The organism is Fluviicola sp. (assembly GCF_039596355.1).
Lineage (GTDB): Bacteria > Bacteroidota > Bacteroidia > Flavobacteriales_D > Crocinitomicaceae > Fluviicola.
In genome coordinates, this window is the sequence record NZ_JBCNJW010000011.1 from 1 (window position 1) to 115,343 (window position 115,343).

Consider the following 115,343-nt stretch of genomic DNA (forward strand, 5'->3'; position numbering starts at 1 on the left):
ACAAAAAAGTTAGGGAATTCATCACACTATGAACCCACGCTTCATTTCTACCGCAAATGCGCAAATTTTTAGCTCGGCTACCGCACTCGCTTCTAATAGTATAAATGCTGAATGTTATTGTTTACAGAGTAAAGATGCGACTGGTAAGCGCATCAGATATTTGCGCATTTGCGGGAAAGATAAAGAGTTCCTGCTAGCAGGAACTGAAATTATGAATCATACAAGTGCTTTTTGTAGTCCACCTGATTAAAGTACATAATCCCCCTTCAAAACGTCTTTAAACACACCTGAAAAAGACTCGATCCGGGTGGAAGAAAATGCCATTGTGGGTGTCATTATTGATGACGAATACCCCGAATATCCGGGCGGACTGCAAGCGTTACGCGATTTTATCTCGACCAACGTGACTTATCCTTCCGACAGTGCAGAAGGAAAAGTGTGGGTCTCATTTATTGTCGACACCGCAGGTAGAACTCAAAACATCCAGATTAAAAAATCATTGAGTCCGCTGGCTGATGCGGAAGTAATCCGCGTAGTCAAAATCATGCAATTCATCCCGGCCGGAAGAAACGGAAAACAGAGTTACTCCAAAATGAGCCTTCCGGTTACATTCCGCAGGGAAAGAAAACAGTAAACCGCACGCCAAAGCAAAACCGGAAATTTCCCGGTAAGGTCTAGGCTTCAGCTCCAGCCTTACTTGCCATACGGTAAGTATGCGCCAGGAAAATGTGTCTGCGGGCAAAGCGTTCGGGAGTGGCCGATTGCGTCAATTTCTTGTACACATTATTCGGAACACCGAAATACTCAAATACATTCCCGTTTAGAAAAGTCACTTTGAGCGTTTGACCTTTGTAATGAAAATCTGCAATCATCGAAGTCTGAATCGTCTCCAAATACGCTTCCTGGTTCTGCTCCAGTGTTTCAGGAGCAATACTCACCAAAAAATGATAGGCATCAATGATCTCCAGACTGCGTTGTTCTGCTTCCGCCTTCAAGGGATGATCTTCCTGGAACTTATCCGGATGCCATTCTTTTACCAATTTCCGGTAAGTCGTTTTTAAGTTAGCCAGTGTGATTTCTCCTTCTACCTGAAAGAGTTTTTTATACGATGCAATACGCTTCATGAATTGTTGTTTATCGGGAGAAAAAAGAATTAATATCCGTTCAGATCCAATCCGTCTGTTTCTTCAAACGGAACCTGTTTCCCCATTTTCTTTTGAATAATTTTAAAATGATGTTCGTCTTCCGGAGTGACAAACGTGAGGGCTTCTCCGGTAGATTCAGCCCTTCCTGTTCTTCCGATCCGGTGAACATAATCCTTTGGAGATCGCGGCAGTTCGTAATTGATAACGAACGGTAAAAACTCAATATCAATTCCGCGGGAAATCAAATCCGTAGCAACCAACACTTTCAAATGACCGGCCTTGAAATTGCGCAACACTTTGTTTCGCGCATCCTGGCTTTTTTTACTGTGGATGGCTTGCGCATCAATGTTGTTCTTCCGCAATTTTTCCACCACCTGGTCCGCCTTAAAGGTTGAACTGGTAAAAACCAGTACCTGCTTCATTTTACGGGAACGAATCAAATACCGCAATAACGGCCCTTTCCGGGCATCGGAAACGCGATAGGCTGTTTGCTGAATCAACTCAACGGAATCTGCCTCCGTTTCAATTTTCAACACCAGCGGATCGCGCAACAAGATTTGTTTTACTTCCGAGACTTTGTCGTTTAATGTTGCAGAAAACAGGAGATTCTGACGTTTTTCCGGCAGCCAGCCAATGATCCGCTGCATTTCTTCCTGGAATCCCAGATTCAGCAATTTATCCGCTTCATCCAGAACCACCGATTTTACTGCGCTCAAATGAACCGCATTGGATTCTGCCAGCTCAATCAAACGCCCCGGAGTGGCAATCAGAACAGCAACTCCCATCATTGCCTTCATTTGCGGATTAATGGAAACTCCTCCGTAAACGGCTTTTACTTTTAACGGATTGGGGAACGAGCGGGCAAAGGTCTTGAACACCTCTTCCACCTGGATTGCCAGCTCACGCGTAGGAACCAAAATCAATGATTGAATGTGCCGGTTCCGGGTTTCTCCTTTTGACATGGAAAGCTGCGTCAAAACAGGCAATACATAACTCGCCGTTTTCCCGGATCCCGTCGGGGCAATCCCTAAAACGTCCTTCCCTGTCAGAATGGCCGGAATCGCGATTTCCTGGATCGGATACGGACGTTCGTAATTCATTTCGGCTAAGGCCTGGAGTAAAAAGGGCGATAAGCCGAAGGAAGAAAAAGACATCTGCTGTTTATTTGAGGGTGCAAAGATACGAAAAGACAATGACTGTCAACTCCGGCTTTCGAAACACCTCACAATCAAGACCATTCTTTATCAAAGAATCTTTAAATGAACAAACCGTTCAATGTCCCCTTGGGCGCAAATAATCAAACCCGGAAGTACCGAAAAGAACCCATTTTCCGTTTTTATAGCGAAGGTGTATCTTCCAATCCTTCTCATAAAACAGGTTCAACGTTACACTCCGAAAACAAATCCCGTAACTTTTTAATGGATTCGGTTTATATAGAACATGACTTATGAAATCACGACCTTTTTAAAATCGATGGACTGGCTTTTGGTTCTATTGATTACACCTTTCTCTTTCGGTCAACAACAGCGGAATCAACTGAGCCTGGAGCTTTCCATTCCTCATACGGGCGAACTTGCCTGTATCAACAACTGCTCCAGCTTGTTGAAAGCCCACGTCATCATTCACAACGACACCGATTCGACCACGTATTTCTACGAAGATTGGAACACATACGGCTATTACAATATCACATTCGAAATCCGGCATCAAAATACCATTTACCCGATTGTACGCCCGGAAAAATACTGGTACCGGAATTACCCCTCTTTTTTCATGCTTCATTCCGGCGAGTCATTGGTTTTCCCTTATGCAATCGTTGATACGGCCTGTGTCCGCCTGTGGGAAGACAACGGCATTTTTGAAAACGGGTGGATTGGCTTCCCCAATATCTCAGACACTGTGGAAATCCGCGCGATTTATCAATTATGCCACCTGGAAGACTCCATTCCGGGAGAACGAATCGGTCGTTTGAATGACAGAAGTGATGATTATGTCGACTACCTGGATGGCGATATTGAGGCTCCGCTTACTCCAAATCCGAACCCGAAAGCCGAGGCGGTGTTCAAACCGGAAATCATTTTCCATGAACCGCTCTATTCTTCCTGGCAGAGCGTCATACTCTTACACTAAATATTCCAGGATTTTACATGCCAAATGCATTGCCAATCGGAGTCATATTGAGTTTGATTGTCAGCACCACGCCATGCCGTGAAATATACGGATTCTCATAGCTGGTGAGCGGATAACTGTAGCGGTAATGCAGGTAAATGAAATTCCCGAAGGAAACACCGACCTTCCCACCTATCCTGAAATCATTCCTGTCGTTGTGTTCAACGAATACGTGAAAATCCGGGGAGGTTTTCTGGACATTAACTCCCACATCGATGCGCTGTCCAAATGCGGACGTGTGATTGAAAAACAAACCTGTAATTGTTCCGTCGACCGTGTAATTGATTTTTCTTTTCCCGATAAACGGTTGAAAGGATTCGGAAATCAGATTGATACCGAACCCAATGCTGTGTGCTTTCAAATAGGAATATTCCACATGAACACCCCAACCATTGTAGTTACTCAAGGTATATTCCCGGATGTAATGTCCGCCGCTCGGGTGTGGAAAAGCACAATCACAAGTCAGAACACGTTTGTCTTCGATCCATCTTCCACCGAGCGTTTTTTCCCATTTCCGGATTTCCCTTTGAAATTTCCTACGGTGGCGGATATCTGCCCGAATATACTCCCAATATTCCATGGTTCCGTATGCATACGAATTCTCTCCCAATCCAAGTAACCAGAATGTGGGTATGTTATCGATAATTTCCCGCATGGCTACATAGGCAATATCTGCTACGGTATAATTTCCTCCAAAATTGGGCACTGGGACAACTGTTTGAGTGGTATCATCCAGCTTATCCATCAAGAACGGAATAGCGTCTCTTTTCTGCATCACAATTTTCCAGAAAAGAGAATCTCCGCACCCCACACTTTTCCCATAAACAGTATCGCGACAGATATAGGGTACATCCGTCACAAATTTCAATTGATCTACCAATAATTTAACAGCCGCATTCTTTTCATCTTTTTGCGCAGCTGATACCAACGGAAGAAAACAACAGCCCCAAACCAGCAGGAATCGGACTTTCTTCAACCGAAGAAGCATCATCGTGTGAAGTTGGATGGAGTGGTGAGCAGGCATAGATTGTTGTTTTTGGTTAATTACCGACCACCGGCATCAGGTTCACCATTTCGGGAATTTCCATCAATGCGCGAATTCTCGGAACATTGCGTTCTTTTTTGAATTTCACTTCCGGATCGAAATGGATTGCTGTCCAGCCGGCATTCAAGGCTCCGATGATGTCTGCCTTAAAATCGTCACCGATCATAATGGCGTGTTCTGTTTTACACTCCGTGATGCGCTGCGCTTCCTGGAAAATCTCCCGGTGCGGTTTGGTCACTCCGATTTCTTCCGAACACAAAACCATGTCGAAATACTCACTGATGCCGCTTTTTGACAACTTGATGTGCTGTACTTCCTTAAAGCCGTTCGTGATAATATGCAGGCGGTAATCTTCTTCTTTTAATTCTTTGAGCATGTCGACCGCGCCTGGAAAGAGGGCTGTTTGCTGCGGCGAAAGTTCGATGTACCCATCACTCATTTTCTTAGCCAGCGTATCATCGTGAATTCCGTGATACTCGAGCGTTTGCTTGAACCGGTTATCACGCAGTTCTTCCTTGGTGAGTTTTCCGTTTCCGTACTGATTCCACATGTCTGCATTGATCCGGAGGTAGGTATGGTGAAAATGCATGAAATGATCGATGGAGTCTCCCAGTTTTAAATCATCATACAAATACTGAAGCGCAAAACGCGAGTTGGTTTCAAAATCCCAAAGGGTTCTGTCCAAATCAAAAAATAACTGACGAATTTTCATTTAAAATAATTCTTTTAAAATATAAGCCAGGCCGGTTGTGATTGCTCCGTTTATAAAGATTCCCAAAATAATGAGCGGGAAGGTGCGTTTGTCTTTTCCGTAGAATTTAGCTGTTACGATCGATCCCAACGGGACTGATAAGAACAACGGTGCATAAAATGCAACCCCATAGATTCCAAAACGGCGTTTCAGCTTCACGATTAACTTATTGAAACGCGTAAAACTTTTCTTCATTTTCAACGGCGTTCCGTTGGTAATGGATTTATGTAACGCTGCGAGACGCTTTTTGCGTGCCCGGATCATGAAATATTCACTCAAAAAATAAAAAATAAGTGCCGCAACGATTGCTCCCGCGACGCAGGAAAGATAGGTTTCAACAAAATTCAATTTCATCTTCGGCCCGGCAAATGGAGCAAACATGAATTTGATTGTCGACAAACCAAAAAGCGTCAAATAAAACTGCCATTGCATCATTTCAAACCATTAACATTTCACACCGTAAGCCAAATCTCCTGCATCTCCCAATCCCGGAACAATGTATGACTGAGCAGTCAGCTCCTTATCAATTGCTCCTACCCAGATACACGCATTATCCGGAAGGTGTTTCTTCACAAATTCGATTGCCTCGGGCGCAGCGATTGCAGCAATGATGTGCACTTTGGCTGGTTTCCCCTGCTTCAGCAGCGCTTTGTACACCATCACCATCGAACTTCCCGTTGCCAGCATCGGATCTGAAATAATCAATGTTTTCCCATCGATAGAAGGAGCCGCAAGATATTCCACATGAATATCGAAATCTTCTGCTGTGGTATGCTTCCGGTATGCTGAAACAAAAGCACTTTCCGCCCGGTCGAAATAATTCAGTAAGCCCTGGTGCATCGGCAAACCGGCACGCAGGATGGTTGCCAGAACAGGCTGTTGTTTCAGGCGCGAAACTTCTGCTTCTCCCAAAGGAGTGGTAACCAAAACCGTCTCATAATCCAGTTGTTTACTTACTTCATAAGCCAGGACCTCAGCCACCCGTTCCAGGTTGCGTCTGAAACGCATTGGATCCGTTTGAATCGTACAATCTCTTAACTCACCCAAAAAGGTGTTAAAAATGGAGGTGGACTGACCTAAGTTATAAATCATAGTTCTGAATATTGGAGGTAATTTCCCGGCCCTAAAAAAGGCTCTTTTGCTTATTCACAAAGAAAACGAATAAAAGCAAACAACGAAAATAAAAATGCGTTTTGTTAATGAATTTTAGCACTTAGAAATAAGGACTAAACCAATCCTTAGATGTAATTTTGTAACATGGCCAGACAAAGCAAAATTGATTTTAGGATTTTCAGACGTTTATTGAAATTTGCAAAGCCTTATTCAGGACTTCTGATCCTGGCATTTTTGTGTACGATTTTACTCTCGGTAATTGGCCCGCTCCGCCCAATGATTATTGGGAATATGGTGCAGAAATACGTGGTCGACGAGAGCACCCGCAGCCAGCAATTATTTTTGAAATGGACCCTGATCGTAGGCGGAATGCTGCTTTTCGAAGCTTTACTTCAGTTCCTGGCATCTTACTTTTCAAATTTCATGGCACAATCGGTGATTCGCGATATCCGCATCAAGATTTTCAATCACCTTTCCACATTCCGGATTCAGTTTTTCGACCGTTCAGCTGTAGGAGGATTGGTGACGCGCGTTGTTTCGGATATTGAAGCGATTTCGGAAGTATTTTCTTCCGGGTTGATTGATATCCTGGGAGATTTACTGATGCTGGTCGTAGTACTCGTGTTGATGTTTACCACCAACTGGGAGCTCTCCCTGATCGCACTAATCCCGATTCCCGTACTGATTTTTGCGACCCGCGTATTTGCCAAGGCAATGCGCAAAAGTTTCCAGCAGGAAGGAACTGCTGTCCACCGTTTGAATTCATTCGTTCAGGAACGTCTCACCGGGATGAATATCGTACAGATTTTCGGGCGTGAGAAAGTAGAATTTGCGGCTTTCCAGGAAGCAAACAAGGTTCACCGCCAGGCACATGTCAACGCTGTTTGGGCGTTTTCAATCTTTTTTCCGGTTGTTGAGTTCCTGAGTTCCCTGTCGATGTCATTGCTCATTGTCTGGGCGGCGTTTTCCATTTCCGGACAAGATGCGTCGAATGTGAACCTCTTCGGAACAGTATTCAGCTTCACACTTTGGATTCAGATGCTTTTCCGCCCGATCCGGATGCTGGCTGATAAATTCAACATCCTGCAACGCGGAATTGTGCGTGCCGACAAGGTCTTCGAATTATTGGACACCGATGAGCACGTACAGGAATCCGGGACCATTACGCAGTGTGATTTCGAACAGCCGCTGAAATTCGAGCATGTCTACTTCACGTATAAAAGCGATGAACAAGCTCTCGGCGACAGCGAAAAAGAATGGGTTTTGAAAGACATTAACCTGACGATCAACCCCAAAGAAACGGTTGCTTTTGTTGGAGCTACCGGAGCCGGGAAGACTTCGATCGTGAACCTGCTGAGCCGTTTTTACGAATATCAAAAGGGAACCATTCATATCGGGGAAATTGAACTGCGCCAGATTCACATGGACACTTTGCGCAAGAACATCGCGATCGTTCTCCAGGATGTGTTCCTGTTCTCCGATACCATTCACAACAACATTACACTCGGGAACGAAGCCATTACACGCGAAGAAGTAGTCGCAGCAGCGAAGGCAGTCGGAGCTGACAGCTTCATCCAAAAACTCCCGAATGGCTATGATTACCAGGTCGGAGAACGCGGAGGTGTTCTATCTGTCGGTCAAAGACAGCTGCTCGCATTCATCCGCGCCTATGTGTACAATCCGCACATTTTGATCCTCGACGAGGCCACTTCCAGCGTAGACAACGAATCGGAAATCCTGATTCAGCGTGCTACGGAACAATTGACGAAAGGAAGAACCTCGATTGTTATCGCACACCGTTTATCCACTATACAAGCTGCAGACAAAATTATTGTTTTAGACAAAGGCGAAATCCGTGAAATGGGTTCGCACGAAGAATTATTACGCAAAGATGGGATGTACCGAAAGTTACATTCTATGCAATTTTCAAAGAAATGACAAACGAAATTGGTTTAAAAATCGGTGGTGTTCCGGAACATTTCAATTTGCCGTGGAGACTGGCAATTGAAGAAGGAAAATTTCAGGAAATCGGGCTGAACCTGCATTGGTCAGACATGAGCGGCGGAACAGGACAAATGATCCGCGGACTGGAAACAGGTTCGATTGATATTGCCGTTTTACTGACAGAAGGAATTACCAAATCCATCCTTCAGGGACTGGATGCTAAAATCCTGCAAGTATACGTTGTATCTCCGCTCAGCTGGGGAATCCACGTTCCAAACCAGGGAGAAATTAAAAAACCGGAAGATGTCGAAAATCAGACCTTCGCCATCTCCAGATACGGCTCCGGATCGCACCTGATGGCTTATGTGATGGCAGATCAGTACGACTGGAATTTGGAAGGTTTGAAATTCAACGTGATCGGTGATGTGTACGGTGGTTTGTGGGCACTGGAACACAACGAAGCGCAGGCATTTTTGTGGGAGAAGTATACCACGTTCCCGTTTGTGGAACAAGGAAAATGCGACTATGTGGGTGATGTGGTAACTCCATGGCCTTGTTTCGTGGTAGCGGTTCGTTCTGAAATAGCTGAAAAACATGGAGATTTACTCAAAACCATGTGTGAGGTGGTAAACCAAAAAGCATTGGAGGTTAAAAATCACCCGGATTCGGCAGAAATTATTTCCTGGCGCTACAACCTGCGTTTGGATCAGGTGAAACGCTGGCTGGCTGAAACAGACTGGAACTACAAAGGCATCGAATATCCGCTGGCTTTTGAAAAGACGACCCATTACCTGAAAAAACTCAACCTGCTTTCGGAAGCGGAAGCAGAAGACTGGAGAAACAAGTTGTTTGTGTAATCGCGTTTACAGGTCATCAATAAATGAAATCCGCCGGTTGGCGGATTTTTTTGTACTGGTTTTGAGCTAAAAAATGCTCTGAAAGTCTTATTCCTGCTGAGCAAATAGATGCATATCTATCCATCTTATTTAGTGCCGAAATCTATTCAAAACATAAACTTCACCTGGAGCCTGCACGCAAACGGAGTCCCTGGCGTGAAATGAATTTCAGAAACAGGCTGGGCTTCATCTTTCAAGCGCGACTCGGTTAAAAACTGCGTTTCATTCCATGCCACATTGAACAAGTTATTGACAATTCCCGTGATGACAAACGATTTCCGCTGATATCCCAGCGTGAAATCATTCACAAAATAGCCTTTTGCAATCACGCTTCGGTCTTCATTTGCCGCCCGGTCTCCCATATACCGGTATGAAAGCGTAGCGAAAATTCCTTTTTTGAAGTTCAGCTGTAGTTTTCCGTCGGAAGTGAAAACCGGAGCTAAAGGAATGTAATTCTGTCCTTTCGGCTCTCCTACCGAACGCGCGTGGGAGTAATTCACATTGGAATACAAAAACAACCATTTGTACGGTTGAAATGTCAGCCCGGCATCAAAACCCAAACGCTGCGAACGACCACTTGGCTCTACCACTCCGGCATCTCCCACATACACAAATTCCTGTTCCGAAAGCAAATACCACAAGGCCCCGTTGAACAACAGGTTTTTCGTAATCTTCCAGGTCGTTCCCAAATCTGTTCCCAGCGCCAGCGGCAATGCCTTTTTGTTCAGATTATCATTGGAAAGCAATACCCGCGCATCATTCGAATGATAACCGATTCCGGATTTCAGGTAGAGCTGGATATTGTCTGCCGCATTGTACAGGAACGACAATTTGGGCAAAAGTACTGTTTGAGACAAGCTTTTCGGCTGATAAATACTGTCTTTCAAATTGTTGTAGTAGAAATTCACATTATCGGCACGCAGAGCGGCACTGATCACAAAACGCTTCACTTCCAGTTTCCCGGAAACATAGGCAAACAGATTGGATTCATTGATATTTCCCAACTGAACCTGATCTCTCAGAACTACACGACCGGTCGTTTTGGCCAAACCAATGTTATCAATGTCATCGTAACGGAAACCTGCTCCTCCGAAAAAACTAACATTTAGTTCCTTTTTCAGTGTAAACACTTTTTTGTATTCCGTTTTCCCACCATAGATTTTCCGGTTTTCATACTGGTGGATCTGATCTCCGTTAATGGAATCCTCCAGGAAAAAGGTAAAGTTCGAAAAGAGAGAAAAGCTGTATGCAGACATGTAAAAATCACTTTTCAGGGAAGACGAAGCATTGATTTTCTGAACAATTCCCAATTGAACGTTTGTCCGTGAAGTATTTCCTCCTTCCGTGTTGTCAATGGCTCCGAAGCGGGAAATGGTGTGATCGGCCACTGCCCTTTCCGGAATCTGACCGGATGCATTCCAGCTGCTTTGAAAAGTGGAAGCAGAAACGGTGATCTTGAAATTCGGAGAAACGATCCCGGTATACTTTCCGTAGAAATTGATCCGTTTGAAATCCTGCGGTGAATCGAAATAATTATCTGTCTGCAAAAAATCTGCTGCAAAATAGGCGTTGTTCTTTTGGTTTTCGAGCACTTTGATTCCGGCAGTCAATCTTTTATGGTGAAACATACCGTATTCTCCGGAAACGAAACTTTTTGCCAGCTGTTCCCGCGTTTGAAAATCTACGGATCCGGCTGTGGCCAAATTTCCCTTTGTCACGTCATACGGGCCTTTCTCGAAGTTAATTTTATCCACCGTTTCCGGAATCACGAAATGGAAATCGGCATACCCCTGACCATGTGCATGAGAAACCATGTTGACCGGCATTCCATCCAGCGAAAGCGCAATATCTGTTCCATGATCCAGGTCAAATCCGCGTAAAAACAGCTGCTCTGCTTTTCCTCCGCCGGCGTGCTGCGCCACAAACAACCCGGGAACCAGCGTCAGTAATTCCTGTGCCGAACGGACGGGCTGTAAAGTCAGGTTGATATTCGCTGTCTGCGTGAGCTGTGTTTTATTTCCCGTCACTTTGACTTCGCTCAGCTCCGTTGTATTGTCAAACAATTGAAACAGTGCATTCTTATCAAAGTAACTTTCATTGTCAATCAAAAACACCCGTTTTTTATACCCAAAACATTCAATTGAAAGGGAATCACCCAAATGCACATCCGTTAACACAAATTCGCCCAGGTTATTGGTTACGGCCGATTTAACCCTGCCCAGTATATTAACCTTTGCTCCCGGAATTCCCTGCGATTGGGGATCAATAACGATTCCATTGATTCCATGAGAAAAAACCTGGCCGGAGAACAAAAGCATACCAACCAAAAAGACCACCTGCCTGGAAGCAAGAACAATTGCGTATGAGTTTTTCATAGTGTAAGGTTTAATGTTAGTTAACGGTAAAAGAATCAGGAAATCATCTCTTTTGCCCGATCCACAAACAAATGATCCTGGTAAGGGTCAATCGCAAATGCTTTCTTAATCTGTTTCGGATTGTGGTTGATCAACCCGTCGATACAATACAAGTCTGCATCCTGCTTTTTGGTTTTCATGGCAATTCCAACGTGTTTTTCAGCGTTTTTCAGATCTCCATTGGCATAGTAGGCAAAAGCCAGCAAGCGGTTTACGTCGATGTTATTCGGCCGTAATTGATATTCTTTCAATCCGAGGCTCAATGCACGTTTGTAGTCTTTTTTGAAGTCCAGCAGGAAGAATGCGTATTCCATATTCACATTATGCCCGGATTCAATGTCTTCTTTGAACATGGATTCAATACGTGGTATCAAGCGTTTCATTTCGGCTTTTTTCCCTTGTTTTTGGTACAGTTTAGCCTGATCCATGATGAAACTGATTTCCGGCACAGCCTTCAAAGCAATCACATACAAGGAGTCTGCTTTTTTGTAGTTTCCTCTTTTTCCTTCGATGCTTGCCATTCCCGCAATACCGAACGGGTAATTCGCCCGTTCTTTTGCCGAAAACTGGTAATAAGCCATCGCAGAATCTAGCTGGTTGTGGTTCTCCAGCATTTTCCCCATCGTTACAATCGTCCAGCATTTGTATTCCGAATACGGAGCTCCGGCTTCGATTGCCTGTTCCATGGATTTCACACTTCCTTTCATATCACCATAGATTTCGCGCAAATAGGAAATCCGGCTGTAGGAACGTAAATCCGGACGGATGGAAATCATTTTGTCGCAGTTTTTAACCGCTTCTTCGTAATTTCCGATCTCTACGTTTGCATCTACCAACACACCGTAAATCCCCGAATTTTTGTCATTCAATGCCAAGGCCTGTTTTCCGGTAACCAATGCGGCATTGAACTGGTGTTGCGACAACTGTACGGTAGATTTATAGAACAAAGCTGTGAAATGCTGGTCTGCCGTCATCTTCAGCGTGTCTTTCAAACTCTCATTCAAGGTCTGTAATGCGGCATTGTAATAATAGGGATGTTCTCCCGTTACCCGGGCTTCGTAGATGTAAATTTCGGAAAGCTTGATCAAGCTCTCGATTTTCGTCTTCTCGTTTTCCGCCTCAAAGGAAAGTTTGTTGAACTTTTCCTTGATCTTCAGGAATTCATCGTAGGACAAGTCTTTTTCACGCTCCAGCAATGGTGGAACCTGGAAGCCTTGTTTTACGACTACCGGTGTTTCGTCCTCCACTTCGGGTGAACCACAAGAGGAAATCCCGGTGATTGTCAGCAGTAAAAGCGCCATGGAAATGGCATAAAAAGGGTATTTATTTGTTTTCATAACTCGTAGTATTTGATTTCGTTAGCAAGAACTGAATCAGATACGTTTCAAATGAAAATCCGGTTTTTGAATAGGTCGAAAAAGTTAAAAAAACTGAAAAATATCAACTCCCTTTTATAAGCCAGGAACCTCAGTCCACAAAAAAGGAGGACTATTTCTAATCCTCCTCTTTTCAAACCACACCACTGATTTATGATTTCACCACCTTAATCAATTTAGAGGCTTTTCCTTTCGGACCGATGATATTCACCCGGGCATAGTAAATGCCGTTTGTCAGCTGTGCCGTGGTGTATTCCTGCATGTATTTGCCGGAATTTTGTTTCACACTTGGCAAAACCGTTCCCACCAGCTGTCCGGAAATAGTATACAACAAGATTTCAACTTGTGCATCTGACGTCAAACTGTACTCAAAGTTGACCGTATTCGTAAACGGATTCGGGTATGCCTTGATTTTGTACTGATCCGGATTGACCGCATTTTCAACAAGGCCAGCCGTTGTTGACGGAGGAAGGATCGTTGGCTGCGTATAATTGTATGGTTTGCCCAAACAATTGTCTGTTCCGCGATGCGGAGCCGCAACGTATGGGAATGAAGTCGAAAAAGCAACATCATTCGATTCAACTCCGGTACTGTATGTAAGCACACCTAGTAAATCCGGTGTTACCGGGTTCGGGCCTCCTGCCGTGTAATCATCATACCACAATCCGATTGCAGCTAAAACAACTCCGCCAACGGCCTGCAATTCGATCCGTGTGACATCGTCTTCCAAACGGCGGCCGTTCGGGAATCCATCCATATTCGGAATAAACTCCAGGTTTGCCGTGGTATTGTATGGTGCTTGTGTAAGACCCAAAACTGCCGCCTGAACCAAGCCCAGTGAGCTGAAGTTCGGATCGTTTCGCGGTGTTGCCGGAACTGCCATATTCAAGCGCAGCATATCGCCAAAAGTAGGCAGGAAATTGTTGATGAATGGTTTTCCGACTGCCAGTGGATTTCCGTTTTTACCGGTTGCCAATTGATACGGAGCCAAATTCGGAACTCCGGTGTGAAAGATCGGCAATAAATCTACGGAACGCGGTTTTCCCTGGCGAAGCAGGTAATTCCCGAATAACATGGTATCCAAAGCTGTTCCTGCTCCTGCATTCGTAGCACGTAAAGGCCACAAACCATCGTGTGTATTTCCGAAATCGAATGACTGCAAGCTATTGCGTTGAATTCTCAAAGGTGCAAATGCAGGCACTGCTCCTCCGAACAAATCGTCATCCATGTACAACGCCAATTCCGGGTTACAGAAATTGTCTTCCATCACCGGGTTTTCATTGTACGGAGTTCTTGAATTCCACTCATCTTTTTGTCCAACCGGAATCACTGCTTCATTGGTCAGCGGCATTCCCAGGCGCGAAACCTGGATCCAGTTTCCGGATTCTGCAAACGCTCCCGTTGAAGGATTCAGTGTACGAGTTTCCTGGCGGCTTGCCGATGCCCATACACCGATTACGTAATCACCGTCGAGGATATTTGCCGCTGCACTAACCGGTTGCCCGTTTTTCTGCAATACCGAAACCGGAACCTGGATTGCGATCGTACTAACATTCAAACATTGAAGTCCATCCTGAGGCGTTCCGCCGTTTTGACGCGGTGCATCTCCCAAATCAAAGATTCCTCCCAGATCCACGAAGAACGGATCGTCGACAGGACCACAGAACACTTTTTCATTCATCGCCGTTGTTTCAATGGCATCGTTCATCAGGTTTTGATACGTATCACCCAAACCAACTACGCTGTTTTCAATGGAACGCGGACCGATATTCGGCGGAGGAACTACCCCACCGTTGATCACCGTCACAAACGGGCCGCCATTGATACTCCGCTCCATCAGGTAGGTTGTCTTATGGTTTTCTGCTCCCAAACGGATATCAAAGAAAGTCGTCGGATCTTCATTTGTTTGTGAAAACGTAAACCTGTACGTGATGTCATCACCGGCAGTTCCATCATTTTCAATGTGGATCTCGTAACGGATATTTTCACCGAAACTGTAGTAATTCGGCCCTCCGTGCGGTACTTGCAAGGGAACATAATTCGCAATAATCGTAATGGAATTCGGATCGTTCGGACTTTTGAAAGCATATAAATCCGTGTTATCCGCAAGCGGATCGTTTGCAATCAGCGGAGCCTCTCTGTGACTGGAAGCGAAGACCGTTCCGAACGGAAGCACCACCAATAAATATTTAATTAAATTTTTCATCTTTTCAAATTTTAATGTGAAACCCCGGTTTAATCTTTCCCCACCCAAGGTGAAGCCACATAAGGGAATGATGTTTTAAATGCCGCGTCATTGTGTTCTACTCCGGTGGAATAGTTCAGGACGTTCAACAGGAGGTTGGTTACCGGCGATTGTGTTCCCGATGAAGCATCGTAGTCATCGTACCACAAGCCGATTGCTGCCAACACCACACCGCTCACCGCCTGTAATTCAATCCGCGTAACATCATCTTCCAAACGGCGTCCGTTCGGGAATCCGTCCATATTCGGGATGAATTGAATGGCTGTTGTTGTATTGTATGCCGGATCGGTTAATCCCAAAACTGCAGCCTGAACCAAGCCCAAAGAACTGAATGCGGAACTGGTTCTGGAAGTCGCCGGTACAGCCATATTCAAGCGCAGCATGTCTCCACCGGAAGGCAGGAAGTTGCTAATGAACGGTTTTCCGGCAGCCAACGGGTTTCCATTTTTTCCCGTTGCCAGCTGGTAAGGTCTCATATTTGGTACTCCCGTATGAAAGATCGGCCATAAATCAACCGAACGCGGTTTGCCTGCCGCAGGAAGCAGCAAGGTTCCGAAAACGGCATCGTCCAATGCTGTTCCGGCAACAGCTGCCGAACCTTTCAAAGGCCATAAACCGTCGTGTCCGTTTCCAAAGTCAAATCCCTGCAGGGAATTACGCTGAATACGCAAACCTGCAAAAGCTGGAACTGCACCTCCGAACAAACTGTCGTCCATGTACAAAGCCAGCTCCGGATTGTAGAAGTACTCATCCAGGGTTGTTTCTGCCAATTCCTGGTAAGGAGTCAATGAATTCCAGAAGTCTTTTTTCCCAACAGGAATGACAGCCTCGTTTGTCAAAGGCATTCCCAGGCGGGATACTTGCACCCAGTTTCCGCTGTAACCTTGTGAACCGGCTGTCAGTGTACGCGTTGTTTGACGACTTGCAGAAGCCCAGACACCGATTACGAAATTCGGATCCAGGATGTTTGCTGCAGCAGAAACTCCCAAACCATCTTTTTGCAGAACAGATACCGGAATTTTCAAGACAATGGAATGGGTGTTGAATTTCGCCAAACCATCCCGGACAACTCCTCCGTTGTTCTGACGCGGCGCATCTCCCAGGTCAAAAATCCCTCCTAAATCAACAAAGAACGGATCATCCGAAGGACCGCAAAACACCTGGCCTCCTTCCGGCGTGGTGTAGATGGCATTCGCAATGAGATCTTCATAAGATGCTGCGCCCAAACCTACAGGACCATTAATGGACCGGTCACCGATGTTCGGCGGCGGTACTGCCAATCCGGACATAAACGTGGTGAATGTTGCCCCTCCATCCGTACTTTTTTCAATCATGTAGGTCGTTTTTGCATTTTGCTGCCCCAAACGGATGTTGAAGAAAGTAGTCGGATCCTGGTTCACCCGCGTGAATGTGAAACGATAGGTGATATCGTCTCCGGGAGTTGATGCATCATTGTCTACATGAATTTCATACCGGATGTTCTCTCCGAAACTGTAGTAGTTGGGCCCGCCATTGCGAAATTCCGTCGGAATGTAATTGGCAATGATCGTAATCGAATTCGGATCGTCAGGGCTTTTGAATGCATACACATCGGTGTTGTCGGCCAATGGGTCATTTGCAATCAAAGGTGCTTCTCTGTGACTCGAACCGTAGCTTAGCGAAGCCATGCTTCCGGCTAAGATAAACGAGAATAAGATTTTTTTCATCCTTTTCATAATTAATTAGTAAATAGTTTATTGCCTCCAAATAAAACCTGAGGTAAGCTACATACGCAGCAAACAGGATTTTAGATTTTTTTAACAGCCATTCTTCAATCGAAAGCTTCTGAAAGGCTGATTCCTGCAGGGCAAATCCCGCACGTGCGGGATTCGTCTTTCAAAGACCTCTTTTTCTCAAAATCTATTTCTCTCCGAAACCCCCTCATTTCAATCCGTGTACCGATCCTTCCCCACCACTCACCGATTTTCAGTTTTCCATCCCGGATCACCGACCTACTTTTGATTCGCAAACAAGTGTCAAAAATTACAGTTCTTTTGGTTCGGTATTTTCAGAACTAAAAGAACTGACTAATTTTGCAGAGACAAAAACTCCGGTGATCCGTCGCCGGATTTAACAAATGAAGTATGACAAACATTCAATTGACTCAGGACCAAAAAGAGCTCATCGAACGGATGGGTGTTTTTTATGAGCAACATGGAATTCAGCCAATGGAAGGTCGCATCATGTCTCTGCTCATTGTTTGTGATGAACCGGAACTAACATTCGACCAGATTCGCGAACTGCTCGGAATTAGTAAAAGTACAACCAGTTCGGCTTTGAATATGCTGATGCTGACAAAGCACGTGATTTACCGCACCAAACCAGGAGACCGCAAGCGCTACTTTGCGAGCAACATTGTGCAATGGCAGCAAAGCTTTACGGAAAACTTCCAGAAGTTCTTCGAGGTAATCAAAATTATGAAAGAAGCATTGGCTCAGCGCACCTCCGAAACACCCGAATTCAATAGACAGATGGCTGAATTTATTGAATTTATCGAATACCTGAGCGTCGAATTCCCGAGACTTTACCAGGAATGGCTTCAACGAAACAACGAAAAAAAACAGTAAAAGAACTAGTATGAAGGAGAAAACACAGAACTATCGCCTGAGCTTACTGATGCTGCTCACCTTCCTGGCGGGAAGTATGAGTTTTGCCAGGGCGCAATCCGGACCGATGTCGCTGCAGCAATGCGTGCAATACGGATTGACAAACAATGCCAGCGTGATGAAATCCAAATTGGAGATCGACCGCATGAGCGAGAAACGCAATGAAACACGTGCAGAATATTTACCACAGGTAAACGGTGCGATATCGGTTCAGGACAACCTCAAATTGCAGACATCGATCCTTCCAGGTGAGTTGATCGGACAGCCCGGAACACAGGTGCCGGTTCAGTTCGGTACGAAATACAACACCAGTGCCGGAGTGGATGCCAAGCAGATCATTTACGACCAATCGGTGATCAATGCCATGAAATTGTCGAAACAAAACACCAAAGTTTCGGAAATCAACACCCGGAAAACGGAAGAACAATTGATTTACGACATTGCGAGTGCATATTACAGTGCACAGGTTTCCTATACGCAGAAACAACTGGTCGAATCAAACTTAATACAGGTAGATTCCCTGTTAAAGATTACGCAAATCCAGTTTGATAATGACGCGGCAAAACAACTCGACATCGACAAATTGATGGTGAACCTGACGAATCTTCAAACGGAACTGGCAACCAGCACCACCAATTATGAAAAGCAATTGATCCTGCTGAAGTACTACATGGGAATGCCGCTGGATGCAAGCATCGAAGTGCCGGCTATCGACATCACCCAGGAATCTGCTTCCATGATCAACACCGCCACACTGAACACAACCGAAGTGGAACTAATTCAGGCACAACGCGATGTGTACGCCATGACACTGCAACAAATCAAAGCGGGCTATATCCCTTCGATTTCACTGAACTTCCACTCTTCAATTCAAAACCAGCAGAATACGCTGCGTATGTTTCAGAAAGATGCACGGTGGTTTCCGAATACCTATGTGGGATTAAACCTAAACATCCCGATTTTCGACGGCCTGGCTAAAAATTCACGGGTGAAACAAACCAAAATCCAGATGGAACAATCCATCCTGGAAGAGCAATACCTGACCGAAAACCTGAAAATGCAACGCACCAACGCAAACAATGCCCTGAAAACAAACCAGGCGGCATTGGCAAGCCAGAAACGCAACATCGAACTGGCGCAAAAAGTGTATACCGTAACACAAGCGCAGTTTGTAGGCGGCATTGCAACCATGACCGACATTGTCAACGCAGAAATGTCGTTGCGGGATGCCCAGACCAATTACCTGAAAGCATTGGTACAAGTGAAACTGGGCGAATTAGACCTTATTAAATCAACAGGAAATATCAGAACATTAAACTAAAAGGAGGCAATCGTTCAAAAGGGATAAACCTTCCAGTTGAACATTTGAAGCCATAAATCATAAAAACATGGAAAATCAAGAACAAAAAAAGAAGAAGAGCGTATTCAGACGCATCATTTTACCCGTCCTGATCGGAATCGCCATTCTCTTGATTGTCGTAAGCAAATTGAGTAGCAACAAAGAGAAAATGGATGCCAATGCCGCTATCACGGACCAGAAAATGACCATTTTCCCTGTGACTGTTGCAGAACCGACCATGGAAACCATTTCCCAGGATTTCGAATTGAACGGAAACTTTATCCCGGATCACCAGTTGAGTTTTGTCTCTGAAACTTCCGGTCGCGTAAGAGCATTGAATATCGAAAACGGTGACTACGTAAAAGAGGGAACCGTGATCGCAACGCTCGACAATGATCAGATCCGTATTGACCTGGCATTGGCAAAAACGACGCTGGACAAAGCAAAATCGGATTTGGAAAAATACGAACGCATGGTAACGAGCGGTGCGGTAAACAAACAGCAGGTAGAAGAAATGCGCATGACCATGAATACTGCCGATGCGAAAGTGAAGACCCTGCAACACGACCTCAAACTGACAACCATTGTTTCTCCTATTTCCGGTGTGGTATCGAATGTTTCCATTGAGAAAGGAAGCTACCTGGCTCCGGGAACCGCAATCGCAGATATCGTAGACATCAAATCATTGAAAATGAGTGTGAAATTGCTGGATGCACAGGTTGTTCGCGTTCAGGCAGGACAAAGTGTCAACATCGTTCCGGATTTGTATGCCAGCATCACGATTCCCGGAAAAGTGGTTTCTGTTTCACCACAGGCTGACGGTTCTAAAAAATTCGATACGGAAATCCGTTTCACCAACCCGGCAAAAACGCCGTTGAAATCCGGAATGACCGGTAAAGTGAAGTTTACATTCGGTGGAACAAAAGAAGCCCTGACCATTCCATTGAAATGTTTGGTAGGAAGCATCAAAAGTTCGAAAGTATTCGTAATCGAAGACGGAAAGGCGAAACTGACGAAAATTGAAATCGGTGCGGTAGATGACGACAAACTCGAAATTGTGTCCGGTTTGAAACAAGGAATGAAGGTGGTGAAAACAGGTCAGTTGAATATCGACAACGGATCCAAAGTGAAGATCATCAAATAAGGCAATAGTAACAATAAGTCAATAGGCAATAGCGCAAGTGAAGAGATCTGTGACGTTTGAATAAACGCACCTGTTCACGAATGACTATTCCCTGTTCACTCAAAAAATTAGAAATATGTCTATTACAGAATTAGCCATAAAGAGACCGTCGTTGATCGTTGTGATCTTCTCGGTCCTGGGTTTCCTCGGAATCCTCAGCTATTCCAAGTTGAATTACGAGCTGATGCCGAAATTCTCCATTCCCGTGGTTACGGTTACGACAACCTATCCGGGAGCGTCTCCTTCGGAGGTTGAGAACTCGGTGACTAAAAAAATAGAGGATGCGCTTTCGGGTGTTGAAAACCTGGACGACATTCAATCAACGTCTATGGAAGGTGTTTCTTCCGTGGTATTGATGCTGAAAAACGATGCCGATCCGGACAAAGCCCTGCAGGAAGCACAGCGAAAAATCAATGCAATTCTTTCAACGCTTCCGGAAGAAGTGCTTTCACCTTCACTGGGAAAATTCTCCTTCGATGAAGCTCCGATCATGAGTGTCGGTGTAACGGCGGATATGCCTCCGACAGAACTGTATTCCCTGGTCAAAGACGATATCTCTCCTTCCCTCGCAAAGATGGAAGGGATGGCACAGATCACAATGGTCGGTGGTGAAGAACGTGAGATCAAAGTGCAGGTGAACCGCGAAGCATGTGAGAACTACGGAATTTCGATTCTCCAGATCACCAATGCAATCCGAAACGCCAACCTGGAATTACCTACCGGTAAAGTGAAAGGTGACGACAGCCAGGCACTGGTTCGTTTGCGCGGAAAATACAAAGACCTGAACGAACTGAACAACCTTGTGATCCTGAACGACCCGAAAACCGGTTCACCGGTGAGATTGAACGAAGTGGCAAGTGTGACCGACGGGTCCAAAGAGATCAAAACGTATAACCGCATCAACGGAACGAACTCCCTGGGACTTCAGATCATGAAACAAACCGATGCGAATGCGGTTAAAATCAGTAAGAATGTCAAAGAAGAATTCAAAAAACTGGAACAGCAATACAAAAAACAGGGTTTGAAATTCGAGATTGCGTCTGACTCATCTGACTTTACCATTGCAGCAGCGGATGCCGTTGTGACCGACCTTGGACTGGCAATCTTCATTGTTGCACTGGTGATGTTGCTCTTTCTCCACAGCGTGCGAAATGCATTCATCATCATGATTTCCATTCCGGCGTCATTGATTTCTGTTTTCATCGCGATGTACCTGCTCGGGTTCACGATGAACCTCATGACTTTACTGGCGATCTCACTCGTAGTAGGAATCCTGGTCGATGACTCGATTGTGGTACTGGAAAACATTTACCGTCACCTCGAAATGGGGAAAGAGCGTCGGAAAGCCGCATTGGAAGGACGAAATGAAATCGGATTCACAGCGATGGGGATTACCCTGGTCGACGTGGTGGTGTTCCTTCCACTGACCATGGTCGGTGGTTTGATCTCCAACTTGCTTTCACAATTCTCACTCGTGATTGTGATCTCAACCTTGATGTCTTTGTTCGTATCGTTTACATTGACACCGCTTTTGGCATCCCGCTTTGCGAAAGAGACCAAGCTGACCAAGAAAACATTGGGCGGACGTATCGTGATCATTTTTGAGCGCGTACTGAAAAACATCACCACCTGGTACGGTCACATCCTGACAGTTGCATTACGCAGAAAACGTTACATTATTCCTGCTGCGGCAATCGGAATCGTGCTGATCCCAATGCTTCTCGGGCCATACATCGGTGGGGAATTTGTGAGCCAGGGAGACCGCGGAGAGTTCGTTATTTCACTGGAATTACCGCAAGATGCGACTATCCAGCAGACCAACGCAACGGTTCAGCGCGTAGAAGATTACCTGTTCAACAATCCGCAGGTGGTGAATGTGTTCACCAGTGTGGGAACGGCAAGTGGAAACATGGGTTCTTCCAGCAATGCTAACAACAAGGCACAGCTGACGGTGAAAATCATCGACAAGGAGAAACGCGATAAATCTGCTGCCATCATTGCCCAACTGATGAAACAGGATATCGAACACATGCTCCCGGATGTCAAGGTGAACTCTACGGCAGTGGGAATCATGGGGGGAGCCGATGACGCTCCGATCCAGATCGCAGTAACCGGAAATGACATGGATTCGAATTACGTAGCTGCTACCCAAGTGATGGAGACACTGAAATCCATCAAAGGTACGGCGGAAGTAAAAGTATCTGTGGAAACCGGAAACCCGGAAATTACGGTGAACATTGACCGCGATAAAATGGCAGAACTTGGACTGAACATGAATACCGTTGGTTCCACGCTTCAGATGTCGTTCAACGGAGATGATAACTCGAAATACACCGAAGGCGGAAAAGATTACGACATTTTGGTGAACTACGATGATTTCGACCGCAAAAGCACCAATGATGTGAAAGAAGTATATTTCATCAACGACAAAGGGGAACAAATCAAACTGAGCCAGTTTGCGAAAATCGGGAAGTCGAGCGGACCGTCAAAACTGGAACGCAAAAACCGGATTCCTTCCATTACGGTGACATCGCAGGTGCTGGGAACATCCAGTCAGCAGGTAACCGACGAGTTTGCGCAGCTGATTGAAAAAAGTCCGCTCCCAGGGAATACGGTTTACAGCTTTGAAGGAGACGCGAAAAACATGGCCGAAGCATTCGGAAACCTGTTGCTGGCGATCTTAGCTTCAATCCTGTTCGTGTATCTCATCATGGTGGCGTTGTACGATTCGTATGTGTATCCGTTCGTGGTCTTGTTCTCCATTCCGCTGGCGATTATCGGGGCACTCCTTGCTCTTGCACTGGCGATGGAACCTATCAGTATCTTCTCCATGCTGGGTATGATCATGCTGATCGGGTTGGTGGCCAAGAACGCAATTTTGATCGTCGACTTTACGAACCAGAAGAAAGCAGACGGACACAACACCATTGAGGCGTTGATTATTGCAGGTCAGGCACGTTTACGTCCGATCCTGATGACGACTCTCGCAATGGTATTCGGGATGCTTCCGATTGCATTTGCCCACGGAGCGGGAGCTGAATGGAAGGCAGGTTTGGCCTGGGTATTGATCGGTGGTTTGACCAGTTCGATGTTGCTTACGCTGATCATCGTTCCGTGTGTGTACCTGATCTTCGATATTTTCAAACGTGAAATTTCCAATAAAAAAGCCAGAGCTTTGCTCAAAGAAGTTGATGTGGTTGCACTAGGGCACGAGTACGATCACAAATAGACGACCAATAACCAGGAAAACGCCTCTGTGAATGCAGGGGCGTTTTTTGTTTAATACTCTTGTAAACTCCCTCGTGAGCTCAGTCGAACGATTTCGCAGTCTCATCGCAATTCGCTCAACATTCAACTCATTGAAAAGCTACAAAACTGTTCTGATTGGTCTGGGTAGTTAGAGAATCAGGAAACTCTTTACGTTCTTGGCCACTTTGCGTTTCAATATGAGATTGATCCATGCTATAAACGCAAAGAAGCAAAGGACACAAAGTCATGAAACAATTTTATTATTCCGATAGCTATCGGAATGTGTCTATACGTTTAATAAATTCGATTATGAATAAAGCTTGAAGCGTTTAATATCCTTTCGAATCGCGCATGGCTTTTTTCTGACGTTTCTGGTTGCGTTTCACACTTTTACGTGCTTCTTTGGACTGGCGTGCCCAAAATGCTTTTTTAGCGGCTTTCGCTTCCTTTTTAGCAACCTTGGCTTCTTTTTTCCGGCGTTTCGCAATGGTCTTCTCCGCTTTGGCAACAGATCCGTCCTGGGCGTAAGAGGATGAAACTGATGCTCCTCCGAAAATAAACAGTCCGCACAATAGAAACAGTTGTAAAATCGTTCTTAACTTCATAATTTTATCATTCCAATAAAAGTTATAGTGAAAATACGAATCTTTTTATTGATTTTGGTGCTTGCTGGCGTTTCCTGTAAAAAAAACAGAACGCACCCGGTTCCGAGTATTGCTTTCGATATTACGATTGACATGACCCTTCCGACATACCAGGATTTGAACAGTGTTGGCGGCTGGGCGTATGTTGCCGGAGGAATCAAGGGCATTCTTGTTTACCGTCAATCAACAGATGTGTTTGTTGCCTGGGAACGCATGTCTCCGGAAGATCCGGACAATGTATGTGCAACCGGTTTAACTCCCGATTCGACCAATTTCCTGGAGTTATACGATCCGTGTTCCAATGCACGCTTTTCTATGTATGACGGATCTCCTATCGCGAATTCCAGCTGGGGATTGCGAAAATATCAAACGCTGTGGGGCGGAAGTAATACGCTCCGGATTTATAATTAACAAATCAATTGAAAATTAAAAATAGAGAATTGATACTTCGACTTCGCTCAGTATATAATTGAAAAGTTTAAATGATTCAATTTGAACCGTTTGAAATTTTGAAATCTTTTGAACTAAATATCCAAAGCACTTGTAATAGCTGATTATTCCGCTTTCTTTGTTGCTTCGGTTTTCCAGATTTCTACGTATGAATTCGAGTTTCTCGGGTTGACACTGTTCAGGAATTTATCGACAAAACTTGGCTGAATCTGTGCCTCCAGGTGCATTTTCGGGTAAATTACCTTAAAGGTATCGATGCGCTGCTCCAGGGATTTTTCACCGAAGAAGAAAATGTAATCCTGGGGTTGGATGGTGTAAAATGAAGCCGGATTGATGGTGTCGGTACTCCATCTTTCAAGAAATGTATAATTCCATTTCCCGGAATAGAAATAAGGCATCATTTCCGGATTGGTTTCGCCGGTTGCTTCGATCAAAATGTGTTCGTCTCCTTTCGCTTTTCCATGCAATGCATACATGGTATTCACCCGCGACTGTTTGGACGACATAATTGTCACCACACATAACAAAGGCGTGTTCAGAATCCAAAATGAAATCCACGAGACTTTCCAGAATTTATCCCAGAAACGGCGTTTTCTTAGTTGTTCGATTCCCAGGAAAACAAGGATCAAAACCAGTGGAAAAATCGTCAGGATAAAGCGTTCCTGTCTGTTCGGGAAAATGGTATGGAACAATAAAAATGCGAAGGTCGGTACGAACAATAACAGGTACTTTCCGGCAGATTTGAAATAAGCAATCAATGCCAGAATTCCAAGCGGGAACAGTAGGAATCCGAACAACACGTAAAAGTACATGAAGTAGTTTTGATTCATCATGTAGCGCGTTCCTTCATTCATGTTGTACACCACATACCCCTTGAATTCAGCAAAGGGATATCCCCAGATAAAGTAATCAACCAATCCTTGGGTCAGTAAAAACATACAGAGTGATCCGGCGGTCATCAGGATCAGTTTCCGCCATTCCAGTTTGAAGAGGTAGTAAATTCCCAAACCTACTGCGTAGATTGCAATCTGGTAACGGAATGAAATCGCCACACCGATTAATAATCCGCTGTAGAACAAGGCCCATTTACGGTTTTCCTGCAAGCTTAACCAAACAGCCCACATCAGGAACGGAATGCTCACCACTTCGACCAGGTTCCGGACAGAAAGGAATGGCAAAGCCCACAGCAATGCAAGTACCCACCCCACATAAACGGCCGTTTTTTTATTCGATAATTTTTCGGTGATCAAATATCCGAAACGGATTACCAGCAGGGAAAACAAAGCGTGAACCAACCGGTTGATGAGCATCAGAGTCTTCGGATCGGAAATCCCGATAGCTTTCAACGAAGCGAAGAAAAGATAATTCAGCCCCACGTAGGTGAAACTGTGTCCTTCAGGAGCTGCTCCGGCAGGTTTGTTCCACGGAAGCCAGTGGTTATAATCAAATCCATCAGCCCAGGAACCTGCCGCTTCGATGACCAGGAAATGGTCGTCATGCATGGCATAGCCTTCTGAAAAAATAGCGGCGATTAGACGAACGATCAACCCAACAAACAGGATTGTTTTCAACGAGGACCAGTCAATGGCTTTCATTTTTTCAGACAGTTGCATGAAGCAAAAGTAGTGATTATCGGAAATTATGCAATTAAGTTCGTATTACTTCTTCGCGCGTGCGGGTCAAGGGGATGAATCCCCTTGGACCGCGCGGGCGCACGAAACAAAAAAGGAACCCCGAAGGATTCCTTTTTCCATGTATTATGTTGTGATCTTAGTATCTGTAAGCATCCGATTTGAACGGACCTTCTACCGTTACTCCGATGTATGCTGCCTGATCTTGTGTCAATGTTTCCAATTCCACACCGATTTTTGCCAAGTGCAGACGAGCTACTTTCTCATCCAAATGTTTCGGCAATACGTATACATCGTTCTCGTAGTTTGCGGAGTTTTCCCACAATTCCAACTGAGCCAATGTTTGGTTTGTAAATGAATTGGACATAACGAAAGAAGGGTGTCCTGTTGCACAACCTAAGTTCACCAAACGTCCTTCAGCAAGGATGATGATGTCGTTTCCTTTTACATTGTAGATATCAACCTGCGGCTTCACAGTAGATTTTGTAGCACCGTAGTTTGCATTCAACCATGCCATATCAATTTCATTATCGAAGTGTCCGATGTTACAAACGATCGTTTTATCTTTCATTTTCTCGAAATGACGCCCCATCACGATGTCTTTGTTTCCGGTAGTTGTTACTACGATATCTACGTTGTGAACCACTGTATCCAGTTTTTTCACTTCAAATCCGTCCATTGCAGCCTGCAACGCACAAATCGGGTCGATTTCAGTAACGATTACACGAGCTCCTGCACCACGCAATGAAGCTGCAGAACCTTTACCAACATCTCCGTAACCACAAACAACAGCTACTTTACCAGCCATCATAACGTCTGTTGCGCGACGAATAGAGTCAACCAAAGATTCTTTACATCCGTATTTATTATCGAACTTGGATTTAGTCACTGAATCGTTTACGTTGATTGCAGGCATCACCAAAGTTCCGTTTTTCTTACGCTCGTACAAACGGTGAACTCCTGTTGTTGTTTCTTCCGACAATCCGCGGATATCAGCTGTCAACTCAGGGAAACGGTCAAACACCATGTTTGTCAAATCTCCTCCGTCGTCGAGGATCATATTCAACGGCTTTCCACCTTCAAACGCAAACAATGTTTGTTCGATACACCAGTCGAATTCCTCTTCATTCATACCTTTCCATGCATAAACAGGAATTCCTGCAGCAGCGATTGCAGCAGCAGCGTGATCTTGAGTAGAGAAAATGTTACAAGAAGACCAGGTAACTTCAGCACCCAGTTCTACCAATGTTTCGATCAAAACTGCCGTTTGAATAGTCATGTGCAGACATCCTGCGATACGCGCACCTTTCAATGGTTTTTTCGCACCGTACTCTGCACGCAACGACATTAATCCTGGCATTTCAGCTTCAGCCAAAACGATCTCTTTACGACCCCACTCAGCAAGCGAAATGTCTTTCACTTTGTAAGCCAATTTTTCTGTTGTATTGCTCATAAATGATTTATTGCTCTAATTTTCTAATTTATAGACTGCAAAGATAAGATATCCCTTCGGGAATTAAAAATGTAAAATGCAAAATTCAAAAGGTTAGATTTATTCACACCAAACTGCCCTCTATCCTTTTTTTTGAATTTTACCATTTTCAATTTTGAATTATTCTTTTTTTGAATTTTGAATTATTCATTGATTATCTTCGTTCAAAAATTCAACCCATGTTAAGACCCAACAAAGACCGTTCAAATCGTTTAATCCTGGTACTCTGGATTTACACTGCTTTAGTAGCGCTCTCATCTATTTCGGACCTTTCTCAATACTTTCTTCTGAAAAGAATCGAAACCGGAAATTTCGGAATGGGCGAAATCGATGCCAATGACAACAGACAGCGAATCATCGCTCTGACATTACTGGCACTCAATATCGGAGTTGCCGTTGTGTTTATTCAGTGGTTCCGTCGGGCATATTACAACCTGCATCAATTGACAAACAGCTTATCGCACTCGGAAGGCTGGGCAGCCGGTGCATGGTTTGTTCCGATCATGAATCTTGGACGACCTTTCAACATCATGAGAGAAATGATGACCGTGTCTGAAAACATGCTGATTCGCGCAAACCTGGTTCAGGAAGAGCCAAAACGCAGACGTTCCGTAGGCATCTGGTGGACATTTTGGATTGGTGTTTCCGTTCTCAGTGATGCAAGCGCACGCATTCAGACGAAAACCGAAAGCATTGCAGTTTTAACAAACGCTACCCTGGCAGATGCGGTATTCGCCATTTTACACATTCCGTTGACAATTTTCACCGTGCGTATGATTAAAAATTACGCCGAACTGGAAACGTATCTGCCACAACTTGAAAGCGTGAATCAAATGCGTGAGATCAAAATCGACGATTCCGATATTTTAGATTCCATCTGAGAAAAATTCAACCAATTGTTTACGTTTCATGATCGAATAGTTAGTGAGTTAAGTCAAACACACTGAATTAGGTCAGGATTACTAAAAATAATTCGTGTAAATGAATATCCTGTCCGAGAATTGAAGTGATTTAAAAAAGCCTGCTGATTCCTCTGTTTATCACCCATGTTCTCGTATAGAACATAAAAAACATCCCGGCTCACTACAATTATTTTGTTTCGATTTTACTATCTTTGGGTGAAAAGCAAAACACCCCGATTTCGTTTGTTGAATCACTAATTATCGGGATGCGTATGAAACGTCTAAAGAAAAAATGGATCATTGCTTTTTTAACTATCTCCCTTATTTCAATTACCGGACTATTTTGGAAACCAGCTGCGTTCAATCACAGCATATTTGGAAAAATCGAAGCCATTTCAGGAGCAGATACTGCCTGGCTCCTCACCTCTTCCTGTTTGGTGTTGCTAATGACTCCGGGACTCTCTCTTTTTTATGGCGGAATGGTCGGCAAGAAAAACATCATTTCCACCATGTTGCAAAGTTTCATTTGCTTAGGAGTCGTCTCCATTATCTGGGTGGTCATCGGGTTTTCCCTTTCGTTCGGAGATCCGATCGGCATCACGATCCACGGAACAACCTATGGCATCATCGGTAACCCGTTTCAATTTACCTTTTTCGACCAGGTTGGCGTATTCCCTCACAACAGCATGGCCCCTACCATTCCGTTTGTGCTTTTCGCCCTGTTCCAAATGAAATTTGCGGTGATTACTCCAGCCATCATCACCGGTTCTTTTGCGGAGCGGGTTCGGTTTATCGGCTACTTGTTTTTCATGGTTCTGTTTGTTCCGCTTGTTTATGCTCCATTGGCACACATGGTTTGGCATCCCAACGGATTAATCGGCTCTTATTTCGGAGTAGTGGACTTTGCAGGAGGAACCGTGGTACATATCAGCGCCGGATGTGCTGCTCTGGCCGGAGCACTCATCATGGGAAAACGCAAAAACCGCCTTCATGCTCCCGCCAATATTCCGTATGTATTGCTCGGTACGGGAATGCTCTGGTTCGGGTGGTTTGGTTTCAATGCAGGTTCATCTTTGGCAGCAAACGGAACTGCTGCCATCGCATTTGCTACAACGACCGTCAGTTCTGCAGCCGGGATGATGACCTGGGTGTTTTTTGACCGGATTCAACACCGGAAAATTTCCGCGATGGGCGCATGCATCGGAGCCGTGGTTGGTTTGGTTGTCATTACTCCGGCTGCCGGTTATGTAACCATCCCTCAAAGTTTGTTTTTCGGGTTTACAGGTGCTATCGTTTCCAACTTAGCTCTTAACTGGCCCTACCTTAAACGCATTGACGATACCCTGGATGTTTTTGCCTGTCACGGGATCGGCGGCATTATGGGAATGATTCTCACAGCAATTTTCGCCAATAAACCACATTCCAGTCTGCTTCATGGTGGCTGGTCTGTTTTCGGAAGTCACCTGCTGGTACTCCTCCTGGTTTGCTTATTTGCGTTTGGCGCTTCCTGGTGCATCTTCAAGTTCGTTTCAAAAGTCATGACACTGAGAGTAAGCGATTCCAATGAGTCCATCGGATTGGATCTGACTCAACACGATGAAGTCGTCGAATAAACATTATTTAACACCTGTAAGGCTAAAATAACCCCGTCATTTTGAATCGGATGAATGAAAACATTACTACCTTAGGTCAGAGATACTAAGAAATACCGCTGTTCGGAAATACATCTATGAAAACACGTGATAAAATACTGGAAACAGCCCTGAACCTCTTCAATGAATGGGGAGTTCCGAACGTGACTTTACGCAAAATTGCGGCAGCTATGTTTATCAGTCAGGGAAACCTGAATTACCATTTCAAACACCGGGAAGACATCATTGAAGCCCTGTATTTCCAATTATTCGAAACGTTTGAAACTGAAAAAGCGCGATTGGAGAATGAAACCATTGATCTGCAATTCGTTCTGGATGCTGCCAAAACGGGGATGGAAGCGTTGTTCAAATACCGTTTCCTGATGATTGATTTCAACCAGAACATGCGGGAGAATCCCAAACTGCACAAACATTTCATCCAGTTGGAACAGATGCGGAAACAAACGTATCTGCACGCGTTCAACCTGGCCATTCAGTCGGGAGTGATGCGTGCACCGGCTTTCGAAACGGAATACGAAGGGTTGAATGAGCGCATCCGCGTCTTCAGCGACTTCTGGATTGCTTCAGCTGCCGTTTACCATGAACCGCCGGAGCAAACAGTTGCCAAATACCACAATTTACTCGTCGAAATGTTTTTTCCATATTTCACGCGGGAGTCACAGCGGGAGTTTTTGCTGAAAAGACTCTGAAACACTGATTTTTCCCGCTAATTCCGCGGATAACGCTGATGCCTGGCAACCAAACACCATTGCATACCGCAAATGCGCAAATTTTAACTCGGCTACCGCACTCGTCTTAAAAACACGACATATAAACACATCATTAATTCGTATTTACTACATAAAGAGGCGACTGGTAAGCGCCTCAGACATTTGCGCATTCGCGGGAAAATAGATCACTCTTACCGGCTGCCGCGATGATGCATCGCGCAGCAACGAAAAAATCCCGCTCAAACGAACGGGATCTTCCAACAATAAAAACAAAGTCCAAGGGACTCGCTTAACAATACATTACAAGTTGGCCAAAGCTTCTTTTACGAGTTCGGAAACGCGTTTTCCATCAGCTTTTCCAGCCAATTGACCGTTTACCGGCCCCATTACCTTACCCATATCCTGAGGTCCGCTGGCTCCGATTTCTGCAATCTTCGCTGCAATTACCTGACGGATTTCATCGTCAGACATCATCTTTGGCAGGTATTCCTCAATTACTTTCGCCTGAAACAATTCTTCATCAGCCAAATCGCTTCTATTTTGTTCTACGTATAAATGGTACGTATCCATGCGTTGTTTGTGAAGTTTCAAAACGATTTTATTCGCCGCTTCTTCACTTACTTCTCCCGAACCGCCTGATGTCGCTTCAAGGAGCAATTTGCTTTTAATATCACGCAATGCCGCAAGGCGTTCTTTTTCCTTTGCCAGCATGGCATTTTTAATATCCTGATTGATTCTTTCTGTGAAATTCATTATATCAGATTTTAAGACTTCCTATTTTAAGACCTTTAAGACTTACAGAATCCAGACAAAAGACCTTTATTGCATAAAGCTAAAGGCATTTGACTCCTGACTCTCCCAGTCTTTTAGTCTTAAAATCCTACCTGTCCAAATTAATCTACGTTATCGTGTAAAAAAGAGTTATTCGTTTTCATTCCGTTGTCTGAAAGACCGAAACGGCTCACATTGGACTCTTCACTTTTCACGACCTGATCCAAATGGATGTTTCTTCTTACAAATGCCGGCTCATCTTCCAACTCTTTCAACCCTTCTGCTTTTTTCAGCTTGCTGTTGTAGTTTTTGATGCGCTCCATACGCTCCATGTTACGGCGCTGTAATTCTTCAGCGCTAACCGGTGCTTTCTGGTTTTCCACCACGTTCTCCAACTGCGTTTTGTTTTCCGTTTCGTCATCCAGGAAGTAACGCTTCGGTTCTTCTTTCTGCTCCACAGAAGGAGTGGATGTAGGACTTGTCATCGGACGTGCTTCCGATTTCACTTCCCAGTCAAACTCAATGCTCCCGGAATTCGTTGAAGGCTTTACTTCTTCTGCCTTTGGTTCCGGCTTCATGAACGGCTCTTCTTCTCTTTTCTCCGGAGCAACCTGGTGCGTTGGTGAAGTCAGCGGAGTTTTGATTTCGTTTTTGGGCTCGTCTTCCAAAACAGAAACTGTTTTTTCAGGAGCCTTCTCAAAACCCGTGAACGGAGTGGTATTAAAACCGGTTGCAACCAATGTTACACTCAGTTTGTTTCCTAAGCTCGGATCGTAACCGTGCCCCCAGATAACGTCTGCGCTTGAACCCGCTTCGTCCTGGATGTAGTCTGTGATCTCTCCGATCTCATCCATCGTTACTTCGATATCACCATATGTGATGTTCAACAAGATGTATTTCGCACCTTCGATGTTGTTATCGTTTAGCAACGGAGAGTTCAATGCTTCCTGAACAGCAGTCAGCGCACGTCCTTCACCTTCAGCTGTAGATGATCCCATGATCGCTACGCCGGAATCACGCATAACCGTGTTCACGTCGTTGAAATCCACGTTGATCGCCCCGGTGGTAGTGATGACATCTGCAATTCCTTTCGCAGCTGTTGCCAATACGTTATCCGCCAATGCAAATGCATTCGCCAATGACATATTTCCTCCTACTTCACGCAGACGTTCGTTGTTGATCACCAACAAGGTATCTACACACTGACGCATCACGTCCAGTCCTTCTTCTGCCTGCTGACGACGACGACGTCCTTCAAATGCAAAAGGAACCGTTACGATCCCGACAGTCAAAATATTTAACTCTTTCGCAACCTGTGCAATGACAGGGGCAGCACCGGTTCCGGTTCCACCTCCCATTCCTGCAGTTACGAATACCATTTTTGTTCCGCTTGAAAGCAGTGTACGAATGTCTTCAATATTCTCAACAGCCGCATTTCTACCGATTTCAGGAATTGCACCCGCTCCACGTCCTTCAGTAAGGCTAGGCCCCAACTGAATTTTATACGGCACAGGAGAAATATCCAGCGCCTGACGGTCTGTATTACAAACGATGAAATCAACACCTTTGATTTCCTGATCGAACATGTGGTTTACAGCATTACTTCCACCACCACCAACACCAATTACCTTGATAATTGAAGTTGTTCCTTTTGGCAAATCGAATTCCATATGCTTCTTTTTATTGTTGTTGTTATTGTTGTCTAATCTTCATTAACCAGCCGCTTTGCGTCCAAGACTCAAGTGGTGATAGCTAATTTAATATTACTCCTCTTCCGCGAAGAAATTTTTACTCTTTGTTAACAAAGTATCAAAGAAACTTCCGCGCGTTTTGGTCGAATGTCCTTTTACATGTGTGGTCGCAGCCTGCTCTACCGGCTTTTGAGGAACATCATTCTCGAAGCCTTTCATCACCAGTCCGATCCCTGTTGCATACATCGGAGAAGTAATTGCTTCAATCGTGTTGCTGGATGCCAGATGCTCTGTCGGAAGCCCGATCCGCGTGGTCATTCCCGTCATGTATTCAAACAACTGCGTGATGTGTTTCAACTGGGAACCACCTCCCGTTACCACGATTCCCGCAATCATTTTTTTCTCGTAGCCGGAGTTCACGATTTCGTAGTGAACGTGCTCGATGATTTCTTCCATACGTGCCTGGATAATGCTTGCCAGGTTGCGCAGGGTGATCTCTTTCGGGTCGCGTCCGCGCAGTCCCGGAATACAAACCACTTCTGTTTCCAGGCTTTCCGAAGCCAGTGCAGAACCGAATTTCACTTTCAGTGCTTCTGCGTGGCGGCGCAAAATGGTGCATCCTTCCTTGATGTCGTCTGTAATCACATTTCCTCCGAAAGGAATCACGGCCGTGTGGCGGATGACACCTTCGTGGAAAATAGCGATGTCGGTCGTACCACCGCCGATGTCGACCAGGACAACTCCTGCTTCTTTTTCTTCTTCACTCAATACAGCGTCCGCAGATGCAATCGGTTCCAGGATGATGTCTTTCACCTGCAAGCCGGATTTATCTACACACACTTTGATATTTTTCGCCGCGTTGATCTGCCCGGTAATGATATGGAAATTCGCTTCGAGGCGCACTCCCATCATCCCGATCGGGTCGATAATTCCCTGTTCGTTATCCACGATATACTCTTGCGGCAACACGTGGATAATTTCTTCTCCCGGAGGCATGACCAGTTTGTACATGTCGTCGATCAGCGCATTGATATCCGCCTGGGAAATCTCCACATCCGGGTTATTGCGGGTATAGATTCCACGGTGCTGCAAGCTTTTGATGTGCTGACCTGCAATTCCCACGTTCACCACGCGGATGATCAAATCCGCATCTACGCGGTTCTGAGCTTCTTCAACAGCAGCTTTAATCGATTGAACGGTCTTCTCAATATTGGACACGATTCCTCTGGCAACGCCTAAAGACTCGCTTTTCCCCATAGAAATGATCTCGATCTTTCCATGCTCATTCTTGGTTCCGACTAAACATGCGATCTTCGTCGTTCCAATATCCAATCCAACTACAATCTTTTTTCCCGCTGACATAAACTCTTCTTTTTCTTCCATTTATATTGAATCAGAATCACCCGCTTCAACATTCCTTAACCTGCTTTTGATCCGGTTAATTCCTGTCTTTATCGAATGAATACCGTCACATATCGACATTCTGATCCCTTCCCACTATACGGTATGTACAAACTTAATTTTTATTTTGCCGCCTTTTTCGTGAATTTCGAATACTTATTAAACGGGTGTTGTTAATAAAGATACACCTAAATTTCAGGTAAAATCCTTCATCCAGACAACAAAACCGCCCCTTTCAACTAGTTTGTTAATTATCAAAGTATTTACATTTTAGAAACAGAAATTTTACTTAATTTTAAAAACTACACACGAACCAATTGCTACCATGACAAGACTGCTCTGCTTCTACCTGATATTTTCAGCCGGTTTTCAGCAACTGTACGCACAAAAATCGGACACTCAAAAACTCGACGAGTTAAAGTTCCGGATCAAACAAGCAACTTATTACGACAGTTCGACGGTTTTCTCGCTGGGGAAACAATGCATTCAGCTTGCCAAATCCCTGAAAAGGGAAAACGAAATCGGGTATGTTTACCAATATTACGGCAGTTTCAATTACTATAAAAACAATTTGAAAGAAGCCCGCAACTATTACTACAAAAGCATCGCAATCGGGGAAAAAACAAAGGATTTCAAGCTCATTAATTCGACCCGGATCCGGATGACCTTCCTGATTCTCGACCAGGACGTCCTGAAAGCAGAAGACGATTTTCGCGCCTTGCTGAAGGCCGCCAAAAAGGGAAATTACATCGATAATCAACTGGAAATTTACAACGGGCTCGGCATCATGTTCGAAGCGCGCCTGATGTATGACAAAGCCACGGAAAGCTACCTGCAGGGATTGCGCATTTCCGAGAAGCATCATCAAAAATATGCAACCGCTTACCTGCTGAACAACCTCGCCCTGCTGAAACTCAAAGCCAAAAAATACGATGAAGCCAAAAAAGACCTGGAACGTGCGCTGATTCTTGCTACGGAAACCAATGAATCGCGCTTACGGCTCAATGTCTTGAACAACCTCGGTCTGGTGACTCATCAACTGAAGGATTTCAAGGGTTCGATCCGGCATTACAAACAAACAGTCGCCGAAGCTAAAAAGATTGGTTTTCCGTCCGGGATTATCGCAGCCTATATCAATCTTTCATCTTCTTACCTCGACAACAAACAACTTCCTGAGGCTTCCCGCACCAGTGATTCTGCACTGGCAATCGTAGAGACTTACCACGACCCGTTGTTTCTGATCAATTCTTACCTGATGCGGGGAATGGTTTCCACCAAACAAAAGGATTTTAAAACGGCAGAAAAATGCGTCGATTCGATCCGTTCGATTCTGAAGTCCTACAACGACCCCAATTACCGGAAGGAATTGATCATGCTTCAATCAACTTTAGCATCCGAGAAAGGAAATTACAAACAGGCTTATCAACTCGAAAAGGAGTTCAACAGTTTATCAGACAGCATCCGGGAGGTTTCCAATGAACAGGAACAAACGCGGCTCCAAACCATTTACGGAAAAGAGCGCATGGAGAATGAGCTGACTGATTTGAACCAGCGAAATAAGCTCCTGCACACGGAAAACAAGCTCAAATCGGCCAATTACCGGTTTACTTTCCTGGGTATTTTATCCCTGTTCATGCTCACGCTGGCGGTCATTTATATTTACAACGTGCGGAAATCACGGAAGATTAAATCGGTTTTTTCGCAAAAATTAATCGAACAAATCGACGAAGAACGCTCACGGATTTCCAAAGACCTGCACGACGATATTGGCCAAAGCCTGGCAGTGGTAAAATCCAAACTGAATTTATTCACAACCGGAAAAATTGCGCAAATTGACGGTGTGGATTCTGAAATCGGCGATATCCTGGAGCAAACGCGGGTTTTAAGCCACCAGCTTCACCCTGCCGCACTGGAAAAAATCGGGCTGGAACGCGCCCTGAATTCCATCATTGAAAAAACGCAGTCGGGAACGGATATTGTATGCAGTTTTGAGTTCACAGCGGAAGAAAAACCCATCGATAAAGAAACCAGTTCCCAGATTTACCGGATCATCCAGGAATGCATTTCCAACACGATCAAGCACGCACATGCAAGTGCTCTGAAAGTATCGATCGAACGCAGAAACGGGGAATTGATCATTCAATACCGCGACAATGGGATCGGGATTCCGGATTCCCAGGATCGAAACGGACTTGGTTTGCTCACCATCCGGGAGCGCACAGCCATTATCGGTGGAAAACTGGATTTGAAAACCGGACACAAAAAAGGTGTTTCATTAACTATCACAATATAATGAAAGTAATCCTGGCAGATGATCATCCTATTTTCAGAAGCGGCTTAACTTTTCTGCTCGAATCCTCTTTTGACCATGTCGAGATTGAGGCTTTCGAAAACGGGCTGCAGGTTCTGGAAAACATTCCGCGCTTCAACCCCGATATTGTTTTGCTGGATATTGACATGCCGGTCAAAAACGGACTGGAAACCTGCTCGGCCATTCAGCAGCAATACCCGGAGCTTGCCGTGATCATTCTTTCCATCCACAAAACAACCGATATTGTAAAACTTGCTTTTTACAACGGCGCGAAGGGCTACCTGATCAAAGACAACACCTCCGAAGAAATTGTGGAATGCATCAACTGGGTACTGGACGGAAAAACATACCTTCCGCTCGTTTTAAGGGATCAGTACAACAACCGGCAGATTGACCCACGCATGGAACTGATCACAGACGAGATCAAATCACTCACTCCCACCGAATTAAAAGTATTGAAACTAGTCAGTAAGAAACATTCCAGCAAGGAAATTGCCGACCTGCTTTTCGTTTCTCCAAAATCAGTTGAAAACTACCGCTCACGGATTTGTAAAAAACTGAACCTGGACGCGCGCAACAACAGCCTGTTACTTTGGGTCATGGAAAATAAATTCCTCTTCGACTCAGAACAATTGCTTTGAGAATTACAAATGCCTGATTACAGCTTTTGTCTGTTCGAGTCCCGGACACTTCCGGGATACCGAGAATGACAAAGAAAGTAGTCGCTTTTCCAGTTGTTCTCAATACACCTCCGTTACACTGCAGCACTCGAACAGACTAGAAATATCGACCCGACTAAAAACAACAAAGAGACCGCACTCTCCAATACGGTCTCTTTATCTTTCGGGGCATAGTTGTGTGCTTTAAAAAAGCAAAGTAGTAGCAGTGAATCGGGTATCAATCAATCTTCCAATAAGACGCGCTCGGAACTTCCGTCTTCGTAGACCAGAATCACCAGTCCTCTCTGACTTTCCGATACGCGTTGCCCCAGCAAATTGGTTCGGTATAAAATTGTTTTGCTTGTGGTGCGGTTATCAATGGAAACCAGCTGGTTCGCCATCACTTTTGCACCGTCATTTTCTTTGTGAAACAAGCGGTAATAATTAATCGAATTAGAAGTATATGCCCCATCGCGCACCTGGTAGTGGTGTTTTTGATCCGAAGCAGCGCTCTCAGGCTGGACGGTTGTAACCAAATCCCAACTCACTCCGTCAGGACTTCGTTCCAGGATATAGTAATCCAGGTCGACCTCGTTTTCCGTTACCCAATACAGGAAATTCGCCTGCTCCTTCTTCTCGCCCTTGAATTCCAGCAAACCAACAGGCAGCGGATTGCAATCAATCACCGCAATCGCGCTTGTCATGGGACAGCCGTCACAACGGGTAACGGTCATCGTATAGGTTGTTGCTGCAGCCGGAGTTGCCGTAGCATTGATCGTTCCGGCTGTAAAACCAAGCGGAGACGATACCCAGGAATAATTGTACGTCGTGTTATCGGTAAATACCACATCATCGATACAAGCCGCCGGAGTTGCCACACTCGGCCCGCCGATCAGGGCAGCACCGGTATTTCTCCATTGATACACAATCCGTACGTTCTGCCCGCTGAAGTTGGACAGACTCAATGAAACATTGGTAAAGGTGGTGGACCCGGAATAAGGCCCCCCAAGTAAAATATTGGTCGCATTGGCCGTAATTGCCGTACCAGCAACAGGAGTAAAGGTCGTTGGAACAGCCCACACGGTCAATTCCGCCTGCCCCGATTGCCCGTTACACCGCCAGTTGAAACTGAATGTCGGACTGCAATAACTCGTCACCGAATAGTCTTTGTATGCAAAATTAATCGCAGTACGTGGTGAAATCCAGCTCCCGATCTCGTAGTTGTTGTTCCCGGTAGCCGTACCGATGTAGAGCGCTTTGGTTCCGTTTGCCGCCGCCGCCGTACCGTTATACCATTTATTGTAGGTTCCGTTGACCAGCGTAAACGAATTCGTTGATTCAAAGTTTTCCGTCTGCGTCACATACGTTTCTGCCGGCGCATTGGAAGTCAGGGAAACCGGAGTTCCTGAACAGGCATTTGCCGGATTCGCAGAAGTACTCAACGTTCCCAGTGGATGCACATAAACCGTCACACTTGCCGAACCGGTACACCCCGTAGTCGTGCTCACAGCCGTGTAGGTTGTTGTTGTTGCAGGTGAAACGGTCAAGGACGAATTCGCCGTACCAACCGGTGTTCCCGACTGGTTCCAGGTATAAGCTGTCATACTGGACGGCAGACTTAAAGTCACCGATGATCCCTGGCAGATAAACGGCGGCGCTGTAATCCCGAAGGTTCCTGAGCCAATCGTAATCTTGATATAATCCGTTCCCGAACAACCTTGTGCATTTGTTACAACTACCTGGTAGTAAATGGTTCCGGTTGGATTTGCCGTATAAGAAGCGCCAGTTGCCCCACCGATGTTTGCCCATCCGGTCGGAGCACCGGTCAACCAATTCGTACTGGTGGTCGATTGCCACTGGTACGTTCCTCCCCCACTTGCACTTAAGGTTACAGGGAAACCGGAACAAATGGTCTGATCCGGCCCCAAATTCGGAATTGGAGAGGCAGAAATAGTCACATTTACCTGGTCGGTAGAAGAACAATTTCCGGATATTGCTGTTAATGTATAAGTCGTATTTGAACTGGGCGAAACACTGATCGAAGCTCCGGTTTGCCCGGTACTCCACATGTAACTGGTTCCTCCCGATCCTGTCAGGGTAACCGATCCGTAATTCGTAATCCCGAATAGTCCAACCGTGGAACAAGCCACTTTATCCGGCCCGGCATTTGCAACCGGCGTCACCAGCGTATTGATCGGGTAAACCTGATTTAAAGGATTCCCGCACAAATCGTTCATATTGCTGACCGTCATGGAATAATTTCCCGGAGGCATGGACGGCGACACACCGATCACCACGCTGTTGGTTTTCCCGTTGACACAGTTGCTTGAAATCAAAGTAACCGTATAACCCGGAATCGCGAAATCGGATGCCTGAAGCGTGTTGCAATCGATGTATTCGGAGAAGTTGATCGTGAATGAGCTGGAAGCCGCACAGTTTGCACTGTAAGCGCTTGTTATCGTTGGTGGTACGTTGTCTACAATATTAACCGTTGAAGCAATGTTGTGGAAATTCAGCGTGAAACCGGCGTTATTTCCACCGTAATAGTTGATGCACAAGGCATACACTTTGGTCGTTTGAACCGACACTAAGGAGTTATTGGTTGTTCCGGAGGCATCCTGGGAATTGCTCGAACCCGAAGCATTCAAGCCCGTTGCTCCCTGCGTGGCGGAGTAGTTACACGACAACTGTGTTTTATTCGCACAGCCGTTGGTGATGTCCCACAGCACAAAATCGTAATCGGTAGAACCGGATGGATTGATCATGAAATCCAGGTTACCGTTGGTTTGCGGGGAAAAAGAATACCACACCGAACCACCGCTTCCGGTTCCGGAATAACAGCTTCCGCTGTCGTCGTTTACATTCCCGGTATTCTCGTATTGATTGGCAGATGTATTCACCGTTAAGTTGCTGCACAGCGGAATGGCTCCCACACAGTCACTCTCCGGAAGGGTTGCTTTTTCCATTCCCGATTGCGCAATCAGTTCTTCCATCGAAAGAGTCTGCACGATTCCTGCAAATCCGGGGCGCGTACCGACCGAAGATTTCGGATCGTAAACCAATGTGAATGCTTTTCCGTAAAAATCGAGGGGTTTATAGGTTCCGTCATACAAACCTACCAACTGAAGCGTGTCTTCGCCTTTGTAGATCCGCAACTCGCTCCCGCCGGGAATATCAATCATTGTAAAAAATGCATGAATATATCCGACAGGAGCTTTAATTGTTGCTTGCAAATATTCGTTTGGCATCTCTCCATTTTCGCCTCCTCCATCGAAGAAGCGTCCACTACCAAGCTGAACAGTTTGCAGATGGCTTAACGTAATATCCTGTTGTGCCACAGAACTAAAATACACAACAGTAAAAAGTAGTAGTAGTAGATTATTACGTTTCATCTATGCTCGTACAAATCGTAGTTTCAGTTTAATAAGACAAAGCTAGATGTACAAAAGCACATAATTAAGAGGGCTGCCCCCTCAAAAAAAAGTTACTAAATTTTAGTATTGATGAAATTCAACAAATGAGGATTAAAAATGTTTGGAAACAAACATTTACAAGGTGTCACGCAGGTACGTACACACCACCTGGTTGCGGTATTTGAGGTTGATGGTCTTGTATTTATTCCAGCCAACATAAGGAAGTCCGTTGGTGTAAAACACAATCAGTTTCTTCAGTTTTTCACTCACATCTTTTTCTGACGGAGCCGGTCCGAGCACAATGCGCTGCGCACCCACACGCGGAATGAGAATGAAATCGCCCCAACGGTCGCGGTGAATCTGGCTGATCTGGGCTGTTAAAAAGGCATTTTGGTGAATGACTTTCGAAATCCGGAAAATCTCATCCAGGCTACGTTCGCTTTTCAATTTCGGGTTTGCTTCGATGTCGCTCACCGTCAAGGTATCGGCTTTGTCTTTGATATTCCCGGTAAAAACGAGGATTCTTGCCGTGAAATTCGGGGAAGGATCCATTGTAGCTCCTTTGGAATCGACGTAAAAGCTTTCTCCGTATTGGTTGAAGACGCGTGCATACGGCTGTCGCACTTTCAACTGGATTCCCCAGTTTCCGCCCAGCTGCTTGTAAACGTTCACTTCTTCTACCTCGTGCATTTTGCGGATATGCTCTTCAATCGCCGTAGTGTTCAGGTTCTTCATCAATTGATTCGGATAGAACAGGTTCAGGCGTTTCAGGCGAACCAGCAATTCGTTTTCCGTTAGAAAGGCGTTTTCATCGACCACTGAAATAGAGACGTTCGGCTCCTGCACGATGGCCTCGTCCTGGCTTTTACCTGCCATGACAAGAACAGCAATCACTGCACCGGCAAACAAGCCCCACGCTGCTATTTTCAGTTTTCCTTTCACTTAGTGTTGTTCTAATATCTTTTTCAATTCCGGTACAATCCGGTCAATATCTCCCGCTCCGATCGTCAGCACCACGCCGTCGTGAATCGAAGCCGCCAGTTTCAATACTTCTTCCGGAGTTTTCAGACTTGCTTTCTCCCCGATCTTACGCACCAGCTCATCGCTCGTTACTCCCGGAATCGGTTCTTCCCGCGCCGGGTAGATCGGCATGATCACCGCTTCATCCAGTTTCGATAATTCGGCTACAAAACCGGGTTCAAAATCGCGGGTTCGCGAAAACAAATGTGGCTGAAAGATTCCCGTTACTTTTTTGTCCGGGTAAAGCAGGCGCACCGATGAAACCAGCGATGCAATTTCTGTCGGGTGGTGCGCATAGTCATCGATGTAGACCAGTTTTTCTGTTTTCACCTGGTATTCGAACCGGCGTTTAACTCCTTTAAATGTTTTTAGTCCGTTCCGGATTTCCGTTTCGGAAAGTCCCAGTTCGTTACACATAACTGCAACTGCCAGCGCATTTTCAGCATTGTGAATTCCCGGTAACCCCAAAACCACTTCTTTCCAGACTTCGTTTCCGAAATGAATGTCCATCAGGAATTTCCCGGACTCGTAATGCAGGTTTGTTCCGTTGACCTGCGCATCCGGAGCATTGACCCCGTATGAGATTCCTTTAAAACCGGTTTGTTTCAACGGCAGGTTGTATTTGTAAACGACCAGCTGCCCGTTGGTATGTTTGTCGGCATATTCCTGGAATCCTTCGCGGAACGCTTCTTCGGTTCCGTAGATATCCAAATGATCCGGATCCATTGCCGTAATGATACTGGCGAAAGGTTTCAGACGCAGAAAAGAACGGTCGAACTCGTCTGCTTCAATCACGGAGTAAACCGCTTCCGGTTCCACCAACACATTGGAATTGAAATTGGACGAGATTCCGCCCAGGAACGCTGAACAGTTCAAATGCGATTGACTCAGTACATAGGCCAGCATGGTGGAAGTGGTCGTTTTTCCATGCGTTCCGGCAACCCCTAACCCCTTGCTTGTTTGGGTAATCAATCCCAACACCTCGCTTCGTTTCAGCACGTGGTGTTTTTGCTGCACATAGACCAATTCTCCCATTGTTTTGGGAATAGCCGGCGTGTATACCACCAAAGTGGAATCCACATCCTGGAATGCCGTTGGAATATTCACCCCCAAGTCTTCGAAATGAACAGCGATTCCCTCCTGCTGCAAGGCATCTGTTAAAGGCGATGGTGTTTTATCATAGCCGGCCACCTCAAAACCTTTTGCTTTGAAATAACGTGCCAGAGCCGACATCCCGATTCCGCCGATGCCAATGAAATAAAACCGTTTAATGCTATTCAACTCCATTCTTTCAAACTTTCCCTTCGGAGAGGGACTGAGGGGGAGGATTTATTCAATCTTTCCGATTAAACGTTCTTCCCGCCAATTATTCAATCATTTTATTCGGCCACCTCCAAATTTATTTTGTAGCCAAGCTCTCAATCACATCTACAATATCTTTCGTTGCCTGCGGTTTTGCCATCCGTTTGATTGCAACACGCAATTCGTTCATGCGGCTGTCCTCTTTCAGCAAACCGATTGCTTCTGAAATCAATTGTTCTTTTGCAACATCATCTTTAATCAAAATCGCTGCATTGTTTTTCACCAAAGCCATCGCATTTTTGGTTTGGTGATCTTCCGAAACATTCGGAGACGGCACCAAGATAGTTGGTTTTCCAACGATGCACAATTCAGAGATCGACAAAGCTCCGGCACGCGACAAGATCACATCTGCAACAGCATAAGCAGCATCCATGCGGGCAATGAAATCCGTCACGAAAATCGGGGCTTTTTTACGAGCTTCCAACTCTTCTCTCATGGATTCGAAATAATATTTTCCGCATTGCCACAAAACCTGCACACCAGCCGCTTCCAGCTGATTCAGTCCGTAAAGCACACCTTCATTCATGGTTCGCGCTCCTAAACTTCCTCCCATTACGAAAATGGTTGGTTTTGCAGGATCAAGCATCGGAAATTCCTGAAACGCTGCTTCTTTCTGAATGGCCGTTTGATTCAATTCTTCCCGCACCGGGTTTCCTGTCATTCGGATGGTAGCCGGAGGAAAAACACGTTCCAATCCTTCGTATGCCGTACAAACTGCTTTTACTTTCTTCGCCAGCAAACGGTTTGTTTTCCCGGGATAGGAATTCTGTTCCTGGATCAATGTCGGGATTCCTAAACGCTGCGCCATTTTCAAGGTCGGACCGCTGGCATAACCACCTACTCCAATCACGACTTCCGGCTGAAAATCTTTCAAAATGTTTTTCGCCAGGGAAAGGCTCTTCAACAACTTAAACGGAAGCGCCAGGTTTTTCAGCGTGAATTTTCGCTGCAAACCAACAATCGGCAATCCGACAATTTTATATCCGGCAGCAGGAACTTTTTCCATTTCCATTTTGCCTTCTGCTCCTACAAACAGTATTTCTACCTGCGGATAGCGTTTTTTAATCTCATTGGCGATCGCCAGGGCCGGAAAAATATGCCCGCCTGTTCCACCTCCCGAAATCACTATTTTCTTCAATTCTTTCATGCAAACACACTTTCAGATTCAACCGAACTTTTTTCTTCCTGTTTCTGGGCAACTCCCTGAACAATTCCAATTCCCACACAGGCCATAATCATCGCCGATCCTCCCATTGCCAGGAAGGGCATGTTCTGTCCCGTAACCGGGAATATTCCCGTACAAACCATCATATTCACCGCTGCCTGCGAAAGGAGCAGAATTCCGATCCCCAAACAGACGTAGGTCTCAAAGAGCTGATCCGCCCGCAGCGCAATGCGCATAATCCGGTAGAGCAGAATGAGGTAAAACAGCACCAGGATCACTGCCGAAAACGACCCGAATTCCTCCACAAAAGACGCGTAGAAGAAATCGGCATAGGCTTCCGGGATAAATTCTTTCACTTTTCCCTTCCCGATTCCCTGCCCCAGGAAACCTCCCAGGTAAATAGCCTGCTCCGCATTGTTTGCCTGCAGGTTTCCGGCCTGATCGATGTCTCCGCTGTTCTCATAACGATTCGAAATCCGGTTCATCCACGTGTCGAAGCGCGGAAGGATGTTCAACTCCGGCAAAGCCTTGTGTAATCCCACCGCCATCACGAACAGGAGAATTCCTGCAAAGATGACCGTGAACAGTTTCGAGAAAGGTACTCTTCCGAGGAACAACATCGCGAAGGAAATCATGAACAAAATGGCCGCCGTTGAAAAGTTATCCTTAACAATCAATCCACAAATAATAACTATCGGCGCCATGATGGGCAAAAAGCCCTTCTTCCAATCGTTCAATTCATTCTTTTTCTTCACGAGCATCCGCGAAACATAGATCAACAGGGCCAGCTTCGCGAAATCCGACGACTGGAAGGTCAATCCCACAAACGGAATTTTCACCCAGCGTCCGGCTTCGTTTACCTTTGTTCCGAAGAACAGGGTGAAGATCAGCAACCCGATCGCCCCGTAATAAATCACCCGCGACAAACGGGAAATATACATCGGATCTCGTTTATGCACCCAGTACATCGCCAGCACCGCCAGCAAGATGTAGATGAAGTGCTTGAACAGGTATTTAAAGGGTGTTCCTCCTTCGATCTTCACCAAAATCGGAACGAAACTGTACACAGAAACCAACGAAAACCCAAGTAAGATGAGTGTAATCACCCAAATCACCAAATCTCCCTTAAAGTGTTTTCTTAGAAACTGTACCATGTGTTATTGATGTAGCCTGACAAAATTTTCAAAGATTTCCATCTTCGTTTTCCATTCATTTCCCTGAACGGTAAACAACAAAATATGCCGTGCTTTTTTATTCTTTTTTAAAAATTCCAGCGCATCTTCCAATGATTCGGTTCCTGTCACCAAAGACATTTCCGGAATGATATCCGAAGGAATGGAAAGCTGCGGATTGTCGAACTGGGCGCACCACTGAACGGAGCGCAGCGTTTCAGGATCGACCAGGGCCATTTCCTGAATAATTGCTTCATTCGACAACCAGAAAACAGGGAACGGAAATGTTGAAATCGTTGCAGCAAGTTCCGTTACAGCTGGTTTATACCAGGTAAACACATCCATACCCCACAGTTTCCCCAGGGGTCTGAGCGCCATTTTCTCCGCTGCTTCCAGCGATTCTTTGCGCGCCTGAAGCAGTTGATCCTGCTGACCGACTTTCTTGATTTCCATCGCTAAAAACTTAAAGTGAACGAACCGCCTCTTTAAATTGATTTCCTCTGTCTTCGTAATTCTCAAACAGGTCGAAGCTCGCGCATGCAGGAGACAACAAGACCGTTTCCTCTTTTTTCGCCAAACGGTAACCGTAAGCCACAGCTTCCATGGCAGAACCTGCTTCTACGATTGTTTCCACATGACCGGAAAACGTATCGATGATTTTCTGATTGTCTTTCCCCAGACAGATGATTGCTTTCACCTTTTCTTTTACCAGGTCAAGCAATTCGGAATAATCGTTTCCTTTATCCACACCACCGACAATCCAAACAGTCGGTTGTTCCATGCTTTCCAATGCAAACCAGGTTGAGTTTACATTCGTCGCTTTGGAATCGTTGATAAATTCAATTCCGTGCACCTTGGCAACAAATTCCAGGCGGTGTTCCACATTTACGAAGTCGGACAGACTCTCGCGCACAATTTCCTTGCGGATATCAAGGATTCTTCCCGTCAGCCCCGAGGCTAAGGAATTCTGGGTATTGTGCTTACCCTTCAAAGCCAGATCATGAATAGACATAGTGAATTGATTGTTAAAGTTTATGATGAGTTGTTTGTTTGCTACATATGCTCCTTCTTCAAAGACCTGAGTCAGGGAAAAAGGAAGTTTTTTTGCCGGAATGGAACGTTTCTCCATTTCCGCCTGGATGGTCGGATCATCTGCATTGTAGATGAAATAATCCGCCTCCGTTTGGTTGTTCAGGATCCGGAACTTCGCATTCACATACAGCTGCATGTTGTACTCGTAACGGTCCAAATGATCCGGAGTGATGTTTGTCAGGATCGCGATTTCCGCTTTGAAATCTTCCATGTCATCCAGCTGAAACGAACTCAGCTCCAACACGTAAATTTCATTGTCTTCCAGCGCTACCTGTTTCGCAAAGCTATAGCCCACATTTCCTGCCAGCCCGACATTCAATCCGGCTTTTTTCAGCATGTGATGGATCAGCATCGTGGTAGTCGTTTTCCCGTTACTTCCGGTAATACACACTTTCTTTGCCGTCGTGAAATAGCCCGCGAATTCGATTTCGGAAACGACCTTGATTCCTTTTTCGCGAACAGCTTTCATCACCGGTGCTTTTTCCGGAATTCCCGGCGACTTGATAACCAAATCAGCCTCCAGGATGCGCTCCATCGTATGCTTTCCATGCTCCCACTCGAGTTCGTACGTATTCAGTTCTGCCTGAAACGTATCTTTGATCGCGCCGAAATCAGAAACAAATACCTTTGCTCCTTTGACCTTTGCAAGGATCGCAGCACCGACACCACTTTCGCCGGCACCCAAAACAACTACTATTTTGTCCTGGATATTCATTAGCGCAGTTTCAGTGTTACGATGGATACCACAGCCAGCAGGATGGCTACAATCCAGAAGCGCGAAACGATTTTTGCTTCATGCAATCCCTTTTTCTGGTAATGGTGATGCAGCGGAGCCATCCGGAAAATACGGCGTCCTTCACCGAAGCGTTTCTTCGTATACTTGAAATAACCTACCTGCAAAATCACCGATAAATTCTCTACCAGGAAGATTCCGCACAATACCGGGATCAGCAATTCTTTCCGAATGGAAATCGCAAATACCGCGATGATTCCTCCCAAAGCCAAACTTCCGGTATCTCCCATGAAAACCTGCGCCGGGTAGCTGTTGTACCACAAGAACCCGATACATGCTCCCACGAATGCCGCGATGAAAATCACGAGCTCTTCCGCATACGGAACGTACATCACATTCAGGTAATCTGCGAAGTGCACATTGGAAGTGACGTAGGCCAAAACCGCCAGCGCAATTCCGGCAATGGCACTTGTTCCGGTAGCAAGCCCATCCAAACCATCGGTCATGTTTGCACCGTTTGAAACGGCAATTACAACGATGATCACAAACGGGATAAACAATACCCAGCCGTAGGATTTGTCGATATCACCGATCAGCCAGTTGTAATTGAACTCATTGTTCTTCACAAACGGAATCGTCGTTGTCATGTCGCGCGTCACAATCCACTTGGAAGGAATCGTGTCGATCACATCTTTGGAGTGCTGGTGCGTTACAAACGATTCTCCTGCCTGCAATTTGTAATCGGCAGAAACACGCTTGTGAACCTGTACGTCCGGATGGAAATACATGATTGATCCCACGATGATTCCCACACCGATTTGTCCAACCACTTTGAATTTCCCTTTCAGACCTTCTTTGTTCTTTTTAAACACTTTGATGTAGTCATCCAGGAACCCGATTGCTCCCAGCCAAACCGTTGCCAGCAACATGGTGATGACATACACGTTGTGCAGTTTTGCAAACAACAACGTTGGGATGAGGATCGCAGAAAGAATAATGATTCCTCCCATCGTCGGCGTTCCTGCTTTTTCCAATTGTCCTGCCAATCCCAGGTCGCGAACCGTTTCACCGATTTGCTGACGACGCAGCAGGTTGATCAGGCGTTTTCCGAAAATGATGGATACGATCAACGAAGTGATCAATGCCATCGCAGCGCGGAATGAGATATAATGAAACACTCCGGCTCCCGGGAAATCTAATTGTTCTAAGTAATTGAATAAGTACGTAAGCATGTTCTTATCTATTTAAAATTCTTTTTACCTGTCTTTATTCGCATGACCGCGCTAACGCTTGTCTCTATTTCAGAAGCAGTGCTTCTTCTCATTTTTTGAGTATCGTGAAGTAATTCTTAACTACATCGAAGTCATCAAACGGGTGTTTGACCCCATTGATTTCCTGATATTTTTCATGTCCTTTTCCTGCAATGAGGATAATGTCTTTCGGCTGCGCCAACGACACAGCCGTTTTAATTGCCTGGTCTCTGTCCAGAATGGAAAGAACCTTCATGGTCTGGTGTGCTCCGACCCCTGCTTCCATTTGTTTCAAAATTTCAGCCGGATCTTCTGTTCGAGGGTTATCTGAAGTCAAAATGACTTTATCGCTTAATTCACAGGCAATGCGGGCCATTTCGGGTCTTTTCAATGCATCCCGGTCACCTCCGCAACCAACCACCGTGATCACCTGCTCGTTTCGCGTGCGGATGTTTTCAATGGTTTTCAAGACATTTTCCAAGGCATCCGGTGTGTGTGCATAATCCACGATTGCTGTAATGTCTGCTTCGCTTTTCGTGAACTGAAAACGACCGTCAACCGATTCCAGTCTGCTCAAAACCGTGAGCACTTCCGTTGAATCGGAACCCAGCAGCTGGCTGATTCCGTATACCGTAGCGATGTTGTATGCGTTAAAATCCCCGATCAAACGCGTCCACAATTCAATTCCGTTGACCGTGAGCAGCAATCCGTTGAAGCTGTTCTCCAGCACTTTCACCTTGAAATCGGAATGTGTTTTCAGACCAAAAGTGGAAATCTTCGCTTTCGTGTTCTGAACCATCACCATCCCGTTCTTGTCATCGGCATTTACCAGCGCAAAAGCATCTTTCGGCAACTGATCAAAGAAGGCCTTTTTCGCCTCGATGTATGCCTTGAACGTTCCGTGGTAATCCAAATGGTCGTGCGTGATATTTGTGAAAGCGCCACCTCTGAAAACCAATCCTGCAATGCGGTGCTGCACGACAGCATGCGAGCTCACTTCCATGAAGCAATAAGAACACCCCTGAGCCACCATATCCGCCAACAACGCATTCAATGCAATCGGATCCGGTGTGGTGTGTGTAGAAGGAATTGCTTCTTTCCCGATCAGGTTGACTACCGTTGAGATCAAACCTACTTTGTAGCCCAGCCCGGTGTACAAATCGTGCAATAAAGTCGTGGTCGTGGTTTTCCCGTTTGTCCCGGTCACTCCCACCAGCTGCAATGACTGCGACGGATAATCATAAAAAGCATGCGCCAGTTCACCCAGTGCCTTTGCCGTTTCCGGAACAAGCAATACCGTGACATCTGCAGGAACATCCACCATTCGTTCTACCACCAATGCCTTACACCCTTGTGCCAGCACTTGCGGAATGAAATCGTGCGCATCTGCTTTCGTTCCTTTTACTGCAATGAAAAGCGTTCCCGGAAGTGCTTTGCGGGAATCCGACACCAACGCAGAAACCGTTACGTCAGCAGGACCTACCCACTCCGTTACGTTTGTTGCTTTTGCTATTTCATGTACGTTTTTCATTCCAATACTAATTCTATTAATCCTCCTGCTACTACCGGAGAACCGGCAGGAACTGTTTGTTTCACTACTTTTCCGTTTCCACGGATATACACATGCATTCCCAGCCGCTCAATGAGGTAAACGGCATCTTTTGCCGTCAGCCCGATCACACTCGGAACAGTCGTCGACGAGAGTTTTCTCGGAACGATTGATAAATTTGATCCGGATGAACGCACGTGTGACCATTCGCTGTAAGCATCCAGTTGATAAGGCAGGTGCAAACGTTTCAGAACTGTCAGCAAATCATTGATGTTTCCATCCTTCACTGCCGGTGCTTCTTTCACCCGCTTTTTCTCTTCATTGATTGCTTTGTGGTAATTCAATGAATTGGAATACACCTTGTTTGCAATCGCGGAAAATACCGTTCCGGAAACCGTTGCCCCGTAAATGTCTTTGGAAGGCGCTGCAACCACTACGATACAGGAATAAAGCGGTTCATCTGCCGGAAAGTAACCCACGAAAGAAGCCTGGTACGTTTTGTTTCCATCTTCTCCGTAGCGTCCGTTTTCGTTCTGAACAACCGCAGTTCCCGTTTTCCCGGCGATATCGAAGAGGGAAGATTTCAAGGCACTCCCTGTTCCGCGTTTCACAACTCCTTTTAAACATTCCTGCAGGGAGCGCAAGGTTTTATCCGAACAGATTTTCGGGCGAAGCACCACTGGCTTGTATGATTTCACAATGCGCTGACCTCTTCGAACGTGTTCCACAAATTGCGGACGAACCAGCGTTCCGTTGTTTGCCACCGCATTGTAAAAAGCAAGTGTTTGCAAAGGCGTCTGCTGCACCTCGTACCCGATTGCCATCCACGGAAGGGAAATCCCCGACCATTGTTTGGTTCCCGGAGCATACAGGGTTGGTTTTGGCTCTCCCTGCAAATCGATTCCCAGCGAATCACCGATTCCGAATGAGCGCAAACGGTCTACGAATAATTGTGGCTCTTTCCGGTATGCATTGAAAATCACTCGTGCAATGACATTCGAAGACAATTCAAAAGCTCTGCGAATCGTAATACGTCCGTAACCATACGGATTGGAATCATCCAGCTTCAGATTGTAGAACTGGTATGACCCCACGGCATTCACCGTATCGTCGAGACTGATTTTTTTATCTTCCAAAGCCGCCATCAATGTAGCCAGCTTGAAGGTCGACCCCGGAACTTCTTTTGTTCCGATCGCATGGTTATACAACTCGTAATAATCCCCGTCTGAAGCTTTTTGCAGGTTGGAAATAGCACGAACAAACCCCGTTTTCACATCCATTACGATCACACAACCACTTTTTGCACCCTGGTTTTTCAACTGGCGGTACAACTCGGAGTGTGCCACTTCCTGGATTTCCATGTCGAGTGACGTGATCAAATCTGCTCCTTCGATCGGTTCGCGAATCATTTTCCCCGTTTTCTTCCAGCCCGAAGAAATCTTTTGCTCTACTTCTTCTCCCGGTTCTCCGGCAAGTACTTCGTTGTATGCTCCCTCAATCCCGACGCGCAATTCTTTGGAATTCCCGTTATTCTGGTAGTACCCGAGCGTTCGTTTCAAAATCTCTCCGTGCGGACGTTTGCGCAGGATCGTTTCATCGGTATCGATCAAACCTCCTTTGTTTTGTCCCAGGTTGAAAATCGGAAGCTCTCTCAGGCGGTGACGCTGTTCGTTTGTTGCCTTGAGTTTGATCGTAATAAAACGTCTTCCTCTTGCTCTTCCCTTGCGGATGTAATTTTCAAAATCACGTGCGGAAGTTTCCGGGAACAACTTGTTCAAACCACGGCACAAATCACTGATCTCCTTATCGAAAACTTCCTGATCCACGACTGTCGGATCCATGTGTATGTCAAAGAACGACACCGAAGTAATCAACGGCGTATAATTTCTATCAAGCACCTCTCCGCGTCTCGGGTAACGTTTTACCGCGCGGGTCGGAATTTTCTCTTTGGTTGCGGCAAACAGCGAAGCACTTCCCTCCGACTGAATGATGACTGTTTTCACAATCACCACAATCAACGCAATGAAGAAACCTATGTAAATCAGGTAAGCCCGCCACATCAAGTCCTTTTTATCACTCATCGTCTGCCCGCTTTAATCGTATTACTTTCGCCGGATTGACCGTTTCTTTCAATCCTCTTTTCTCCAATGCCTGAACCAGGCGATAGCGGGAAGTCGATTCTTCCAGCCTTGCTTTGTTCTCAATATATTCTGCCGTCTGCGCATCTACATTTGCCTGCAGATCGGTAATGTCTTTTTGCAATTGCTTGCCGTAATATCCTTTTGCCACCATCAGCATCAACAGCAGCAGGATGAAAAAGATGAACGTCAGGTTGTTCAGTACAAAATCACGTGTCAGGATTTCCCCGTTCAACACCTGGATCAGCAAATTCTGTCGGCGCGGTTTAGCCGGCGTGATTTTTTTTCCTTTCGGAGTGGAAGTGTTTTCAACCGACTCCTTTTCTTTTACCGCCGATTTCTTCTCCGCTTTTACAGATTCCTTTCGCCTGGCCTTTCCTGCTTTTTCTTCCGGAATTTCCGTGGAATAGGTCTCACGAGCTGATTTCCCGCGTACAGCATCCATCGGATTTCCCTCCCGTTCTCTGTACTCATTTTCCATCATCCAATCGTTTAGCTATTCGCAGTTTTGCGCTTCTTGCGCGGGAATTCCGCTGAATTTCTTCTTCTGTCGGAAGGATCGGCTTACGATTCACTTCTTCGAAAGGCTTCAATACTTTTCCGAAAAAGTCTTTTTCAATCGAACCATCCAGGTTTCCGCGTTTCATCAGGTTTTTCACCAAACGATCTTCCAGGGAATGATACGACATCACCACCAAACGCCCGTCCGGTTTGAGCACTTCCGCTGTCTGGAGCAAGAATTTCTCCAGCACTTCCATTTCCTGGTTCACTTCAATGCGAAGCGCCTGGAATACCTGGGCAAAAAACTTATGATCTTTGAACTTCGGCGCCACAGGCATCAGAGCCTCCATCAATTCGCCGGTTGTTTTAATCTTTGATTTGTTTCGGGCCTTCACCAGCTCTACCGCTGTTTTGTAGGGATGATCCAACTCTCCGTATTTGCGGAAAATAGCAGCCAACTGTTCTTCATCGTATGTCTGAACAATTTTTGCAGCCGTAAAATCTCCCGCCTGGCTCATGCGCATATCCAACGCTTCATTGGAACGGATAGAAAACCCTCTTTTCGCATCGTCAAACTGATGGGAAGAAACACCCAAATCAGCCAGAATTCCATCTACAGCCGGAATCCCCAAAACCCGCAGGTGATTTTTGAGGAAGGCAAAATTAGCCGCTACAAAATGAAAGTTCGGAGCCTCCCATGCGTTTGCACGAGCGTCCGGATCCTGATCAAAAACGATCAGTTTTCCTTCCGGAGAAAGTTTTTCGAAGATTGCACGGGAATGTCCGCCACCACCAAAGGTAACGTCTACGTAAACGCCGTCCGGATTAATAGCTAATCCATCAAGACACTCCTGTAACATGACAGGCACGTGGTATGTCGCATCGTTATTCGTCATCATTCCCTAAATCACCCATTACTTCATCTGCCAAATCAGCAAAATCAGCCATGTTTCCATCAATCAGTTGGAAATACTTGTCTTTGTCCCAGATCTCAATTCGATCGTTGTATGCGATCAGCATCACATCCTTATCCAAACCTACACGCTCCATGTGCATCACCGGAATCAGGAGTCTCCCTGCATTATCCAGCGCCAGTTGCTTTGCCCCCTGATGAAACAAGCGGTAAAACATCCGGTTTTGTGGTTTGAACAGGTTCAGTTTTGACAATTTCGCCGACAGCTTTTCCCACTCGTTCATCGGGTAAAGCGTCAAACAGTCTTCAAAACCTTTGTTCAACATGAATTGTTCCTGAGCCTCGGGAGAGAGTTGTTTGCGCAACCCTGCAGGGAAGAGGAATCGTCCTTTTCCGTCCAGTTTTACTTCAAATTCTCCTACAAGACCAGCCATAGCTATTAATAATGGGTAAAATTAGGGAGAATCACCCACTTTTTACCACCAAATTACACTTTGTTGATAACTTCTAACGTAATCAACGCATACAAGGTTACAACATTTGATTCAAAAATACTGATTTTACTGATTTTTTATGTTTTCAGAATAAAGTGGTAAAAAGTGGTAACAAATGATCGATTGTGGAAAAAATGTGGTGAAGTGATGGTGGGTAACAACCATGCAAAATGGAAAATTCAGGAACAGTCAACTAAACTTAACGGTTCTTCTAAACGAAGAATCAGTAAAACCATCAAATTGATTCAGAATTGATTATCTTCACACACCTCAATAAAACACCACTATTTAAAAGCTGGAAATTCATGAAACACCTCTTCTTTCTATTCCTGTTATTCCACCAGGGAAAGGCCCACAGTCAAACAGCCCTTGAATGGGTCCAACTCAGCTCATTCGACACCATCGACTTCCCGGGTCAAAAATTAGTCTTTAAGCAATCTTGCGTCCACAAAGCAGACAGTATTATCGCAAACGGTTCCGCCACTTTTTTACGTGCCGGTATCGCCGGACTCGGAACATGTTCCTTTTCCACCACCTTCAAAGACACCATTATTAGTAAAGTGGAACTTTTTTCTTCAGATAAAAAGAGCCGGGATCAATTCCTCGCGTATTTCACTGCATTGACAAATAATCAGTACACGATTATTCCTGATAAAAAACACATTCAGTATACCGGCTATTTCACCAGTCAGGAACAAAGAGTAAAAGCAGTATTTTACAGCTCCAAAAACAGAAAAAAGACGCAGATTATTCTAACCGTTGCTGAAAATTGAATATTTACAGTCAAAATAATTTCATTTCGTATTTTTCCTTCGAAACAACAATCCGACTGAAAATCAGAAAACTAAAGGGATTTAGCATTTTTCCCAACCTAAAATTGCGGAAAACCACATTTGCATTTTCAGTATTTATACGGTTGCACAATCCTTTTTAACGCCATACATTTGTATCATCACTATTCGCAAGAGTTAGACGGAAAATCCGGGGAGAACATCGCCGGATCCGGATAACTTAAAAGATCGAATACGACCGGGAAATTTGGTTATTTCCGATAAAGGCGGTAACTTTCCCTGTCTGTTCTGATAAAATTGTTCTAAATAAAACAAAATATTGAGTTAACATGTTCCTGAAAGACATGTCTCGAAAAGCACTCTTACGCAAGAGTTAGTTAGGTTAAGTTGTAGTAGAAAAGCCCTTTGAATTTTTGTTCAAAGGGCTTTTTCCTTTTCAGGGCTTTTTGATATGTTTCACTTAAACTGCTTTTACTCAGCATTAAAAAACCGGTTCCAGAAATCCGGGAGTGGCGCTTGCAGATCGATTGCTTCGCTGGTAAACGGCTGGCGAAACTTCAATTGATATGCATGCAAAAACAACTCGTGAATCCCCAATTCCTCCTGGAAATAATGGTTATGGTGCCGGTTCCCGTATTTCGGGTCGTTGATGATCGGATGTGTCATTTTATTGGCATGAATCCGCAATTGATGCATTCTTCCAGTCACCGGAACCATTTCAACCAGGCTGTAGCGTTGTTTTTCATAGGGCGGAATCACGTAATCCCGTTCAAACTGTTCCAGGCATCGGAACCTGGTTTCCGCATCTTTGTAATTGCCCCGATCGTTTTTCACCGGGGAATCAACCACCCCTTCTTCCGGCACAAAACCGCGCAGCAAAGCCAGGTACTTCTTCTCTATTTCGTTTTTATCGAACAAAATCTGAAATTCGGACACCCACTCCGCTTTCTTTGAAAAAAGCAACAATCCGGATGTTTTACGATCCAGGCGGTGAACAGGACTCGCTTCCGGGTATCCCGATTCCCGGATCAAATCAGTCAAGGAAGTTTCCTCGATATTCCGGGCGTAGTATGAGTGATGTACAATCAGGTTACTGGGTTTATCCACCACCAGACAATGGGCATCTTCAAATACAATATGCAACTGATCCTGGCTCAAATTTTCGTTTTTCAAAAGCCCAAAGTTAGCCTTCCCGGAATTTACAGCATCAAAACCGGGAAGAAAAACCCATTCCATCCTTCATTTGCCGGATTTCAACATCCGCTCCGAACAAAAATATTCTCGTACCTTTGCAAAAAAATAAAAAGACATGATTATCAAGGAAGCAACATTCGTCATCAGTAATACGGATATCAATTTATGCCCGAAAGACGGCTTGCCTGAGTACGCATTTATTGGTCGTTCGAATGTAGGAAAGTCTTCCCTGATCAACATGTTGGTCGATAAGAAAGATTTGGCAAAAACTTCCGGAAAACCGGGAAAAACGCAATTGATTAACCATTTTATGATTAACCAGGAATGGTACCTGGTAGATTTACCGGGCTACGGTTATGCAAAGGCATCCAAATCAAGCAGAAACCAGTGGGAAAAGTTTATTTCCGAGTACCTGACCAAGCGCGAAACCCTGATTAACATTTTCGTTTTGATCGATTCCCGACTGGAACCGCAAAAAATCGATTTGGAATTCATGACCTGGTGTGCCGAAGAACAACTTCCGTTCTCCATGGTTTTCACGAAAATCGACAAATTATCCAGCTCTGCACTACAGAAAAACCTGGCTGCCTACAAGAAGGAAATGCTGAAATACTGGGAATCACTTCCCCCGGTTTTCACTACGTCCAGCGAATCGCAGTTCGGGAGAGAAAAAATCCTGAATTACATTGAGCAGATCAATTCAGACCTGGAGAAAAGTCAACAGCAGTAATAATCACAATTCAAAAGTCAAAATTCAAAAACATTGAATTAGAGATTAAAGTTTCAGAGATTCGTTTTTGACTTTTAAATTTTGAATTTATGACTTTTAAAGTTCGTTCATTCTGCCCCGAATCGTTGTCTCAATCGTGTCTTCGAGGTCTGTGAATGTGAATTCCGGGAAATCACGGAGTAATTTTTCATTCGAGAAAGCTGATTTTCCCTGCGAGCTTCGGGCGCTTTCTTTGGTTATCGTAGGACGTGTTCCTGTAAATCTTCCCCAGGCTCCCGACAAACGCCATGCAAGTCCGGTTAAAAACGGCCCTGCTTCAACAGAAGGCGCTTTTACGTGAAGTTGACGGCAAATCCGGTCGAATAATTCCCTGAATGGAATATTGGTTCCGGTTACCAGGTAGCGCTCCCCGGTTTTTTCCGTTTCAATCAGTTTCAGGATCAATGATGAGACATCCCGCACATCTACAAATGCGTTGGAACCTCCGGTATAGAATTTCAGTCCTATGTTCAGGGTGCGGAAAATCGTCAGTGAACTCTCTTCCCAGGATCCCGGGCCAAACATCACACTCGGGTTCACGATGGAAACCGGCAATCCTTCTTCCGCAGCACGCCACACTTCTTTTTCAGCACTGAACTTGGAAAGCGAATAACCACTCACCTCATCATTCGGGTTCCAGGAATTGGATTCCCGCTTCAATCCGTCTGTATGTACAGAATCACTTCCGATGGCCGCTGTCGAAGAAACGTATACGAATTGTTTCACTTCCGAACTCAGGGCAAAGTTGACCAGGTTGGCCGTTCCCTGCCGGTTGACTTTGAACAGGGCATTGAAATCCCGGCGATGAAAAGAAACCAAAGCCGCACAATGCACCACTTTATCGATTCCCATCAGAGATTCTTCCACATCGCTTAAATCCAGGATATCCCCCTGAAACCAGCTCAATTTGGCTGCTAAAGAGGTATCTTCTTCGGGATAATAGAATTTCAGCAGGCGGAAAACCACTTCTTTCCGCGACTCTTCCCGGTACATGGCACGCACCTCGTATCCGCTACGCAGCAAATCAACCACTACATGTGATCCAAGGAGCCCGGTTGCACCTGTAACCAAAATCATCTCCACAAATGTAATCAGTAATCTGAAGCGAGAATTATGGTACGCAGAATATTCATCAGGATAATTGATCGAAAAGAATGACTATTTAACGATTTTGAACAAACAAACGATTTTTTTTATCAGATGCTTTCTTCGTATCTTTGAAGTATGAAATGGAAAAATTTACTACAACTCCTTTCAGTCATTTCTATTTTTGCGTTAATGAGTTCCTGCCAGTCAGAGTATGAGCGCCAAATGGAGCATGCCAAAAAGTTAGTTGAAAAAGAGCGTACATTATTGAATCAGATGGGGGAAATGGAAACCGTCTCTTACAGCTATAAGACCCTGGAGTCAATTCAGAAAGAGCTTTTCTTCCGCTCACATATTTCCGGAAACGAAGAATTGTTTAACGAGCAAGTCAAAAATTACCGGACCGATTGCGAAATGAGAGCCAATAAATCACAGCAATTGATTTCCAAATTTCCTTAATCGATTTCCAGTTCGGTCATTGGATTCCAAAAAACCGCTTTCCAGTTTACAATCTTGTCATCTACTACTTCAACTCCTTCCAACTGTAACAATTCCTCCATTTTTGTCGGTGTTTCAAAGTGCATCTTCCCGGTGAGCATTCCGTTTCTATTGACGACGCGCTGAGCCGGAACACCTTCCTGTCCGTGAGCAGCATTCATTGCCCAACCCACCATCCTGCTCCCGCTTTTTGCTCCCAAATAGGCCGCAATAGCACCATAAGAGGTTGCTCTTCCCTTTGGAATCAGGCGTACGACCTGGTACACGCGGTCGAAAAAGTCGGCATTTGCTTCTGAAAGTTTGATTGGTTTAACCATGAACTAAATATAATTGAAAATGGAGATTTGCATTACAAACCTTTAGCATTTGTGAACAAATTAATGAGACTGAGAAAAATTTCATCATCACCAAACAACTTGCAAGATCCGCGTCTTCTGTTGGCGCGAATGTGAGAGAAGCAAGAAATGCAGAAAGTAAAAATGATTTTATTCATAAATTATCAATTGCTCTGAAAGAATGTGATGAATCGATCTATTGGCTTGAATTACTGATTGAATTAAGTAAATCAAAAAAAGAGGATTTAAATCTGTTGAAAGATGAATCTGAGCAACTAATGAAGATACTGAGTACCATTATTTTGAAGTCGAAGGAAAACTCTACCTGGACAAAGAGATAATCCATCTTCTCAATTCTCCATTTTCAATTTTAACTTTTTCTTGTAACGTTCGCAAATAACTCCGGTTATTAAAGCAAATCCAAAGAACCCATGAAAACCTTCATTTTGTTAAGTGGACTTTTCCTTATTTCCACTTCATTACACGCTCAGATGGCTGATCCTCCGGAAGAAAATTCGCTTCCGAACTGGGATCTCAAAGTGTACCCGAATCCGACAAGTGATCTGCTGATCGTTTCTTCCTCCATTGAAATCAAGGACATTACACTCATCGACCTGAACGGACAGGTAATCAAGAACCGTGCGATGCCGAACTGGTGTTTTTCGCTGCACGACTTACCTGCAGGCTGGATCTTTGTCTATGTTGAAAGCTCCGACGGAAGAATCGAAAAGAAAAATGTCTATAAAAATTAATCTGCAAACTTGCTGCTTTTTACATCTCAGCAAAGCAACCGAATCCCGTTCTTGTTAAACCTGGACGGGATTTCTGCTTCCATATCGAAATACAATTTTTAACTTTGTAAAAAAAGTGTATGAGAGCCATCCTCACAGTTGTTCTATTACTTATTTCGAATTCATTTATGACCTACGCATGGTATGGTCATTTACGCGATAACCCGGACGCTAAAAAAACCGGTTTTTGGGTTTTTGCGGTAACCATTCTGACAAGTTGGGGAATTGCCCTTTTTGAATACGTTTTTATGGTTCCGGCAAACAAACTGGGGTATCAGGGGAACGGAGGTCCGTTTTCGCTCATCCAGTTAAAAATCATCCAGGAAGTTGCTTCTCTCGTAATCTTCATGGTGTTTTCAGTGATTTTTTTCAAAGACGAAGCCCTCAAGTGGAATCATGCGGTGGCGTTTTTGCTGATTCTGATTGCGGTTTATTTGGTGTTTAAAAAGTAGTTTTCGACTTCGCTCAAACTACTTAAACTTAGCTGAACCACCCCGTTTTTTTCGCTGGTTCAAATTCGCGAAATTGCCATATCGCCATATAGCGAACCCTCAGTAAAATCTAGTCCTCTAGAGTCATTTTTAGCGAATCATCTTCAAAAATGTCTGCCACATGATCCGGATATCCTGACCCAAAGTCGGATTGGCGATATACTTTTTATTCAACTCAATCTTTGCCGGCATAATCTCCCGGATATACGTCTCCCGTGGATTCTCAGATTTCCCCAGCAATTCGTTTTCCTTGAAGTATTCCAGCGAAGCATAATCCGTAATTCCGGGTTTAACCGATAAGATCCGGCGTTGATCTTCCGTATACAAATCCACGTATTCCTGCACTTCCGGGCGCGGACCGACAATACTCATTTCTCCCGTCAGCACATTCAAAAACTGCGGAAATTCATCCAGTTTCGATTTGCGGATAAAATATCCCACACGTGTAATCCGCGGATCTCTCATTCCAACCGTCAACTTTCCCAGTTTATCCGAATTCACACGCATGGTGCGGAATTTCCACAGTTTAAAGGGAATACCGTTACGTCCTACTCTTTCCTGACGGTAAAACGCTCCGCCCCGACTTTCCAAAACAATAGCCAGCGCAATGAGGATTCCGAAGGGAAGAAAAACCGACAGAATGAGCAGTGAAACCAGGAGATCAAACAAGCGTTTCATTATCCCAGCACTTGTTTTACGGCTGTTTTCACAGCATGAAGCACTGTTTGCACCTGCTCGTCGGTCAAATCGAAGTAAACAGGAAGCGTAATTTCATTGGAATACTTGTCCCATGCTTCCGGGTAGTCCGACATGTTGTATCCCATCTTTTTATAAGCTGTCAGGATCGGTAATGGCTGAAAGTGCACATTCACGGAAACATCCTGGTCGAAAATAGCCTGCATAATCGCATCGCGCTGTGCTTCCGAAGCACCTGCAATTCGGAGTTGATACAAATGATAACAGGTTTCCCGCTTTTCATCTTTCATTTTCGGAAGAATCGCCCAGGATTCACCTTTTAATCCTTCGTTATACGCCAGGCAGATTGCTTTTCTGCGGTCGAGGTTTTCCTGGAAACGATCCAGTTCCACCAGTCCGATGGCAGCTTGTAAATCCGTCATATTGCATTTGAATCCGGGTTCGGCTACATCGTAGCGCCAGTTTCCTTTTTGAGCTTTTGCCAATGCGTCTTTACTCTGACCATGCAGGATTTTAATGCACAATTCTTTATAGATTTCCTCGTGATCAAAATCATCCGGCAGGTTGATCGTCATTGTTCCACCTTCTGCTGTGGTGAGGTTTTTCACCGCGTGAAAGGAGAAAGCACTGACATCTGCCAGACTTCCGGAGCGTTTTCCATTGTATGTTGCACCGAACGAGTGCGCCGCATCTGCAGCCACCAGGATTCTTCCCAGTTTTTCCTGGTATTCCGAATTCGGCTGAAATAGTTTTTTGATTTCCGGGTCATTTACAATCTCATAAATTCCGTCGTAATCACACGGGAAACCGGCAATGTCTACCGGCATAATTGCTTTCGTACGGGAAGTCACCGCTTTTCGAATCGCTGCTAATGAGATATTGAAATCATCCGGGTTGATATCCACCATCACCGGTTTGGCCCCGGTATGAATCACTACATTGGCAGACGCACAATAGGTTATTGCCGGAATAATGACCTCATCTCCAGGCCCGATTCCCCACCAGCGAAGCAACAATTCCATCCCGGCAGTCCAGGAACTCACGGCAACAGTCGTTTTGTTACCGCAATATGCAGTCAACTGCTTCTCAAACAACTTCGTTCTCGGGCCGGTTGTAATCCAGCCGGAAGTTAAAGCAGCTGCTACTTCGTCAATGACACGCTGGTCAATACGCGGGGGGGAAAACGGAATCATATGCTTATTTTTTTGAGACGAAATTACGCAATAATCTACTATCGCGACATGTTTTTATACTTATCTCCGGGTTTGCGGCCAGCTATCAGGAAGGTTGCAATTCCTTTCAGATATCCCCAGCCATAGCTGATATGCAGGATGGGAAAAATCACGAAAATGCGGTTAAATTCACGCACGTCTGCTGCCACACGCGAAGTGACCAAAAGTCCCAGCAGAACATACATACCAAGGAAGGACAAACCGATAAATCCAAGCAGGTTGCAAACCAGGAACAAGAACGGAAGCAGGATTAGAAAAAGTACAAACAAAGGCGGAACCAATTGCCGGAGCGTAGTCACCGCTTTGTGTTTTTTATTGACGTATACTTTCCAGTAACCGTATTGCATGAACTGCTTCCACAACTGGCTGATGCTTCCGCGAACATAATACTTCAACGAGATCGATGCATCGTACCAGATTTTCCCGCCGGCTTTCGTGACACGAAAATTAAAATCATCGTCCTGGTTGCGGATCAGTTCTTCGTCGAAATAGCCGATTTTCTCAAAAACCCAGGCCGGGTACATCGGAGTTCCTACTGTATCCACGAATCCGGATTCACTCAAGGTCCGGAAATTGCCCAATCCCATTCCGAAAGCAGTTCCCATCGCTTTTGCGATCATTTTTCCTTCTTCGTTGAGATAAACATTGTCGACCGCACCGCCCACACACCAGATTTCCGGGTTATTTTGCAGCGCCGCAACGGCATCTTTCAAATAGTTTGGTGAAACCACCTGGCGCGCTCCGATAATCTGGTAATAATCCGCGTCTTTCGCAGCATAAATTCCCAGGTTGAAGGCGTAAGGCGTTAGTTGCTTTTCATTGGTAATGATCTGCAGTCCCGGGTGCTTCGCCTGAAGATTTTGAAGCAGTTCCAGGGTTCCGTCATTGCTTTTTCCATCAACCACATTGACCACCAATTCAGCATGCTCAGGTAAATCGGATGCATAAATCGCTTCGATACATTCCGCGATGTTGCGCACTTCATTTCTACAGGGAATCACAACGGCAAGCTTCATTTTTTCTCGAACGGTTTTGCCGGATTTCCTGCCACCACACTGTCTGCAGCTACATTTTTAACCACTACACTTCCCAATCCGACCAGCGCATTGTCTCCAACCTGCAGTTTTTGCCTGATGGAAGCTGACGGAGACACCCACACGCTCTCCCCGATTTCCACACTTCCTGCAATCATCGCATTGGCAATGATCAGGCTGTTTTTACCGATTTTCACGCCATGTGCGATGTGAACCAAGTTGTCGACTTTGACATTTTCTTCCAGCAGCGTGGAACCCAAAACCGCCCGGTCGATGCAGACGTTGTTCCCGATCTCTACTTTATTTTTCAATACCACGTTTCCAATATGCGGCATCAGTTCGTATTCATTTTCTTCGTTCAGTTCGTAGCCGAAGCCTACTCCGCCGATCGTATTGTTCGACCCCAGCGTGCAGTCATCACCGATTTCGGTTTGTGCATGAATCACCGTATTAGCTCCGATCGTTACACGGTTTCCTAAAACGCAGGCTTTTCCAAGCACCACATTTGCTCCGATGTACACGGTATTCGGATCAAATTTCACTGACGGATCGATAGAAGCCGTCGGATGAATGAACCCGTAGGTCTTTTTCTCCGCGAAAAACTCCTGCAACACTTTTAAGAAAGCACTTCGGGGTTTTTCAACCGGAATGAGTCCGAGTTGCGGTAAGCTGTCTTTCATTTCAGCATAAACTGCTTTACTGACAATCACGCTTCCTCCCTTTAATCCGGTGAGCATTTCTTTGTTTTTGTCGGAACACCAACCCAGCGACGATGCATCAAATGCTGCATCATCTATGGAACGGATGGTAGTCATTTCCCAACCATTCTTACCGTCTTCCGAAACAGACTGCAGGAAACTCCGAACTTCTTCCAATCGAATCATATCAATTAATTATCCAGCGAACAATATTAAATGCTTCAGCATATTTCGTCCCGATCTGCACACCTCGTGTTCTGGCTACGGATCGCAAGAAATCTTCGTCAGAATAAGGTCTGTGTGCCTGGGATTGGTATTCTTTCAGCGCATTGACTTTCGTTTGTACGTGTGCTTCGCTCAAATGCACAAAACTGGAAGTGGAAAACGACAGGTTATTCCAAGGCAGTTCGTATGACATGATGGACGAAAATTTGAACGCGCGCAAACCTTCCGTTGCGATGGTTGCGTGATCCTGGTGTACGTCCTGCAAATCCGGCATGAAGATCAGTTCCGGTTTAATTTCAGAACGAAGCTTGATCAAATCATCCAGGATATCCTGACGGCGGTAACCGAATGTGCGCACATCGTAATCGAACAGGATCAGGTTTTCAGGTTTGATCCCAAGCACTTTTGTCGCTGCTTTGACTTCCGTAATTAAAATATCGGACGGAAATTGTGGAAGCACGGATTGCTGGCATGCCGAAAAAGCCGCATAATAAACCTCATGTCCTTCTTCAATGAATTTAGCAATCGTTCCTCCGCATCCGAACTCACCGTCATCCGTGTGAGGTGCCAAAACAAGCACTCTTTTTTTATTTTCCATTCTCTTCGTTCCTATTTTATCTCTGGTGCTTTTAACAAGCAATTTTTGCTACAATAATACAGAATTTCAGGCACCTGCCCCAACCCTTTTGATCCGGTCCCGGATTCGCTGTGCGGATTTTCCGTCCCCGAAAGGATGCTTTCTTTCTGTCTTTGGATCAAACGCCACAATAGCCTCCAAAATCCGTGATTCGGAAGTTCCCGTTAAGGTATTCCAGCCATTTTCAACCGTTTCGACCCATTCGGTTTCTTCCCGGAGGGTGATGCAGGGAACTCCCAGAAAGAAGGCTTCCTTCTGGATTCCGCCACTGTCTGTCAGGATCTTTTTCGCTGCTCCTTCCAGGCGAACCATGTCGAGATACCCAACCGGCTCTATGATACGTACGTTTTTCGAAATTGGGATTCCGTATTCTTCCACACATTTCAGCGTTCGGGGATGAAGGGGAAGTACAATCTGTTCTCCCGATTTACCCAAAGCCCGGAATACTGTCTTCAGTTTATCCGGATCATCGGTATTTTCCGCCCGGTGGATCGTACAAAGCAGGAATTGCTTTTCCTGCAGGTTCAACTGCGCGAGAATCGTGCTTTTCTCCCGTGCAATTCCGGAGAAATGAAGCATTCCGTCATACATCACGTCTCCAACCAGGTGAACACCTTCCGTAATTCCTTCTTTCTTCAAATGTTCCACTGCGGTTTGTGTCGGTACAAACAGTAAATCCGACACGTGATCCGTCAGGATGCGGTTTTGTTCTTCCGGCATGGCTTTGTTAAAGCTTCTCAAACCTGCTTCCACATGAATCACCGGGATCAGCAGTTTCGAAGCTGCAAGCGCTCCTGCAAGGGTCGAATTCGTATCGCCGTAAACCAATACAAAATCAGGCTTTTCGATCTCCAGTACCTTTTCGATTTCGATCAGCATTTTTCCCGTCATGGCTCCGTGGGAACCCGCACCGGCGTTCAGATGATAATCCGGTTTGGAGATCTTGAGTTCTTCAAAGAAAACATCCGACATGTTGGAATCGTAATGCTGGCCGGTGTGAACGAGTATTTCCTCAAAATCTTCTTTCAAGACATGAGATAAGGCTGCCGCTTTGATAAACTGCGGACGCGCACCCAATACCGTCACTATTTTAGGCCGTTTTTCCATCGACTTGTTTTCGTTGAGTATCTGCTATCAGGATCATTAAAACCGGAATCCAGAAGGAGTAAAACACCACTCCTGACTGGCGCTGCAACATGGATTCAAAGAGCATGTTGAAGGCCAAACCAGAAATCGCTATCAATAACAACAGGTTCCGGTGTTTGATTGCGCTATAGATACACGACCCAATCAGTCCGAACAGCAGCAGTAATCCAACAATTCCGATTTCCAGCGCAGTCTGTAAATATTGGTTATGCGGATTCAGGTCGTCGGCTACCAACTGGTGGAAACCATATTTATTCAGTCTTCCGAACAGGTATTCATCTACATTTCCGGTTCCGACACCGAACGGGTGCTCCAAAATCAATTCGGTTGTCACCGTCCACATCACCAGGCGTTTCTGGTTTCCGGGAATGGATTCGTCATCCAGACGCTTTTTCAAAAATGCCTGCGGATTGGAAACGTATTCTGAAAATCCTTCCTTCGATACTTTGACGTCGTCTTTGATTCCCGGAAGCTTGCTGAGGACGAGGAACAATATAAACGGACCGAGCAACGTCACCGAAAGCGCTACCCATTTCCCGAATCGCTTATAAATCCGGTAAACGACCCAGGCAGTCAGAATGATTCCCAAAAACAACATGGCTGCCAAACTCAGGCAGAAGAAGTAGAATACAAGGGCAAAAAGCGAATACGGAATGACTGTAGCGAGTGAAAATCCTTTCCATTTCTGCCGGAATCCGTACCAGGCGCAACAGGTTGCAAACAGGAGAAACCCGGAAAAGTAACTCGGGTGGTGAACCGGAGAAATGTAGCTGGACGAAAAACAAAACATGAACCAGTGACTGCGCTCGTAGCAATTACAGGCGCTCATAATCCCCACTCCCGCTAACACGAGCGTTCCTGCCATCATTCCGATCACCGGGTATTGAAATTTCAACCCAGATTTCAGTTTTACAGAAAGCAGTAGGGGAATGAGCAGCAGGGACAATTTGTATTCCGCGTATTTCAATCCGTTTGACAGTTCATGAGCAAAACAAACCCCGACCAAATATGCCAGGTAAAGCAGCATCATGAACAATGCCGGACGGCTCAGTTTCCAGCTGATTTCCTTTCGAACGTAGCCTGTTACGACCAAAACGAGCAGGAGAATCACCAAAAGTGCCGTCAGTTTTGGAAAAACCAACGAACCAAAGGCAAACAATCCGAGATAAAGGGAGAAAATCTGTCCGAAGCTGACTTGTTTCATTCTACGAATTTAGGAAATAATTGCGTCTTGTCCAGATGAATGATCGGAGCAGACAAAATAAGCGGGGTTAAACTGCGTTCTATGGATGAATCAAAATCAAGATGTCTTTGACAAAATCGCTTAACTTTAAATCCCCTATGCGGCTTAAACGATATACCTTTCTTTTTCTCATCTTATCAGTAATCTGCATTCAATCCTGTCAAAAAAGAGGGTGTACCAATCCAAATGCAACCAACTATTCATCAGACGCCAAACATGATAACGGATCCTGTGCCTATGGTGCATTCAGTGTCGAAGATTCAATTGAAGATCCCTACAACAGCGGAACGTTCACCCATAGTCAATACACCGTCGAACTGGTAAAAGCTCACAAAGTCAAAAACACTTATTATATACTGAATTACGCTAACCAAAAGAAATTCAATGGGAAACCGATTAAAGTGATCTGTCATATTTACGAAAACCAGCTAATCATTCCGGAACAAACTGCTTTGCGGGATGATAGTAATCAAGATTATCCGGATTATCTGGTTTCTCCTTTCATTTTTATTCCGGAAAATACCGGCTATTTCTCGCATGATTCCTTATTTATAAACCTTCTGTTTTCTTACGAACAAAACCAGTATAAAGGAACATGCCGGGGTTCTCGTTAATTTCATATTCCATTACTTATGATGTACCGTTTATTCGTTCTTATATTTCTTTTCCAAACACCAGTTGTGCTAAGCCAGCGTATTTTTTATACGTCCGGAATCATGGTTTCTCATCTTCACCTGAGCAAATCTTATTATTCTTCTTACTATGACTATCACTACGATCAATCCATGTCATTGGATCCAATTGTTTCCACCTCTATTTCTGTTGGCTACGAAACCAAACAGTGGCATCGTTTTTCCATAGCAGCTACAGCATCCAATTTTAACAGCGGGGGAAAAATATCTGCCAGCTTACCTTATGTGTCCAATGGCAAACGGGTTACATTTAACAATACTTGCCTGGGAGCAAGTGTAAATTATTATATCATCAATCGGAAAACGCAATTTTATATTGGAATCGGACCAAGGATTGATTATCTAAAACCTGATTATGAAATGTATAATCTCCTCGAATATTATGAAGATCGCCCCTTGCATATTTTCAAACCCGGATTATCCGGAAGTATCGGTTTCAATTATCAAGTCGGAGATTTTTCATGGGGATTAAAATCTAATTATTACTACCGGTTCGGAAATACCCTTGAACTGACGGACAGTTATAGCTCAGGTAGTGGTTATGAATCACACCACAAAGTGGTTAAGGATTTCGCGTATGATCTCCAGTTTATTTTAGGATATCAGTTCGGAAAAAAGAAAAAGGCAGAACATCCTTAATTTAGTCTGAACTCCGGCTAAAAATCCGTTTCAGTTCCTGTTGATCCGGATAACTGATCAAAACGGCGCGGTGTTTTCCATGAAACACAAACAAGCTACCGGCTGCTGCTGCTGAAGCTCCTGCCTGGCGAACTACATTTCCGAAATCTTCTGTTGAACCTGCTCCTCCGGAGGCAATCACCGGGATATTGACCATTTCGCTGATGCGGGAAATGAATTCCAGGTCGTATCCTTTCATCGTTCCTTCGCGGTCAATGGATTGTAGCATGAGTTCGCCTGCTCCGGCCTGTTCCAGTTCGCGCGCAAAAGCAAACGGATCTTTTTTTACCCGCACTTTTCCGCCTGAAGCATATAATTCGTAGTTACCGAACAGGTTCTTTTTGACGTCCAGTGAAGCTACAATGGTTGCACTTCCGAATTGATCCGCAGCTTCGCGAATGAACCCCAGATCTTCAAAAAGCGCCGAATTGATCACCACTTTCTCAATCCCGATTTTCAGCACTGCACGGATGTCTTCGACGGTTTTGATTCCGCCTCCATATGCCAGCGGCATAAAGCATTCTTCTGCAATTTCCTGCAAAAAATCAAAGGGAATCGAGTCGGAATCAATGTTCAGGAAAATCAGTTCGTCGGCTTCTTTTTCGTTGAAGATTTTCACGGCATTCAGGGGATCACCAATGTAAACCGGGTTTTTGAACTGCACGGTTTTGACCAGTCCGCCAGCTTTCAATAGTAGAACAGGAATCACTCTTGGAATCGCCATCAGAAATGAGTCATAAAGTTCGACAATAGCTTCATTCCGTATTTGTGGCTTTTTTCCGGGTGAAACTGCACGCCCAGGATATGTCCTTTTTGAATTGCGGAATCGAATTCGTGGATGTAGCGGCTGGTTAAAATCACCTCATCGGGATGTTGGCATTTGACCCAGTAGGAATGCGCAAAGTAAAATTTCGGTTCTGCATACATTTCGTCCAGCAGCGGGCTTTTGTTTTTTTCAAACACATATTCCCAGCCCATGTGCGGAACAGGATATTTCTGAGCTGTTTTCGATGGGTCAAAACGAATCGTTTCCGCATCAAACCACCCTAAACCGCTGCGGTTTCCTTCCCCGCTTCGTTTGGTCATGAGCTGCATTCCCAAGCAAATTCCCAGAACAGGCGTTTTTTCCTCCAGCACTTTTTGGTTCAGTATGGGAATCAAACCGCTTTCTTCGAGGCTAAGCATTCCCTGGTCAAAAGATCCGACTCCGGGAAGGATGAGTTTTTCAGCTGTTTGCAGCACGTGATGATCGGATGAAATAATCGCATCGAACCCAATCTTTTTGAGCATATTCCTGATCGACCCCAGGTTTCCCGATCCGTAATCTACAATAACAACCATTCGATTTCCGTCAATAAACAGGGTAAAAATTACACATTTCGCGGCTTCGTTTTACAAAGTATTCTCATCTGCCTTTTTGATCATGCGGATGGCCACTCCGATCACGAAGATGTAGAATACACAACGCGCAATGCTGAATCCCCACAAAGCAGATTCTACCTGGTCTGAAAAAGACCGACCGATAAAGAATCCGCTCACAATGACGATCAGGTGAAGGACATCGTAATACAACAAAGCCTGTTGTTTTTGCAAACGAATGAAAATGAACGACAGCGAGGAAGACACAAACCATGCTGCGAGCCAAACGACCATAATCCGGGCAATCGGCATCAATTCAATCCATTGTTCGCCCAGGATATTCGCCACAAATCTTCCCGGAATAAGGTACACTACTGCTACCGGTATGAAGGCCAGCAAAGCCAGGTTTTTAGCAAAGCGGATGTACATGCGCAATAAATCTTCCTTGCTTTTGGTTTCCGCCAGCCGGGAATAAAACACCTGCGAAAAGGAAACGGCAACAACACCGAATCCGGCAGATAAATATGTCATGGAAACGCCGATGATCCCGACCATTTTTTCTCCGAAATACACCAGAAACAATTGCAGGTACACGACGTTGATCAGGTTTCCCAAGAACACGCTCGGCGTGGTAAACAAGAGGAATTTTTTGTTTTCGCGAACCGTTTCCCTGCTGATTTGGTTATCCAGCAGTTTTAAAGCCCTGCTGTCGCGTTTCAGGAAACCACGGACATAATACAGCACCGAACCGATAAATCCCGACAAACGGCCTAAAATCAGCCCGAAAACGCCCAGATGCATTACCCCTGCCAGTAATTTAACTGTTTCCGATGTCCCGGTTTGAACCAATTTTGCCCACGAAATGACTTTGAAGCGTCTTTTCCGGTTGTTCCAGTAGGAAAACAAATCGGTGATGGAGAAGAAAATAATGTAGACCGGGAGTAAAAACAGGTAACTGTTTAAGCGTGGTTCGCCGAGGTAATTCGAAATGAAATCACGGAAAATCAATACCAGGATGCTGCTGATGACCGTAACAATCAACACGATTTTCAAGGCTCCGAAGAACAAATTGATTGCATGTCTCTCCCGATCCTGCAGCACAATCCCGTATTCCAGTTTACCGGAAGCCACCGATGAAAATAATTCGGAGAATGAAATGAACACAGCCAGCAAACCGAAATCGGCCGGTGAATAAAAGTATTTCTGAAGAATCGGCAACACAAAAAATGGAATGAGCTGCGAAAGAAGCGAACCGCTGAAAAGCACCAATATGTTTCGTATGAAGTCCGACTCCCTGATCCGCTGAATCATTTTCCTGTTCCTTTCATGAGTTATCGTACGAATTTAACCAAATTGGATGGATCGTTTAAAGTGTTTCATACAAGTTGAACAGCTTCTTTTTTTCGATCTCCCAATTGAATTTTTCCAGGATGGCGATTCGCCCGTTTTCGCCCATTTTCCGGGCTTCTTCCGGCTGACTCAACATGCGCTGAATTTCCGATGCGATCAATTCCGGGTTTGAAGGATCTACACAAACGCCACATTTGTTTTCTCCCACAATCGTTTTCCACAACGGGAAATCCGAACAGATGACCGGGATTCCGGCGCTCATGTATTCAAACATTTTGATCGGAAGCGATTCCATGTGGTTCGGGGTCGGCAACAGGGTCACCATCCCGATTTTGGAGCGTTGGAAAATCGACAGCAGTTCTTTTCTTCCGACATATCCGTAAAATTCTACGCGGTTCCAGGCTGCTTTTGCACGGATTTCTTCTTCCAGTTCCCCGGTTGAAAAATTTCCCGCCAGGTTCAGCCTCAAATCCGGAAGCAGGGCCAGCGCATCTGCCAGTTCGCGAATTCCTCTGACAACGGAAATTCCGCCTACGTAACAAATTTCGTCCTGCTTGTCATCCCAACTGGTTGGCTCCATCAATTCATTCATCAACGGATAGTTGCACACATCGATGGTGCGCGGATTGATTTGAATAAAGCGCTCGCGGATATGGGGCGTTGAAACGACCACAGCACTCAAACGCTTTGCGACATAATTCTCATATTTTTCAAAGCACACCGAAATCAGTTTCCGGAATACGCGTGGAATCCAGAATTTGGCCATGATCTGGCGCGGCACGTCTTCGTGCGCATCGTAAATCACTTTTTTTCCACGGCGTTTCAGTTTCAAACCAAAACGAAGCAATTCCGGGTCGTGGAAATGGTAAATATCGGCATCGATCTGCTTTGCCGTTTTATACACTTCTTTTGCGGTAAACAGCATCCGGCTGATTCTTCCTCTTGGTCCGGATCCGGTATGAACGACCCGCACAGCACCTTCCAGGCCGGACGCTTCGTAAGCAGAAACTAACGAAACATCATATCCCGCTTCAGCCAGTGAAGTACATTCTTTGTGATAGATTCGAATATCATCCGGTTTATGGGCGGAAGTAAAATGACAGACTTTTGGTTTATTCATTGGTTTCTGTTTTCGATGCAAGCTGAACGTTGAACACGTATTCCCACTTTGCCAGGTTGTAAATTCTCCAGCGCATGCGTTTGTCCAGCTGATTCAAATCGAGTTTTTCTACATCGGCAATCGCGTTAAAAATAGCTGATTCCCGGATCACTTTTTCCATTTCAGCGGCATGTTTTTCCAGCCACAGGTTTTCCGGAGCATTGAAGCCCAGTTTGTTTTTTCTCCAAACGATTTCTTTCGGTAAGAGTCCCGACATTCCTTTGCGGAGCACATATTTTGTCCAGCCGTCGTGGATTTTTGCTTCGTTTTCCATATTCAACGCAAATTCCACCACCCGGTAATCGATAAACGGCAAGCGGGCTTCAACGGAATGTTTCATCGAGTTTTTGTCTTCGTAACGCAACAAATGCGGCAACTGACTTCGCGTCAATTCCATTTTTTGCATTTTCCGGACGTCGGAATAGCTTTCGGACACTTTTCTCAGTGCTTCCGACTGGTAGTTTTCCAGGTATGCCGGACGAATGAAACCGGCTCTGCGCTTCACGCGGTTCAAACGGCTTTTGTAATTCCCGAAATACAGCATGTATTTGACTGCTTCCAGCATACTCAGGCGCGAATTCTTTTTGGAATTCAACAGGGCTTTCGGTCGCTGGAAAACCCCAAGACTGCGGATCAGCGCCGGATAATAGCGTTCGTATCCTAAAAGAGTTTCGTCTCCGCCCTGCCCGTCCAGCATCACGATACAATTGTTTTTACGCGCTTCTTTGAACACAAAATACTGCATGAATACCGACGGACTCCCGAAGGGTTCTTCCTGCGTGTAGATCACGTCGTTCATATTGCTTTCAAAATCGGGATAGCCCGGAACAACCGTTTTCAGGTTCAGTTTCAGGTGGTCGGAAACCATTCCGGCGTAAGTACTTTCATCGGTTGCCGCTTCTTCGGATTTGGCATGAATGGCGTAGAATTGCTCCTGGTAATTGTAATTCTTGCTTGCAAGTGCTGCCACCGTACTGGAATCGAGTCCGCCGCTCAGGCAGGTTCCCACACGCACGTCCGAACGCATGCGCAGTTTCACACTTTCTTCCAGCAGGGAAATATAGCTTCCGATCGAATCGGGATTTTTTGTTGCAGGTGCTTCATCCGGTAAGGAATAGAAGGCTTCGATCTGGTACGTATTTTTTTCCAGGTCGTAAACCAGGTTGTGTCCCGGTGTCAGCTTCACCACTCCTTTGAAAAAGGTTTCATCGGTTGCTTCCTCCATCGCTGAAATGATGAAATCCAGCGCCACGGGAAGATTGATCACCGGCCGTTCGGAGATCAGTTGTTTGATTTCCGACCCGAAACGGAACGATTCCTCCGAAATCGTATAGTAAAACGGCTTGATTCCAAAGCGGTCGCGGCTACAAAACAGCGTATTTTTTTCTTTATCGAGGATGACAAACGACCACATTCCGTTGAACCGGCTCACGCAGTCTTTCCCCCACTTGTCGTAGGCTGCAAGAATCACTTCCGTATCTGATTCGGATTGAAAGGCGTAGCCTGCTGCAAGCAACACTTCCCTGATTTCGATGTAGTTGTACACTTCTCCGTTAAAGACAATCGTGTATTTCTCTCCCCAATGCATCGGCTGTTTTCCCAGTTCCGACAGATCGAGGATCGCCAGTCTGCGGTGTCCGAGTGCCACGTTGTTGTAGCAGTATATTCCGTCGCCATCAGGCCCGCGGTGTTCAATGAGCTGATTCATTCTCCGAATCTCCGACTCAGATTCTATTTTTCCTTTTCTGTTTACAATTCCACTAATTCCGCACATTTGAATCAAGCATTAGATTTAGAAACAACTGTTTGATATACTTCCATCAGCTGGCTGATGACCACGTCATTTGAAAATTGGTCGATGGCATGTTTCCGGATCACATTTTCGTTGTACGCAGCGCGATTCCGGATCATTTCTTCCATTGCAGAAGCCAGATCAGAAGCCGTTTGTTCACACAGGATTCCTACTTCCGGGGAAGTCACAATCGACTCCGGACCGAAACATTTGGTAGAAACCACGGGCTTTCCGCAGCTGAGGGCTTCAATCAGTACCACTCCGAAGGTTTCAACCTTGCTGGAAAGTACAAACGCATCGGTTTGCTGCATTTCCTTCACGATTTCCGGTCGGGGCAGGACTCCCAAAAAGTCCACTTTTCCATCCAGATTCAATTCTTGGGCATATGCTATTGCCTGCTGTTCATTCGGGCCGGTTCCGGCAAGACGCAAACGCGTATCAGGAAAAGTCTTCAAAACGCTGGCAAATGCTTCCAACAACATGGGCTGGTTCTTCTCCACCACAAAAGCCGCGGCGTTGAAAAAGGTAAATTCCGGATTTTCTTTCCGGTTGGGATTGATGTGAAAGATGTTCGTATCGACCACATTCGGAATATACTGGAAGGGTCTTCCGTAACGCTTCGTCATGATTTCGGCAAAAGGCACACTCACCGCAATAGCAGCATCGGCATGTTCAAAAACCGTCTTTGCAAACGGCTCCAGGCTCGGTGCCACAATGTTGTCGATGAATTGGGTGGAATGTTCGGTCACCACAAACGGGATTCCGTATTTCTTTTTGGCTTCCACGGCTTGCAATCCGGATTGGAATCCGTGCAGGTGGATCACATCCGGTTTTCCGAATTCCCGGATATAGTCGTCGATCAGTTTCAGTGCCTCCTTCCGGGATTTCAGCATGCGGTAGCGGTGCACTTTCGGAAGGTTCAAAAAGGTGTAAACAACCGTTCTCACATCGTTCTTCACGCTCTTTTGTGCCCCGAAAGACCAGATTCTTTTTTTCAAAACGGCTTTGATCGATACGGGAACTGTTGCGATCACCGCAACCTGGTTTGCTTTATTCCGCGCCAGGGATTCGGCCTGATCCCGGAAAAAAATTCCCTGGTTTACCGAATAAGCTGTAGGATAACCGGAAGCAAGTATAAGGATGTGCATTTATTTAAGCCTCTTTTGATTTTTTAATGAAATAAACAGCAATAAAGATTGCGAACAAATAATACAGCGACTGGCTGATTGAAAAACCCCATAATGCGCTGGTCAAAGATGTGTCTATCCATCTTGCTGCAAAAAAACCAATTATTACCAATAACAAATGTACGCAATCAAATAACAACATTTCCTTTTGGCGACCTAAACGGATATAAATAAATGACAATGAAGAAGATACAAACCAAATACTCAACCAGATGGCCATAATGCGTGCGACTTCCATCAACTGGTTCCATTCGGCACCGAGCAGGTACACCACCAGTTTGGTCGGAATCAGGTAGATCACAGCCAGTGGAATCAGCGCCATCAGAGCAAGCTGTCCGGCAAATTTCTTATACACCCGGAGCAGGTGGTGTGAGTCTGCTATCTCCGATACTTTGGAGAAAAACACCTGCGAGAAGGAAATGGAAATCACCCCGAATCCTGCCGATAGATAGGTCATCGACACTCCGAGCAATCCTGCTACATCTTTCCCAAAATAGCTGATGAACAGGTTCAGATAGGTTAAATTGATCAGGCTGTTGACGAATACTCCCGGAGTGGTGAAAAACACGTACCGTTTGTTTTCGTTGATCAGCCGGTTGCTGGTTTTGTTACGGATCAGCTTCAGGGCACGAATATCTTTTTTGACAAATCTCCAGATCAGGTAGATTCCTGAGAACAGAAAGCCAAGTAATCTTCCGAGCAGCAAACCTACGTAGCTGGTTCCCAAATACCCCAATCCGAATTTGATCCCTTCAGCAAAGGAAGTTTGTACGACTTTCGATGAGGAAATGGTACTGAATTTCTTTTTTCGGTTAAACCAGTAGGATAAAATGTCGTTCACCCCCACCAGGAAAACATACAACGGTAATAAAATCAGGTAATCTGCCAGCCTCGGTTCGTTGTAATACACACTCAATTCCCGTTTGAACAGCAACACGACAATCAACGACAACAGTGTCATGATTCCCGTGATTTTCAAAGCAGCAAATGCTACGTTGATGGCATTCCGGATTGTTTTCTGCACCACGATGGCAAACTCCATTTTCAACGAAGCAATTCCGGAAAACACTTCACACATGGAAATAAAAACCGCCAGGATTCCAAAATCGGCTGGTGTGTAAAAGTACTTCTGAAGAATCGGAAGCATGAGGAAAGGCAGAATCTGCGAAATGACCGATCCGGTTAACAGGACGAGTACATTTTGCGCAAACGGAGACTGTCTGATGTTTATTTTCATGGGTGTTCTTTCCTTGATTCCATTAATTCATTTGCAACTATGAATACACACGCGACCAAAAACCAGTTGATCGGAAGGGATAAAAAAGTTGAATTTGCATTCCCCATAAAAACCAGGGCTATCAGCAGCCACAAAACTAAAAAATGTTTCGAATCCCACCAACCTCTGCCGGATGCCCGAACCAGTCTGAAGATGATCCATCCGAACATGGATGCAAGCAGTGAAAAAATGAGAATTCCGTACTGAGACAGGATTTCGATCATGAAATTGTGCGCTCCCACGACACCGTTGTCCGGGTATTTGTTCATTTTCTTCAGGTTGCTGGCTTGAAAACCTCCTGCTCCCAGCCCCATGAAACGGGATTTCTCCAGGTAGTCCAATCCGTTCAGGAACTGATTTTTCCGCACATCGTTGCTATTCAGTTTTTCTGCCAAAGTCACCCCGTTTTCCTGCTTTCCACCTTTGGAATAGAGAAATGCCTTGAGGGGTTTCCCGGTCAGTAACAATTCTCCCGTCGCGGCGTCCGAGGAAATGATTCCCAGGTCTGAAGCTTCCAATTTGTCCAGATTCGTTCCGGTTTCTGCCAGCATGATCTGTTTGTATCTTTTGAACGGGTATTCATAGGAATTGGCAGGCAAAAGCACCACCAGGAACAAACCTACACAGAAAACAAGTGATACAACGGAGTATTTTTCAAAACGGTAATTGACCAGGTAAGCCGTTAGTAAAATCGCCAGAAGTGCAAACAGCAAAGCGATCAGCAGTTTGTTATTCCCCATAAAAATGGCCTTGCGCAACTCCGGGTTGATCTGCTTCAACTGTAATTTCACAGTATCTCCGTTCAATAATTTCAGGTATGCGTGCTGTTCAATCACAAATACCCGGTCTGTTTTCAGCGTATCTTGTTTTTGCAATGCCTCCCCGCTGGAAAGCAAAATCTTCCCGTTTTCCTTTAAGCGCTGATCCAGTTTCTGTCCAACTTCCCGGTACACTTTCCCCGGCTCTCCGCAGGTACGGAATTGAAGCTCAGAATTGGAATCCAGGAATTCCATCTCGGAAGCAATCAATACGGTATTGAAAGTCAGTAAAAGCATCACCAGCCAAACGTGTTTTCGCGTGAATGACGCGGGGATTCCTTTCCGGATTTTTCGAAATGCAAACAGGAAAAGTGTCACTAAAAGCAAGAGAACAACACACAAAACTCCTAAGCGGGATTCGGTCAGAAGCAGGAAATCAAATGAAACGAGGATCATGACAACATGCAGCATCGTGTTTCTGTTCGTCAGGAGGAAAAAACCGGAGAAAATAATCGACAGACAAAAGTAAATTCCCAGGATATTTTGGTTGATGAAGGTAAATATGGGAATGAAGTTCGTTCGGTGAAAAGCACCCAGTTCCGCTAGTTTTTGCAGGTATTCTCCCTTCAAATGACGCTGGGTGAGCATCTCGAAACACAGAAAACCGATCACAGCAATGAAACTGATTGTCCAGACTTTTTCGAACAGCTTTTCAAAAGCGCTTTCAAAACGGGAAAATGAAAACAAGACGAGATAAGTACTGATTCCCACTCCCATGTAAAACAATTCCCTGATCCCCAGCATGAGATCAGGCGCCCAGCACAGCGAAACAACGCCATAGAGGAACCAGACAACAAACAGGTAAAAGAGGTATTTCGAGAATCGGCCGGTATAGCAACTGAATTGTTTCGTGACCAACAGATACACCATTGTGACCGCCAGGACAAAACGATAAGCAGAGCATTCAACTCCGCCGATATATCCGACAACCATATGGCTTCCCCCTATCAATGTAAAAATCAACAGGAAGACAAACAGGGTATTGAGTTTTAGTCTATTCGGATGAGTCATGTTTTCGTTCGTAATCAGGCGGGTTGGTAGGTCCTATTGAATTTGCAGCACGTGCCTGAGGTATTCCTGAATCCCTTCTTCAAAGGTATAAATCGGTTTGTAATCCAGGAAACGTTCCATTTTTGCCGTGGATGCCAATGAATCTTTGATGTCTCCCTGTCTCGGCGGACCATACGTAATCGTGTTCAAAGGCTCTCTTCCCAGAGATCTCAGTCCATCCTGAAGGGTTTGAATCACGTTATTCAGTGTTAAACTACGACCACAAGCTACGTTGTAGACTTGTCCGAAAGCCGCTTCGTTTTCAGAAATGAGGGACAGCATATTGGCATGGATCGCATTGCGCACATAGGTAAAATCACGCGATTGCTCTCCGTCGCCGTTTACAACGATCTCTCCGCCTTCCAGCATTTTGTCGAGAAATTTCGGAATCGCCGCCGCATAAACACCGTTCGGGTTTTGGTACGGCCCGAATACGTTGAAATAACGCAGTCCGATGGTTTCCATACCGTGCAGCTGGTGGTAAACCCGTCCGTATTCCTCATTCAACTGCTTGGTAGCCGCGTAAGGAGACAATACATTTCCTTCTTGCCCTTCGTGTTTGGGAGAAGCTGTCGAATCACCGTAAACAGAAGACGAACTGGCATATACAAAGCGTTTCACGCCTGCCTGTTTTGCTTCGTGCAGAATGGTCAGGAAACCGGTTCCGTTTACGCGGTGCGTATTCAATGGAAACTCAATGGAGCGCGGAACAGATCCCAGCGCCGCCTGGTTGGAAATCGCATCGACTTCCTGCAGCAGTTCCCGGTAATCTTCCGGATGACAGATATCGCCTTTCACAAAGCGAAATTTCCCATAAGCGGAAAGACGGTCAATATTGGATTGAAGTCCTGTTTCGAGGTTATCCAAAACGATAACAGAGGCGCCTGTTTTCAGGAGCGCCTCTGTCAAATTGGATCCGATGAAACCGGCTCCGCCGGTCACCAGAATGGTTTTATCTTTTAATTTTTGTATAATCTCAGCGGGTGTATTCACAATCAAATCCCATTAAATATTATTCCTTCTTTGTCAATATCAACGTACATTTTCATTACACCAAGGCTTCACTTGCGTCTGCCCCGTATCGAAACTATTTCGCGTAATTCACCGATCGTTTCTCACGAATCACCGTCACTTTCACCTGACCCGGATAGGTCATTTCGGTTTGGATTTTCTGAGAGATTGCAAATGACAATTCATCTGCACGCAAATCGGTTACTTTTTCACTTTCAACCAACACGCGCAATTCGCGTCCTGCCTGAATCGCGTAAGCTGAATTTACACCGTCGTATGACAAAGCCAGGTTTTCCAGGTCTTTGATTCGCTTGATGTAAGATTCCACCACTTCGCGGCGTGCTCCCGGACGTGCTCCGGAAATGGAGTCACAAATCTGAACGATCGGCGAAATCAATGTCGTCATTTCGATTTCGTCGTGGTGCGCCCCGATTGCATTCAATACATCCGGTTTTTCACCATATTTCTCTGCCAGTTTCATCCCCAGGATCGCGTGTGGCAATTCCGGTTCTTCATCAGGCACTTTTCCGATATCGTGGAGTAATCCTGCACGTTTTGCTACTTTCACATTCAATCCCAGCTCAGCAGCCATGATCGCACACAAGTTGGCTACTTCGCGGCTGTGCTGCAACAGGTTTTGTCCGTAAGAGGAACGGTATTTCATACGTCCGACCATCCGGATCAATTCCGGATGCAATCCATGAATTCCTAAGTCGATACAGGTTCTTCTACCGGTTTCTGCAATCTCTTCTTCGAGTGATTTTTTCGTTTTCGCAACCACTTCTTCAATACGCGCCGGGTGAATACGTCCGTCTGAAACCAATTGATGCAGTGCCAAACGTGCGATTTCTCTTCTCACCGGGTCGAAGCAGGAAAGAATAATTGCTTCCGGGGTATCGTCTACGATGATCTCCACTCCTGTAGCTGCTTCCAGCGCACGGATGTTTCGTCCTTCACGACCGATGATCCGTCCTTTGACTTCATCCGAATCGATGTTGAATACGGAAACAGCATTTTCAACTGCCTGCTCGGAAGCCACACGCTGGATCGTTTGGATCACGATACGTTTTGCTTCTTTGTTTGCGTTCAGTTTTGCTTCTTCCGTGATTTCTTTGATGTGTGCCATCGCCGCTGTTCTGGCTTCGTCTTTCAAGGACTCCATCAACAGGTTCTTCGCTTCTTCGATCGACATCCCTGTGATCTTTGTGAGCTCAGCAACGCGCTTCTGGTGCATTTTATCCAATTCCTGGTGGCGTACTTCATTCAGTTCGATCTTGCTTGCCAGTTCACCTTGCAAGCGGTCTGTTTCTTTCTCTTTGCGGGAAACTTCTTCGATTTTCTGCGTCAGTGATTTCTCTTTGTTTTTCACCCGGTCTTCCGCTGACTGCATGCGTCTTTCACGCTCTTTGACACCTTCTTCGTGCTCTTCTTTCAGTTTCAGGAAGCGCTCTTTTGCCTGAAGGATTTTATCCTTTTTCATGGCTTCTCCTTCGAGGTCGGCTTCTTTTAAGATTTGTTCTTTTCGTTTCCTGAGCATTGTGTTCTGGATGATGAATGTGGCTACACCACCTCCGATCAATCCGATCAATGCTCCAATAATTACATTTACCATAGTTTCTTAAATAAAAAAATCCCACTGCTTACGGGGATGCGTCGTAAACAAGTGAGAACCGAAAATCTGCGTTAGTTACTCCAATCAATTCAATGCGTCCAGATCGTCCGAAAGCGCTTTCAAAGCAGCTGTAGCTTCCGAATAATCTGCCTCCGGAGGAGGTGGCGGAGTTGCTGCACCTGCGGATGCTTTTGCTCCTCTGGTAGACAATTGCAAAGCTGTCATTGCCAGTAAATCTTGCATATCGCGAACCGCAAAGTTATCCTGTAGCTGTTTGATGGCCTTGTTAATGTCCTCAGCAGCACGTTGTACCTTCTCCACTTCCGACTCCTGGACTGTCAAAGGATACGTGCGGCCTGCCACCACTACTTTTAAAGACACTTTACTCATTCGCTATTTTTAATTGTTGAATGCAGAAATCAATCTCTTTCACAAGTACGTCAATTTCAACAGTATTTGTTGAAACAGGCTGTACCTGAACTTGTTCACGCACCTGGCTTAATTCTGTTTTCAAATCCCGGAGTTCATGCTCCAGTGATTTTTTTTGATCCTGAAACTCAGAAATCTCAGCATTAAGACGGTTAATTTCATCTGTCATGGAACGAACGCGTTCTCTTTCAGCCACCAAAGACTGGTGCAACTGACGAGATTTCGCGCCAATCTGTTCAATTAAAGATTTCAATTCAGACGTCATCCAATAAGCGTTTGTACAAAAATAACAGCTAAAACCAATTCTACAACAATTTTAAGAGAAGTTGTGTATAGAATTTTACCTGAGAGTTATTCTCAAGGGGCAAAAATGTTCAAAAAGTTCAAAGGTTCCATAATTCCGGTTTAAACACTTTGAACCTTTTGAATAGTTGAACTTTCTTTATGCCTTGTTATTTGTTCCTCCGAAATTCATAGGCGGGAACGGCGGTGTATCCGAGTCGTTGATGACTCCGTTCAGCTGCTCGTATTTCTGGATATTTTCAGCCAAAGCGCGCATCAGGCGTTTTGCATTTTGCGGCGACATAATCACTCTTGAACGCACCTTTGCCTTCGGCATTCCGGGCATCATCTGTACAAAATCCGCTACAAATTCTGCTTGTGAATGTGTGATGATTGCCAGGTTGGAATAGACTCCTTCTGCCAATTCTTCATTCAACTCGATATTGATTTGATTTTCGTTGTTTTCCATCTGACGAAAATAGTAAAAGCTTTCTTTAATTCCAGATAACATCGCTAATTTTGCACCATGAACGAAAAACAATCTTCTCAATCTACGCTAACCCTGGTCATGATTCTTAGCATGATTATCTGGGGGATCAGCTGGCCATCCAATAAAGTACTGACTTCTTTCGGTACGCCGGTGGTTTTGGGATTTTTCCGGTACGGTTTCGTTCTGGTGAGTTTAATCCTCCTGTTGATTCTTCTAAAAACGAAGATGGTGATTTCGAAAAAAGGGATTCCATTCCTGCTGGCTTCAGGAGGTTTAATGGCGGCTTACAATTATACGTTTTTAGGCGGATTGCAAAATGGAAGTCCGGGTGCGGGAGGAATTCTCGTGACTACGCTCAACCCAGTCATGGCTTACGGCCTTGGAATGCTGGTCGACTGGAAGCGCCCGACGCGGAATGAATCCATCGGGTTACTGTTTGGGGTCATTGCAGGATTGTGCCTGCTGAAAATATGGGGCAGTGAAGACATTTTTGCCAAACCCGGGAACTTATACTTTCTCTTAAGCGCCCTGATTTGGTCCGTTATGAGCAAATTTACATCGAAATCTGCGAAATACGGTTCTCCTTTTGCCTTTACGTGGTGGATGTATTTCGTCACGCTGATGTGTATCATCCCGTTCTGTGATTTCACTGCAATCGGGGAATTGATCCAAACTACCGATCTGAAATTCTGGGGAAATGTGCTTTTTTCCAGTGTCATCACGACCACCTTGGCTACAACGACTTATTTTTATGCCACTTCGAAGATCGGGGCGGAAAAAGCCAGCAGTTTTATTTTCATCGTTCCATTCAGTGCCGCGGTGTTTTCCTTTGCCATTCTGGGCGAAAACCTGGAAATCCATACCATTATCGGGGGATTGCTCGGAATTGCCGCTGTGTACATGATTAATAAAAAGTAAGGTCCTAAAACGATACAGCCTCCCTTCAAAAACGATGCTCTCATAAGAGTTGGTCACAAAAAGTAACTTTCTTGTTCCGAATTCATTATACCATTCGGAAACTCTTTTATTTTCTCTATTTTAGCCGTCGAAAACTATTGATAAATGAAAAAACTGGCACTTTTATTCCTCCTGCTTGCTACTGTTTCTGTAGGATGTAAGAAGAAAGGTTGTACCGACCCCGCGGCAACCAATTACAATTCAAAAGCAACTTCTGATGACGGAAGCTGTACTTACCCGGCTGCTGAGACAGAAACCGGACCGTACCTGATCGTGAAACTGCATTTCGATTCCTTGCAGCCGCGCCTGGATAATTTCGGGAATCCGGCAACCATTCCATCCGACCATTCTGCTCAATCTCCCGTATTCTACGGAATGAGTGCACACTACATTGAGTTTGCTCAAAACATTTACACGCAGCTTGGGGCCGGAGACGTTTTATTCCACGGTGCTGAAACAACTGCAGGCGGTGCAAATGCCGTGAATTTTGACAAGGCAATCATCAAGGGAGACAACGAAGTATTCCTGAAAATTCCATTGAAAAACATCACTCCCGACACCTACAACTGGGTGCGTATGTCGCTCACTTACCAGAACTACTCCATCAATTACCGGTACAACGGGGTAGATTATAACGGAAGACTGGCTGCATTCGTAGGTTTCAACACCTACATCACCAATTATAAAGTGTGGAACACAACGGTAAACATCAACGCGAACAAACTTCAGGGCTACTGGGCATTCGAAAACCTGGGGATCGTGGTGCAGGGACAAGCTACAACGACTACCGTTCCGAATCCGTTATTTGCAACATCGCCGGTTCCGGCAGGATCTTGTGTGGTTACGGGAAGTTTTGATACGCCGTTTACCATTACCGGAAACGAAACCCAGGATATTACCTGCACGATGTCGCTTTCAACCAATAAAAGCTTTGAGTGGTATGATGCAAACCAGGACGGAAAATACGAGCCTGGAGCAGGAGATTACCCGACCGATATGGGATTGAGAGGTTTGAAACCGATTATCACTCCTTAAAGGAGATTTCCCGGACGAAATAGTTGAACAGGAGTTTGCCATGGCAGGCTCCTTTTTTGTTTTCCAATTAACACGCATGTCAGGCAACCTTCCCAAATGCGGATTGTACTGCTTAGGACAAAGCATGTTCTTGACCAAAAATCTGGCATGATTTTTATTAACTATCGTCAAAATTTAATCGATGAAAAAAGTACTATTCATTTTTGCTTTAGCTACAAGTATGACCACTTATGCTCAAACATCCCCTCAAAAAGGTTCCTGGTATCTCGGAGGAAGCGCCGGATTTTCGATGGGATCAACCACACAAGCCAATACCACGTTAAAAAGAAGTTCCTGGTCACTTTCACCCGAAGTCGGGACGTTTGTTACGGATCACATTCAAATCGGGCTGGGATTAACTGCCGGAGGCTCCAGTAATGATCATTCCATTACAAACAATATCAAGAGTCTGCAATTCGGAGGATCTGTTTATGGCCGTTACCTGTTTGGTGACGGAGCATTCAGACCGTTTTTAGGAATCAACGGCAGTTTTCTTGCCGGACAAAACAAATATAACACAGGTAATACACAAAGTGATCTCACGACAATCGGAGCAAATTTCAGCGCCGGTTTTGCTTACTATGTGACTCCGCGTATCGGTATTTTTGGATCAATCGGAGTTCTTGGTTATACCTTCACAAAAGAAGTTTATCCTTCGACACCAAGCAGAGTAACCAATGATTTCGGGTTCAACGCCAGTACACTTGGCAACCGTTTTAACATCGGGATGTATTACACCATTTGCCAGGGAAAAGCAAACAAGTAAAAATCCAAACCCCGGCCCAATAAAAACACCCCGGCACTTCGAATTCGTTCAGTGACCGGGGTGTTCTGTTTTTACTTCATACTACCTGGTTTTCGAAACGCTTTTCCGGATTGCAGCAATTTCTTCGAGGCTCGCCACGTGTGCTTCAAAATAATAGCGAGAGGTCGTCCGCTTACGGCGGGCATAGATCAACACTTTATCGGTGTCTTGCTGGGAAATTTCGAAAATATAGGGGTAAATGGTCACGTTGTCGTAGTTGTTTGTCGCATAAACCCGCATTACGGGGATGTAGTCTACCACATCTGTTTCCACACTGTCAATTTTTCCCAGAAACAAGAATGTCATCCGGGGCGACGAGGCTGAAATACTCAGCATTCCGTCTTCTATCTGAAAGAAATTCGCTGCTCCGACCACCGGTCTTTTATCCGGATTTCGCGGGTCTCCGTATACGCGTTCGATCACGTAAAAAACATTCAGCTCTTTCGTGTTTATTGTACTAACAATCGAGTCGTTCTGTGCATAAAGGCTCTGGAAACTTCCGGCACCTATCAGAAGCGTACAGACAACTTTTCGTAAAAGTGGAATCATACAGGAGGGATTGCTATTGGTTATCCTTGGTTGAAAGATACAAAAACTCCCCGGCACTTCGACTTCGCTCCGTGACCGGGGAGTTTTACTTTTAATCCATGATTATATTTTCTGGAATCTCAACATTTTTGCGTGCTGGTTCAATGACAGGAAATACATCCCACTCTTGAGTTCTTTTAGTACAATACTGGTGTTCAGTTCCGAGGTCGAAACTTCTTTTACCAACGTTCCCTGAAGGTCATAAATTGCTGCTTGTTTAAGCACGGAAACATCACCGGAGAGCCTGATCAGCTCAGATGACGGATTGGGAAACAACTCCATTTCCGAAAGTTTGTTTTCTTCGATTCCCAAATCACACATATCCGTCCATGGAGTTTGCTGTCCCGGAGGGGTTTGTTCTCCATCCTCCCGGTAGCAAATCTGTAAATAATTATACTCAAAGCCATTAATTTCCAGCAAACCACTGTATGTATTAAAAAGAACCGATTCACCGCTCCCTCCTCCGGTTGTCAACCGGTAATTGACACTGTAATTTCCATCAGATTCCAATACACTGTCTTTTGCGGCAACGATCAGTGTATCATAGTATTGAAAAAAGGGGGGATATACATCCAGATATGTTCGAAAAGCATTCAAATAAACGCTGCTGTCCGATAAAAGAGCACCAACTGGTAAATCATAGCCGATCGTTATGTTCGTTTCGACATCATTTTTGTTTATAAAAAAACGCTGCTGATTGGCAACATCTTCGCGAATACCTCCACCATAGACGCCACCGTGGAAAATCCGTGTATACGTTTCTCCACCAATTGTCGTGTCCCCTGACCAAACCGTCTTCAGAAAAGTTTCATTATGAACACTGCCGTCCCACCATTGAAACTGATAAACATATTGCGAATAGTCACCATGCAATGGGTGATAGGTGATTGTTTGTGCCTGTGCACAAATTCCGGTAAGCAGCGCCGTTATAAAAAGTACTGTTTTCTTCATATTATTATTTGATTTAAGGTGTTTTCTGAATGATACCAAAATCCAAATATGGTTGGAAAAAAAATCCCCTTCAGCTAAAAGCCAAAGGGGATTCCTATTTTTTTGATCATTACATCTTAAGAGATTGCATCCATTTCTTCCTTGTTTGCAACAAGTACTTTCTGGAAGCGGCGTACACCTGTACCAGCCGGGATCAAGTGACCAACGATTACGTTTTCTTTCAAACCTAACAAGTGGTCTTCTTTTCCGGAGATTGCAGCTTCGTTCAATACTTTCGTTGTTTCCTGGAAGGAAGCAGCTGAGATAAACGATTGTGTCTGCAATGATGCACGGGTAATACCTTGCAGCAACGGAGTGGATGTTGCAGGAACCGCATCACGGGATTCAACCAGTTTCTTATCTGCACGTTTCAATTGAGAAATCTCGTCACGCAATTTACGTGCGGAAACAATCTGACCTGCTTTTAATACTGTTGAATCTCCTGCGTCTACTACGACCTTCATTCCGTAGATGGAGTCATTTTCTTCCATGAAGTCTGCCTTGTGAACAGATTGTCCCTCCAGGAAGCGTGTATCTCCTGCGTCAACGATTTCTACTTTCAACATCATCTGACGAACGATTACTTCGAAATGCTTATCGTTGATTTTTACCCCTTGCAGACGGTAAACCTCCTGGATTTCATTTACGATATACTCTTGTACTTTCGTCGGCCCCTGAATGTTCAGGATATCATTCGGTGTAATTGCACCATCTGATAACGGTTGTCCTGCACGTGTGAAATCATTCTCCTGTACCAGGATGTGTTTTGAAAGCGGAACCAGGTATTTGCGAACATCACCCACTTTGGAAGTAACCTGAATTTCACGGTTACCACGCTTGATTTTACCGAATTCAACGATCCCGTCGATTTCAGAAACCACCGCAGGGTTAGAAGGGTTACGTGCTTCGAACAACTCCGTTACACGTGGAAGACCTCCGGTGATATCCCCTGTTTTACCAGCAACACGTGGAATCTTAACAAGGATCACACCCTCTTCTACTTTATCGCCTTCGCTTACAGAGATGTGAGAGTCAACCGGAATGTTGTACTCACGCAATACTTCTTTCGTCTTAGGATCGATGATGTGGATCGCAGGGTTTTTCTTCTTATCGCGGGATTCGATGATTACTTTCTCGGTAAATCCTGTTTGCTCATCGACTTCTTCACGGTAAGTGATTCCGTCAATAATATTTTCAAATACAACCTTACCGGAAACTTCTGAGATGATTACCGCGTTATACGGGTCCCACTTACAGATTACATCTCCTTTTTTCACTGAGATGTTGTTTTCAATCAACATTTCAGCACCGTAAGGAATATTGGATGTCATTAAGGTTACTCCTGTTTTCGGATCTGTGATCTTCAATTCAGCTGAACGACCTACAACGATTGTTTTTGCTTCACCATCCGAACCTTTACGCGTAATGGTACGCAATTCGTCGATCTCCAGTTTACCGGTAGCTTTTGCTTTCAAATCGGATTCGTCAGCAATGTTTGATGCAGTACCCCCAACGTGGAACGTACGAAGCGTCAACTGTGTACCCGGCTCACCGATTGATTGTGCAGCAACAACTCCTACAGCATCACCATCCTGTGCAGGGCGGTGAGTTGCCAGGTTGCGTCCGTAACACTTGGAACATACTCCGCGGCGCATTTCACATGTCAATACCGAACGAATTTCTACTTCTTCAAGACCTGCTTTTTCGATTTCTTCCGCAACTGTTTCGGAAATCAATTCTCCAGCAGCAACGATCAGTTGTTCTGTCTCAGGATTGTAGATATCGTGAACGGAAGTTCTACCCAAAATACGGTCGTACAATGGTTCAACGATCTCATCGTTTTTCTTCAATGCCGTTGCAACCAATCCTCTCAATGTACCACAATCCACTGCGTTGATCACAACGTCTTGTGCCACGTCCACCAAACGACGAGTCAGGTAACCCGCATCCGCCGTTTTCAATGCCGTATCGGCCAAACCTTTACGTGCACCGTGAGTAGAGATAAAGTACTCCAAAATCGACAGACCTTCTTTAAAGTTGGAAAGGATCGGGTTCTCGATAATTTCCTGTGTAGAAGCTCCTGATTTTTGCGGTTTCGCCATCAATCCACGCATACCGGACAGCTGACGAATCTGCTCTTTGGAACCACGTGCCCCGGAGTCAAACATCATGTAGATGGAGTTGAATCCCTGGTCGTCATTCTTCAATTGCTCCATCAACGTGTTCGTCAAACGGGAGTTGGTATGCGTCCAAATATCAATGATCTGGTTGTAACGCTCGTTGTTTGTAATAAGACCCATGTTGTAGTTCATCATGACATCTTTCACTTCAGCTTCTGCTTTAGCAACCAGTGTTTCTTTTTCTTTCGGGATGATGATGTGATCCAGGTTGAAGGACAATCCTCCGCGGAATGCCATACCGTAACCCAATTCTTTGATATCATCCAGGAACTTAGCCGTTTTAGCTGTTCCACAAATTTTCAATACGTGTCCGATGATATCACGAAGTGCTTTCTTCGTCAATACATCGTTCAGGAATCCTACTTCACGCGGAACAACTTCGTTGAACAATACACGTCCACAAGTCGTATCGATCATTTGTAAGGTTGGAACTCCTTCTTCGTTCAAATCGTACGTTTTCACTTTGATCGGAGCATGCAAATCCAGTTTTCCTTCGTTGTTCGCAATGATTACCTCCTCCGGAGAGTAGAAAATACCATTTTCTCCTTTTACCTTATGATCTTCCGTACTAACACGTCTTTTCGTGATGTAGTAAAGACCCAAGACCATGTCCTGAGAAGGTACCGCAATCGGCGCACCGTTTGCAGGGTTCAAAATGTTATGTGAAGCAAGCATCAACAACTGAGCTTCCAAAATTGCAGCGTTACCCAATGGTAAGTGAACCGCCATCTGGTCACCGTCGAAATCGGCGTTGAATGCTGTTGTTACCAACGGGTGCAAACGAATCGCTTTTCCTTCGATCAGTTTCGGCTGGAATGCCTGGATACCCAAACGGTGAAGCGTAGGAGCACGGTTAAGCAGTACCGGGTGTCCTTTCAATACGTTTTCCAGGATATCCCAAACTACCGGCTCTTTGCGGTCAACGATTTTCTTCGCTGATTTTACCGTTTTCACAATTCCACGCTCGATCATCTTGCGGATGATAAACGGTTTGTACAACTCCGCAGCCATGTCTTTCGGCAAACCACACTCGTGCAGTTTCAAATCCGGACCAACGACGATTACGGAACGTGCAGAATAGTCAACACGTTTACCCAACAAGTTTTGACGGAAACGTCCTTGTTTTCCTTTCAATGAATCGGAAAGGGATTTCAACGGACGGTTTGATTCTGTTTTAACCGCAGAAGCTTTACGGGAGTTGTCGAACAAAGAGTCAACAGCTTCCTGCAACATACGTTTCTCGTTACGCAAGATTACTTCCGGAGCTTTGATTTCGATCAAACGCTTCAAACGGTTGTTACGGATAATGACACGACGGTAAAGGTCGTTCAAATCCGATGTTGCGAAACGTCCTCCGTCTAGTGGAACTAACGGACGCAATTCCGGTGGAATAACCGGAACCACTTTCACGATCATCCACTCAGGGCGGTTTTCGATACGTGTTTGAGATTCACGCATTGCTTCAACCACTTGCAAACGCTTCAATGCTTCGTGCTTACGTTGTACTGAAGTTTCTGTGTTTGCCTGGTGACGCAATCTGTATGACAAATCTTCCAAATCCAATTTACGCAACAAGTCATAAAGAGCCTCAGCTCCCATCTTCGCGATGAATTTGTTCGGATCTGTATCTTCCAAATACTGGTTTTCTCTTGGAAGCGTGTCCAAAATATCCAGGTATTCTTCTTCTGTTAAGAAGTCTTTCTCAGAAAGGGATGTACCATCCAGGTTATTTGCGATACCTGCCTGAATTACAACGTAACGCTCATAATAGATGATCTGATCCAATTTCTTGGTTGGCAATCCCAACAAGTAACCGATTTTGTTCGGCAATGAACGGAAATACCAGATGTGTGCTACCGGAACCACCAAAGAGATGTGTCCCATACGCTCACGACGTACTTTTTTCTCTGTTACTTCCACACCACAACGGTCACAAACGATTCCTTTGTATCGGATACGCTTGTACTTACCACAATGACATTCGTAATCTTTTACCGGTCCGAAGATGCGTTCACAGAACAATCCATCTCTTTCCGGTTTGTATGTACGATAGTTAATGGTCTCAGGCTTGAGCACTTCTCCGCTTGACTGATCACGGATCACCTCAGGAGAAGCCAACGAGATCGTAATCTTGTTGAAGCTACTTTGTTTTTTCGGTGTTTCTTTTCTGTAAGCCATGTTATATAACTTTCTTTAATTCAATTTGACAATTTGTTTTCGACTAACGTCTGAGCTTAGTCCATTGATACATTCAATCCAAGACCTCTCAATTCATGCAACAATACGTTGAATGATTCTGGGATTCCCGGTTCAGGAATGTTATCACCTTTAACGATAGCTTCGTATGCTTTCGCACGACCCATTACGTCATCGGATTTAACTGTCAGGATTTCCTGCAGGATATTTGCAGCACCGAATGCTTCCAATGCCCAAACCTCCATCTCACCAAAACGCTGACCTCCGAATTGAGCTTTACCACCCAATGGCTGTTGTGTAATCAACGAGTATGGTCCGATAGAACGTGCGTGCATTTTGTCATCCACCATGTGAGATAATTTCAACATGTAGATAATACCAACTGTTGCCGGCTGGTGGAAACGATCTCCGGTTCCTCCATCATACAGGTAAGTCTTCCCTGAGCGTGGAACTCCTGCTTTATCTGTCCATTCATTAATTTCCTCAGGTTTTGCACCGTCAAAAATCGGAGTAGCGAATTTCACACCCAATTTTTCTCCGGCCCACCCAAGAACTGTTTCATAAATCTGACCCAGGTTCATACGGGAAGGTACCCCCAGTGGATTCAATACGATATCTACCGGTGTTCCATCTTCCAGGAACGGCATGTCTTCAGCGCGAACGATGTTCGCAACGATTCCTTTGTTACCGTGACGACCCGCCATTTTATCACCCACTTTCAACTTACGTTTCTGAGCAACATATACTTTCGCCATTTTCACGATTCCTGCAGGAAGTTCATCTCCAACTGAAATATGGAATTTCTTACGTTTGTAGATTCCCAATAAATCGTTTGCCTTAATCGTAAAGTTGTGCAGCAAGCGGCTGATCAACGAGTTCACGTGCGCATCAGCTGTCCAGTTTGTCGGGTTCACGATGGTGTAATCGATCATCAACAAGTTCTTGTGCGTGAACTTCGTTCCTTTCTTAATGATTTCTTCCTTGAAGTTGTTGAATACTCCGGCAGATTTGTTTTCACCCAAAACAGTCATCAACTTGTCAGCCAGTTTTTCTTTCAACTCAGCGTAATCTTTGTCGTATTCCGTATCCAGAACTTCCAATACCGGCTTGTCCTGAGCTTTGGATTTACGATCTTTGATCGCACGGGAGAACAATTTCTTGTCAATAACAACACCACGAAGTGACGGACCTGCTTTCAAAGAAGCATCTTTCACGTCTCCTGCTTTGTCACCGAAGATTGCACGTAACAATTTCTCTTCCGGAGAAGGATCTGTTTCACCTTTCGGAGTGATCTTACCAATCAGGATATCTCCTTCTTTGATCTCTGCTCCGATACGGATCAATCCGTTCTCATCCAGGTCTTTTGTTGCTTCTTCAGAAACGTTCGGAATATCAGAAGTCAACTCTTCCATTCCTCGCTTGGTGTCACGAACCTCCAACGAGTATTCGTCAATATGAATCGATGTGAAGATATCGTCACGAACAACTTTCTCAGAAATTACAATCGCATCCTCGAAGTTGTACCCTTTCCAAGGCATGAATGCAACTTTCAGGTTTTGCCCCAATGCCAACTCACCTCCCTGTGTAGCGTATCCTTCACATAGAACCTGTCCTTTCTCAATGCGGTCCCCTTTGCGAACAATCGGCTTCAGGTTGATGGTTGTACTTTGGTTTGTTTTCTGGAATTTTGTTAATGAGTAACGGGTTACTTCACTATCAAAGCTTACTAATTTGTCGTCTGCAGACCAGTCGTAACGGATTACGATTTCGTTTGCATCAACGTATTCTACTGTTCCTGAACCTTCCGCGTTGATCAATACGCGGGAATCGCGTGCTACCAACTGCTCAATACCGGTACCAACTACCGGAGATTGTGGTTTCAACAACGGAACAGCCTGACGCTGCATGTTAGATCCCATCAGGGCGCGGTTCGCATCATCGTGCTCCAGGAACGGAATCGAAGATGCCGCGATGGATGCAATCTGGTTTGCACCTACGTCCATCAAATGCAAATCTGTCGGTGGAACTACCGGGAAGTCTCCTTCGTAACGTGCTTTCACGATTTCAGAAAGGAAGTTTCCTTTGTCATCCACTTTCGCGTTCGCCTGAGCGATCATTTTTGCATCCTCTTCTTCAGCAGATAAATAAACCGGCTCGGAATTGATGTCTACTTTACCATCCACAACGGAACGGTAAGGAGTTTCAATGAATCCGAGTTTGTTTACTTTCGCGAATACACACAAAGAAGAAATCAAACCAATGTTTGGTCCTTCCGGTGTTTCAATCGTACACAAACGACCGTAGTGCGTATAGTGAACGTCACGTACCTCGAAACCTGCTCTTTCACGGGAAAGTCCACCTGGCCCGAGTGCAGACAAACGACGCTTGTGAGTTACCTCCGACAGCGGGTTCGTCTGGTCCATAAACTGAGACAACTGGTTTGTTCCGAAGAACGAGTTGATTACGGAAGACAACGTCTTCGCGTTGATCAAGTCGATTGGCGTAAATACTTCGTTATCGCGAACGTTCATACGCTCACGGATTGTACGCGCCATACGAGCCAAACCAACACCGAACTGAGCGTATAATTGCTCACCTACCGTACGAACGCGGCGATTCGACAAGTGGTCGATATCATCCACATCTGCTTTGGAGTTGATCAATTCGATCAGGTACTTGATGATCGACAAAATATCATGCTTCGTCAACACACGAGACTCTTCCGAGTTATCGATGTTCAACTTTTTGTTCATTCTGTAGCGACCTACTTCACCCAAATCGTAACGAGCGTCGGAGAAGAATAATTTCTCGAATACGCTTTTTGCCGTTTCATAATCTGGTGGTTCAGCGTTACGCAACTGACGGTAGATGTGCTCAACCGCTTCTTTCTCCGAGTTCGAAGTATCTTTTTGAAGCGTGTTGTAGATGATCGTATAATCAGCTGTGTTTGCGTCTTCTTTGTGGAAGATCACTGTTTTTACTCCCGCATCGATGATTTCATCAATGTGGTGGTCTTCCAATACCGTTTCACGGTCAAGGATTACCTCGTTACGCTCGATAGAAACTACCTCTCCTGTATCTTCGTCTCCAAAGTCCTCAATCCAAGACTTCAATACACGAGCAGCCAGTCGTCTACCAACGCATTTTTTCAAATTAGCTTTGTTCGCTTTCACTTCATCAGCTAATCCGAATATTTCTAGAATATCTTTATCTGTTTCATATCCGATCGCACGGAACAAGGTTGTAACAGGCAACTTTTTCTTACGGTCGATGTAAGCATACATTACGCTGTTGATATCCGTTGCGAATTCGATCCAGGATCCTTTGAAAGGGATCACACGCGCAGAGTACAATTTGGTACCGTTAGCGTGACGGCTCTGGCCGAAGAATACCCCTGGTGAACGGTGTAGCTGGGAAACGATTACACGCTCAGCTCCATTGATCACGAATGATCCTTTCGGCGTCATGTAAGGAATAGTTCCCAGGTATACATCCTGCACGATCGTTTCGAAATCTTCGTGCTCAGGGTCTGTACAATATAATTTTAGTTTAGCCTTTAGCGGAACGCTGTAAGTCAAACCTCTTTCGATACACTCATCAATAGTGTAGCGGGGTGGGTCGATGAAATAATCAAGGAACTCCAACACGAATTGATTTCGTGTATCAGTAATTGGGAAATTCTCCGCAAATACCTTGAACAATCCTTCACTTTCACGATTCTCAGGAGTCGTCTCCAACTGGAAGAACTCCTGGAAGGATTTAAGCTGAATATCCAGAAAATCCGGATATGCGAACTGATTTTTGCTAGAAGCAAAATTAATTCTCGTTGATGTATTGCTTGTTGTTGCCAAGGCGAAATAATTTAATTGAGAAAAGGACTTTAAATTTGGCTATACGCCGGAAAACAGGAATAGGCATCCCGACAGAATCGCCGGGACACCTTTCCTATAAATTTTAGTAACTAATTACTTGATCTCTACTTCAGCACCTGCTTCTTCAAGCTGTGTTTTCAAAGCAGCAGCTTCGTCTTTAGAAACACCTTCTTTCAATGTAGCTGGAGCTCCATCAACTAAGTCTTTAGATTCTTTCAATCCGTTACCTGTCAATTCTTTAACCAACTTAACTACTGCAAGTTTGTTAGCACCACCTGATTTCAGGATTACATCGAATTCAGTTTTCTCAGCAGCAGCTTCACCAGCTCCTGCACCACCACCAGCAACCATTACAGGTGCAGCAGCAGCAGGCTCGATACCGTACTCGTCTTTCAAAATTGTTGCCAACTCGTTAACTTCTTTTACTGTCAAGTTAACCAATGTTTCTGCGATTTGTTTTAAATCAGCCATTTTTATAAATTTAAAAAAAGGTTCTTAAATAATGTTTTTTACTTGCACCTATGCTGAAGCTTGTGCCATTGCTAAAGCTACTGGCGACACGCGATCAGCGTAAGCATTATGCTCTTTCTTCGAGCGTTTTAAGGATTCCAGCAATTTTCTGACCACCACCTGTAAGACCGGAAATAACATTTTTAGCCGGGCTTTGCAGCAATCCGATGATATCACCGATCAACTCTTCACGAGACTTAATTGCTTCAAGCGCATCCAATTGGTTATCACCAATAAAGATTGCTTCTTCAATATAAGCTCCTTTCAGAAGTGGCTTATCATTTTTCTTGCGGAAATCTTTAATTAATTTTGCAGGAGCATTTCCTACTTCGGAGAACATGATAGATGTCGGTCCACTCAGCACGGATGCCAGGTTTTCGTAATTTCTACCTTCAACCTTAGCCATTGCCTTAGCCAATAAGGTATTCTTAACTACACGTAGTTCGATACCTTGTTGGAAACAACGACGGCGTAATTGGTTGATTGTCTCTACCGTAAGAGCAGCTGTATCTGCAAGATAGAAGATGTTTGCTTTCGATAAATCTTGAGCAAGATCTTCAATGTACTGTGCTTTTTGATCTTTATTCATACTTCAAGATTTTAAGCTACAACAGATTTAGCATCTACCTGGATACTTGGAGACATTGTAGAGCTGATGTAGATACTTTTAATGTAAGTACCTTTTGCTGCAGATGGTTTCAATTTGATTAATTGCTGGATCAATTCATTTGCGTTATCGCGGATTTTAGCACCCTCGAAGCTCGCCTTCCCAACGGAAGTATGAATGTTACCGAATTTGTCAACTTTGAAATCAATTTTACCTGCTTTCACTTCTTCAACAGCTTTACCAACTTCCATTGTTACAGTACCTGTTTTAGGGTTCGGCATCAAACCGCGAGGTCCCAGGATACGTCCTAAAGCACCTACTTTACCCATTACTGAAGGCATTGTAATAATTACGTCGATGTCTGTCCAACCACCTTTGATTTTATCAATGAATTCGTCCAATCCAACGAACTCGGCACCTGCTGCTTTTGCTTCAGCTTCCTTGTCCGGAGTACACAGTACCAAAACGCGTACATCCTTACCAGTTCCGTGAGGCAATGCAACCGTACCACGAACCATTTGGTTCGCTTTACGTGGATCAACTCCCAAACGCACTGAAATGTCTACTGATGCATCGAACTTAGTAGTTGTAATGTTTTTAACCAAATCACACGCTTCTACCAAGGTGTAAGTTTTAGTCAAGTCATACTTTGCTAAAACTTCTTTTCTTTTTTTAGAAATTCTTCCCATGATGTTCGCGATTATTTCGTTGCAGGAGCTTCACCTCCTTTAACAGTTACACCCATACTACGTGCTGTACCAGCAATCATAGACATTGCTGAATCAACAGTAAAACAATTCATATCCGGCATTTTATCTTCAGCGATCGTACGAACCTGATCCCAGGTCATTGTACCCACTTTGCTTTTGTTAGGCTCAGATGAACCTTTCTTCAACTTAGCGCTTTCGATAATCTGCACAGCTGCAGGAGGAGTTTTGATGACGAAATCAAATGATTTGTCGCTGTAAACAGTAATCACACATGGTAATACCTTTCCTGGCTTATCCTGCGTACGAGCATTATACTGCTTGCAGAATTCCATAATGTTAACCCCTTTCGCACCGAGCGCGGGACCAACTGGAGGAGCTGGATTGGCTTGACCACCTTTGATCTGTAATTTGATCAATGCTGCTACTTCTTTAGCCATTGTTTATTTAAATTATGCAGTCGTAACGTGGGCGTTAAAGGGAAGCTTTAATCAATAATCCCACTGCTGCGGTTAATACATGTTTACCCTTCTTTCTCTACTTGCATGTAGCTCAGCTCAAGAAGGTTCTTACGACCGAAGATTTTAACCATTACTTTCAATTTCTTCTTCTCTTCGTTGATCTCATCGATCACTCCGGAGAAGTTGTTGAATGGTCCGTCGATCACTTTCACGGATTCTCCGATCACAAATGGGATTTTCACTTCCTCTTCTGTTTCGGACAATTCGTCTACTTTACCTAAAATACGGTTTACTTCGGACAGGCGCATTGGTTGCGGATCACCTCCTTTTTCAGCTCCCAGGAAACCGATTACATTCGGAATTCCCTTAATCACGTGAGGAACCTCACCGATCAAAGCTGCTTCAATCAATACATAGCCTGGCAAGTATGCTTTTTCCTTCGAAATTTTCTTTCCGTTACGGATTTGAAATACTTTCTCAGTCGGAATCAATACCTGAGACACGTAATCATCCAGTTTTAAGCGGGAAATTTCAAGATCCAGGTATTCCTTCACTTTCTTTTCTTTTCCACTCACTGCACGTACTACGTACCAACGCTTCTTAATATCTCCCATTTTTCTGATTAAAAGAAAGAATAGATAAATCCAACAACCCCTTTCCAAGCGGAAGTAGTGGTTCCTGTGATTCCGAAAATAGTATCCATAGCGAATACCAACAATGCAAAAATCACAGAAGCAACCACTACGATGAGTGCATTGCTCTGCAATTCTTTCCACGTCGGCCACGTAACATTCTGAGTCATCTCAGTAATTGTTTCGCTAAAATAATTTCTAAACTTTGACATGGTCAATTTATTTTATTTGCACGGGCGGTAGGATTCGAACCCACGACCAATGGTTTTGGAGACCACTACTCTACCAGCTGAGCTACGCCCGTTTAAAAAGGGGAGTTGGAACTCCCCTCTTTTTTGAATATGTTCTCGCGAATTAAGCGATGATTTCAGTAACCTGACCAGCACCTACCGTACGTCCACCCTCACGGATAGCGAAACGAAGACCTTTGTCCATTGCTACAGGTACGATCAACTTCACATTGATTGTTACGTTATCACCTGGCATAACCATCTCACGTCCGTCTGTCAAGAAAATCTCTCCAGTTACGTCAGTTGTACGGAAGTAGAACTGAGGACGGTATTTGTTATGGAATGGAGTGTGACGTCCACCTTCTTCTTTCTTCAATACGTAAATCTCAGCTTTGAAATCTGTATGAGGTTTTGTAGAACCTGGCTTACAGATAACCATACCACGCTTGATTTGAGATTTCTCAATACCACGCAATAAAAGACCTACGTTATCTCCAGCTTCTCCACGATCCAAGATCTTACGGAACATCTCAACCCCAGTTACAGTAGAAGTCAATTTCTCTTCACCCATACCCAAGATTTCAACTGGATCTCCGGAGTTGATAACTCCTGTTTCGATACGTCCTGTTGCTACAGTACCACGACCTGTAATCGTAAATACGTCTTCAACTGGCATCAAGAATGGCTTATCAACGTCACGTGGAGGCAATTCGATGTAAGAATCTACAGCATCCATCAATTCTTCAACTGTAGCAACCCACTGAGGCTCACCGTTCAAAGCTCCCAAAGCAGAACCTTTGATAACTGGTGCATTGTCACCATCGTAATCGTAGAAAGACAACAACTCACGAACTTCCATCTCAACAAGCTCCAACAACTCAGCGTCGTCAACCATGTCAACTTTGTTCATGAAAACAACCAAACGTGGAACTCCTACCTGGCGACCCAAAAGGATGTGCTCACGTGTTTGTGGCATTGGTCCGTCAGTTGCAGCAACAACCAAGATAGCACCGTCCATCTGAGCAGCTCCTGTAACCATGTTCTTTACGTAATCCGCGTGACCTGGACAGTCAACGTGTGCGTAGTGACGGTTAGCAGTTTCATACTCGATGTGCGAAGTGTTGATGGTAATACCACGCTCTTTTTCTTCCGGAGCATTGTCAATAGAAGAGAAATCTCGTACCGCAGCCAAACCTTTAGCAGCAAGTACACTTGAGATAGCAGCAGTCAACGTAGTTTTACCGTGGTCAACGTGACCGATAGTACCAATGTTAACGTGCGGTTTGGAACGATTAAAATTTTCCTTAGCCATTTGTTTTTATTTGTTACGTAGTTAATAAACCTTTTTCTTACAATACAAAATTTCACCCATAAACCAAATGAGTGAATCCCTGCAGAGCCAATGACGAGATTTGAACTCGTGACCTCTTCCTTACCAAGGAAGCGCTCTACCCCTGAGCTACACCGGCCTATTCTCTTAGATCGTAATTTTGAGCGGGAGACGAGATTCGAACTCGCGACCCTCAGCTTGGAAGGCTGACGCTCTACCAACTGAGCTACTCCCGCTTATAATTATAATGTTGTCGTGGGAGTGGCTGGACTCGAACCAGCGATACCGTGAGGTGACAGATTTACAGTCTGCTGCAATAGCCACTATGCGACACTCCCATCCTTTAATGTGAGCCGGTGGAGGGATTCGAACCCCCGACCTGCTGATTACAAATCAGCTGCTCTAGCCAACTGAGCTACACCGGCATTAAAGTTTGGTTTTTATTACGATTTTAAAGAACGATTCTTAAAGTGTTTTCCCGTTTGGGTTTGCAAATGTAGTAAAGAAATAAACAACTGCAAGCGTTTGAGCGAAAAAAAATGAAAAAAAATTAGGCGGCTTTTTGGGCCGCCTGTCTAAAGTCTTAATTTTCAATTACTAATTAGCTAACTTGCCTTTGTATTTTTTTACCTGTGTTCGCAGGGCATCGACGCACAAATCCGCCGCTTCTTCAAAAGATTTGCATTGCTTTTTAGCAAACAACTCCTTTCCGGGCATCAATATTTTCACTTCAGCGATCTTATTTTCTTTATCGGAATTCTTATCCAGTCTCAGAAAAACCTCTCCCACGATGATGTGATCAAAAAAAATCTGAAGTTTTTCCACTTTCTCATTAATGAAATTGACCAACTTTTGATCTGCTTTAAAATGGATAGAATGCACTTTAACGTCCATGACTCTTACTTTTTGCGCCCACGAGGGTGGGCATGTGAATAAATCGAATTTATTTGCGCGAACGAATTATGCGTGTAAACCTGGGTAGCCGATAAGTTTGCGTGGCCCAGAAGTTCTTTCAAAGTTTCCAGTCCTGCACCATTGTTTAACATATGAGTTGCAAACGTATGTCGCATGACGTGTGGGCTTTTCTTTTGCGAATTCGTTACACTTCCAAGATAGGTATTAATTTTTCGATAAACAAACTTTGAAGATAATTTTCTACCATCTTTATTTACAAATAACATAAATTGGCTATCCGGTCCGTCGGGCTTGAGTTTCTGGTATGCACAGATGATTTCGAACAGGCTTTTCCCGATCGGGATGATGCGTTCTTTATTACGTTTCCCTAATACTTTGATACTATTACTACTTACATCTTTATTCTGCAACCCAATCAATTCACTCAAACGAACCCCGGTCTGGTAAAACAATTCAAACATCAAACGATCTCTGATCCCTTCGAAGTTGGCCGCAAACAACTGCTCAATCCGCGCATCAGCTATTTCGGATTCCTTTACAAACTGCGGAAGTCGCTTCTCCACTTTCGGGCCGCGAATCCGCAGCATCGGGTTCTGATCAATCTTCCCTTCGTTTAACAACCATTTGAAAAAGGAGCGCAGACAGGAAATCTTCCGGGACACAGAACGATTACTCAGTCCTTTTTCCATTAAATCCACAATCCAGCCCCGAACCAACTGAAAATTTACCTCCCGGAGCTGTTCATCTTTATTCAACTCCGCAAATGTCAGGAACTGCGACAAATCTTCTTCATATGCCAACAGCGTGTGCCCCGAGTAACGTTTCTCGGTTTCCAGGTATATCTGAAATTGAATAGCTGCCTGCATGTACAAAAGATGTTGTTGTTTTATTATTCAACGCGGATCATTTCAAAATGTTTCGAAAGTCCGGACACAAAAAAAAGATGCAGCTCACACTACATCTTTATTCAAATTATTTTCTCCTATCTAACGAATCCAGAGAAACTCAAAAAGCTCAAAGAGCTCAAACATGTACATTCAGTATTAAACGATTGATTCCGATAGCAATCCGGAATTGAACTATTGAGCTATTTCACAAAGAAAAATGAAAACGTCCGGATTATTCCTTGATCTGGTCTTTCAGCCAGGCCTCCAGTTTACCGTCAGCTTCCAGCTTCACCAGTTCATCCATTTTTTTGTCTTTCTTCAATTTTCCGGTCTTATACACCTTGATCATACTCTGAACACCGGCCAGGTTACACTGAAGGGCATCTGTCGTATATTCATTCTGCAGGGCATATCTTGTCCAGCCACCCATAAAAACAATCAGCAATTCACTGTTCTTCTTCGAGTACTCCCCTACATAGCCTTGCAATGACAAAGTCACAGTAGGAGAACCACTGATCCATTGAATCAATAAACCGTACTGTAATTTGTGTAATTCTTCATTTTCATTGATCGGTGTATTTTCGATCCAATCTACCGTAGCAATGACATTCGGTTCGTTTGCTTTGTAATCTTCTTTTGTTTCAGATGGTTTGCTCAAAAGCTTAGCTTGTTGCGCGGATGCGGAAATGGCAAGGCTTGCAAAAAGGCTGATTAAGGTCATTTTTATCAGGTTCATACATTCTTTTATTTAGTTGGTTTTGATTGCAATAATACAAAAGAATTTGATATAACCATCACGATCACTGCCTGTGCGAAAAGAACCACAAAGACATGAAGGCGCAAGAATTTTATTACGCCATTCATCTGCGCCCATTTGCAGGAAACAACAAACACGTAGTGTACATACAAATCATTCCATACCCATCATCCAGCTGCGCGAATCAGCAGAAAATCCGGAAACTAATTTTAAAGCACAAAAAAAAGGAGTCCTAAGACTCCTTTCAATTATTTCTGTGAAAACTCCTGATTAAGCTTCCTGAGATTTCATTTTCTGAGCGTAAGCCGCACGGATGTTTGCCTGACGATCAATAACTGATGGTTTTACAAACTCTTTACGACGACGTAATTCTTTCATGACATTTGTTTTGTCATATTTTTTCTTGTACTTCTTCAGCGCTCTCTCGATGTTCTCGCCTTCTTTAACTGGAATAATCAACATATCTTTAAAATTCTATTTATTGCAAATTTTGGAGTGCAAAGATATAAATTCTTTTTTTTAAATCATTACTCTTTCAAAAAATAATTGTTGAAAACTTGAATTTATTCTTCAATTAGGACATCTTTTATTCAAAGAAGTTCAACAAGTTCCAATGGTTTAAAATGCTTGCGCTAAAGCTTTAGCATCGGCGCAGGGTTCAATTTGAACATTTGAACTACTTCAGGATTTCTCTTGAAATAACCAATTTCTGGATCTCAGAAGTTCCTTCACCGATGGTCATCAATTTCGCATCGCGCAGGAATTTCTCCGCCGGATATTCTCTTGTAAATCCGTAACCTCCCATGATCTGAACCGCTTCGTTTCCACATTTTACCGCCACTTCAGAAGCGTAGTATTTTGCGAAAGCTCCCTGGGTTGTCATTTTCTGTCCCCGGTTTTTGTAATCAGCAGCCTGGAATGTCAGCAACTCAGCAGCTTCTACTTCCGTAGCCATATCTGCCAGTTTGAACCCGATTGCCTGGAATTTCCCGATCGGTTGCCCGAACTGCTCACGCTCCTTTGCGTATTTTACGGATGCTTCGTAAGCTCCACGTGCAATTCCACAAGAAAGTGCCGCGATGGAAATACGACCTCCATCCAGGATGTGCATTGCCTGCTTGAATCCTTGACCTACTTCACCGATTACCTGTGACTCGTGAATGCGTACATTGTCGAAAATCAACTCTGCAGTTTCAGAAGCACGAACTCCCAATTTGTCTTTGATTTTTACAGCTGAGAACCCAGGAGTTCCTTTTTCAATGATGAAAGCGGTAATTCCGTTGGAATCCAATAATTCTCCCGTACGGATCAAAACAACTGCTACGTCTCCGGACAAACCGTGTGTGATCCAGTTTTTCGCACCGTTGATCACCCAATGGTCACCGTCTTTCACAGCAGTACACTTCATACGCATCGCGTCAGATCCGGTATTCGGCTCTGTCAATCCCCATGCTCCGATCCACTCGCCAGAAGCCAGTTTCGGAAGGTATTTTTTCTTTTGCTCTTCGTTTCCGTGGTAGTAAATATGACCTGTACAAAGGGAATTATGTGCCGCAACACTCAGTCCAACTCCTCCGCACACTCTCCCTAATTCCATGAGGGCAGTTGCGTACTCGTGGTAAGTAAATCCACTTCCTCCGTATTCCTCCGGGATGTAGATTCCTAGCAAACCAAGCTCTCCCATTTGTTTCATGACATCAACGGGAAAATACTCTTCAGCATCCCATTTATTCATATTCGGACGGATTTCTCTTTCCGCAAAATCGCGCACCATTTGCGCGATCATCTTTTGATTCTCGTTCTGTTCAAAGTTCATGATTAACAGTTTTTGGGGTGTCCGTTAATTATTTTTTCGATTAATATTTTCTAATACGCCACTAAGTTAGTAATATTATTAGAGTAGCTTTTCAATTTTTCGTTACCATTTAAAAAATTTAAACCGACCAAAAAGTTAAATCCTGCTACTTCTCCACCGCAACTTTCAATCAGTTCGGCAGCAGCTGAAGCAGAACCTCCGGTAGCCAGTAAGTCGTCGTGAATCAGTACTCTTTCACCTTTTTGAACAGCATCCACATGCATTTCGATGGTTGCGGAACCGTATTCCAGGTCGTACGAATGACTGATTTTGTGGTAGGGCAATTTTCCGGCTTTGCGGATCAACACAAACGGAATTCCCAATTCCATTGCCAACGGATAACCGAACAGGAATCCCCGGCTCTCGATTCCGGCAATTTTATCCAGGTTCTGGTCTCTGTACATATCAGCCAAATGCTTCACGATTTCTTTTGATAACGCGGGATCCAGCATAATCGGAGTAATGTCTTTAAACACAATTCCCGGCTTCGGGAAATCAACTACATCGCGGATAACTCCTTTTATTTTCTCTTCTATCATTCTTCAACTTTCAAATAATGTTTCAGCTTCTCATACAACTCGTCGGTCATCAATGCGGATTTTTTGATCTCGCGTATTTCTTTGAACGGTCCGTTTTGCGTGCGCAATTTTACGAGAGAATTTGCCAAATTCCAAGAAATATATGGATGATATGATAATTCCTTCGTGGAACAGGTATTGATGTTAAACGTTTTTAGTGCGGCGGGATCGATCTCGAGGTATTTCTCCCAAACAGCTATTTTCTCTGGTGTCGATTGCCAGACTTCACTGTACTGTTCGGCAGAGTAGAATCCTCCGAGCTGATCCCTCAGCCGGATCAGTTGTTTGGCATCAAACAGGGCAATTTCTCCGGCTTTAAGTACATCGTCCAGGTCTGCCCGGTTGATATCGACATGAACCAATTTCTGTTCCATCCGGTATTCCGTGAGCCGATCCAGGTTTTTCGGGCGCTCCGGGTAAACGGTTGAATCCTTGACCAGGTTGTACAGTTCTTCGGAAATGACAAAAATGCGCTTCAACTCTTCGTTGGAGTAGATGGTTCTGCTGGTAAATTTGAGTACCACAGCACTTTGTTTTTCGGAGAGTCCGAGCGCCATCCATTGTTCCAGGGTATACGCATTCGGGTCGAATTTGGAAGGAGGTGCAGAAAGGTGTCTTTTCTTCCGGTTGTTCCGGTAGCTAAATCCCGTTTGCCGGCTCAGATTTTCCGTCACGGCTTTTTCATCGGCGTTCCACTGCTCCAGCCTGATTTCGGGTTTTGGTCTGAAATACTGGATCAGATCCGGCGCGATGAAGATCAGTACCAACAGGATGGTGAATAGTAGAATTCCTCGTTTAGTAGATTTTGAATAGTGATCGTGTGACATGGTGTTTGTTTTAGCGGTAGTAGACCAGATCGTCTTCCAGGAGCGGGATCGTTTCGCGGATATCTTTCGGATGATAATCCAGCAGTTTTTCCGCTTTGGAAAGATCGAAGCCTGTTTTCGGCGGACGTTTAGCCGCCTGGTTCAGTGTTTGGGAGGAAATCGTTTCGATATTCAGATTTTCAAGCCCCAATGCCTTTCCGACTTCTTCCACAATTGCGTCGATTGGACGTGTAACCGGTCCTGAAAGGTGAAAAATTCCTGTTTGTTTGCGCAGCACGATTTCCACACAGCCGTACGCGAGGTCATCCGCCCAGGTCGGCGCACGAAACTGGTCGTTTACCAATTTCATGGTTTCGCCCTTCGGCAGTGCTTCCAATGCCCACAGAATCATATTGGAACGGGATAACCCGAACCCGGTTCCGTATACGATAATGGTTCGTGCAACGGACCAGTCCGTATTGTTCGGATCTTTCAGCAGCAGGTTTTCTGCATCTACTTTCGACTGCGCGTAAATACTCAGCGGATTCACCTCATCGGTTTCCGAATAATTTCCTTTTTCACCGTCGAAAACAAAATCCGTCGACAACAACTCAAAGTGTGCACCAACGATTTTAGCAGCTTCATAAAGCGCTTTTGTTGCCAATACATTCACCAGGTGACATTCTTCCGGGTTCAATTCACAGTAATCCACATTGGTCAATGCCGCGGTATGGATAATAGCCGTAGGCTGCTCCTTCAAAACCAGGCGGTTCACGGCATCAAACCGGCACAAGTCCACATCAACATAGTGATCTTCCGGACAATCGGGGTTTCTGTTCGGGCCTTTGGATGTCGCAATGAACGGAATTCCTTGTTTTACGCATCTTTTGACAATTTTCTGCCCCAACAAACCGTTTGAGCCCGTTACCAGAATTTTTACCATACTGTGATTTGATCAAAGCTCCCAGATGGAGCGTTTTTTAGATTTAAATTGAAAATAGTGCTTGTGCTCCAGGATCCAGGCCATAATCAGGTAAGGAATCAGAGGAGATCCCAACCCGATACACGTGGCGTAGATGAATCCCAGGCGGACTTTATTGGTTTGGATTCCCAATTTGGTTGCCCACCATGCACACACTCCGAAGGAGCGCATTTCAAAGAAAAAAGCTATTTTTTGCAGTGTTCTTTTCATCTTTTAATCCTCTTTCAAAAATACACAATTTTAAATTGAAAAGTTAAAAGTGAGAATTGAAAAGTTTTTTGGATATCTCTGCTCTCAATTTTACATTCTCCATTTTCAATTTTCATCGAGATCGATTCATTTTTCACTTTTACTTTTCCCCTTTTCACTTTTCAAGATTTGGTTTCCGATCTGACAACTCAGGCATTGTTTCCGGGAGCAAAACTCATTCGTCATTTCAATCAACCCTTGTGATTCCAGTGCATTCTTCGGGTTGATTCCGACCTGCTTCCACTCAGCAATTTTCTGATTCTGCTCCGGCGGAAGTAATTCCAGCAATTCGAACGCTTTATTCCGGTATATTTCATCGTTTAAACAATCTGTTAACCACCACAGGAAAGGAATCACGCTGTTTACAATAATCGTATTTGCCGTTCCAATACTCATTTCCGAAGGGGCTTTTTTCTCTTTTCCGAAGTCGAAATGATGATTCCAATAGGTATCAGCCGGTTTGAGCAGGTTCTCCTGCAAAATCCGAAGTAACTCTTTTGCCGGGAGTGCCCACAAAGAAGAAGTCCAATCCATTTCATGGATAAATGCGGCGAATTGCGCCAGCCGCTGCGTGGGAAAACCTCCGGGCCTGCATCCCTTAAACTTCCACCCCACCCGGCTTCCGGCATGCAGTTTTAATTTATACTTCTGAAAAAACCATTCTTCTTTCAGTTCTTCGTGATACGGAACGGAAGCAGATTCTTCGAGAAAACCTCCCACTCCGAAAGCAATGGCCAGTTTTTGCTTCCGGGAGGCCCGGATGAACTTTTCGAATGGAATTCCGATTGCCAGTTCCTGAAATGGGAGCTGGTTGACTTTCATCCCAAAAGCTTTGGAAAATGCATGAAACAATACTTCCCGGAAAGACATTTTGCGGTCATTAAAAAGAGCCTGCAATTCGTTTGCCTTACGTTTCATCCGTTGAAAAAGGGCTTGCTCAACCTGGCTCCAAATGACCGGTTGCGGCAGTCCATTCAAAAATGCTTCACAAATGATTAACCCCCTATTTTTTTGATAGTACTGATTGAACCAATCGTAGTGTTTCCAATCAATGAATGCTTTCAGTTCAACCGTCGGGATGGGAATTCCCTCGATGAAAATCAATTGATCGTGTTCGTAAACCACATGCAAAATAACATTCGAATAGGCCGGATCGTGCTGATGTCCGTGCTGATTCCAATCGGAAGCTTTGACATGCATTTCGATATTCCCGGAATGCTTCACCTCATTGATGCGGATTTGTCCGTTGAAAAAATCCGGCCCTGAATCCGGGTTGTAAAATCCGACGTGCAGAATCTCGATCTTTTCCCCATCAATGGTTCGCAACCGATGTAGTGGAAGCCGCTTGTTTTTCCAGAGAAAGTGTAAATAGTGTTCGTTCATACGGTTCGTTTCCTATTTAATTTAAGAAAAAACACCGTTTAAAAAAAGAAAAAAGGGCATTTAGACTCCGCTCAATGCCCTTTTTTTTCTCCGATACTTCGGAATATTGTTGTGATTGCGTCTACTGATACTCTGGAAATAAAGTCGTTAATCCAGCTTCACTCGCTGCGCAAACTCCGCGCTCGGTGATCAATGCCGTTACCAATCTTGCGGGGGTAACGTCAAAACCATAGTTACTTGCTTCTGTTGTTTCGGGACAGATCAATACTTCGTCCAGATGACCGGAAAGTTTGCTCTTCCCCACCACGTAGCGCACCTCATCCTGGTTGCGTTGTTCGATCGGAATTTCTTTCAGTCCGTCACGGATGGTCATATCCAATGTGGTCGACGGAAGGGCTACGTAGAACGGAATCTGGTTGTCGTGAGCTGCCAGAGCTTTCAGATAGGTTCCGATTTTGTTGGCAACATCCCCGTTTCGGGTTGTGCGGTCAGTTCCAACGATACATAGGTCGACCATTCCATGCTGCATCAGGTGTCCGCCCTGGTTGTCTACGATCAGTGTGTGCGGAACTCCGTGTCTGGTCAATTCATAACACGTCAGGTTTGCACCTTGCAGGCGTGGACGCGTTTCGTCGACCCACACATGCACCTTGATTCCTTTTTGCAACGCCTGGTAAATCGGAGAAGTGATTGTTCCCCATTCGATACAACCCAGCATTCCTGCGTTGCAGTGTGTAAGGATATTTACCGTTTCACCGTTCTTTCTTTTCGAAATTTCCTCGATCAGCGGTAATCCGTGTACCCCGATCATGCGGCAGGTTTCCACGTCATCTTCTACAATCTGAGCCGCTTCTTCCCAGGCTGTTTGAACCAAATCCGTTGCAGATTCCAACTTTGCCTTCATCCGATCCAAAGCCCAAAACAGGTTCACCGCTGTTGGACGTGATGCCCGCAATGCTGCGAAAGCTTCGGTTAAATCTGCTCCTTCACGTGCCGCCAGGTAGATTCCATAAGCCGCCGTAGCACCGATTAACGGAGCACCGCGAACCACCATGTCTTTGATGGCGCGTTCTGCATCTTTGTAAGTCACCAGCTTTTCAACCACCCATTCGTGCGGGAGTTTTCGCTGATCAATCACTTCTACATACTTGTCTTCCGTTGTCCAAATCGTTCTAAATGCGCTCATAAACCAAATTTCTGACGCAAAAGTAATCCTATTTTGAGACAAATCGGCGGATCACAAACGCATTTTAGATGGATTCCCCGGAAGATTTAATGTGAAACAACCAGTTTCTTCACAACACTTCCGTTCTCACCGGCGATGTTCAGCAGGTAAACGCCATTCGGCCAGGAAGTACAATCCAGTTTTCCGTTGTTGCTCCCTGCAAATATTTGTTCTCCGTTCAGATTCGAGACGATAAATTGTTCGTTTCCAATCAACCCGTTGATGACAACCTGTGAACTCGCCGGGTTCGGGAAAAGCAGCAGGGCATTTTGTTCTTCCTTCAATCCCAGGCTTCCGTCCAATGCCACATCATCGACCAGCAAACGCGTTCCGAACGTCGGTTCGTTTCCGGGAATACTGGTGGAGAAGCTGATCACAATGCTTTCTACCGGTCTTACTTCCGAATAATTGACCGGTACACTCGCCAATGTGTAGGTACTGGTCGTTCCGCCTAACGTCATTACTGCTTCACCGATCTGAATTCCATCCGAATCAAACAACTTAGCAACTGCCTGAGCCGAATCGGAAGCAAGCGGGAAATATTTGTAATAAAAACTAAAGGTTTCCGGCAACATTGGACTCACCGGGACGGGCACTTCAAAACCGACGTTGTAATCATCTGTTGCAGATAAGAATGCACCACCCGAAATTCCCGTGTTGGAGGTAAAATTGTATGCATTTCTCATTTCAAGCGCATATTGTCCCGAATGCGCATCGGTCGTTGGTAAATAGAGTGCGTGATTCGGACTGTCAAAAACAATGGAATCGCCGTGCGACTCGCCTGTCGAATCAATCCAAATCACCATTAGAAATGATTTTGACCATTGGCTGACGTTGTTGTCTGTATTCAATGTTTCAAATCCGTTGTTTGGAATTTGTGCTTTTACTGAAAAAACAAGGATTCCAAAAGCTGCAAGAGTAATCATTCTTTTCATAAGTATTCCGATTTAATGCGTAATCTATTTTCTATCAGACGTTATTTCAATGCGATACGACCATTCGACGCACCAAATTAGTGTCCGGAGTAGCAACCCGAACCAGGTAAACGCCATCCGGCCAGGAAGAACAATCCACGGTATTTCCCGAAACCGAAGCCACAGACAAGTTATTTCCACTCAAATCACTTATCGTGATAACGGCATTTTCAGGGAGTCCGGAAAGTGAAAACTGCGTGTTTGCCGGATTCGGAGTCAATTGGACACTTCCGGCATTCCATTCCCCGAAAGAAAGACTACCGGAAGAAACATGCACGGTTGTACATTCCGAATTATTCGTTTGATTCGGATCTTCTACCGGAACAGAATCATTTACCGGTTTGATGTAAATACAGATGTCCACATCCATTCCATCAAATTGATCTGAAAAAGCGAAAGTCCGTGAAATGTTGAAACTTTGCGTTGGCTCCAGGTGATTTCCGCTGTATTTCCAATGATCTTCATTTTCAGGAAGAATGGTCATCGTATCGCCCATCATAATCACATAAAAATAGACCAAATCCGTTGTTTCGAGATCTTCGGAAGGATCTGTATTGGTAACACTGACTGCGATGTTATAGGGTTGCTGGGGCGGAATCGTGCTCCCGTTTTGCGGGGAAAGCAGCGTGAGATGTAAATCGAGGGAACGCTGTGCGTGTGAGAAAAGTACAAACGCGGTGATTCCCAAAGAAAGTAGTATTTTCTTCATAAGCTATGTAGTTTAAATTCAGCCCTCCCGGCTATCGGATGGACGAAACCAAACTACGTAAAATCTGAAACGGGTTCAGAAGAAAATGGTCTGTGGTATCAGAGATTGATTCTACGGTATTTATCCGAATGTTATCTCTTCAAAGGTCTGCGCCGTAGTGTTCCAATCTACTGTTGTTCCGGGTCTTAGCAATTGCACCGTTTGAAATCCTTTGGAATCGGCAGCCCGTAATTCTTCCACAATATCGCTCAGGAATAAAATGTCTCCCGGGTTCAGACCCAGGATTCCGGCGATTTTTTCATAGGTTTCTGCTTCCCGTTTTCCACCCGTTGTGGTGTCGAAATAATGGGAAAAACAGGGTGTCAGGTCACCCGCAATGCTGTAACCGAAAATCAGTTTCTGTGCCGGAACCGATCCCGATGAGAAAACTCCGAGGTTCAATCCTTCTGCTTTCCATTTTTTCAGGCATGTTGCCACTTCCGGATACACATGTCCTTTCAGTACGCCGTCCCGGTAACCTTTGTCCCACAAAACGCCTTGCAGGGTTTTCAAAGGAGTGATTTTCCGGTCTTCTATGCTCCACTGGCGTAGTTTTTCGATGATTTCTTCATCCGTCGAAAGTGTCTCACCATCTTCTGAAAGTGCCAACTGAACGGTTTGCTCAAACGCTTCCTTCACCACCGGGTTGGCTTTGAGGGCCAGTAAATCGGAAATGTGATTCCGGAAATACGGGAATAGTTCTTCCGCTACAAAAGAGATGGAAGAAGTGGTTCCTTCGATGTCTGTGAGAATGTATTTGGGCTGTTTGATTGTCATTTGTTTTTGAAAAAAAGAGATGTTGGATGCCGGACGTAATATTGCGGAATTACGTCCAGGAGAGAATGGGAAATCAGTTGTTATCTCGCAACACGGAAATCAGCAAAACGCTCTTCCAGTTTCGAATGCGTATACTCCGGAACCCAGCCGCTCATATCAATAAAAATGCGGATCGCTTTCACAAACGGATCGCTTTCTCCTGCATCGAACCAGTGTTTCGTTCCTTGAGGAACTGAAATCAGGTCGCCTTTCTCACACAACAGGTTAAAAACCGGTTCTGTTTCCAGGTTGAACCAGAAAAGTCCCTCTCCATCCACAAAAAAACGGATTTCATCTTCCGAATGCGTGTGTTCCGATAAAAACTTGGCACGGATTGCTTCGTAGTTCTCCGTCAGTTTATTGATCGTGATCACATCTGCGGTTTGGTAGCCTCCGGAATGCATAAACGGAGTCAGGCTCGATTCATAAGCTTTCAGGATTTCCTCCTGGTTTGCCGTATCTTCAAACACCACATCTGCCTGCCACTGATCAAAAAAGATCCCGCGGTCATTCATAAACTGTCGGATTTTCTGCGGATCGCGCTCCGTTACATTCAAATCCGGAATAGATAATACTGCCATGTCTTTAAGCTTAAAAGAGTCTCTGAACTCGTTTATAGTACAAAATTAAGATACTTTTTTCAAATGGAGTCATCTCCCTTTATAGTATTCTACCAATTTTATAGATTTTTCAACCGACTGTGGAATTTCAAAAATGCTACCTTTAGAGCCTTCAACACGTTTTAAATCAACTGAAAATCACGGATTCATCATGAAAACCACACTTTTTATCTTTGTTATGCTGATCGGATTGAGCAGCTATTCTCACCAATCACTTCACATTTCGCTGCAAACTGCACCTGTCGAATCCCTGAAAGAAAAAGTGCTGAAACAGCTTGGAATCAACGAAACGGAAGTGCGCGACGAACTCTTTGAGGAAAAAGTGCTTCCCCATGCGCCTTTTCAAACCGTGATGGCTATTCCGAAAATGATCTCTGAAGACGAAGGCATGTACACCGTTGACCTGATCCTCGTTGTTGTCAACAATCAAAGTGGGAAAATCATTCAGAAATTCAGCGAAGAAAACTACCTGCACTCCGATGCGATTTATGTTTCGGGCATCACGATCGATACAGCTCCCTACCTCTTATCCAAAACCGTTCGCGCATTTGGAATCCGGGTGCATTACAGCGGGAGCAGCAGACCGAATCCGTATGGAGAAGATTTCCTTTCGTTGTATGTACAGGAAGGCAGTATATACTCCGCAGGGTATTGAAAGACGAAGTCGTAGGTATCTACCACGGAGAGTGGGACACGAATTGTGCCGGAGAATTTCACGACACCAAATGCATTGTTTCCTTTGAAACCGAAATGTCAAACGGGTATTTCAACCTCGTACTAAAGTACAAAACATCTTCTACTGTCAACGAACCGGTAAACGGCGACTGCAAAGAGAAGCTCATCGGAAAACTCGAAAAAAAGAGCGTATTCTACTACAACGGAAAATCTTACAATTGATATCCAAAGACTGCGTCAATCTTAATATTCCTTAAAAAACGCGAATAATTTCCATTCTCTTTCAGAATTCCATTTTCTTTGAATATACCAATTATAAAAAAAGAGTTATGAAAGTATTCAACAAATCCACTCTGATGAGCACACTCGCCATTGGAGCGCTGACCGTGTCTTCTTGTAAACCTATTTATAAATGTGGTGACCCTATCCCGGAGAAAAAGCCGTTTGGGAAACGACTTCAGGCAGTTGTAACCGAGCGTGATTCATTGTGTGTTTCCCTTGCAGACCAAAAAGCAGTAAACGAGCAGCTCACTGCTGAAAACAAAAGTCTGGAAGACAAACTTTCCGGACAAAAAAACATCAACAGCAATCAGTCCGAGCAATTGAACCAACAGTCGGCGAAGCTGAACGAACAATCGGCAGAGTTGAGTCAAAAAGAGAAAGACCTGCAGGAAAAAGAGCGCATGCTGCGCGAAATGCAGGCAATTATTGCACGCCAGGATGAACTGACGAAAAAACTGAATCAGACTTTGCGTGATGCACTGGTTGGATTTAACTCCGATGAGTTGACGATGGAAATCCGCGACGGGAAAGTATACGTTTCCATGTCAGACAAACTTTTATTCAAATCCGGATCTACTACCGTGGAACCAAAAGGAGTTGATGCCTTGAAAGCGCTGGCAGATGTATTGAACAAAAACCCGGATATCCAGATTCTGGTGGAAGGACACACAGACAACGTTCCGATCAAAACGGCTGTATTTAAAGACAACTGGGATTTGAGCGTAGCGCGTGCAACTTCGATCACACGGATGTTGAATGAAAAATATGCGGTTGCCGCAACGCGTATGACGGCTTCCGGACGCGGTGAGTATTTCCCGAAAGCTTCCAACGATACACCGGAAGGAAAAGCGAAAAACCGTCGCACAGAGATCATTCTTTCTCCGAAACTGGATGAAATTATGAACTTGCTGAATGGCTCAACGAAATAAGACTTTTAGAGAGTCAGAAATTCAAGATACAAGACGTTGAAATGCAAAATTCAAAAATATTAAAGGTTCTTTAGCGACCTCATTTTGAATTTTGCATTTTGAATTATTAGTCCTTCTCCATTTTCAATTTTCAATGATTAAGCTTCCTTCACTTCTTCCGTTCCGTCGGCATGCAGTGCAAAACGGACTTTGGAACGATCGTGTACCTGGTCATAACGTCCCCACGGCCAACCACCGAATTGCGTTTGGTGATAATCATCAAAAGCCTGTTTGATCTCTTCTTTGGTATTCATCACAAACGGGCCATACTGCATCACTTGTTCACCGATCGGTTTTCCCTGTAAAATGAAAATACTCACCGGCGAATCGTGTGAAGTCAATGTGGTTTCGACTGACGGCTCCAGGAAAAACCCGGAATACGAATCAAATTCCTGGTCATTGATCGTTAACTGATCTCCTTCGTAGAAAAACAAACTGCGGTTCACTCCCACCGATGCTTTCGGCAGGGAAATCTTTGCATGCGGTTCCATTTTGATATTGACCACCAACACTTCATTTTCTGCGGGAAACGCCCAGGAATTAGGCGGAGGAAGCGTTCCTGCCTGTTTTCCGTTCCAGTTTCCTGCAATCAATTCAACCAATACTTTATCGTGATCGAATTTCAGATTGGAAATGTTCTCGCGCCAGAGCATCTTAAAATGCGGTTCTACCATCTTGTCCTTTTTCGGAAGGTTCAGCCACACCTGGAACAATTCCAGCGGATTTTCTTCCGTCTGAGACATCAATGGGAACATTTCGGAATGCTGTACTCCTTTTCCGGCAGTCATCCACTGCACATCGCC

106 protein-coding genes and 5 tRNA genes (1 of these 111 running past the window's edge) are annotated in these 115,343 nt (G+C 44.8%); 27 read left to right on the forward strand and 84 right to left on the reverse strand.

What is annotated here, in order from left to right:
- Positions 1-325 precede the first annotated feature (325 nt).
- Positions 326-634 (forward strand): TonB family protein, encoded by a 309-nt coding sequence (locus ABDV94_RS16790; RefSeq protein WP_343748374.1) that lies wholly within the window; start codon positions 326-328, stop codon positions 632-634.
- Positions 635-674: 40 nt separating this feature from the next.
- Here ABDV94_RS16790 and ABDV94_RS16795 read toward each other — a convergent pair whose 3' ends face one another.
- Together ABDV94_RS16795 and ABDV94_RS16800 are read right to left on the reverse strand one after the other, a co-directional pair.
- On the reverse strand, positions 675-1,124 hold the full coding sequence (locus ABDV94_RS16795) for a KTSC domain-containing protein (RefSeq protein WP_343748375.1): 450 nt from the start codon (positions 1,122-1,124) through the stop codon (positions 675-677).
- Positions 1,125-1,153: 29 nt separating this feature from the next.
- Entirely contained in the window at positions 1,154-2,299 is a 1,146-nt protein-coding gene (locus ABDV94_RS16800) for a DEAD/DEAH box helicase (RefSeq protein ID WP_343748376.1), read from the reverse strand.
- 286 nt (positions 2,300-2,585) lie between these two features.
- Between ABDV94_RS16800 and ABDV94_RS16805 the strand changes: the two genes are divergently transcribed.
- Positions 2,586-3,275: a hypothetical protein gene (locus tag ABDV94_RS16805; RefSeq protein WP_343748377.1), complete on the forward strand. Its 690-nt coding sequence runs from the start codon at positions 2,586-2,588 to the stop codon at positions 3,273-3,275.
- Between the two features lie 13 nt (positions 3,276-3,288).
- Here ABDV94_RS16805 and ABDV94_RS16810 read toward each other — a convergent pair whose 3' ends face one another.
- The 4 genes from ABDV94_RS16810 to upp are packed head-to-tail and all read right to left on the reverse strand — an operon-like array spanning position 3,289 to position 6,202.
- Positions 3,289-4,338: a hypothetical protein gene (locus ABDV94_RS16810; protein ID WP_343748378.1), complete on the reverse strand. Its 1,050-nt coding sequence runs from the start codon at positions 4,336-4,338 to the stop codon at positions 3,289-3,291.
- Positions 4,339-4,354: 16 nt separating this feature from the next.
- Positions 4,355-5,071: a YjjG family noncanonical pyrimidine nucleotidase gene (locus ABDV94_RS16815; protein ID WP_343748379.1), complete on the reverse strand. Its 717-nt coding sequence runs from the start codon at positions 5,069-5,071 to the stop codon at positions 4,355-4,357.
- Entirely contained in the window at positions 5,072-5,545 is a 474-nt protein-coding gene (locus ABDV94_RS16820; protein ID WP_343748380.1) for a hypothetical protein, read from the reverse strand.
- A 9-nt stretch (positions 5,546-5,554) separates the two neighbouring features.
- The gene (gene upp / locus ABDV94_RS16825) at positions 5,555-6,202 is read right to left on the reverse strand and encodes a uracil phosphoribosyltransferase (RefSeq protein ID WP_343748381.1); all 648 of its coding nucleotides are present in this window, start codon (positions 6,200-6,202) and stop codon (positions 5,555-5,557) included.
- Between the two features lie 165 nt (positions 6,203-6,367).
- Between upp and ABDV94_RS16830 the strand changes: the two genes are divergently transcribed.
- A complete protein-coding gene (locus ABDV94_RS16830) occupies positions 6,368-8,161 on the forward strand; it encodes an ABC transporter ATP-binding protein (protein ID WP_343748382.1) in 1,794 nt (597 codons plus the stop codon).
- Positions 8,158-9,024 carry a substrate-binding domain-containing protein gene (locus ABDV94_RS16835; RefSeq protein ID WP_343748383.1) on the forward strand — a complete coding sequence of 289 codons (867 nt, stop codon included), beginning with the start codon at positions 8,158-8,160 and terminating at the stop codon, positions 9,022-9,024. Before ABDV94_RS16830 ends, ABDV94_RS16835 begins: the two co-directional genes overlap by 4 nt.
- Before the next feature lie 146 nt (positions 9,025-9,170).
- On the opposite strand, the gene ABDV94_RS16840 is transcribed toward ABDV94_RS16835, so the two are convergent.
- From ABDV94_RS16840 to ABDV94_RS16855, 4 genes are all read right to left on the reverse strand, one after another.
- Entirely contained in the window at positions 9,171-11,438 is a 2,268-nt protein-coding gene (locus ABDV94_RS16840) for a TonB-dependent receptor (RefSeq protein WP_343748384.1), read from the reverse strand.
- A gap of 35 nt (positions 11,439-11,473) precedes the next feature.
- The gene (locus tag ABDV94_RS16845) at positions 11,474-12,814 is read right to left on the reverse strand and encodes a hypothetical protein (protein WP_343748385.1); all 1,341 of its coding nucleotides are present in this window, start codon (positions 12,812-12,814) and stop codon (positions 11,474-11,476) included.
- A 190-nt stretch (positions 12,815-13,004) separates the two neighbouring features.
- Positions 13,005-15,059, reverse strand: coding sequence for a DUF4331 family protein (locus tag ABDV94_RS16850; protein ID WP_343748386.1), 2,055 nt, complete (start codon positions 15,057-15,059; stop codon positions 13,005-13,007).
- Positions 15,060-15,088: 29 nt separating this feature from the next.
- Positions 15,089-16,804 carry a DUF4331 domain-containing protein gene (locus tag ABDV94_RS16855; protein WP_343748387.1) on the reverse strand — a complete coding sequence of 572 codons (1,716 nt, stop codon included), beginning with the start codon at positions 16,802-16,804 and terminating at the stop codon, positions 15,089-15,091.
- A 417-nt stretch (positions 16,805-17,221) separates the two neighbouring features.
- Here ABDV94_RS16855 and ABDV94_RS16860 point away from each other — a divergent pair, with 417 nt between their 5' ends.
- The 4 genes from ABDV94_RS16860 (at position 17,222) to ABDV94_RS16875 (ending at position 23,494) form a co-directional block, all read left to right on the forward strand.
- The gene (locus ABDV94_RS16860) at positions 17,222-17,704 is read left to right on the forward strand and encodes a MarR family transcriptional regulator (RefSeq protein ID WP_343748388.1); all 483 of its coding nucleotides are present in this window, start codon (positions 17,222-17,224) and stop codon (positions 17,702-17,704) included.
- A 10-nt stretch (positions 17,705-17,714) separates the two neighbouring features.
- Positions 17,715-19,064 (forward strand): TolC family protein, encoded by a 1,350-nt coding sequence (locus ABDV94_RS16865; protein WP_343748389.1) that lies wholly within the window; start codon positions 17,715-17,717, stop codon positions 19,062-19,064.
- Positions 19,065-19,131: 67 nt separating this feature from the next.
- The gene (locus ABDV94_RS16870; protein WP_343748390.1) at positions 19,132-20,226 is read left to right on the forward strand and encodes an efflux RND transporter periplasmic adaptor subunit; all 1,095 of its coding nucleotides are present in this window, start codon (positions 19,132-19,134) and stop codon (positions 20,224-20,226) included.
- Between the two features lie 115 nt (positions 20,227-20,341).
- Positions 20,342-23,494 (forward strand): efflux RND transporter permease subunit, encoded by a 3,153-nt coding sequence (locus ABDV94_RS16875; protein WP_343748391.1) that lies wholly within the window; start codon positions 20,342-20,344, stop codon positions 23,492-23,494.
- 349 nt (positions 23,495-23,843) lie between these two features.
- Here ABDV94_RS16875 and ABDV94_RS16880 read toward each other — a convergent pair whose 3' ends face one another.
- A complete protein-coding gene (locus ABDV94_RS16880) occupies positions 23,844-24,119 on the reverse strand; it encodes a hypothetical protein (RefSeq protein ID WP_343748392.1) in 276 nt (91 codons plus the stop codon).
- A gap of 27 nt (positions 24,120-24,146) precedes the next feature.
- Here ABDV94_RS16880 and ABDV94_RS16885 point away from each other — a divergent pair, with 27 nt between their 5' ends.
- Entirely contained in the window at positions 24,147-24,569 is a 423-nt protein-coding gene (locus ABDV94_RS16885; RefSeq protein ID WP_343748393.1) for a hypothetical protein, read from the forward strand.
- Positions 24,570-24,712: 143 nt separating this feature from the next.
- On the opposite strand, the gene ABDV94_RS16890 is transcribed toward ABDV94_RS16885, so the two are convergent.
- Positions 24,713-26,221 (reverse strand): glycosyltransferase family 39 protein, encoded by a 1,509-nt coding sequence (locus ABDV94_RS16890; protein ID WP_343748394.1) that lies wholly within the window; start codon positions 26,219-26,221, stop codon positions 24,713-24,715.
- A gap of 157 nt (positions 26,222-26,378) precedes the next feature.
- Positions 26,379-27,692, reverse strand: a complete 1,314-nt coding sequence (gene ahcY / locus ABDV94_RS16895; RefSeq protein ID WP_343748395.1) for an adenosylhomocysteinase — start codon at positions 27,690-27,692, stop codon at positions 26,379-26,381.
- Between the two features lie 218 nt (positions 27,693-27,910).
- Here ahcY and ABDV94_RS16900 point away from each other — a divergent pair, with 218 nt between their 5' ends.
- The 3 genes from ABDV94_RS16900 to ABDV94_RS16910 all read left to right on the forward strand — a co-directional run bounded on the left by ABDV94_RS16900 (position 27,911) and on the right by ABDV94_RS16910 (position 30,974).
- Positions 27,911-28,612 carry a DUF4328 domain-containing protein gene (locus tag ABDV94_RS16900; protein WP_343748396.1) on the forward strand — a complete coding sequence of 234 codons (702 nt, stop codon included), beginning with the start codon at positions 27,911-27,913 and terminating at the stop codon, positions 28,610-28,612.
- Positions 28,613-28,905: 293 nt separating this feature from the next.
- Positions 28,906-30,246: an ammonium transporter gene (locus ABDV94_RS16905; RefSeq protein ID WP_343748397.1), complete on the forward strand. Its 1,341-nt coding sequence runs from the start codon at positions 28,906-28,908 to the stop codon at positions 30,244-30,246.
- Positions 30,247-30,362: 116 nt separating this feature from the next.
- Positions 30,363-30,974, forward strand: a complete 612-nt coding sequence (locus tag ABDV94_RS16910; protein ID WP_343748398.1) for a TetR/AcrR family transcriptional regulator — start codon at positions 30,363-30,365, stop codon at positions 30,972-30,974.
- Positions 30,975-31,295: 321 nt separating this feature from the next.
- Here ABDV94_RS16910 and ABDV94_RS16915 read toward each other — a convergent pair whose 3' ends face one another.
- The 3 genes from ABDV94_RS16915 to ftsA all read right to left on the reverse strand — a co-directional run bounded on the left by ABDV94_RS16915 (position 31,296) and on the right by ftsA (position 34,840).
- Positions 31,296-31,748, reverse strand: coding sequence for a GatB/YqeY domain-containing protein (locus ABDV94_RS16915; protein ID WP_343748399.1), 453 nt, complete (start codon positions 31,746-31,748; stop codon positions 31,296-31,298).
- A gap of 140 nt (positions 31,749-31,888) precedes the next feature.
- Positions 31,889-33,436, reverse strand: a complete 1,548-nt coding sequence (ftsZ, locus tag ABDV94_RS16920; protein ID WP_343748400.1) for a cell division protein FtsZ — start codon at positions 33,434-33,436, stop codon at positions 31,889-31,891.
- 93 nt (positions 33,437-33,529) lie between these two features.
- Positions 33,530-34,840: a cell division protein FtsA gene (gene ftsA / locus ABDV94_RS16925; RefSeq protein ID WP_343748401.1), complete on the reverse strand. Its 1,311-nt coding sequence runs from the start codon at positions 34,838-34,840 to the stop codon at positions 33,530-33,532.
- Between the two features lie 343 nt (positions 34,841-35,183).
- Here ftsA and ABDV94_RS16930 point away from each other — a divergent pair, with 343 nt between their 5' ends.
- Together ABDV94_RS16930 and ABDV94_RS16935 are read left to right on the forward strand one after the other, a co-directional pair.
- Entirely contained in the window at positions 35,184-37,151 is a 1,968-nt protein-coding gene (locus ABDV94_RS16930; protein WP_343748402.1) for a tetratricopeptide repeat protein, read from the forward strand.
- Positions 37,151-37,810 (forward strand): response regulator transcription factor, encoded by a 660-nt coding sequence (locus tag ABDV94_RS16935; protein ID WP_343748403.1) that lies wholly within the window; start codon positions 37,151-37,153, stop codon positions 37,808-37,810. Before ABDV94_RS16930 ends, ABDV94_RS16935 begins: the two co-directional genes overlap by 1 nt.
- Positions 37,811-38,070: 260 nt before the next feature.
- Here the strand turns inward: ABDV94_RS16935 and ABDV94_RS16940 are convergent, their stop codons facing one another.
- The 13 genes from ABDV94_RS16940 to mraZ form a co-directional block, all read right to left on the reverse strand.
- A complete protein-coding gene (locus ABDV94_RS16940) occupies positions 38,071-41,220 on the reverse strand; it encodes a hypothetical protein (RefSeq protein WP_343748404.1) in 3,150 nt (1,049 codons plus the stop codon).
- Positions 41,221-41,376: 156 nt separating this feature from the next.
- Positions 41,377-42,183, reverse strand: a complete 807-nt coding sequence (locus tag ABDV94_RS16945; protein ID WP_343748405.1) for a hypothetical protein — start codon at positions 42,181-42,183, stop codon at positions 41,377-41,379.
- Positions 42,184-43,548, reverse strand: a complete 1,365-nt coding sequence (gene murC, locus ABDV94_RS16950; RefSeq protein WP_343748406.1) for a UDP-N-acetylmuramate--L-alanine ligase — start codon at positions 43,546-43,548, stop codon at positions 42,184-42,186.
- Positions 43,549-43,660: 112 nt separating this feature from the next.
- Positions 43,661-44,770 (reverse strand): undecaprenyldiphospho-muramoylpentapeptide beta-N-acetylglucosaminyltransferase, encoded by a 1,110-nt coding sequence (gene murG / locus ABDV94_RS16955; protein ID WP_343748407.1) that lies wholly within the window; start codon positions 44,768-44,770, stop codon positions 43,661-43,663.
- On the reverse strand, positions 44,767-45,942 hold the full coding sequence (locus tag ABDV94_RS16960) for an FtsW/RodA/SpoVE family cell cycle protein (protein WP_343748408.1): 1,176 nt from the start codon (positions 45,940-45,942) through the stop codon (positions 44,767-44,769). Before ABDV94_RS16960 ends, murG begins: the two co-directional genes overlap by 4 nt.
- Positions 45,943-45,945: 3 nt before the next feature.
- Complete coding sequence (locus ABDV94_RS16965) at positions 45,946-46,413, reverse strand: hypothetical protein (RefSeq protein ID WP_343748409.1); 468 nt, start codon at positions 46,411-46,413, stop codon at positions 45,946-45,948.
- Between the two features lie 10 nt (positions 46,414-46,423).
- Positions 46,424-47,767, reverse strand: coding sequence for a UDP-N-acetylmuramoyl-L-alanine--D-glutamate ligase (gene murD, locus ABDV94_RS16970; protein ID WP_343748410.1), 1,344 nt, complete (start codon positions 47,765-47,767; stop codon positions 46,424-46,426).
- Entirely contained in the window at positions 47,767-49,017 is a 1,251-nt protein-coding gene (mraY, locus tag ABDV94_RS16975) for a phospho-N-acetylmuramoyl-pentapeptide-transferase (protein WP_343748411.1), read from the reverse strand. The genes murD and mraY overlap by 1 nt, the downstream gene beginning before the upstream one ends.
- Positions 49,018-49,105: 88 nt before the next feature.
- Entirely contained in the window at positions 49,106-50,566 is a 1,461-nt protein-coding gene (locus ABDV94_RS16980) for a UDP-N-acetylmuramoyl-L-alanyl-D-glutamate--2,6-diaminopimelate ligase (protein WP_343748412.1), read from the reverse strand.
- A complete protein-coding gene (locus ABDV94_RS16985) occupies positions 50,563-52,665 on the reverse strand; it encodes a penicillin-binding protein (RefSeq protein ID WP_343748413.1) in 2,103 nt (700 codons plus the stop codon). Before ABDV94_RS16985 ends, ABDV94_RS16980 begins: the two co-directional genes overlap by 4 nt.
- Positions 52,658-53,203, reverse strand: a complete 546-nt coding sequence (locus ABDV94_RS16990; RefSeq protein WP_343748414.1) for an FtsL-like putative cell division protein — start codon at positions 53,201-53,203, stop codon at positions 52,658-52,660. The genes ABDV94_RS16985 and ABDV94_RS16990 overlap by 8 nt, the downstream gene beginning before the upstream one ends.
- Positions 53,193-54,119: a 16S rRNA (cytosine(1402)-N(4))-methyltransferase RsmH gene (gene rsmH / locus ABDV94_RS16995; protein WP_343748520.1), complete on the reverse strand. Its 927-nt coding sequence runs from the start codon at positions 54,117-54,119 to the stop codon at positions 53,193-53,195. The genes ABDV94_RS16990 and rsmH overlap by 11 nt, the downstream gene beginning before the upstream one ends.
- On the reverse strand, positions 54,109-54,570 hold the full coding sequence (mraZ, locus tag ABDV94_RS17000) for a division/cell wall cluster transcriptional repressor MraZ (protein WP_343748415.1): 462 nt from the start codon (positions 54,568-54,570) through the stop codon (positions 54,109-54,111). The genes rsmH and mraZ overlap by 11 nt, the downstream gene beginning before the upstream one ends.
- A 365-nt stretch (positions 54,571-54,935) precedes the next feature.
- On the opposite strand from mraZ, the gene ABDV94_RS17005 reads away from it, so the two are divergent.
- Positions 54,936-55,403 carry a hypothetical protein gene (locus ABDV94_RS17005; RefSeq protein WP_343748416.1) on the forward strand — a complete coding sequence of 156 codons (468 nt, stop codon included), beginning with the start codon at positions 54,936-54,938 and terminating at the stop codon, positions 55,401-55,403.
- 489 nt (positions 55,404-55,892) lie between these two features.
- Here the strand turns inward: ABDV94_RS17005 and ABDV94_RS17010 are convergent, their stop codons facing one another.
- The gene (locus ABDV94_RS17010) at positions 55,893-56,594 is read right to left on the reverse strand and encodes an RluA family pseudouridine synthase (protein WP_343748417.1); all 702 of its coding nucleotides are present in this window, start codon (positions 56,592-56,594) and stop codon (positions 55,893-55,895) included.
- A gap of 136 nt (positions 56,595-56,730) precedes the next feature.
- On the opposite strand from ABDV94_RS17010, the gene yihA reads away from it, so the two are divergent.
- Entirely contained in the window at positions 56,731-57,345 is a 615-nt protein-coding gene (yihA, locus tag ABDV94_RS17015; RefSeq protein ID WP_343748418.1) for a ribosome biogenesis GTP-binding protein YihA/YsxC, read from the forward strand.
- Positions 57,346-57,441: 96 nt separating this feature from the next.
- On the opposite strand, the gene ABDV94_RS17020 is transcribed toward yihA, so the two are convergent.
- Positions 57,442-58,461 carry an NAD-dependent epimerase/dehydratase family protein gene (locus tag ABDV94_RS17020; RefSeq protein WP_343748419.1) on the reverse strand — a complete coding sequence of 340 codons (1,020 nt, stop codon included), beginning with the start codon at positions 58,459-58,461 and terminating at the stop codon, positions 57,442-57,444.
- Between the two features lie 147 nt (positions 58,462-58,608).
- On the opposite strand from ABDV94_RS17020, the gene ABDV94_RS17025 reads away from it, so the two are divergent.
- Positions 58,609-58,929 (forward strand): hypothetical protein, encoded by a 321-nt coding sequence (locus ABDV94_RS17025; protein WP_343748420.1) that lies wholly within the window; start codon positions 58,609-58,611, stop codon positions 58,927-58,929.
- Here the strand turns inward: ABDV94_RS17025 and ABDV94_RS17030 are convergent.
- Positions 58,926-59,285: an MGMT family protein gene (locus ABDV94_RS17030; protein WP_343748421.1), complete on the reverse strand. Its 360-nt coding sequence runs from the start codon at positions 59,283-59,285 to the stop codon at positions 58,926-58,928. The genes ABDV94_RS17025 and ABDV94_RS17030 overlap by 4 nt on opposite strands.
- 449 nt (positions 59,286-59,734) lie before the next feature.
- Here ABDV94_RS17030 and ABDV94_RS17035 point away from each other — a divergent pair, with 449 nt between their 5' ends.
- Both ABDV94_RS17035 and ABDV94_RS17040 read left to right on the forward strand, forming a co-directional pair.
- Entirely contained in the window at positions 59,735-60,055 is a 321-nt protein-coding gene (locus ABDV94_RS17035; protein WP_343748422.1) for a T9SS type A sorting domain-containing protein, read from the forward strand.
- Between the two features lie 119 nt (positions 60,056-60,174).
- Complete coding sequence (locus ABDV94_RS17040; protein ID WP_343748423.1) at positions 60,175-60,546, forward strand: DMT family protein; 372 nt, start codon at positions 60,175-60,177, stop codon at positions 60,544-60,546.
- Positions 60,547-60,675: 129 nt separating this feature from the next.
- On the opposite strand, the gene ABDV94_RS17045 is transcribed toward ABDV94_RS17040, so the two are convergent.
- From ABDV94_RS17045 to ABDV94_RS17075, 7 genes are all read right to left on the reverse strand, one after another.
- Positions 60,676-61,263 carry a sugar transferase gene (locus tag ABDV94_RS17045; RefSeq protein ID WP_343748424.1) on the reverse strand — a complete coding sequence of 196 codons (588 nt, stop codon included), beginning with the start codon at positions 61,261-61,263 and terminating at the stop codon, positions 60,676-60,678.
- A complete protein-coding gene (locus tag ABDV94_RS17050; RefSeq protein ID WP_343748425.1) occupies positions 61,263-62,474 on the reverse strand; it encodes a DegT/DnrJ/EryC1/StrS aminotransferase family protein in 1,212 nt (403 codons plus the stop codon). Before ABDV94_RS17050 ends, ABDV94_RS17045 begins: the two co-directional genes overlap by 1 nt.
- A 38-nt stretch (positions 62,475-62,512) precedes the next feature.
- Positions 62,513-63,529, reverse strand: coding sequence for a glycosyltransferase family 2 protein (locus tag ABDV94_RS17055; RefSeq protein WP_343748426.1), 1,017 nt, complete (start codon positions 63,527-63,529; stop codon positions 62,513-62,515).
- Positions 63,526-64,431, reverse strand: a complete 906-nt coding sequence (locus tag ABDV94_RS17060) for a UDP-3-O-(3-hydroxymyristoyl)glucosamine N-acyltransferase (protein ID WP_343748427.1) — start codon at positions 64,429-64,431, stop codon at positions 63,526-63,528. The genes ABDV94_RS17055 and ABDV94_RS17060 overlap by 4 nt, the downstream gene beginning before the upstream one ends.
- Before the next feature lies 1 nt (position 64,432).
- On the reverse strand, positions 64,433-65,068 hold the full coding sequence (locus ABDV94_RS17065; protein ID WP_343748428.1) for a PIG-L deacetylase family protein: 636 nt from the start codon (positions 65,066-65,068) through the stop codon (positions 64,433-64,435).
- Positions 65,069-65,134: 66 nt separating this feature from the next.
- The gene (wecB, locus tag ABDV94_RS17070; protein WP_343748429.1) at positions 65,135-66,214 is read right to left on the reverse strand and encodes a UDP-N-acetylglucosamine 2-epimerase (non-hydrolyzing); all 1,080 of its coding nucleotides are present in this window, start codon (positions 66,212-66,214) and stop codon (positions 65,135-65,137) included.
- Positions 66,198-67,457 (reverse strand): O-antigen ligase family protein, encoded by a 1,260-nt coding sequence (locus tag ABDV94_RS17075; RefSeq protein WP_343748430.1) that lies wholly within the window; start codon positions 67,455-67,457, stop codon positions 66,198-66,200. The genes wecB and ABDV94_RS17075 overlap by 17 nt, the downstream gene beginning before the upstream one ends.
- Before the next feature lie 137 nt (positions 67,458-67,594).
- Between ABDV94_RS17075 and ABDV94_RS17080 the strand changes: the two genes are divergently transcribed.
- Both ABDV94_RS17080 and ABDV94_RS17085 read left to right on the forward strand, forming a co-directional pair.
- On the forward strand, positions 67,595-68,110 hold the full coding sequence (locus ABDV94_RS17080) for a hypothetical protein (protein ID WP_343748431.1): 516 nt from the start codon (positions 67,595-67,597) through the stop codon (positions 68,108-68,110).
- Between the two features lie 18 nt (positions 68,111-68,128).
- Positions 68,129-68,827 (forward strand): hypothetical protein, encoded by a 699-nt coding sequence (locus ABDV94_RS17085; protein ID WP_343748432.1) that lies wholly within the window; start codon positions 68,129-68,131, stop codon positions 68,825-68,827.
- A gap of 1 nt (position 68,828) precedes the next feature.
- Here the strand turns inward: ABDV94_RS17085 and ABDV94_RS17090 are convergent, their stop codons facing one another.
- The 13 genes from ABDV94_RS17090 to ABDV94_RS17150 all read right to left on the reverse strand — a co-directional run bounded on the left by ABDV94_RS17090 (position 68,829) and on the right by ABDV94_RS17150 (position 82,660).
- On the reverse strand, positions 68,829-69,590 hold the full coding sequence (locus tag ABDV94_RS17090) for an AglZ/HisF2 family acetamidino modification protein (RefSeq protein ID WP_343748433.1): 762 nt from the start codon (positions 69,588-69,590) through the stop codon (positions 68,829-68,831).
- The gene (gene hisH, locus ABDV94_RS17095) at positions 69,590-70,207 is read right to left on the reverse strand and encodes an imidazole glycerol phosphate synthase subunit HisH (protein WP_343748434.1); all 618 of its coding nucleotides are present in this window, start codon (positions 70,205-70,207) and stop codon (positions 69,590-69,592) included. The genes ABDV94_RS17090 and hisH overlap by 1 nt, the downstream gene beginning before the upstream one ends.
- 51 nt (positions 70,208-70,258) lie before the next feature.
- Positions 70,259-71,536: an oligosaccharide flippase family protein gene (locus tag ABDV94_RS17100; RefSeq protein ID WP_343748435.1), complete on the reverse strand. Its 1,278-nt coding sequence runs from the start codon at positions 71,534-71,536 to the stop codon at positions 70,259-70,261.
- A gap of 55 nt (positions 71,537-71,591) precedes the next feature.
- Entirely contained in the window at positions 71,592-72,695 is a 1,104-nt protein-coding gene (locus ABDV94_RS17105; protein WP_343748436.1) for a glycosyltransferase family 4 protein, read from the reverse strand.
- Positions 72,688-74,508, reverse strand: a complete 1,821-nt coding sequence (asnB, locus tag ABDV94_RS17110) for an asparagine synthase (glutamine-hydrolyzing) (RefSeq protein ID WP_343748437.1) — start codon at positions 74,506-74,508, stop codon at positions 72,688-72,690. Before asnB ends, ABDV94_RS17105 begins: the two co-directional genes overlap by 8 nt.
- Before the next feature lie 5 nt (positions 74,509-74,513).
- A complete protein-coding gene (locus tag ABDV94_RS17115) occupies positions 74,514-75,674 on the reverse strand; it encodes a glycosyltransferase (RefSeq protein WP_343748438.1) in 1,161 nt (386 codons plus the stop codon).
- Positions 75,675-75,678: 4 nt separating this feature from the next.
- Positions 75,679-76,950: an oligosaccharide flippase family protein gene (locus ABDV94_RS17120; protein WP_343748439.1), complete on the reverse strand. Its 1,272-nt coding sequence runs from the start codon at positions 76,948-76,950 to the stop codon at positions 75,679-75,681.
- The gene (locus ABDV94_RS17125) at positions 76,947-78,818 is read right to left on the reverse strand and encodes an O-antigen ligase family protein (RefSeq protein ID WP_343748440.1); all 1,872 of its coding nucleotides are present in this window, start codon (positions 78,816-78,818) and stop codon (positions 76,947-76,949) included. Before ABDV94_RS17125 ends, ABDV94_RS17120 begins: the two co-directional genes overlap by 4 nt.
- Before the next feature lie 33 nt (positions 78,819-78,851).
- The gene (locus tag ABDV94_RS17130) at positions 78,852-79,850 is read right to left on the reverse strand and encodes an SDR family NAD(P)-dependent oxidoreductase (protein WP_343748441.1); all 999 of its coding nucleotides are present in this window, start codon (positions 79,848-79,850) and stop codon (positions 78,852-78,854) included.
- A 94-nt stretch (positions 79,851-79,944) separates the two neighbouring features.
- Positions 79,945-81,480, reverse strand: a complete 1,536-nt coding sequence (rny, locus tag ABDV94_RS17135; protein ID WP_343748442.1) for a ribonuclease Y — start codon at positions 81,478-81,480, stop codon at positions 79,945-79,947.
- An 84-nt stretch (positions 81,481-81,564) separates the two neighbouring features.
- Positions 81,565-81,870, reverse strand: a complete 306-nt coding sequence (locus tag ABDV94_RS17140) for a cell division protein ZapA (protein ID WP_343748443.1) — start codon at positions 81,868-81,870, stop codon at positions 81,565-81,567.
- Positions 81,863-82,174 carry a hypothetical protein gene (locus ABDV94_RS17145; RefSeq protein WP_343748444.1) on the reverse strand — a complete coding sequence of 104 codons (312 nt, stop codon included), beginning with the start codon at positions 82,172-82,174 and terminating at the stop codon, positions 81,863-81,865. Before ABDV94_RS17145 ends, ABDV94_RS17140 begins: the two co-directional genes overlap by 8 nt.
- A gap of 177 nt (positions 82,175-82,351) precedes the next feature.
- The gene (locus ABDV94_RS17150; protein WP_343748445.1) at positions 82,352-82,660 is read right to left on the reverse strand and encodes a DUF3467 domain-containing protein; all 309 of its coding nucleotides are present in this window, start codon (positions 82,658-82,660) and stop codon (positions 82,352-82,354) included.
- 57 nt (positions 82,661-82,717) lie between these two features.
- Between ABDV94_RS17150 and ABDV94_RS17155 the strand changes: the two genes are divergently transcribed.
- From ABDV94_RS17155 to ABDV94_RS17165, 3 genes are all read left to right on the forward strand, one after another.
- Entirely contained in the window at positions 82,718-83,599 is an 882-nt protein-coding gene (locus ABDV94_RS17155; protein WP_343748446.1) for a DMT family transporter, read from the forward strand.
- 144 nt (positions 83,600-83,743) lie between these two features.
- Positions 83,744-84,673, forward strand: a complete 930-nt coding sequence (locus ABDV94_RS17160; protein ID WP_343748447.1) for a hypothetical protein — start codon at positions 83,744-83,746, stop codon at positions 84,671-84,673.
- Positions 84,674-84,854: 181 nt separating this feature from the next.
- Positions 84,855-85,478 carry an outer membrane beta-barrel protein gene (locus ABDV94_RS17165; protein WP_343748448.1) on the forward strand — a complete coding sequence of 208 codons (624 nt, stop codon included), beginning with the start codon at positions 84,855-84,857 and terminating at the stop codon, positions 85,476-85,478.
- Between the two features lie 81 nt (positions 85,479-85,559).
- Here ABDV94_RS17165 and ABDV94_RS17170 read toward each other — a convergent pair whose 3' ends face one another.
- The 31 genes from ABDV94_RS17170 to ABDV94_RS17320 all read right to left on the reverse strand — a co-directional run bounded on the left by ABDV94_RS17170 (position 85,560) and on the right by ABDV94_RS17320 (position 112,576).
- Positions 85,560-86,066, reverse strand: a complete 507-nt coding sequence (locus ABDV94_RS17170; protein ID WP_343748449.1) for a hypothetical protein — start codon at positions 86,064-86,066, stop codon at positions 85,560-85,562.
- Positions 86,067-86,168: 102 nt separating this feature from the next.
- The gene (locus ABDV94_RS17175) at positions 86,169-87,056 is read right to left on the reverse strand and encodes a T9SS type A sorting domain-containing protein (RefSeq protein ID WP_343748450.1); all 888 of its coding nucleotides are present in this window, start codon (positions 87,054-87,056) and stop codon (positions 86,169-86,171) included.
- 116 nt (positions 87,057-87,172) lie between these two features.
- Positions 87,173-91,453 (reverse strand): DNA-directed RNA polymerase subunit beta', encoded by a 4,281-nt coding sequence (gene rpoC, locus ABDV94_RS17180; RefSeq protein WP_343748451.1) that lies wholly within the window; start codon positions 91,451-91,453, stop codon positions 87,173-87,175.
- Positions 91,454-91,509: 56 nt separating this feature from the next.
- A complete protein-coding gene (gene rpoB / locus ABDV94_RS17185) occupies positions 91,510-95,322 on the reverse strand; it encodes a DNA-directed RNA polymerase subunit beta (protein ID WP_343748452.1) in 3,813 nt (1,270 codons plus the stop codon).
- 114 nt (positions 95,323-95,436) lie between these two features.
- On the reverse strand, positions 95,437-95,814 hold the full coding sequence (gene rplL, locus ABDV94_RS17190) for a 50S ribosomal protein L7/L12 (RefSeq protein WP_300662526.1): 378 nt from the start codon (positions 95,812-95,814) through the stop codon (positions 95,437-95,439).
- A gap of 106 nt (positions 95,815-95,920) precedes the next feature.
- On the reverse strand, positions 95,921-96,442 hold the full coding sequence (gene rplJ, locus ABDV94_RS17195; protein WP_343748453.1) for a 50S ribosomal protein L10: 522 nt from the start codon (positions 96,440-96,442) through the stop codon (positions 95,921-95,923).
- 11 nt (positions 96,443-96,453) lie between these two features.
- Positions 96,454-97,149 carry a 50S ribosomal protein L1 gene (gene rplA / locus ABDV94_RS17200; RefSeq protein WP_309281489.1) on the reverse strand — a complete coding sequence of 232 codons (696 nt, stop codon included), beginning with the start codon at positions 97,147-97,149 and terminating at the stop codon, positions 96,454-96,456.
- An 11-nt stretch (positions 97,150-97,160) separates the two neighbouring features.
- Positions 97,161-97,607 carry a 50S ribosomal protein L11 gene (rplK, locus tag ABDV94_RS17205; RefSeq protein WP_343748454.1) on the reverse strand — a complete coding sequence of 149 codons (447 nt, stop codon included), beginning with the start codon at positions 97,605-97,607 and terminating at the stop codon, positions 97,161-97,163.
- 83 nt (positions 97,608-97,690) lie between these two features.
- Positions 97,691-98,242, reverse strand: a complete 552-nt coding sequence (nusG, locus tag ABDV94_RS17210) for a transcription termination/antitermination protein NusG (RefSeq protein WP_124746866.1) — start codon at positions 98,240-98,242, stop codon at positions 97,691-97,693.
- Between the two features lie 8 nt (positions 98,243-98,250).
- On the reverse strand, positions 98,251-98,472 hold the full coding sequence (secE, locus tag ABDV94_RS17215) for a preprotein translocase subunit SecE (protein ID WP_343748455.1): 222 nt from the start codon (positions 98,470-98,472) through the stop codon (positions 98,251-98,253).
- Between the two features lie 19 nt (positions 98,473-98,491).
- Positions 98,492-98,564: transfer RNA gene (locus ABDV94_RS17220), tRNA-Trp, on the reverse strand.
- Positions 98,565-98,614: 50 nt separating this feature from the next.
- Positions 98,615-99,802, reverse strand: a complete 1,188-nt coding sequence (tuf, locus tag ABDV94_RS17225) for an elongation factor Tu (protein ID WP_309281493.1) — start codon at positions 99,800-99,802, stop codon at positions 98,615-98,617.
- An 85-nt stretch (positions 99,803-99,887) separates the two neighbouring features.
- A tRNA-Thr gene (locus ABDV94_RS17230) sits at positions 99,888-99,959 on the reverse strand.
- 24 nt (positions 99,960-99,983) lie between these two features.
- A tRNA-Gly gene (locus ABDV94_RS17235) sits at positions 99,984-100,056 on the reverse strand.
- Positions 100,057-100,076: 20 nt separating this feature from the next.
- Positions 100,077-100,158 (reverse strand) — tRNA-Tyr (locus tag ABDV94_RS17240).
- 13 nt (positions 100,159-100,171) lie between these two features.
- Positions 100,172-100,245, reverse strand: a tRNA-Thr gene (locus tag ABDV94_RS17245).
- A gap of 172 nt (positions 100,246-100,417) precedes the next feature.
- Positions 100,418-100,714: an HPF/RaiA family ribosome-associated protein gene (locus tag ABDV94_RS17250; protein ID WP_343748456.1), complete on the reverse strand. Its 297-nt coding sequence runs from the start codon at positions 100,712-100,714 to the stop codon at positions 100,418-100,420.
- Positions 100,715-100,719: 5 nt separating this feature from the next.
- Positions 100,720-101,601: a tyrosine-type recombinase/integrase gene (locus tag ABDV94_RS17255; protein ID WP_343748457.1), complete on the reverse strand. Its 882-nt coding sequence runs from the start codon at positions 101,599-101,601 to the stop codon at positions 100,720-100,722.
- 253 nt (positions 101,602-101,854) lie between these two features.
- Entirely contained in the window at positions 101,855-102,358 is a 504-nt protein-coding gene (locus ABDV94_RS17260) for a hypothetical protein (RefSeq protein ID WP_343748458.1), read from the reverse strand.
- Between the two features lie 291 nt (positions 102,359-102,649).
- A complete protein-coding gene (rpsU, locus tag ABDV94_RS17265; protein WP_343748459.1) occupies positions 102,650-102,841 on the reverse strand; it encodes a 30S ribosomal protein S21 in 192 nt (63 codons plus the stop codon).
- Positions 102,842-103,055: 214 nt separating this feature from the next.
- The gene (locus ABDV94_RS17270; RefSeq protein ID WP_343748460.1) at positions 103,056-104,195 is read right to left on the reverse strand and encodes an acyl-CoA dehydrogenase family protein; all 1,140 of its coding nucleotides are present in this window, start codon (positions 104,193-104,195) and stop codon (positions 103,056-103,058) included.
- A 50-nt stretch (positions 104,196-104,245) separates the two neighbouring features.
- Complete coding sequence (locus ABDV94_RS17275) at positions 104,246-104,773, reverse strand: adenine phosphoribosyltransferase (RefSeq protein ID WP_343748461.1); 528 nt, start codon at positions 104,771-104,773, stop codon at positions 104,246-104,248.
- The gene (locus tag ABDV94_RS17280) at positions 104,770-105,639 is read right to left on the reverse strand and encodes a helix-hairpin-helix domain-containing protein (protein WP_343748462.1); all 870 of its coding nucleotides are present in this window, start codon (positions 105,637-105,639) and stop codon (positions 104,770-104,772) included. The genes ABDV94_RS17275 and ABDV94_RS17280 overlap by 4 nt, the downstream gene beginning before the upstream one ends.
- 10 nt (positions 105,640-105,649) lie before the next feature.
- Positions 105,650-106,561 carry an SDR family oxidoreductase gene (locus ABDV94_RS17285; RefSeq protein WP_343748463.1) on the reverse strand — a complete coding sequence of 304 codons (912 nt, stop codon included), beginning with the start codon at positions 106,559-106,561 and terminating at the stop codon, positions 105,650-105,652.
- A 12-nt stretch (positions 106,562-106,573) separates the two neighbouring features.
- A complete protein-coding gene (locus tag ABDV94_RS17290) occupies positions 106,574-106,810 on the reverse strand; it encodes a PspC domain-containing protein (protein ID WP_124746877.1) in 237 nt (78 codons plus the stop codon).
- A gap of 126 nt (positions 106,811-106,936) precedes the next feature.
- Positions 106,937-108,232, reverse strand: coding sequence for a DUF2851 family protein (locus tag ABDV94_RS17295; RefSeq protein ID WP_343748464.1), 1,296 nt, complete (start codon positions 108,230-108,232; stop codon positions 106,937-106,939).
- 121 nt (positions 108,233-108,353) lie between these two features.
- On the reverse strand, positions 108,354-109,418 hold the full coding sequence (gene mtnA, locus ABDV94_RS17300) for an S-methyl-5-thioribose-1-phosphate isomerase (RefSeq protein ID WP_343748465.1): 1,065 nt from the start codon (positions 109,416-109,418) through the stop codon (positions 108,354-108,356).
- Positions 109,419-109,504: 86 nt separating this feature from the next.
- Positions 109,505-110,392, reverse strand: a complete 888-nt coding sequence (locus tag ABDV94_RS17305) for a T9SS type A sorting domain-containing protein (protein WP_343748466.1) — start codon at positions 110,390-110,392, stop codon at positions 109,505-109,507.
- Between the two features lie 46 nt (positions 110,393-110,438).
- Positions 110,439-111,140 carry a T9SS type A sorting domain-containing protein gene (locus tag ABDV94_RS17310; RefSeq protein WP_343748467.1) on the reverse strand — a complete coding sequence of 234 codons (702 nt, stop codon included), beginning with the start codon at positions 111,138-111,140 and terminating at the stop codon, positions 110,439-110,441.
- A gap of 120 nt (positions 111,141-111,260) precedes the next feature.
- Positions 111,261-111,956, reverse strand: coding sequence for an acireductone synthase (gene mtnC / locus ABDV94_RS17315; protein ID WP_343748468.1), 696 nt, complete (start codon positions 111,954-111,956; stop codon positions 111,261-111,263).
- A gap of 80 nt (positions 111,957-112,036) precedes the next feature.
- A complete protein-coding gene (locus ABDV94_RS17320) occupies positions 112,037-112,576 on the reverse strand; it encodes a cupin (protein ID WP_343748469.1) in 540 nt (179 codons plus the stop codon).
- Between the two features lie 190 nt (positions 112,577-112,766).
- Between ABDV94_RS17320 and ABDV94_RS17325 the strand changes: the two genes are divergently transcribed.
- From ABDV94_RS17325 to ABDV94_RS17335, 3 genes are all read left to right on the forward strand, one after another.
- A complete protein-coding gene (locus ABDV94_RS17325; protein WP_343748470.1) occupies positions 112,767-113,270 on the forward strand; it encodes a hypothetical protein in 504 nt (167 codons plus the stop codon).
- A complete protein-coding gene (locus ABDV94_RS17330) occupies positions 113,267-113,512 on the forward strand; it encodes a hypothetical protein (protein WP_343748471.1) in 246 nt (81 codons plus the stop codon). The genes ABDV94_RS17325 and ABDV94_RS17330 overlap by 4 nt, the downstream gene beginning before the upstream one ends.
- A 107-nt stretch (positions 113,513-113,619) precedes the next feature.
- Positions 113,620-114,501, forward strand: coding sequence for an OmpA family protein (locus ABDV94_RS17335; protein ID WP_343748472.1), 882 nt, complete (start codon positions 113,620-113,622; stop codon positions 114,499-114,501).
- A gap of 137 nt (positions 114,502-114,638) precedes the next feature.
- Here ABDV94_RS17335 and ABDV94_RS17340 read toward each other — a convergent pair whose 3' ends face one another.
- Positions 114,639-115,343 carry the 3' portion of a pirin family protein gene (locus tag ABDV94_RS17340; protein ID WP_343748473.1) on the reverse strand. Its footprint extends 432 nt past the window's final position, so 705 of the gene's 1,137 nt are visible here — the last part of the coding sequence; the start codon falls outside the window, past its right edge — the gene reads right to left on this strand; the stop codon is at positions 114,639-114,641.

What these genes read in the sequence shown, in the direction of transcription:
- ABDV94_RS17030 (WP_343748421.1), bottom strand. Translation starts at nt 59,285, where the DNA reads ATGGTTAAACCAATCAAACTTTCAGAAGCAAATGCCGACTTTTTCGAC.
- ABDV94_RS17275 (WP_343748461.1), bottom strand. Translation starts at nt 104,773, where the DNA reads ATGATAGAAGAGAAAATAAAAGGAGTTATCCGCGATGTAGTTGATTTC.
- mtnC (WP_343748468.1), bottom strand. Translation starts at nt 111,956, where the DNA reads ATGACAATCAAACAGCCCAAATACATTCTCACAGACATCGAAGGAACC.
- hisH (WP_343748434.1), bottom strand. Translation starts at nt 70,207, where the DNA reads ATGGTTGTTATTGTAGATTACGGATCGGGAAACCTGGGGTCGATCAGG.
- ABDV94_RS17060 (WP_343748427.1), bottom strand. Translation starts at nt 64,431, where the DNA reads ATGATTCGATTGGAAGAAGTTCGGAGTTTCCTGCAGTCTGTTTCGGAA.
- ABDV94_RS17155 (WP_343748446.1), top strand. Translation starts at nt 82,718, where the DNA reads ATGAACGAAAAACAATCTTCTCAATCTACGCTAACCCTGGTCATGATT.
- ahcY (WP_343748395.1), bottom strand. Translation starts at nt 27,692, where the DNA reads ATGAGCAATACAACAGAAAAATTGGCTTACAAAGTGAAAGACATTTCG.
- rplA (WP_309281489.1), bottom strand. Translation starts at nt 97,149, where the DNA reads ATGGGAAGAATTTCTAAAAAAAGAAAAGAAGTTTTAGCAAAGTATGAC.
- ABDV94_RS17115 (WP_343748438.1), bottom strand. Translation starts at nt 75,674, where the DNA reads ATGCACATCCTTATACTTGCTTCCGGTTATCCTACAGCTTATTCGGTA.
- ABDV94_RS17255 (WP_343748457.1), bottom strand. Translation starts at nt 101,601, where the DNA reads ATGCAGGCAGCTATTCAATTTCAGATATACCTGGAAACCGAGAAACGT.
- ABDV94_RS17035 (WP_343748422.1), top strand. Translation starts at nt 59,735, where the DNA reads ATGAAAACCTTCATTTTGTTAAGTGGACTTTTCCTTATTTCCACTTCA.
- rplL (WP_300662526.1), bottom strand. Translation starts at nt 95,814, where the DNA reads ATGGCTGATTTAAAACAAATCGCAGAAACATTGGTTAACTTGACAGTA.
- ABDV94_RS17335 (WP_343748472.1), top strand. Translation starts at nt 113,620, where the DNA reads ATGAAAGTATTCAACAAATCCACTCTGATGAGCACACTCGCCATTGGA.
- ABDV94_RS16840 (WP_343748384.1), bottom strand. Translation starts at nt 11,438, where the DNA reads ATGAAAAACTCATACGCAATTGTTCTTGCTTCCAGGCAGGTGGTCTTT.
- asnB (WP_343748437.1), bottom strand. Translation starts at nt 74,508, where the DNA reads ATGTGCGGAATTAGTGGAATTGTAAACAGAAAAGGAAAAATAGAATCT.
- ABDV94_RS16850 (WP_343748386.1), bottom strand. Translation starts at nt 15,059, where the DNA reads ATGAAAAATTTAATTAAATATTTATTGGTGGTGCTTCCGTTCGGAACG.
- ABDV94_RS16805 (WP_343748377.1), top strand. Translation starts at nt 2,586, where the DNA reads ATGACTTATGAAATCACGACCTTTTTAAAATCGATGGACTGGCTTTTG.
- upp (WP_343748381.1), bottom strand. Translation starts at nt 6,202, where the DNA reads ATGATTTATAACTTAGGTCAGTCCACCTCCATTTTTAACACCTTTTTG.
- ABDV94_RS16845 (WP_343748385.1), bottom strand. Translation starts at nt 12,814, where the DNA reads ATGAAAACAAATAAATACCCTTTTTATGCCATTTCCATGGCGCTTTTA.
- ABDV94_RS16860 (WP_343748388.1), top strand. Translation starts at nt 17,222, where the DNA reads ATGACAAACATTCAATTGACTCAGGACCAAAAAGAGCTCATCGAACGG.
- ABDV94_RS16815 (WP_343748379.1), bottom strand. Translation starts at nt 5,071, where the DNA reads ATGAAAATTCGTCAGTTATTTTTTGATTTGGACAGAACCCTTTGGGAT.
- ABDV94_RS16915 (WP_343748399.1), bottom strand. Translation starts at nt 31,748, where the DNA reads ATGAATTTCACAGAAAGAATCAATCAGGATATTAAAAATGCCATGCTG.
- ABDV94_RS16930 (WP_343748402.1), top strand. Translation starts at nt 35,184, where the DNA reads ATGACAAGACTGCTCTGCTTCTACCTGATATTTTCAGCCGGTTTTCAG.
- ABDV94_RS16820 (WP_343748380.1), bottom strand. Translation starts at nt 5,545, where the DNA reads ATGATGCAATGGCAGTTTTATTTGACGCTTTTTGGTTTGTCGACAATC.
- ABDV94_RS17105 (WP_343748436.1), bottom strand. Translation starts at nt 72,695, where the DNA reads ATGAATAAACCAAAAGTCTGTCATTTTACTTCCGCCCATAAACCGGAT.
- ABDV94_RS17280 (WP_343748462.1), bottom strand. Translation starts at nt 105,639, where the DNA reads ATGTCACACGATCACTATTCAAAATCTACTAAACGAGGAATTCTACTA.
- ABDV94_RS16935 (WP_343748403.1), top strand. Translation starts at nt 37,151, where the DNA reads ATGAAAGTAATCCTGGCAGATGATCATCCTATTTTCAGAAGCGGCTTA.
- ABDV94_RS17325 (WP_343748470.1), top strand. Translation starts at nt 112,767, where the DNA reads ATGAAAACCACACTTTTTATCTTTGTTATGCTGATCGGATTGAGCAGC.
- ABDV94_RS16855 (WP_343748387.1), bottom strand. Translation starts at nt 16,804, where the DNA reads ATGAAAAAAATCTTATTCTCGTTTATCTTAGCCGGAAGCATGGCTTCG.
- ABDV94_RS17170 (WP_343748449.1), bottom strand. Translation starts at nt 86,066, where the DNA reads ATGATTCCACTTTTACGAAAAGTTGTCTGTACGCTTCTGATAGGTGCC.
- ABDV94_RS16880 (WP_343748392.1), bottom strand. Translation starts at nt 24,119, where the DNA reads ATGAAGTTAAGAACGATTTTACAACTGTTTCTATTGTGCGGACTGTTT.
- ABDV94_RS17050 (WP_343748425.1), bottom strand. Translation starts at nt 62,474, where the DNA reads ATGATTCCGTTTTCCCCCCCGCGTATTGACCAGCGTGTCATTGACGAA.
- ABDV94_RS16905 (WP_343748397.1), top strand. Translation starts at nt 28,906, where the DNA reads ATGAAACGTCTAAAGAAAAAATGGATCATTGCTTTTTTAACTATCTCC.
- ABDV94_RS17100 (WP_343748435.1), bottom strand. Translation starts at nt 71,536, where the DNA reads ATGATTCAGCGGATCAGGGAGTCGGACTTCATACGAAACATATTGGTG.
- ABDV94_RS16865 (WP_343748389.1), top strand. Translation starts at nt 17,715, where the DNA reads ATGAAGGAGAAAACACAGAACTATCGCCTGAGCTTACTGATGCTGCTC.
- ABDV94_RS17125 (WP_343748440.1), bottom strand. Translation starts at nt 78,818, where the DNA reads ATGACTCATCCGAATAGACTAAAACTCAATACCCTGTTTGTCTTCCTG.
- ABDV94_RS16965 (WP_343748409.1), bottom strand. Translation starts at nt 46,413, where the DNA reads ATGGAAATCAAGAAAGTCGGTCAGCAGGATCAACTGCTTCAGGCGCGC.
- rpsU (WP_343748459.1), bottom strand. Translation starts at nt 102,841, where the DNA reads ATGTTGATTATTCCAGTTAAAGAAGGCGAGAACATCGAGAGAGCGCTG.
- rsmH (WP_343748520.1), bottom strand. Translation starts at nt 54,119, where the DNA reads ATGACGAATAACGATGCGACATACCACGTGCCTGTCATGTTACAGGAG.
- ABDV94_RS16900 (WP_343748396.1), top strand. Translation starts at nt 27,911, where the DNA reads ATGTTAAGACCCAACAAAGACCGTTCAAATCGTTTAATCCTGGTACTC.
- ABDV94_RS16980 (WP_343748412.1), bottom strand. Translation starts at nt 50,566, where the DNA reads ATGAAAAACGTACATGAAATAGCAAAAGCAACAAACGTAACGGAGTGG.
- ABDV94_RS17150 (WP_343748445.1), bottom strand. Translation starts at nt 82,660, where the DNA reads ATGGAAAACAACGAAAATCAAATCAATATCGAGTTGAATGAAGAATTG.
- ABDV94_RS17305 (WP_343748466.1), bottom strand. Translation starts at nt 110,392, where the DNA reads ATGAAAAGAATGATTACTCTTGCAGCTTTTGGAATCCTTGTTTTTTCA.
- ABDV94_RS16985 (WP_343748413.1), bottom strand. Translation starts at nt 52,665, where the DNA reads ATGAGTGATAAAAAGGACTTGATGTGGCGGGCTTACCTGATTTACATA.
- ABDV94_RS17260 (WP_343748458.1), bottom strand. Translation starts at nt 102,358, where the DNA reads ATGAACCTGATAAAAATGACCTTAATCAGCCTTTTTGCAAGCCTTGCC.
- ABDV94_RS16990 (WP_343748414.1), bottom strand. Translation starts at nt 53,203, where the DNA reads ATGGAAAATGAGTACAGAGAACGGGAGGGAAATCCGATGGATGCTGTA.
- ABDV94_RS17285 (WP_343748463.1), bottom strand. Translation starts at nt 106,561, where the DNA reads ATGGTAAAAATTCTGGTAACGGGCTCAAACGGTTTGTTGGGGCAGAAA.
- ABDV94_RS17140 (WP_343748443.1), bottom strand. Translation starts at nt 81,870, where the DNA reads ATGAGTAAAGTGTCTTTAAAAGTAGTGGTGGCAGGCCGCACGTATCCT.
- ABDV94_RS17250 (WP_343748456.1), bottom strand. Translation starts at nt 100,714, where the DNA reads ATGGACGTTAAAGTGCATTCTATCCATTTTAAAGCAGATCAAAAGTTG.
- ABDV94_RS17145 (WP_343748444.1), bottom strand. Translation starts at nt 82,174, where the DNA reads ATGACGTCTGAATTGAAATCTTTAATTGAACAGATTGGCGCGAAATCT.
- ABDV94_RS17025 (WP_343748420.1), top strand. Translation starts at nt 58,609, where the DNA reads ATGAAATGGAAAAATTTACTACAACTCCTTTCAGTCATTTCTATTTTT.
- rny (WP_343748442.1), bottom strand. Translation starts at nt 81,480, where the DNA reads ATGGTAAATGTAATTATTGGAGCATTGATCGGATTGATCGGAGGTGGT.
- mraZ (WP_343748415.1), bottom strand. Translation starts at nt 54,570, where the DNA reads ATGGCTGGTCTTGTAGGAGAATTTGAAGTAAAACTGGACGGAAAAGGA.
- ABDV94_RS17295 (WP_343748464.1), bottom strand. Translation starts at nt 108,232, where the DNA reads ATGAACGAACACTATTTACACTTTCTCTGGAAAAACAAGCGGCTTCCA.
- ABDV94_RS16940 (WP_343748404.1), bottom strand. Translation starts at nt 41,220, where the DNA reads ATGAAACGTAATAATCTACTACTACTACTTTTTACTGTTGTGTATTTT.
- ABDV94_RS17085 (WP_343748432.1), top strand. Translation starts at nt 68,129, where the DNA reads ATGATGTACCGTTTATTCGTTCTTATATTTCTTTTCCAAACACCAGTT.
- ABDV94_RS16910 (WP_343748398.1), top strand. Translation starts at nt 30,363, where the DNA reads ATGAAAACACGTGATAAAATACTGGAAACAGCCCTGAACCTCTTCAAT.
- ABDV94_RS17045 (WP_343748424.1), bottom strand. Translation starts at nt 61,263, where the DNA reads ATGAAACGCTTGTTTGATCTCCTGGTTTCACTGCTCATTCTGTCGGTT.
- ABDV94_RS17290 (WP_124746877.1), bottom strand. Translation starts at nt 106,810, where the DNA reads ATGAAAAGAACACTGCAAAAAATAGCTTTTTTCTTTGAAATGCGCTCC.
- ABDV94_RS17165 (WP_343748448.1), top strand. Translation starts at nt 84,855, where the DNA reads ATGAAAAAAGTACTATTCATTTTTGCTTTAGCTACAAGTATGACCACT.
- ABDV94_RS16800 (WP_343748376.1), bottom strand. Translation starts at nt 2,299, where the DNA reads ATGTCTTTTTCTTCCTTCGGCTTATCGCCCTTTTTACTCCAGGCCTTA.
- ABDV94_RS17310 (WP_343748467.1), bottom strand. Translation starts at nt 111,140, where the DNA reads ATGAAGAAAATACTACTTTCTTTGGGAATCACCGCGTTTGTACTTTTC.
- ABDV94_RS16890 (WP_343748394.1), bottom strand. Translation starts at nt 26,221, where the DNA reads ATGCAACTGTCTGAAAAAATGAAAGCCATTGACTGGTCCTCGTTGAAA.
- secE (WP_343748455.1), bottom strand. Translation starts at nt 98,472, where the DNA reads ATGTCAAAGTTTAGAAATTATTTTAGCGAAACAATTACTGAGATGACT.
- wecB (WP_343748429.1), bottom strand. Translation starts at nt 66,214, where the DNA reads ATGGAAAAACGGCCTAAAATAGTGACGGTATTGGGTGCGCGTCCGCAG.
- ABDV94_RS17270 (WP_343748460.1), bottom strand. Translation starts at nt 104,195, where the DNA reads ATGAACTTTGAACAGAACGAGAATCAAAAGATGATCGCGCAAATGGTG.
- ftsA (WP_343748401.1), bottom strand. Translation starts at nt 34,840, where the DNA reads ATGGAAGAAAAAGAAGAGTTTATGTCAGCGGGAAAAAAGATTGTAGTT.
- murC (WP_343748406.1), bottom strand. Translation starts at nt 43,548, where the DNA reads ATGGAGTTGAATAGCATTAAACGGTTTTATTTCATTGGCATCGGCGGA.
- ABDV94_RS16795 (WP_343748375.1), bottom strand. Translation starts at nt 1,124, where the DNA reads ATGAAGCGTATTGCATCGTATAAAAAACTCTTTCAGGTAGAAGGAGAA.
- ABDV94_RS16960 (WP_343748408.1), bottom strand. Translation starts at nt 45,942, where the DNA reads ATGGTACAGTTTCTAAGAAAACACTTTAAGGGAGATTTGGTGATTTGG.
- ABDV94_RS17175 (WP_343748450.1), bottom strand. Translation starts at nt 87,056, where the DNA reads ATGAAGAAAACAGTACTTTTTATAACGGCGCTGCTTACCGGAATTTGT.
- nusG (WP_124746866.1), bottom strand. Translation starts at nt 98,242, where the DNA reads ATGGGAGATATTAAGAAGCGTTGGTACGTAGTACGTGCAGTGAGTGGA.
- mraY (WP_343748411.1), bottom strand. Translation starts at nt 49,017, where the DNA reads ATGCTTACGTACTTATTCAATTACTTAGAACAATTAGATTTCCCGGGA.
- ABDV94_RS17160 (WP_343748447.1), top strand. Translation starts at nt 83,744, where the DNA reads ATGAAAAAACTGGCACTTTTATTCCTCCTGCTTGCTACTGTTTCTGTA.
- tuf (WP_309281493.1), bottom strand. Translation starts at nt 99,802, where the DNA reads ATGGCTAAGGAAAATTTTAATCGTTCCAAACCGCACGTTAACATTGGT.
- ABDV94_RS16875 (WP_343748391.1), top strand. Translation starts at nt 20,342, where the DNA reads ATGTCTATTACAGAATTAGCCATAAAGAGACCGTCGTTGATCGTTGTG.
- ABDV94_RS17090 (WP_343748433.1), bottom strand. Translation starts at nt 69,590, where the DNA reads ATGGCGATTCCAAGAGTGATTCCTGTTCTACTATTGAAAGCTGGCGGA.
- rplK (WP_343748454.1), bottom strand. Translation starts at nt 97,607, where the DNA reads ATGGCTAAAGAAGTAGCAGCATTGATCAAATTACAGATCAAAGGTGGT.
- ABDV94_RS17075 (WP_343748430.1), bottom strand. Translation starts at nt 67,457, where the DNA reads ATGAAACAAGTCAGCTTCGGACAGATTTTCTCCCTTTATCTCGGATTG.
- murG (WP_343748407.1), bottom strand. Translation starts at nt 44,770, where the DNA reads ATGAAAGAATTGAAGAAAATAGTGATTTCGGGAGGTGGAACAGGCGGG.
- ABDV94_RS17120 (WP_343748439.1), bottom strand. Translation starts at nt 76,950, where the DNA reads ATGAAAATAAACATCAGACAGTCTCCGTTTGCGCAAAATGTACTCGTC.
- ABDV94_RS17020 (WP_343748419.1), bottom strand. Translation starts at nt 58,461, where the DNA reads ATGATTTTGGTTACAGGTGCAACCGGGCTCCTTGGATCACATGTAGTG.
- ABDV94_RS16810 (WP_343748378.1), bottom strand. Translation starts at nt 4,338, where the DNA reads ATGCCTGCTCACCACTCCATCCAACTTCACACGATGATGCTTCTTCGG.
- ABDV94_RS17005 (WP_343748416.1), top strand. Translation starts at nt 54,936, where the DNA reads ATGAAACACCTCTTCTTTCTATTCCTGTTATTCCACCAGGGAAAGGCC.
- ABDV94_RS16835 (WP_343748383.1), top strand. Translation starts at nt 8,158, where the DNA reads ATGACAAACGAAATTGGTTTAAAAATCGGTGGTGTTCCGGAACATTTC.
- rplJ (WP_343748453.1), bottom strand. Translation starts at nt 96,442, where the DNA reads ATGAATAAAGATCAAAAAGCACAGTACATTGAAGATCTTGCTCAAGAT.
- mtnA (WP_343748465.1), bottom strand. Translation starts at nt 109,418, where the DNA reads ATGAGCGCATTTAGAACGATTTGGACAACGGAAGACAAGTATGTAGAA.
- ABDV94_RS17080 (WP_343748431.1), top strand. Translation starts at nt 67,595, where the DNA reads ATGCGGCTTAAACGATATACCTTTCTTTTTCTCATCTTATCAGTAATC.
- ABDV94_RS16870 (WP_343748390.1), top strand. Translation starts at nt 19,132, where the DNA reads ATGGAAAATCAAGAACAAAAAAAGAAGAAGAGCGTATTCAGACGCATC.
- ABDV94_RS17055 (WP_343748426.1), bottom strand. Translation starts at nt 63,529, where the DNA reads ATGAAGCTTGCCGTTGTGATTCCCTGTAGAAATGAAGTGCGCAACATC.
- ABDV94_RS17065 (WP_343748428.1), bottom strand. Translation starts at nt 65,068, where the DNA reads ATGGAAAATAAAAAAAGAGTGCTTGTTTTGGCACCTCACACGGATGAC.
- ABDV94_RS16830 (WP_343748382.1), top strand. Translation starts at nt 6,368, where the DNA reads ATGGCCAGACAAAGCAAAATTGATTTTAGGATTTTCAGACGTTTATTG.
- yihA (WP_343748418.1), top strand. Translation starts at nt 56,731, where the DNA reads ATGATTATCAAGGAAGCAACATTCGTCATCAGTAATACGGATATCAAT.
- rpoC (WP_343748451.1), bottom strand. Translation starts at nt 91,453, where the DNA reads ATGGCTTACAGAAAAGAAACACCGAAAAAACAAAGTAGCTTCAACAAG.
- ABDV94_RS17040 (WP_343748423.1), top strand. Translation starts at nt 60,175, where the DNA reads ATGAGAGCCATCCTCACAGTTGTTCTATTACTTATTTCGAATTCATTT.
- ftsZ (WP_343748400.1), bottom strand. Translation starts at nt 33,436, where the DNA reads ATGGAATTCGATTTGCCAAAAGGAACAACTTCAATTATCAAGGTAATT.
- murD (WP_343748410.1), bottom strand. Translation starts at nt 47,767, where the DNA reads ATGAATATCCAGGACAAAATAGTAGTTGTTTTGGGTGCCGGCGAAAGT.
- ABDV94_RS17320 (WP_343748469.1), bottom strand. Translation starts at nt 112,576, where the DNA reads ATGGCAGTATTATCTATTCCGGATTTGAATGTAACGGAGCGCGATCCG.